Here is a 111,712-nt window from a genome sequence, read left to right as displayed (position 1 = left end):
GTGATCGTTCTGGCAGCCAGGCTGCCTGCGCGGCGGACCGAGGCCCGCCCCGCGGTAAAGGGTCAGTGTGCCGGGTGCAGCGCGTCTTTGAGGTACACGCAGGTCAGGATCGTGAACACGTAGGCCTGAATGAAGGCCACCATGACCTCGAGGCCGTACATGGCGGTGATCGCGATGACCGAGACCGGCGAGACGGCGGCGATGGCGGCGAAGCCTGCGAAGACTTTGATCACCGCGTGGCCTGCCATCATGTTACCGGCAAGACGAATGGAGTGGCTGACGGGACGCACGAAGTACGAGATCAGCTCGATCACGGCCAGCACGGGGCGCAGCGGCAGCGGTGCCGCGGTGACCCAGAAGAGGCCGAGGAAATGGGTGCCGTGCTTCACGAAGCCGAGGATGGTCACGAAGCCGAAGACCAGCAGCGCCAGAACGGCGGTCACGGCGATGTGGCTGGTGGTGGTGAAGGACAGCGGCAGCAGGCCCAGCATGTTCGAGAACACGATGAACATGAAGAGCGTCATCACGTAGGGGAAGTACTTCAGGCCGTCCTTGCCGGTCACGTCCTCGATCATCTTGTAGATGAAGCCGTAGGACAGTTCCGCCATCGACTGGCCGCGGCTCGGAACGGTGGCACGCTTGGAGGTGGTCAGCACCAGCAGCGCCAGAACGCCCAGCACGGTGATCGCCATCCAGAAGGTCACGTTGGTGATCGTGTACCAGTGGACCGGGCCATCGCCGAACAGCGGCTTGACCATGAACTGATCCATCGGGTGGAAAACCAGAGAGCTGCCTTCGTCGTGTGCCGCTTCCGTCGCCATTGTCAGTGTCCCTCACCGTCTCGCGGGCTCTGCCCGCTCTCGTCGTCCGTTCCGGCCGTTTCGGCCGCGTTCTTTCGCTCCAGCTCGCGCGCGGTGCGGACCATCGTCTGCACGCCGGCGGCCATGCCGAGCATCGTGAATACGACCAGCAGGATGGGCTTGGTCCCGAAGAGGGTGTCCAGTCCGAAGCCGATCGCGAAGCCGAGCCCAAGCCCGGCCACAAGTTCCGTCACCATCCTCCAGGCGACCTGCGCCTGATTGTAATGGCTTTCCGAAGGAGCAGGAGGTTCCACCGCTTTCTTGGCGGCGGCGATCTTGGCCTCAAGCGCTGCCATGCGCGCCTCGCGGTCTTGATCGCTCACTGGGGTCCCCATCGGTTCGTTGCGACGTTGCTATGCGGTGAGGGGGTGCGAGTCAATAAGCCGTAAACGCTAGATTGCCGCAGCATAACCCACTGTTAAAACACAGAAAAACCCCGCCGTTTCCGGGCGGGGTTTTCCAATCTCGTCTGGTGTGGCCGTTCCGGGCGGTCCGGGGGCATATTCAACTTGTCGGTTGAATTAACCCCGGTGCCCTCAGGCAGTCACGATCAGGAGCCGGTGGCGCCGGTCGTGGTGGTGGTCGTGGTCGTGGTGTCCGAGCTGTCGTCGTCGGTCAGCAGGATGATGACGGCAGCGCCCGCGGCCAGTGCGGCCATGGTTGCGGCGCTCAGGCCACCGGGCAGCGGTGCAGCAGCGGTACAGCCCGGCAGGCGGATTTCAACACGACGGTCGACCGGGTTGGAACCGGTGCCTGCGATCTCGCCGCCGGCGATGACCTGGTTGATGGTCGCGCCGGGTGCGACTTCCTTGATGTAGTTGGCCACGTTGGTGGCGCGCTTGCCCGAGAGGACAGCGTTGTACGATGCGGCGCCAACGGCGTCGGCGTAGCCGGTGACGTCAACCGTTGCGGTGGGGGCCTGAGCCATCACCTGCTGAACGGCAGTTTGAACATCGCTGTTCAGGGCCGAGACGTCGTTCGGGAAGTACACGACCGCGCCGCAGGGATCCTGGGCCATGGAGGCCGTGGGAAGTGCCGCGGCGACGGCGATGGAGGCAAGAAGCTTGCGAGCGCGTTGCATAGGGGGAAAACTCCGTTCCAAAATGCGTTCAGGGGTGCGTTTTACCAATGCTAAATTACATGCCTTGTTGCCGCTAAAATTGCAAGCGCAGCAAAATCCGGCGGAATTTCGCCATGTGTGGCCAGAATACGGCACCGTTTGGCCTAAGTTTAACGCTTGACGGGGATTTTGGCTCAAGGCTTAACCGGAATATGAACGCAGCCACCCCTCAGCAGGCCCCCGATCTGGACGTGATTTTCGCGGCCCTGGCAGACCCGACGCGGCGCCAGATCCTGCAGATGTTGCTGGAAGACGACATGGCCGTGACTGACGTAGCGGCACCCTTCGAGATGTCCTTGGCCGCTATTTCCAAGCATTTGACCATCCTCACGCGGGCCGGGCTGATCAGCCAGGACAAGCGCGGGCGGGTGAAATGGTGCCAGATCGAGCCTGACGCGCTGCGAGTTGCTTCGGTTTGGATGCAGGGATTCGGCCAGTTCGAGCCCGTCAACCTCGAGGCCTTCGAGCGGTTCCTTGCCAGCGAGCTGCCCGAGGCGCCTGAAACGGACGAAACCGCCTAGGCTCGGCGGCGATCTCCGCGCAAGAGCATCGAAATTGCCACGAAACTGAGCAGTATTCCACCGATCGAGAGCAGCGGCGGCGCCCCGTGGCCCAGGGCGAGCTCCCACAGAATCACCCAGGTCGGGGTGAGGTACGTGTAGGCGAGGACCTTTGCCGCGGTCAGGCGCAGCGAGGCGTATTGCATCAGCACGAAGGTGATCGCCGTCGCGAAAACAGCGGTATAGACGATTGTTATCCATACGATGGCCGGCAACGCCGCCCAGTCGGTGGAGAGGATGTCGCGCCAGCCGATCAGGGTGATGATCGTCGCCCCCGCCACCAGCACCCAGAAGGAGAACACAAGCGGACGCTCGCCCCGGTTGAATCGCGGCACCATCGGCGTGTAGGTCGCATGGGCGACGCATCCCAGCATGTAGATCGCCTCTCCGCGGCCGATCTGGAGCCGCGCCAAAGCGGACAGGTCTCCGCGGAAGATCACCCAGATCGCCCCGAGCGCGCCCACCAGCAGCGCCAGAAGGACCTTCGGCCCCGCCACCTGCCGCATGATCAGCCAGCCGGTGACCACCGCCATCAGCGGCATCAGCGTGAACACCGCCGAGGCCGACACCGGATGCGCGGTCTTCAGCCCCACGAACATCAGCACGAAGTAGAGGGAGTAGATGCCCCCCAGCAGCGGATAGCGCCAGGGCGCGGCAAGGGCGCTGCGCGGCAGCCCGGTGGTGAGCATCGCCGCGATCCCCAGCAGCGTCACCGCCAGCATGAAGCGCACCGCGTTCAGTGCCAGCGCCGAGACATGCGGCGCCGCCAGCCCGCCAAGGGAGAAGCTGCCCGCCACGAGGATGGAGAAGAGCAGCATGGCGAGGTGACCGCGCAGGGTCTCGCTCATCGCCAGCCCCCTGCCCTTGTCTCCTGCCTCCTGCGGGGCGACGCTCATTCCGGGGCAGCCGCGCGCAGGTGCTTGGTCTGATCCTTGAGGAACTTCAGGAAGGTCTGCACCTTCGTGGTGCGGTGCAGGTCCATGTGGGTCACCAGCCAGAGCGAGGTCGCCCATTCATCGGGCGCGGCATAGACCTCGACCAGCTCCGGGTGGGTGCCGCATTCGTAATCCGCGAGGAAGCCCAGCCCCACGCCCGACAGGATCCCCTGCCGAACCGAGGTCAGGTCACCCGAGCGGAAGACCACCTGCCGCGCCGGGATGTTCTCGCTCATCCAGCGGGCGAAGGGCGCGCGGCTCTGGCTGTTGTCGGTCCCGACGAAGCGGTGCTTCACCAGATCGTCGAAGCCCTCGGGCATGCCGTGGCGGTCGATATACTCGCGCGAGCCGTAGATCTTGTACTTCAGCGTCAGGAAGGGCTGCACCACGTTATCGGGCTGCTGCGGCACAGCGCCCGCACGGATCGCCACATGGGCCTCGCCGTATTCCAGCCGGAACAGCCGCGTCGAGGTCAGATAGCTGAGCTGCACATCCGGGTAGGTCTTCTGGAACTCCGCCATCACGGGCACCAGCAGCTGGCTCAACCCGCTCAGCGTGGTCACCACCAGCTCTCCCGAGACCTCGTTGCCGCGGCCCTTCAGCCGCCCGGCCAGCTGGCTGAACTGATCGTCAGTGGCCTGCGCCACCCGCAGCAGGTCCTGCCCGGCCTCGGTCGCCGTGTAGCCGCGCGCGTGCCGCTGGAAGAGCTTCACCCCCAGCCGCTGCTCCAGCGCGTCGATGTGGCGTATGACGGTGGCGTGGTGCACACCCAGCACCTCTGCCGCACCCGACACGGTGCCAAGCCGCGCCACCTGAAATGCCGTTCTGATCTCGTCCCAGTTGTCCATCGTGAAGCCTCTGCGCCCGGCCGCTGGCCGGACCCTGCGTCTGCGTTCCGGTCCCTACCCCCGCGCCGGAATGGATGTGCGGTGAGGAACCTTTTCCGGCATCAATGCGCCATCTGTGCGGAGATGCAAGGGAAACCTCTGCAACCCTGCACATGACACCCCCGGTCGAGGGCCCCCGCGCGCCGAGTTTTTCGTCCCCTCCCCTACACGCGCGGGCGCGCAATCCCCATCTATGTGATGTGTTCAGAGAGGAGGCCGACATGACCAGACACACCAATCCCTGGTTCGAAGCCGCCTGCACGATGAACCCCTGGATGATCTACTGGGGCGCATTGGCCAAGGCATGGTGCCCGGCCCGCTTCCAGCAAGGCCACGAAGAGGTCAGCGAGGCCGCGGCCGAGAATGAACCCGATCTGCCCCGTGCCCACATGGGCGATGGCCCGGCACTGCCGGTCTGAGACGGTCACCGCAGATCGCACGGTCCGGACGACGCGCGACGCCCCGCAATGATCATCGCGCGAACACGCCGCGACGGCGCAGCGACCTCGGAACAGGTCAACCGGCTGCGCATCGCGGGGGTCTTCGACAGGCTGGCTGCAGCCGCGGAAGGCCAGACGGCACGACCCGGGAGGGCGCACCGCCGCAACAGGATCGCAGGAGACCGAGATGGCCCCGATCCGCGACCGGCGGGCCTCCCCCGGGGAGGCGTCATCAAATCGCCCGGACCTCCGGGCAGAATGCCCCTTGAAACTTGACATTTGGGCCTGCGCGGCGTAGCTCAGGCCCAAATTCCGGAAGTGAGACAACTTCCGGTCCCGGCGGCGCGTCGGGATCGCCCCCCCGTCAGCGAGTGTTCGCCCACGGGGGCGCTTGTCGTTTGAGCTGTCGGTAACGATATCGCGGCTATCGTAGAATTAACGGACCTGACGGAGGGCCGCCATGTTTGAAAATCTGTCCGAACGCCTTGGTGGCGTCTTCGACCGGCTCACAAAACAGGGGTCTCTGTCGGAGGAGGACGTCAAAACCGCCCTGCGCGAAGTGCGCGTCGCCCTGCTGGAGGCTGACGTGTCGCTTCCCGTGGCGCGCAGCTTCATCAAGGCGGTGACGGACAAGGCCACTGGCGCTGCGGTGACCAAGTCGATCACCCCCGGCCAGCAGGTCGTGAAGATCGTCCATGACGAACTGGTCGCCACGCTGACCGGTGCCGAAGACCCCGGCAAGCTGAAGATCGACAACCCGCCCGCGCCGATCCTGATGGTCGGCCTTCAGGGTTCGGGCAAGACGACCACCACCGGTAAGCTCGCCAAGCGCCTGAAAGAGCGCGAGGGCAAGCGCGTGCTGATGGCCTCGCTCGACGTCAACCGCCCGGCGGCCATGGAGCAGCTGCAGATCCTCGGCCAGCAGATCGGCGTCGATACGCTGCCGATCGTCAAGGGCGAGAACCCGGTGCAGATCGCCAAGCGCGCCAAGACGCAGGCGGCCCTCGGCGGCTATGACGTCTACATGCTCGACACCGCGGGCCGGCTGCACATCGACCAGGAGCTGATCCAGCAGGCCGCCGACGTCCGCGACGTGGTGAACCCGCGCGAGACCCTGCTGGTAGTCGACGGCCTGACCGGTCAGGTCGCCGTCGAGGTGGCACAGGAATTCGACGAGAAGATCGGCGTCACCGGCGTCGTGCTGACCCGGATGGACGGCGACGGCCGCGGCGGTGCCGCGCTCTCGATGCGCGCCGTTACCGGCAAGCCGATCCGCTTCGTCGGCCTCGGCGAGAAGATGGAGGCCATCGAGACCTTCGAGCCGGAACGCATCGCGGGCCGCATCCTCGGCATGGGCGACATCGTCGCGCTGGTCGAGAAGGCGCAAGCCACGCTGGAGGCCGAACAGGCCGAGCGGATGATGAAGCGCTTCCAGAAGGGTCAGTTCAACATGAACGACCTGAAGATGCAGCTTGAGCAGATGATGAAGATGGGCGGCATGGAAGGCATCATGGGCATGATGCCCGGCATGGGCAAAATGTCCAAGCAGGTGCAGGAAGCCGGCTACGACGACAAGATGATCCGCCGCCAGATCGCCCTGATCCAGTCGATGACCAAGAAGGAGCGCGCCAACCCGCAGCTGCTGCAGGCCTCGCGCAAGAAGCGCATCGCCGCCGGTGCCGGGCTGGAAGTGTCCGAGCTGAACAAGCTGCTGAAGATGCAGCGCCAGATGTCCGACGTCATGAAGAAGATGGGCAAGATGGGCAAAGGCGGCATGATGAAACAGGCCATGCGCCAGATGTTCGGCAAGGGCGGCATGCCCGAGGGCATGGACCCCGGCCAGATGGACCCCAAGGCGCTGGAAGCGGCGGCCAAGCAGATGGGCGCGGCCAAGGGTCTGCCCGGCGGCCTTCCCGGTGGTCTGGGCGGCCTCGGTGGCGCCGGCGGCCTGCCGGGCCTCGGCGGTCTCGGCGGCTTCGGGAAGAAGAAGTAAACCGATGCTGCGCGCCCTCCCCTCCTCCACGGCGACAAGCCCCCGTTCGCTCCGCGCGACCGGGCCGGAAGAGGTGCGCGCATGAAACACGTGGCCCCCGTCCACCCCGAGCTGGAGACCGAGCGCCTGCGCCTCGTGGCCCCCGTCGGCCCCGGCTTCGACGCCACTGCCGCCTTCCTGATGGAAGGCGCGCCGCGCTTCGTCGGCCAGTCCACGGACGAGGCGGCCTGGTGGTCGGTGGCGACGATCGTGGGCCACTGGCACCTGCGCGGCTACGGCCACTTTGCCCTGCTCGACAAGGCCACCGGCGTGCCGCTCGGCCTCGTCGGCCCGTGGTATCCCCGCAACTGGCCCGAGCCGGAGCTGACCTGGCACCTGCTGGAAGGCTGCGAGGGGCGCGGCTATGCCACCGAAGCGGCCCGGCGCGTGCTGGACTGGGTCTTTGACGATCTCCGCTGGTCCTCCTGCATCTCGCTGGTGGGCGACGACAACGCGCCCTCCACCAACATGGCGATCCGCCTTGGCGCGACCCGCGAGGGGCTGTTCAACCACCCGATGACCGGCGACATGCGGATCTGGCGCCACGCCCCGGGAGGGCAGTGCGCATGACCCCCACCGCCGAAACCCTGCGCACCGCCCGGATGGTGCTGCGTCGTCCCGTGGCGGGCGACATGCCCGCCTACCTGGCCTTCGCTACCGGGCACCGGATGACCTATCTGAACGGCCCGATGACCACCCGTGCCGCGACCGAGAAGTTCCTCGCCTTCCTCGGCCATTGGGAGGCGCGCGGCTTCGGGCGCTACATCATGGCCGAGCCGGGCAGCGACCGGCCCATGGGCTTCTTCGGGCCCGTCAACCACGACCCCGCCGTGGGGCCCGAGCTGACCTGGACCCTCTGGTCCGATGCCGACGCGGGCCGTGGCCTTGCGATGGAAGCAGGGAGCGAGGTGATCCGCCACCTTGCGCAGGACTGTGGCTGGACCGCCGTTGCGGCCCATACCCACGAGGCCAACCAGAGCTCCCGCAGGCTGGCGGAGAAGCTGGGCGGCGTGCTGGGCTACAGCGCGGCAAACTACCCGGACTGGGTGCATTACGATTTCGATCTGGTGGCCATCATGGCCAAGGGGGCAGCATGATCACGATCCCGACGCTCACGACCGAACGGCTGACGCTGCGCGCCCCTGCGCTGTCGGACTTCGACACGCTGACGGCCTTCTATGCCTCCGACCGGTCCAAGTTCGTGGGCGGTCCGATGACCGCCGAACTGACGTGGCGCCAGCTGGCGACCGAGATCGGCCACTGGCAGCTGCGCGGCTTCGGCCGCTGGATCGTGGATGAGACCGCCTCGGGCCGGACCATCGGCATGGTCGGCCTCTGGTGCCCCGAAGGCTTCCCCGAGCCGGAAGTGGGCTGGGACCTCTTCGAGGGCTCCGAGGGCAAGGGCTATGCCACCGAGGCCGGTGCCGCCGCGCGCGCCTATGCCTATGGCGAGGTCGGCCTGACCACGCTGATCAGCCTCGTGAAGCCCGCCAATACGCCCTCCGCCCGGGTCTGCGCACGGCTCGGCGCGTGGCATGACAGCGATTTCACCCACGAACGCTGGGGCGCGCTTCAGGTCTGGCGCCACCCCGCGCCCGAGGACCTCGCCGAGGGCGGGATGGAGGCCTACGCATGAGCCGCGTCCCCGATCTCTTCCCGGCGATCCCCGTGGTCGAGGCCGAGCGGGTGATCCTGCGCGGCCCCAAGGAAAGCGACTTCGAGACCGTCGTTGCCTTCGAGGCCTCCGACCGCAAGGCATTCATCGGCGGCCCCGTGGACCGCTGGGGCGCGTGGCAGGGTTTCCTCGCCGTGCTCGGCCACTGGGCGCTGCGCGGCTATGGCTTCTGGACCGTCGAGGAACGCGCCACCGGCCTGCCCGTGGGCCGCATCGGCGTGATCTACCACCACGAGACCCTCTGGCCGGAGCCCGAGCTGGGCTGGCACATGTTCGAGGGCGCCGAGGGCAAGGGCCTTGCCCACGACGCCGCGGTCGCCGCGCGTGCCTATGCCGCCGAGGCCTGGGACATGGCGCCGCTGATCAGCCAGATCCACCCGGACAACATCCGCTCGCGCAAACTGGCGGAGCGGATGGGCTGCGTCGTGGAGCGGGAATCGACCGTGCTCGACACGCCGGTGCTGATCTACCGTCACCCCGATCCCCGGAAGGAGCGTGCATGAGCGCCCCCCTTCTCACCTCGGACAACGTCACCCTGCGCCCGCACCGCCAGTCGGACTTCGATGCCTACTGGACGTTCTTCCGGTCGCCGCGTGCGCAGTACATGGACCTGCCCGCCGATGCGAGCAGCGCCTGGTACGGCTTTGCCTCCGAAGTGGGATCCTGGGACCTTGTCGGGCAGGGCGGATGGGCCATCGAGACGCCCGACGGCGTGCTTGCGGGCCAGATTGCCGTGACCCAGCCGCCGCACTTCCCGGAACGAGAACTGGGTTGGTTCCTGCTGGACGGCTTCGAGGGCCGCGGCCTGGCCTATGCCGCGGGCGTGCTGGCGCGGGACTGGGCCCTTGCCCAGCCGAACGCGGCCACGCTGGTCAGCTATATCCACCGCGACAACACCCGCTCGATCCGCCTTGCGGAACGGCTGGGCGCGACGCTGGACCCCGCCGCCGTCATCTTCGACGTGGGCGACGTGGTCTACCGCTACCACGAGGAGGCCGCCGCATGACGACGACGATCCCCGTGCTGGAGACGAAACGCCTGATCCTGCGCGGCCCCGAGCCGCAGGATTACCCGAACTTCAAGGCGACCTTCTCCTCCTACCGCTCGCGCTTCATGGGCGGGCCGCTGAACCCCTATGAATCCTGGATGCTCTACGCGGCCGAGATCGGCCACTGGCAGATCCGGGGCTATGGCATGTGGATGATCCACGACCGCGAGAGCGGCCGCACCCTCGGCATGGCCGGTGGCTGGTTCCCCGCCCAGTGGCCCGAGCGCGAGATCGCCTGGATCATCTGGCCCGAGGTCGCAGGCCGCGGCTATGCGCTGGAGGCGACCCACGCGGCGCGGCGCTATTTCTATGAAACGCTGGGCTGGGACGGCGCGGTCAGTTACATCGACCCCAAGAATCTCGACTCGATTCGCCTCGCCGAACGGCTGGGGGCGAAACGCGACGATGGCGCCGCCACGGTGGACGGCAACGACGTCTGCTACCGCCATCCTGCGCCTGCCGATCTGGTCTCGTCCCAGATCGCGGACGGCATCGCGCTCGAGATCGCGTCCTATACCGACCCTTTGTTCAAACCCGAAGGTTACGCCCTTGACTGACCACAGCACCGACCTCACCGCCGAAACGGCTGCCCGCGCAGCCGAGCTTCTGAAAGAGCACCGCGCCAGCATCGACCGGCTGGACGCGATCCTCGTCTTTACGCTGGCGGAACGGTTCAAGCACACGCAGGGCGTGGGCAGGCTGAAGGCCGTCCACGACCTTCCGCCCTCCGATCCCGCGCGCGAGGAAACCCAGATCGCGCGCCTTCAAGAGCTTGCGGTTCAGGCCGACCTGGATCCTGAATTCGCCAAGGAATTCCTGAACTTCATCATTCAGGAAGTCATTCGCCACCACAAGAAACACCAATCCTGACGGCGGCCTGTCCAGGACCAGGTCCCGTCATACCACGCCATTCAAAGGAGATACTCACATGGCTATGAAAATCCGTCTCGCCCGCGGCGGCTCCAAGAAGCGCCCCTTCTACCGCATCGTCGCAGCTGACTCGCGCATGCCGCGCGATGGCCGCTTCATCGAGAAGCTGGGCACCTACAACCCGCTGCTGCCGAAAGACAGCGAAGAGCGCGTGAAAATGGACGTCGAGCGCATCCAGTACTGGATCGGCCAGGGCGCCCAGGTGACCGACCGCGTGTCGCGCTTCCTCGAAGCGGCTGGCGTCGTCGAGAAGAAGACCCGCTCGAACCCGAAAAAAGGCACCCCCGGCAAGGCCGCTCAAGAGCGCGCAGAAGCCAAGGCCGCCAAGGCAGCCGAAGCCGCCGAGGAAGCCGCAGCAGAATAATCTGCTGGGGTTAGGTCATGCTGTTCCGGCCCGTCCGGTTCCTGATCCTCATGGCCCTCGCCTTCGTGGCGGGGGTCATCTGGGAGAAAAATCAGCAGGCCGAACGCTGCTTGCGCGTCACCGGCGCGCTGCATGATATCCTGTGCTAGGTCACATGACCGGCCTGTGGGCGGAGAGAGCAGAATGGATGAGATGATCTGTGTCGGTTCCATCGGCGGCGCCTTCGGCGTCAATGGCGAGGTGCGGCTGAAAAGCTACTGCGCCGAGCCCTCCGACATCGCGGATTACGCTCCCCTCTCGACCGAGGATGGTGCGCGGACCTTCTCGGTCACGCTGACCCGCCCGATCACCAACGGCTTCGCCGCCCGTCTGGGCGGCGTGGCCACCAAGGAACAGGCCGATGCCCTGAAGGGCGTGCGGCTCTATGTTGCCCGCGACCGGCTGCCCGACCTGCCGGACGACGAATATTACCATTCCGACCTGATCGGCCTGACGGTGCTCGACACCGGCGGCACCGTTCTGGGCAAGGTGAAGGCGGTGCTGAACCACGGCGCCGACGACCTGCTCGAGGTGATGGGCCCGGGTCTCAAGCAATCCATCCTGCTGCCCTTCACCCTCGCCGTGGTGCCCACGGTCGATCTGGAGAGCGGCCGCATCATCGCCGATCCGCCCGAGGGGCTGCTCTGAGCGATGCGCGTCGTGCTGCACGCCGGGTTCCACAAGACCGGGACCTCCAGCGTGCAGGCAGCGCTTGCCGCCAACCGGGACCTGCTGGCGCCGGCCCTGCGGATCTGGCTGAAGCCCGACATCCGCCCCCTGACCGAGGCCTGCCGCGCCTTTTCCGAACATCGCGACGATCTGCACCGCGGGCTTCTGCGCTACGAGGCGCAGGAGGCGTTCGGCGCGCTCGATGCCTCTGATCCGCGTCCCCTGCTGATCTCGGCCGAAGATCTGGCCGGGCATATGCCCTTCCGCCGCGGCCTCACCAGCTACGACGCTGCCCCCGAGCTGCTGGCCCTGCTGACCGAGAGCCTGCATCTGGCGCAGCCCACGGCGGAGCCTGTCGTCTACCTCTCCACCCGCAGCCCCGAGGCCTGGGTGAAAAGCTGCCACGCGCAGCACCTGCAGGCCACGCGGATGCGGCTGGACCTAGACAGCTATCGCCAGCGGGCGCTGCCCCATGCGGACCTTGCCGCCGTGGCCGATGCGGTGGCCGAAGCGATCGCCCCCCTGCCTCTGCACCGTGCGGCGCTGGAGGAGGTGGGCCACCTCCCCCTCGGGCCGCTCGCCCCGCTCCTCGACCTCGTCGCCCTGCCCGACGCCCTGCGCGCGCGGATCGTCCCCCAGCCGCCCGCCAACCCCTCCCTGCCCGGGGAGGTGCTGACCCGGCTGCTCCAGATGAACCGGAGCGACTGGGACGGCGAGACCCTCAAGCGGCGCAAGAAGCGGCTGATCCGCCAGTCGCAGGAGGGCTGAGCGCTCCACGCCTGCCGCACAAGGGGGCCCGCGCCCCCTGAGCCGGGCGCGAGGCGCTTTGCAAAGCCCGCGAAACGTCCTATCAGCGCGCCATGACAGAGACACCCCGCTCCCACGGCCGCAAATCGATTCAAGCCAGCCTGAAACCGCAGGAACTGCTCAGCAGCAACCCGCGGCTGGCGGGCATCTGGACTGCCCGGATCATCACGCTGTTCCCGCAGGCCTTTCCCGGCGTGCTGGGGGAGAGCCTGACCGGCAAGGCCCTGAAGGACGGCAAGTGGCAGCTGGAAACGACCGACCTGCGCCCCTACGGCGAAGGCAAGCACCGCAACGTGGATGACACGCCCGCGGGCGGCGGCGCGGGCATGGTGCTGCGCGCCGACGTGCTGGGCCGCGCGATCGAGGACACGATGCGCGGGACGCGCGGGACGTGGCCGCTGATCTACCTCTCGCCGCGCGGGCGGCGGTTCGATCAGCAGATGGCGCGGACCTTTGCGCGGGCCGACGGGCTGACCATGATCTGCGGCCGGTTCGAGGGCGTCGACCAGCGGGTGCTGGATCATTACAACGTGCTGGAGGTGAGCCTCGGCGATTTCGTCATGACCGGCGGCGAACTGGCCGCGCAGGCGATGATCGACGCCACGGTGCGGCTGCTGCCCGGCGTGCTGGGGAATGCGGAGTCGGCGGTGGAGGAGAGCTTCTCCAACGGCCTGCTGGAGCATCCGCAATACACCCGCCCGGCCGAATGGCAGGGGCTGACGATCCCGGAGGTGCTGACCTCAGGCAACCACGCCAAGGTGGCGCAATGGCGCCAGCAGACCAGCGAAGAGATCACCCGCCAGCGTCGTCCCGACCTCTGGGAGGCCTACGAGGCGAAGCGGAAGGGGTAAGGCGCGGGTCGCATCCCGGCCGCGTTCGGCTGCTTTGATCCGTGAGGTTCAGGACTGGATCAAGGACCAAAGAGCGGAGAGCGGAGAGCCAAACTCTTCATCTCCGACGATCGCGGCACATGCCCTTCCCGACTGCCACCCGCGCGGAACAAGGCCGCAGGCCGCCGCGCATCGCCGGCGCGCCCCCACGCGGCGGCGATTTGGCGAGGCTGGGCGGTCCCTCGACGGGACACGATATGCTTGGCTGCCATAAACTGCTCGCCAGAGAGTTTCGGATCGCCCCCGCGCGCGCCGGCAATGCGCGGCTTCGTGGCTGGGGCGAAGGACTCCCGCTTCACCCGCCCCCTCAGATCGGCCCCGGCAGCCGCTCCTCCGAGAGCATCACGTTCGCATCCACGCTCCCCACGCCGGGCAGCGTCATGATCCGCCGCCGCAGCACGCGCTCGAAATCGGGGATGTCCCGCGCCGTCACCCGCAGGCGGTAGTCGTAGAGCCCCAGCACGTGCTCAACCGTCTGCACCTCCGGGATGGCCGAGACCGCGCGCTCGAAATCCTCGATGCCTGCGCGCCGGGTCCGGCCCAGCTTCACGCCGAGGAAGACCGTCACGCCAAAGCCGAGCGCCGCGAAGTCGAGGTCCAGCCGCCGGCCCTGGATGACGCCCGCCTCCTCCATCCGCTTGATCCGCCGCCAGGTGGCGGGCTGCGACAGGCCGAGCCGCTTGCCCAGCGTGCCGGAACTCTGCTCCGCATCCTCCACAAGCGCGCGCAGGATGGCGCGGTCGGTCTCGTCGAGGTCGATCACGGGGGCGCTCATGCTCTGCTCCTCCGGCTCACAGCTTGCATCACACCGGCACCGTCTCGTCGGTCTTGATCCGGGCGACATGCATCAGCGCGTCCAGCTCGGTGATATGCGGCAAGGTCAGGATGCGGTTGCGATAGATCTCCTGATAATGGGCCATGTCGCGGGCAATCAGGCCGATGCGGATGTCCACCTGCCCCAGCAGGGTCTGGATCTCCATCACCTCGGGGATCAGCCGGGCCTCTGCGGCGAACTCGTCGAAGGCCCGCGGCACCGACTTGTCGAGGGAGATGCGCAGCGAGACCTCCACCTCGTAGCCCAGCTTGCGCCAGTCGATCACCGCGCGGCTGCCCCGCAGGATGCCGCGTTCCTTCAGCCGCTCGATCCGGCGCCAGCAGGTCGCGGCATTGAGCCCGGTCCGCGTGGCCAGCTCCGCGGCCCGGATCGCCGGATCTGCCATATACTGGCGCAGAATGCGCCTGTCGGTGTCGTCGAGCATTGATCTTCACACATATCCAATTCTGACGAATAGAAATCTACCATATCAATCAATTTCTACAAGATTTGAAAACTCCATCGCCGAATCCCCGCTATGTTACGCGCATCAGGGGCCGGAGGAGCCCCCAACAACGGAAGGATCACCCCGATGCGCGTTTACTACGACCGCGATTGCGACATTAACCTGATCAAAGACATGAAAGTGGCCATCCTGGGCTACGGCTCGCAAGGCCACGCCCACGCGCTGAACCTGCGCGACTCGGGTGCCAAGAATGTCGTCGTGGCGCTGCGCGAAGGCTCCCCCTCGGCCAAGAAAGCCGAAGGCGAAGGCCTCCAGGTCATGGGCATCGCGGAAGCCGCCGCCTGGTGCGACCTGATCATGTTCACCATGCCCGATGAACTGCAGGCCGAGACCTACAAGAAATACGTCCACGACAACCTGAAAGAAGGCGCCGCCATTGCCTTCGCCCACGGTCTGAACGTGCACTTCGGCCTGATCGAGCCGAAGCCCGGCGTCGACGTCATCATGATGGCCCCCAAGGGCCCCGGCCACACCGTGCGCGGCGAATACACCAAAGGCGGCGGCGTGCCCTGCCTCGTGGCCGTGAACAACGACGCCTCCGGCCGCGCGCTGGAAATCGGCCTGTCCTACTGCTCCGCCATCGGTGGCGGCCGCTCGGGTATCATCGAGACCAACTTCCGCGAAGAATGCGAAACCGACCTCTTCGGTGAGCAGGCCGTTCTCTGCGGTGGCCTCGTCGAGCTGATCCGCTGCGGCTTCGAGACCCTCGTGGAAGCCGGCTATGCGCCCGAGATGGCCTATTTCGAGTGCCTGCACGAAGTGAAGCTGATCGTGGACCTGATCTACGAAGGCGGCATCGCGACCATGGACTACTCGATCTCGAACACCGCCGAGTACGGCCAGTACGTGACCGGCCCGCGCATCCTGCCCTACGAGCAGACGAAAGCCGCGATGAAAGCCGTTCTGACCGACATCCAGCAGGGCAAGTTCGTCCGCGACTTCATGCTGGAAAACGCTGTCGGCCAGCCGACCATCAAGGCCTCGCGCCGTGCCAACGACGAGCACATGATCGAAGCCACCGGCGCCAAGCTGCGCGGCATGATGCCCTGGATCTCGGCCGGCAAGATGGTCGACAAGGCCAAGAACTGATCCCGTCCGGCCCCGGCCGGAGGACAGACAGGAAGGGCCCGGTCCGCGCGACCGGGCCCTTTTTCGTGGCGCATGGCCCCCACCCCGCAGTGGGCCATCCCCGCTTTGCCCTTTCGCCCGGCCCGCGGCGCTGGAAAGACGACGGCGGAGAGGAGCCCCGATCATGCAGGATATTCCCCGCCGCAGCTGGCTGATGGTTGCGATCCTCGGCTTTGTCTGGGGCACCAACTTCTCGCTGATCGAGGTGGCGCTGACCGGGTTCACCCCCTTCTGGCTGGCCACCCTGCGCCTGACCCTTGCGGGGATCATTACTGGCGTCCTCTGGCAGGCCCGGGGCGGACGCCTGACACTCGATCCCGAGGACGACCGCCGCACCGGGGTCATCACCTATCTCTGGCTCGGTGCCATCGGCTCGGCCATGCCGTTCCTTCTGCTTGGCTGGGGCCAGCAGCATGTGACCTCCTCCTTCGCGGGCACGGCCATGGCCGCGGTGCCGCTCTTCGTCCTGCCGCTGGCGCATGTCTTCGTGCCGGGCGAGCGGATGCACCTGCGCCGGGTCATCGGCGTGCTGATGGGCGTGGCGGGGGTCTGGGTGCTGATGGGCGGCGGGCCCCTCTCGGGGTCGGGCTCGGCCATGGAACGCTGGGGGCAGCTTGCCTGCCTCGGCGTTGCGGCCTGCTATGCGGTGAACTCGATCTCGATCCGCCGCCTGCCGCCCCACGACCCGATCGGGCTGACCACCGTCATGGCGCTGACCGCGGCCCTCACCTGCCTGCCGCTGGCCCTGCTGTTCGAGCCGCTGCCCACCTTTGACGTCGGCCTGAAGCCCCTGCTGGCGCTGCTGTCCATCGCCGTCGTCTCCACCGCCGCGATGAACCTGCTGCGGGTGCTGGTGATCCGGGACGCGGGGCCGACCTTCCTGACGCTGGTGAATTATCAGGTGCCGATCTGGTCGGTTCTGGCGGGCAGTCTCCTGCTGGCAGAGCCCCTGCCCGCCAGCCTGCTCGGCGCGCTCGCCCTGATCCTCGCGGGCGTGGCCCTGTCGCAGGTGGGCGCGCTGAAACGGCTCTTCACCGGCTGAGCAGCACCAGCGCGAGCGCCAGCCCCGAGACGAAGAGCCACGCAAGCGCCCCGAGGGCCAGTGGCCGCAGCCCCTTGGCCCGCAGGCGGCCGACGTGGGTTTCCAACCCCATCGCCGCCAGCGCCATGGTCAACAGCAGGGTCGAGACGCCCTGCGCCCCCTCCAGCGCCACGGCGGGCAGCGGCAGCAGCGAGTTCACCGCGATGGCCGCCACGAAGCCCAGGACGAACCACGGCACCGGCGCGGCCCCGCCCCCGCCCTGCCCCTTCGCCCGGGCATAGGCCCCGAGCGCGAAGATCAGCGGCGCCAGCAGGATCACCCGGCTGAGCTTGGCAATGGTGGCGACCTGCCCGGCCGCCTCGCCCCGGGCGAAGCCCGCGCCCACCGCCTGTGCCACCTCGTGCAGGCTGGCCCCGGTCCAGAGCCCGTAGGCGGCGGCATCGAGCCCCAGAGGCCCCGCCAGCAGCGGATAGGCCAGCATCGAGAGCGTGCCGAAGATCGTGACGCAGGCGATGGCATAGGCCACGTCCTCGTCCCGCCCCCGGGTCACCGTGTTGACCGCCAGCACAGCAGAGGCGCCACAGACCGAGGTGCCCGCCGCGATCAGCTCGCTCAACTGCCGGTCGAGGCCCAGCATCCGCCCCGCCGCCTTGGTAAAGAGGAAGGTGGCCACCAGCGTCACGGCGATGACCGCAAGGCCGGAGAGGCCGACCTCGGCCACCTGTCCGAAGGTCAGGCGGAAGCCCAGCAGGACGATGCCCCCCCGCAGCAGCCGGCGCATGGCAAAGGCAATCCCCGGGGTCAGCGCGGGCGACAGCGGCGCGAGGTTGCGCAGGGCGATCCCCGCCACCATCGCCACCACCATCGGGCTGAGCGCGGCACTCCCCGTGGCCCGTTGCAGCACCATCGCCGCGAGGGCGAGGCCCAGCACCAGCGCGAGGCCCGGAAGCAACCGCCGCAGCCCATCCGGTCGCGCGACAGGGCCGGTCTGACTGAGGATGGGCATTCTGGTCTCCTTCCGGGGGCTGAACCGAAATATGATCCACATCCACCCATCACTCCAACCGAATGTATTTGTCATTTCAATCTTGATTGCCGATGAATTCCTCATGACCCTCGACCAGATCCGGATTTTCCTCTGCGTGGCGGAGCTGCGCCATGTCACCCGCGCGGCGGCGCAGCTCAACATGACGCAGAGCGCCGTCTCCTCCGCCATCGCGGCGCTGGAGCGTCAGCACGGTGTGCGGCTCTTCGACCGGGTCGGGCGCGGCATTGCGCTGACGCAGGAGGGAGAGACCTTCGTGCCCACCGCCCGTGCCCTGCTGGCGCAGGCCGAGACCGCGGCGCTGGTGCTCGCCGATCTCTCGGTCGAGACGCGGGGCAGCCTGCGGCTCTTCGCCAGCCAGACGGTCGCCAGCTACTGGCTGCCGCCCCGGCTGATGCGATTTCACGAGATGCACCCAGAGGTCACGCTTTCCCTCGCCGTCGGCAACACGGCGCAGGCCGCTGCCGCCGTGCAGGAGGGCACAGCCGACCTAGGCTTCATCGAAGGTGATCTGCCCGACAGCCCGCTGCGGCGGCAGGTGGTGGCGCGGGATGAGCTGGTGCTGGTGCTGTCGCGCCAGCATCCGGCGGCGCGACAGAAGGCCTTCACCGCGCAGGACTACCGGCGCTTCACATGGCTGCTGCGCGAGGAAGGCTCCGGCACCCGGTCCGTCTTCGAGGCGCATCTGGCGGCGATGGGCCTGCGGGCGGCGGAGCTCTCCGTCGCGCTCGACCTGCCCTCGAACGAGGCGGTGCTGGCCGGGGTGGGTACGGGCGGCGCGGTGGCAATGCTCTCGCACCGCGCGGTGCCTGCGGCCCGGGCGCGCGGGCTGGCGATCCGGCGGGTCACATGGGCCCAGCGTCCTGCGCGGCCCTTCGCCGTGCTCTCGCATCCGGAACGACACAGGACCCGCGCAGCCGAGGCGCTGCTGGAGGGCATCCGCGCCGGATAAGCGCCCACCCGTGACATGGACCCACCGCCCGGCCTTGGCTGGACGCCACCGTCACCAACTCATCGCGCCGGCCTCAGCCCGCCGCTTCGACCGCCGCCACGATATTGTCCACGACACCTTCCATCAGGACGGCATCGGTGCTCTCGGCCATGACGCGGATCAGCGGCTCGGTCCCGGACTTGCGGATCACCAGACGGCCGTTGCCTTCCAGACGCCCCTCGCCCGCCGCGATGGCGGCCTGCACGCTCGCAGCCTCCAGCGGGGTGGAGCCGGCGGCATAGCGGACGTTCTTCAGCACCTGCGGCACGCGTTCGAACTGCTTGGCCAGTTCCGACGCCGGACGGCCCGAGCGGACCATCTCGGCCACCACCTGCAGCGCGGCCATCAGCCCGTCGCCCGTCGTGGCGTAGTCGGTCATCACGATATGGCCCGATTGCTCGCCGCCAAGATTGAAGCCCCCGGCGCGCATCCGTTCCACCACGTAGCGGTCGCCGACCTTGGTGCGTTCCAGACGCAGGCCGCGGCCTTCGAGGAAATGCTCCAGCCCGAGGTTCGACATCACGGTGGCCACCAGCGCCCCGCCCTTCAGACGGTCCTCCGCGGCCCAGCGGGCGGCGAGAAGCGCCATGATCTGGTCGCCGTCGGCCACGGCGCCGGTCTCGTCGATCAGGATCACCCGGTCCGCATCCCCGTCGAGGCAGATGCCGAGGTCCGCGCCATGGGCCACCACGGCCGCCGCCGCGGCCTCCGGGTGGGTCGAGCCGCATTTGGCGTTGATGTTGGTGCCGTTGGGGTCCACCCCCAGCGGAATCACGTCGGCGCCCAGCTCCCAGAGCACCTCGGGCGCGGTGCGATAGGCCGCGCCGTTGGCGCAGTCGATCACCACCTTGATCCCGTCGAGGCGCATGCCGTGCGGCAGCGTCGTCTTGAGCCGCTCGTTGTAGCGGAAGCGCCCGTCGTAGATATGCTTGGCCCGGCCGATGTTCGGCGCCTGCGCGGGCTCGACCCCTTCAAGCACGAGACGTTCGATCTCTTCCTCGGCCTCGTCGGAGAGCTTGAAGCCATCGGGGCCGAAGAACTTGATCCCGTTGTCCTCGGCCGGGTTGTGGCTGGCCGAGATCATCACCCCGAGGTCAGCGCGCATCGAGGGCGTCAGCAGCCCCACGGCGGGCGTCGGCACCGGGCCGAGCAGCAGCACGTTCATCCCCGTCGAGGTCAGCCCGGCGGTCAGCGCGTTCTCGAACATGTAGCCCGAGAGGCGGGTGTCCTTGCCGATCACCACCCGGTGCGCACGGCTGTTGTCACGCCGGAAGTAGCGCCCGGCCGCCGCGCCGATGCGCAGCGCCATCTCGGCCGTCATGGGCGCGGAATTCGCCCGCCCCCGCACGCCGTCGGTGCCAAAGAATTGTCGTCCCATCACGCTCCCCCGAATGTGACTTTCTGCCAGAGCCGGACCGCCTGCGCGGTTTCGGCCACGTCATGTACCCGCAGCATCTGCACCCCCTGCCCCAGGGCGGCCAGTGCCACGGCCATGGAGCCCGGGAACCGTGCCCGGGCTTCCGGTTCCAATCCGATCTCGCCGATGAACCGCTTGCGCGACACGCCCAGCAGGATCGGGCATCCCAGCCCGTGAAAGACCGAGATGTCGCGCAGCAGCGCGAGGTTGTGTTCCACCGTCTTGGCAAAGCCGATCCCGGGATCGACCATGATGCACGCGCGCGGCAGGCCCTTGGCCTCCAGCGCCGCGATGCGGGCCTCGAGATGGGCAAAGACCTCCAGCACCACGTGATCGTAGCGCGGGTTCTTCTGCATCGTCTGCGGCGTGCCCTTCATGTGCATCAGGCTGACCGGCCAGCGGTGCGCCACCACGGCCTCTTCCAGCGCCGGATCGTCCAGCAGCGCGGCCACGTCGTTGATCAGGTCCGCGCCCGCCGCCATGGCGGCCACGCCCGGACCTGCGCGGCGGGTGTCGATGGAAATCGGCACATCGGTCTCGGCCCGGATCGCGGCGATCACGGGGGCGGTGCGCGCCTCTTCCTCGGCCACGTCCACCGGGTCTGCGCCGGGGCGCGTGCTCTCGCCGCCGATGTCCAGCATGTCGGCGCCTGCGGCCTGCATAGCGCGGGCATGCTCCACGGCGCGCGGCAGGTCGTTGTGGCGCCCGCCGTCCGAGAAGCTGTCAGGGGTGACGTTGAGGATGCCCATGATCCGCGGCTGCGCCCAGTCGATCCTTGCCAGCGGCGCGCGCGGCGCGGTCAGGCGGTCGAGCAGGTCAGAGGGGATCTCGGAGACCGGCACCAGCTCCCGGCTGCCGTCCGGCAGCAGCCGCTCGGCACGATCAAAGAACAGGGGGCCACCGGCAAGGGGCACTGCGGTGCCGGGCCGGGCGAGGCCCTGAAAAGGGATTGGCCGGTAACAGGGGGTCATGGCCGTTGAATGCGCGAAAGAGACGGCCTTGGCAAGGGCACCCGGCCCCGGCACGTCGCTCTCCGGCCATACGCCGCCGTCAGCGTGGCGCCCCGCCCCTTCGCAGGGCGCGGCCGCGCCGCGAGGGCGATCAGTTCACGCTGACGCGCGTGGGGGGCTTGTAGAAGAAGTGCACACCGATCGTCGCCGTCTTGGCGAACTTGCGCGACCACTTCGGGTTCACCGCGCGGGTGTGGTAATAGGTGGCGCCGCCGGTCAGCTCGCGCGGGGCCCCGGCGAGGATCGCCTCGGCCACCTTGCCGACGTTCACGTAGGCCTTGGGCTCGCGGATTGCATCGGATTTGCCGTCGCAGGTGTAAGTGAACTGGCAGGCGTACTTGCGACCGGTGCCCTGCTTGACGACACCGCAGACGGTGTTCGGGAAGTCGGGGCTGTCGACACGGTTCAGGATCACTTCCGCCACGGCGAACTGGCCCTTCACGCTCTCACCGCGCGCCTCGAAGTAGAGCGCCTCGGACAGGCACTGCCATTCGGCATCACCTGCTGCCTTGGGCTGCTTCGCCAGCCAGTCGCGGGAATACTCCACCTTCGACTTTGCCGGTTTTTTGAGCAGGTCACCCAGCTTGCCCTCGGAGAGCCTGTTGAGCGAGGTCTGCTCCTGCTTCACGAGCCCGCTCACGGCCGTCTCAGCCGTCGCTGCACCTGCGAAAACGCAGAGAAGTGCCGTCAGAATTTTCAGTCGCATCACGTCCCGATCCCAAGCAGCCGCGGTCCCCAAGGCGGCAATCGTCGAGATGCCCTAAAGGAAATGGACCATACCGTCGAGTCTTGAGACTTTTTAAACCTTGGGAACTCGTTGCGTCATGATGCGTTTACACAGACAAGCTGTTGAATCTGCTTTCAATTCGTAGGCGTATTTTCGCCAATCGAGCGCAGGGCCAGTTGGGCCGCGGCAAGCCGGGCGACGGGAACCCGGAAAGGCGAACACGACACATAGTTGAATCCGGCCTTCCGGCAGAAGGCGATTGATTCGGGGTTACCGCCGTGTTCACCACATATCGAAAGCACAAGATCCTTTCGTGCTGCACGGCCGCGATCGGCCCCGATCTCGAGCAATTCTCCCACACCCTCGGTGTCGAGCGTGTGGAAGGGATCCTCGGGGTAGACCCCCTGCTGCACATAGGCCGACATGAACCGCCCCGCGTCGTCGCGCGAGAGCCCGTAGGTCATCTGCGTCAGGTCGTTCGTCCCGAAAGACAGGAAGGCCGCATGGGGGGCGATCTCGCCCGCCCTCAGGGCGGCGCGCGGGGTCTCCACCATGACGCCCAGCCGGTAGGTGAAGTCGCGCCCGCGCTCGGTTCGCACGGCAGCGGCGACGGCGTCGATCCGGGTCTTCACCAGCTCCACCTCGCGCTTGGCCGAGACGAGCGGGATCATGATCTCGGGCACCACCGGGGCGCCCTCGCGGCTGGCCGCCAGCGTCGCCTCGAAGATGGCGCGGGCCTGCATGTCGTAGATTTCGGGGATGGTGATCCCGAGGCGCACGCCTCGCATGCCCAGCATGGGGTTGTATTCCCCCATCCCCTCCACCCGCCGGGTCACGGTCGAGAGCGGCAGCGACAGCGCCTCGGCCAGCTCGCGCAGCCCGTTGCGGTCGGAGGGCAGGAACTCGTGCAGCGGCGGATCGAACAGCCGGATGCAGACCGGCAGCCCCTGCATGATGCGGAACAGCTCGACGAAATCGTCGCGTTGCATCGGCAGCAGCCGGTCCAGGGCGGTGCGCCGGTCCTCCGGCCGGTCGGCAAAGATCATCTCGCGCATCACCGTCAGCCGGTCCGCCTCGAAGAACATATGCTCCGTCCGGCAGAGCCCGATGCCCTCGGCGTTGAAGTTGCGCGCGGTCTGCGCGTCGGCGGGCGTGTCGGCGTTGGCGCGGATACCGATGTCGCTCTCCGCCTCGGCCCAGGTCATCAGCGCCTGGAAGGCCTCGTCCTGCGCGGCCTCCAGCAGGGGCGCCTCCCCGGCCAGCACCTGCCCGTTGGTGCCATTCACCGTGATCACGTCGCCGGCGCGGAACCGGCGACCGTCCCCGGCGGTCAGCTGTTCCTTGATCAGGTTGAACTTCAGGTCGCTCGCCCCCACCACGCAGGGCAGGCCGAGGCCCCGGCCGATCACCGCTGCATGGCTGGTAATCCCGCCGCGTTCGGTCAGCACGGCCACCGCCGCATGCATGCCCCGGATGTCCTCGGGCGAGGTCTCGCGGCGCACGAGGATGCAGGGCTCGCCCCGGGCGGCCGCGGCCTGCGCCTCGGCAGCAGAGAAGACGATGCGTCCGGCGGCCGCGCCGGGGCTGGCAGCGATGCCCTGCCCGATGACGTCGCGCGGCGCGTCCGGGTCCACCTGCCGGTGCAGCATCTCGTTCAGCGCCCGCGGCTCGACCCGCAGGAGCGCCTCCTGCCGAGGGATGATCCCCTCCTGCGCCAGTTGGACCGCGATCCGCACCGCGGCACGGGACGACCGCGGGATTCGCACCCCGTCCAGCACATGGACCTGCCCGTTCTCGATGGTGAACTCGGTCTGCATCTCCTCGCGCAGCTTGATCCGCATCAGCCGCGTGTGCGCGATCAGCTGGTCGAAGGCCGCTGGCGCCAGTTCCTCCAGCGAGGGCCCGCGCGGATCGCGCGCGAGGAAGAGCGAGGAGGCCCCGCCCGCCAGCGCTTCCCGACCCTGGCTCTGGCTCAGGTAGCGCCCGGTGATCTTCGGCAGCCCGGTGGCGGAACTCACCAGCTGGATCACGCCCGAGCCGCATTCCCCCTGCCCCAGCCCCAGCGCCATCTCCTGCACCACGAGGCCAAGCCCCGCATCGGCGGGCGCGCCCTTGGCCTGCCGCAGCAGCCGGGCCGTCGTCCCCTCCCAGGCCCGCGCCATGGAGCGCAGAACCGCCGCCAGCTGCACGCCCGGATCCTGCGGGAAGACCTCCTCGGTCTCCTCCTCGTAGGCCTCCAGCACCGCCTTCAGCCCCTCCGGGCCCTCCATCTCCAGCCCGTCGAACATGTCGGGGTCGAGACGGGCCACGTGGATCGCATAGGCCTGCACGAACCGGATGTAGAGCCCCGTCGCCGCCGGTTCGCCCAGCTTCTCGCAGAGCGCGGCATGGCGATCGTCATTGATGCCGATGTTCAGCACCGCCCCCGGCCCGCCCCAGTCCGGGTCCTCCGAGGAGGGCCGCACGCAAAGCAGCGGCGCCGGTCCGAAGGGCGCCAGCAGGCGCTTGACGTCAGGCAGTTCCCCGGCGGCGATCCGGTGCACCTCGTCGAAGGAGAGTGCAACCGTCAGCGGCACGGGAAGGTCGAGGCGCACAAGGCGCTGCAGGCATTTCGCACGCCCGCCATGCTGCGCCACGGTCAGGGGCGCGGTCGGGGTGATCAGGGTCATCTCGGGCTGCTGCACTGCGGCACCTCTTTTCGGCGCAGAATACGCGCCGCGCGTCACGAGGCAAGGAAAACTCCCCGCGCTGCCCCGGGATCATCCATTGTTCCGAAATATCCTCGGGGGGAATTGTCCCGCGCGCAGAGCGCGGGACAAGGGGGGCAGACAGCCCCCATTGCCCTGTTTCAACAGGAGAATCCTGGCGCGTGACCCGATCCGCAGGGGGCCGGGCCCGAGGCGGATCAGCCCTCGATCCGGGTCAGGTCGGCCACCGCCAGAACGGTCGAACGGATGGTGGACAGCAGGTTCAGGCGGTTGCGCCGCACGACCTGGTTGTCGCTGTTCACCTGCACCGCCTCGAAGAAGCCGTCGATCGGGGCGCGCAGGTCGGCCATGACCTGCATCGCGCCTTCGAAATCTTCCGCCGCCACGGCCGCGTCGATCTTGCCCTTGGCCCCGTCGAGCGCGGCAAAGAGCGCCTTCTCCTCGTCGGTCTCGGCGAATTTCACGTCGGCCCCGAACTCGTAGGAGACGCCGTCCTTCTCCTCGGCCTGGGTCAGGATGTTGTTCGCCCGCTTGAAGCCCTGCACCAGGTTGACGCCGTCCTCGGTGGCGAGGAAGGCGCCAAGCGCCTCGGCCCGCTTCACCAGCCCGACGAGGTCGTCGTTGCCCGGCATGGCGAGGCAGGCGTCGATCACGTCATGGCGCAGCCCCTGATCGCGCAGGTGCACCTTGAGGCGGTCGTGGAAGAAGGAGAGCAGGTCGGCAGCCGCATCCGGCACGCGCGCCTTCAGCGTGTCGAGCAGCGGCGCCTCGCCGTTGAGGCGGTCCATCACGGTGCGCAGCGCCGCGCCGAAGACGCCATGCTTGGCGATCTCCTCGACGAGGTCTTCCAGCGCGGCCAGTTCCGCCGCTGCCGCGCCATCGGCCTGCTTGATCTCATGCCGCACCAGCTGTGCGCCGAATTGCGGCTCAAGCGCCATGCGAGCCTGCGATTCCAGCAGGATACGGATCACGCCGAGGGCGGCACGGCGCAGCGCGAAGGGGTCCTTCGAGCCGGTGGGCTTCTCGTCGATGGCCCAGAAGCCGGTCAGCGTGTCCAGCTTGTCGGCCAGCGCCACCGCCTGTGCCACGGCACCGCCGGGCACAGCGTCGGAGGGGCCAAGCGGCTGGTAGTGGGTCTCGCAGGCCTCGGCCACCTCGGCCGGCAGGCCTGCGGCCTCGGCGTAGTAGCGGCCCATGAGGCCCTGAAGCTCGGGGAATTCATAGACCATCTCGGAGGAGAGGTCGGCCTTGGCGACCTTGGCCGCCTGCTCGGCCAGCGCCGGGTCCGCACCCACGAAGGGCGCGATCTCGCCCGCCAGCGCCGCGATGCGCCGCACCCGGTCGGCCTGGCTGCCCAGCTTGTTGTGGAAGGTCACGTTTTCCAGCTGGTCCAGCCAGTCGGTCATGCCAGCCTTGGCGATCCGCAGGTCGTTTTCCCAGAAGAACTTGGCGTCTGACAGACGCGCGGCCAGCACCTTCTGGTTGCCCGCGAGGATCGTCACGCCGTTGTCGGCGGTTTCGCGGTTGGCCACGGTGATGAAGCGTTCGATCCGCCCGGTCTTGGGGTTCTTCACCGAGAAGAATTTCTGGTGTTCCTTCATGGAGGTCTGCAGCACCTCCGGCGGCAGGGCGAGGAAATCCGCCCCGATCTCGCCCATCAGCGCCACCGGCCACTCGACGAGGCCCGCGACCTCGGCCAGCAGGCCTTTGTCCTCGACCACGTCGAGGCCCTGCGCGAAGGCGAGGTTGGTGGCCTCCTGCCAGATGTGATCCGCGCGCTCCTGCGCATCCAGCACGACGAAGGCGCGCTTCAGCTTGGCGGCGTAGTCGTCGAAGGAGGTGACGGTGAAGCTGGCGGGCGCCATGAAGCGGTGGCCGCGGGTGCTGTTGCCCGTCTTGATACCCTCGATCTCCATCGGCACGACAGAGGCGCCGGCCTCGTCGGTCAGGATGCAGAGGATCGAATGCAGCGGGCGCACCCACCGCAGCGGGCCTGCGCCCCAACGCATCGACTTGGGCCATGGGAAATTGCGGATCGTCGTCTCAAGCACCTCGGCCACGATCTCGGCCGCGGGGCGGCCCGGGGTCTCGATCACGGCGACGTAGACCTGCCCCTTCTTGTCGTCCTGAACCTTCAGGTCCTCACGCGATACGCCTGCGCCACGCAGGAAGCCTTCCAGCGCCTTTTCCGGGGCGTCGACGCGCGGGCCCTTGCGCTCTTCGCGCCGGGTGGGGCTTTCGGCCAGCAGCCCGTCCAGCGCCAGCGTCAGGCGGCGCGGCGTGTGGAAGGCGGCGGCCCCCGCATAGGTCAGACCGGCCTCGACGAGACCATCGGTCACGCGTTTCTTCAGGTCCTCGGCGGCGCGAGCCTGCATCCGCGCGGGAATTTCCTCGGAGAAGAGTTCGATCAGGAGATCGGGCATGTCGGTTCATCCAGCCTGCGTGGGGCGCCTTGCGGGCGCGTTGCGGTCGGGAATAGCGAAGGGGGCGCGGAGCGTCCAGAGACCGGTGCGGAAAATCCCGCCCTTGCGGCCCCTTCGCGGGTGTCCGGGCCCCGCGCAGGGGGCGTGGGCCGGGTAGCAGGCGGGCGTTAGGCCGCCTGCCGGGGCGTCACTCGGCCTCGGGGGCCTCGATCATGTCGACACGGGTGGCGTGACGGCCGCCTTCGAACTCGGTGTTCAGGAAGGCATCGACGATCTCCAGCGCCAGCCCCTCGCCCACGACGCGCGCGCCGATGGAGAGGATCTGCGCGTCGTTGTGGGCGCGGATCATCTTGGCCGAGAAGGTGTCGGAACAGACGCCGCAGCGGATGCCGGGCACCTTGTTGGCGGCCATCATGATCCCCTGCCCGGTGCCGCAGAGGATGATCCCCAGACGGCAATCGCCCGAGGCGACCTTGCGCGCCGCGGCGGCGCCATGCTTGGGGTAATGGGTGCTCTCGGGCGTGGTGGGGCCGATGTCGACGGCCTCCCAGCCCTGCGCGGTGATATGGGCGGCGATCGCCTGCCGCAGCGGGATCGCGGCGTGGTCGCTGGAAAGAACGATACGTTTGGATACGGTCACGAGAGGCCCCCGGTCTGTGCAGATGTCAGCGGGAGGCGCGGCAGATCGGCTCTCCCTCCCGCGCCGCCTACCGCATCGGGCCGCGTCACGCCAGCATTCTTGCGCTTTGCGGCCTGCGGCCATGGCGCACTCCGCGGGTCGCAGGCTCCTGCCCCCCGGGCACAGGCCCCGCCCGGTGCGTCAGCCGATCTGGGAGGCCATCCGCCGGGTTGCGCCCTCGGCCTTGGCCCGGGCGCGGGCGGCCAGCGTGGTGACATCGTCGCCTGCACGGGCGGGCACGACGCGGTAACGCGCCTCGACGAAGCAATAGACCGCGAAGGCCACGAGGCCGAGCGCAAGCGCCGCCAGCAGGACCTGCCCGTAGGGTTGGGCCCGCACCGCCTCGAAGGCGGTGGTCATGCCGCCTGCCTCGCTGGGGTCCGAGGTCAAGCCCGCGTAGACAAGGAACCCGCCGATGATCGCGATCACGATGCCATGGGCGATGAGGCCCGCCTTCACCACCGGGTCCAGCTTGCGGCTGGTGGGGGTGGCCCGCATGTGTGCCTTGTACTTCTCCTTCAGCGCCTTCAGGCCATAGTAGCCTCCGGCCCCGATCGCCACGAGCCCCGCCGCCATGACGAGCCACTTGCCGAAGGGCTGTTGCAGCAACCACGAGGCCAGCGTGCGGGCGCTGTCGCCGCCCCCGCCGCCCGCGCCCATGGCAAGCCGGGCGGAGGTCACCGCCAGACCGGCGGACACCCCGCCCGAGAAGGTCTGGCCCAGGCGGGCGACGATCCCCTTCAGATCATGCCCCCGGCGTTCAAGGTCCATGAAGGCACAGATGAACCGCCAGATCGCATAGGCGGCAAAGCCCGCGCCGAGGACCCAGAGCAGCAGCGGACCAAAGCTTTCGCCGCGCAGGGTGGCGAGGGCGGATTGGGTATCCTCGGTCTGCCCGCCGGTCAGCGCGGCACTGAACACGAGGCCGCCCAGCAGGGCATAGGTAAGGCCACGGGCGGAATAGCCAAAGCGCATGGCGGGCACGACCCAGGCGGGGGCGCGGTCTTGGGACATGATACGTCTCCTCCGATCGGCGCCCGGGTCGGGCGCGGCAGGGCGCGGATGCGCGGAACACGGACGGCAAACGGACGGCGATAGGGCCTGCGCGTCACATGCGGGTCTGATGATCTTGGGGAGACAATGATCGGGGGCCCTGACCGGTTCCCTCCTGCGGGGGATCGGGCCGGACAGGACCGGGCGCCCGGCGGCACCCGGCTGCACCCGGCTGCGGCACCCGGGTCCTCAGGCGGCCGTCAGGGGCGCTCGGGGCTCTCGGGCGGCGTTGGGCAACCGGCGGGGGCCGGCTCTCCATCGAAGACGACGGCGCCACAGGCGTTGATCTGGTTCCACGCATAGCCGCGCCCATCGGGCATGACGGCAATCACCCGGTCGATCCCGTAGTGGAGATCGCTGCGCGAGAGATAGGCCTTGGCCCGCCCGCTCTCCAGCGCGGCGCCGATCTCCTCGGCGTCGTAGCAGTCGAACCAGCCCGGCGCGACCAGCGGGTCGGCGGCGGGATAGGCCTGAAAGCGTGAACCGAGGCCCTCGACCGGCTCATCAAGGATGAAGCAGGCGCGGTAGCGGATCGGCGAACTGTCGGCGTCGATGGCGCGAAAATCGGAATAGGCCACGGGCTGCACGGCGCCCGACGGCGCGGTCAGCACCACGTCGTCGACACCGTTCGGCACCACGTCTTCGTAGAAGGCATAGACCTGCGCGTAGTAGACACCACCGCCCACCAGCAGGGCCGAGATCACGATGACCGCGGCAAGGATCTTGCCGGTCACGCGGCGGTACCCTCCGGGGTCCAGCCGCCCGCCTCGGTCTGCACGAAGGCATCGGCGCATTTCTTGGCCAGAGCCCGGACGCGGCCGATATAGGCCTGCCGCTCGGTGACCGAGATCACGCCGCGCGCGTCGAGCAGGTTGAAGAGATGCGAGGCCTTGATGCACTGGTCATAGGCCGGGTGGGCCATGACGATGCGCTTGCCGGTCTTGGGATCGTCGTACTCCTGCGACAGGATCGCCTCGCATTCGGCCTCGGCCTCCTCGAAGTGCTTCAGCAGCATCTCGGTGTTGGCCACGTCGAAGTTCCAGCGCGAATATTCCTGCTCGGTCTGGCGGAAGACATCACCGTATTTCAGCGCGATCGGCGCCTGCGGATCATTGAAGGGCATGTCCATCACGTGGTCGATGCCGAGCACGTACATCGCCAGACGCTCCAGACCATAGGTCAGCTCGCCCGAGACGGGGTGGCAGTCATGGCCGCCGACCTGCTGGAAATAGGTGAACTGCGACACTTCCATGCCGTCACACCAGACTTCCCAGCCGAGGCCCCATGCTCCGAGCGTCGGGCTTTCCCAGTCGTCCTCGACGAAGCGGATGTCGTGCATCTCCATGTCGATGCCGATGGCTTCGAGCGAGCCGAGGTAGAGGTCCTGAAGGTCCGGCGGGCTGGGTTTGATCAGCACCTGATACTGGTAGTAATGCTGCAGCCGGTTCGGGTTCTCGCCGTAGCGGCCATCGGTCGGACGGCGCGAGGGCTGCACATAGGCCGCCGCCCAGGACCGCGAGCCGAGCGAGCGCAGCGTGGTGGCCGGGTGGAAGGTGCCCGCCCCGACTTCCATGTCGTAGGGCTGCATGATCGCGCAGCCCTTGGACGCCCAGTAACCCTGAAGCCGCAGGATGATCTCCTGGAACGAGCGGGGTTTGTCGCTGCTTGCCACCATCTGATGCCACCTTCACCGGGGGCGCGGCGGGGCCGGAGAGGCCGCAACCGCGCAGGAAATTGTCGCCGCCCTACCTATTGGGCGGCGCGGTCCGGGTCAATCAGCCGCTCACGCATTATTTGGTCGCGCAGGGGGGGAGATTTGGTAGAACCGGGATCAACACTTGTAAAAAGACGCTGAGCAGAGGCCCTTTTCCATGATCCGAATTCTTCTCACCCTGCTCGTGGCAGTGACGCTATTTGCGCGCCCGGCCGCGGCCCAGACCGTCGCTCCGCAGGAGGACGCCTGGGTGCAGATCGAGGCCCAGCCAAGCCTGAACCGTGCGCTCGAGGTCGCCCGGGGCTATGCCGCCCGTCTGCCCGACGTGAACGGCTTTGCCCTCGGCAGCGGCTGGTACGCCATCGCGCTCGGCCCGTACTCGCAGGAGGAGGCGAGCGATCTGCTGCGCACCCTGCGCGCACGGGGCCAGATCCCCCGGGATTCCTACGTCGGCTTCACCTCGAACTACCGTGACCGGTTCTACCCGGTGGGCGGTGGCGCCCTGACACAGGATGCGCCCGTGGCCCCTGCCCCCGCGCAAACGGTCGACACCACGACGCTGGAACCGCAGCAGCCCGAGACGCCGGCTGTCGTGGAGCCCGAGCCCGAACCGGCCCCGGTCGAGGAAACCGTCTGGCAGGCCCGCCAGAGCGAGCAGCTGCTGACCCGGGTCGAGCGTGAGGAACTGCAGATCGCGCTGCGCGACGCAGGCCACTACAATTCCACCATCGACGGCGCCTTCGGCAACGGCACCCGCAACGCCATGGCCTCCTGGCAGGCGGCGCAGGGCTACGAGGTGACGGGCGTGCTGACCACCCGCCAGCGGGAGGCGCTGCTGCGCAGCTACTACGCGATCCTCGAAGGCCTCGACATGCAGGTGGTGCGTGACGAACGCGCGGGCATCGCCCTGAAGATGCCCACCGCCATGGTGGCCTTCGACCGCTACGAGGCGCCCTTCGTCCATTTCGAGGCCACCGACGGCGGCCCGCAGAAGGTTGTCCTGATTTCCCAGGCGGGCACGCAAGACACGCTCTTCGGCCTCTATGACATCCTGCAGACGCTGGCGATCGTGCCCGTCGAGGGCCCGCGCGAACGCGGCAGCAGCAGCTTCTCGATCGAGGGCACCAACAGCGAGATCACGACCTATGTGCAGGCGACGCTGCAGGACGGCCAGATCAAGGGCTTCATCCTCGTCTGGCCCGTGAACGACGAGACCCGCCGCCAGCGGATGCTGCAGGAGATGACCCCGAGCTTCGCCCGCCTGCCCGGCGTGCTGGATGCCGCCGCGGGCAACGAGGCGGTGCAGGACATCGACCTTGTCAGCGGGCTGGAAATCCGCCGTCCCGAACTGTCGCAGTCCGGGTTCTTCGTGGATGGTGCGGGCCGCGTGGTCACCGCCGCCGCACCGCTGGCCGCCTGTGGTCGGATCACCCTCGACTACGACCACCCCGCGCGGATCGTGGCGACCGATGCCAGCGGCCAGATCGCCCTGCTGGAGCCCGAGGAACGGCTGGCCCCGATCGGTGTCGCCGCCTTTGCCGAGGGCCCGGCCCGGCTGCAATCCGCCGTGGCGGTGGCTGGCTACTCCTACGAGGGGGTTCTGGGCGCGCCGACGCTGACCTTCGGCCAGCTGGCCGATGTGCGCGGCCTCGACGGTGAGGCCGGCGTGAGCCGCCTTGCGCTCGAGACCCGCCCCGGCGATGCCGGTGGCCCGGTGCTGGACGAGCGCGGCGCGGTGGTCGGGATGCTGCTGCCTGCGGGCGATGGCACCCGGCAGTTGCCCGAGAACGTGAGCTTCGCCGTGGATGGCAGCGCGCTGCGCGCGGCGCTCACGCAGGCGGGCGTGGCGGTAGAAGCCTCCGTCGCGAGCGCCGCGGTGCCGCCGGAGGACCTGACGACGCAGGCGACGGGCCTGACGGCGCTGGTGTCCTGCTGGAAGTGAGCCTGTTTGCGGGATGAGACGGGGCGGCCTTCGGGCCGCCCTTTTTCGTTGGGGCGGTTGGTAGGGTGGTCACATCGCTGGAAACCTACCGTCCAGCCCCCCCTCTTGCGCAAGGAGCGACAGATTGGGGCAGCGCGCCGATCGCGGTGCATTTGCGATTTGAGTGGAAGCCCCTGCCAAGTGCTTGCTGCCCACCTCTGGCCTTCGCTTAGGGCAGCGCCGCCCCAGGGGGGGCGGGTCGGCGCTGCCCGGCCTCACGGCCGGGCGGAACATTCCGAGGGGACTGCGTTTTTGCAGTTGTGATGAGGGCCTCAGCCCCCCCCTCACGCGCGCCAGAAATTCACCGTCAGCAGCGCGTAGACCACCATCAGCTCCAGCCGCCCCACCAGCATCGCGATGGCCAGCAGCCATTTCGCCGTGTCGTTGAGCGTGGAGAAATTCCCCGCCGGTCCGATCGTATCGCCCAATCCGGGGCCGATGTTGGCCAGGGCCGTGGCGGCGCCGCTCAGGGAGGTGACAAAGTCGAGCCCGGTCAGGGCAAGCGCCACGGTCAGCACCCCCAGCGAGACGATGAAGAAGACGAAGAAGGACATCACCGAGGAGAGCACGTCCTCGGGGATCGGGCGCCCGTCGTAGCGCGCGATGAACACGCCGTGGGGCGTGTGGATGCGCCGGAACTGCGCGCGCAGCGAGGAGAGCAGGATCTGGTAGCGGAAGATCTTGACCGAACAAGCGGTGGAGCCTGCACAGCCGCCGATCAGCCCCGCGAAGAAGAAGAGCGTGATCGCGAAGCCGCCCCAGGCCATGTAATCGACCGAGGCAAAGCCGGTCCCCGACAGGATCGAGACGATGTTGAAAAGCGCCTCGCGCAGGCTCTGCTCCCAGTGGTGCGGGAAGATCGTCAGCAACACGAGGAAGAGCATCCCCGTCAGGGCAAAGATCGTCCAGGCAAAGCCGCGCACCTGCACGTCCGAGAACATCGCCCAGCCCTGGCCGTTGATCATCTGCACGTAGCGCACGAAGGGCAGCGCGGCGAGGATCATGTAGAAGGAGGCGGCGTATTCCATCGGCCCCGAGAAGGCCCCGAAGGAGGCGTCACGGGTCGAGAAGCCGCCGGTGGAGACCGTGGTCAGCGCATGGACCGAGGCATCGAAGGTGCCCATGCCCATGACGAGATAGGTGAAAGCGCAGGCCAGCGTGATGCCCACGTAGATGACCGAGATCTGGCCCGCGATTGCGGTGGCGCGAGGCAGGATTTTGCCCATGGTCTCGAAGGCCTCGGAGCGGAAGATCTGCATCCCGCCGACGCGCAGTTCGGGCAGGAAGACCATCGCCACGACGATGATCCCGATGCCGCCCAGCCATTGCAGGATCCCGCGCCAGAGCAGCAGCCCCTTGGGCAGGTCGTCGAGCCCCGAGAAGACGGTTGAGCCGGTGGTGGTCATGCCCGACATCGCCTCGAAGAAGGCATCGACGAAGCGCGCCTCGGTCGCGCCGAGCATGAAGGGCAGCGCCCCGAAAAGCGGCAGGGCAATCCAGACCAGCGTCGCCAGCAGGAAGGTCTGCTGCAGCGTCAGCCCCTCCTTCTTGGAGTTCTGGCAGGCGAGCGCCAGAACCGTGCCCGAGAGCAGCGTGAGCACCGCGCATTCCGCGAAGACAGGCCAGTGGCCCCGGCCCTCGGCGATGTCCACCGCAAGGGGCGGCAGCATGGTCAGGCCAAGGCAGGCCACCAGCAGGCCGATCACGTATCCGACGGGTCTGATATCAAACATGAAGGGCAGGGTTGGAGGTGTTGATGGGAAAGGTCAAGCGGCGCGTGGGCGGAGGGGCGGGGGACGGGGGGCTGTCTGCCCGCCGGGGCCAGAGGCCCCTCCCCCCGAGGATATTTGGGAACAGTGGATGGATCAGGCGGGCAGCGGGGTGAGGCCGCCGATCTCCTCGATCAGGCGGAGAACCTGCGGCAGGCCGTCCCCGGTCTTGAGGTTGGTGAAGACGAAGGGACGCGCACCGCGCTGGATCTTCGCGTCGCGCTCCATCACCGAGAGGTCGGAGCCCACGTAGGGCGCGAGGTCCGTCTTGTTGATGACGAGGATGTCGGACTTGGTGATCGCCGGGCCCCCCTTGCGCGGAATTTCCTCGCCCGCGGCCACGTCGATGACGTAGATCGTCAGGTCCACCAGTTCGGGGGAGAAGGTGGCCGACAGGTTGTCGCCGCCCGATTCCACCAGCACCACGTCGAGGTCCGGGAAGCTCTCGCGCAGCTTAGCGATGGCGGCGAGGTTGATCGAGGCATCCTCGCGGATCGCGGTATGGGGGCATCCGCCGGTCTCGACGCCCATGATCCGGTCCGAGGTCAGCGCCTGCATGCGCACCAGCGCCTCGGCATCCTCCTGCGTGTAAATGTCATTGGTGACCACCGCGATGGAGAGGTGATCGCGCAGCGCGCGGCAGAGGTTGGCGGTGAGCGTCGTCTTGCCGGCGCCGACCGGGCCGCCGAGGCCGATGCGGAGGGGACCGTGGGGCGAGGACATGGGCGAATTCCTTTCAGGACCGGAAGAGGCGGGTCGCCTGCGTCTCGTGACGCATGGCGGCGATGTCGATGGATAGCGCGCAGCTGCCGATCTCGTCCAGCGGGGCGGTTTCCGCCTCGGCCGCCAATGCGGCGCAGGTCGGCAGCAATGCCATGACTGCGCGCTGCCCGTCGGTCTGGCCGAGGGGGACGAGGCGCACGGCGGCGGAGGCGAGGTTGGCGGCGAAGGCCTGCAGGTAGAGCCGAAGCGTGTCGGCCAGCGGCAGCCCCTGCCGGGCCGCCGCCGCGCCAAGCGCGACCGGATAGGGCATCGGCGGCAGGTCGTAGCCGTAGAGCGCATTGACCGTCTCGGCAAAGGCGCGGCCCTGTTGCTCCGTCTCCAGCAGGCGTTCGGCGGAGGGAGCCAGTGCGGCGGCAAGCTCGGCGATTTCGGCCAGTTCTGCCGGATCGGCCCGGTAGCCATGGGCGAGCAGGATCGCGTCCGACCGCCCTGCCCCGAGCCGCAGCGCGGTCTCCAGCCAGCCCTCCAGCGTGGCGCGGTCCGAAACCTCGCCCGCGTGGACGGCATATTCGAGCCCGTGGGAATAGGCGAAGGCCCCCACCGGGAAAGCCGGAGAGAGCCACTGGTGCAGCAGCATGGCCGCGTCAGTTGTCATGATCGTGGTCGTGGTCGTGGGAATGCGCGTGCGCTTGGCTGTGGGAATGCCCACTCGAATGCCCATGGGAGTGCCCATGGGAGTGACTGTGCGAATGGCTGTGCCCGTGGTCATGGGAGTGGCTGTGCCCGTGATCATCGCCGTGGGAGTGGCCATGGGTGCGTCCCATGCCATAGGCGCCGCCTTCGGGCGTGAAGGGGGCGGTCACGCGATGCATATGGGCCCCGAGGCGCGACAGCATGTCGGCCATCACCCGGTCCTCGCGGATCAGCAGGCGGGTCGGCTCGATCTGGCAGGGGGTGTGCCGGTTGCCGATATGCCATGCGAGGCGCACGAGCGCGGAAGGCTCGGCCAGGATCTCGATCAGCGGTTCGGGGGCGGCAAGGACGCGGATCAGCGCGCCATCTTCCCTCGCGAAGCAATCCCCTTCGTCGAGGGAGAGCGTCTCGGGAAGATCGACGAGGACGCGGGCGCCGCCTTCGGTCGTCAGGACCTTGCGGCGCAGGAAGCGAGCCTCGTAATCCAGCGTGACCGTGTCAGCGACGGGTGTGTCGGCAGCAACGGCGCGCAGGACGGAGCGGGCGGGGGGCAGCTGGCTCATGCCGTGCCCCCCATCCGAAAGTCAGGTCGACCTGAATTCAGAGATAGAACAGGTCGCGGAAGACGTAGGCCGGGATCTCGTCGCGGGTGATGCCCAGCTTGGCCAGCTCGTCGTCCGATTTCGCGTTCAGCGCGTGGATCTGGTCGATGCGGGCGCGGCGTTCCAGGTAGGCGTTGAAGCCCTGGCCGATAGCCGCGAAGAAGTTGTCCAGTTTGCCACGTGCCGGTGCAGCGTTGGTTGCGATTGCCATTGTGTGCCTCTTTGAAGTCCGTTGGGTTGCGGGTGTGTTCCCCTTGGTCTTCAAAGTAGGTCAGCAGCGGTGACATGAGTACCTCCAATGCGACAGCCCCGCCATGCATTTGCTGCATCGCAGCACGGATTTTGCTGCGACTGCGAAATGAACGGGAAATTTCTTTGCGCCCTGCCCCGGCAGAACGCGTTTTTTCTTGCTCGACCGACATATCTGTCCGTTTCTCGTGGCTGCGGTTTGCCTGTTCGGGGTGCGACTCAGAACAGGAAATAGCGCTGCGCCATCGGAAGTTCGGTTGCCGGTTCGCAGGTGAGCAGCTCACCGTCCGCACGGACCTCGTAGGTTTCCGGGTGCACCTCGATATGCGGCAGCGCGTCGTTGAGCTTCAGATCCTTCTTGCCGATCTGGCGGGTATTGAGCACCGCGACGGTCTCCTTGGCGAGACCATAGCGGGCGCCCACGCCCTCTGCCTGTGCGGCGGCAGAGACGAAGACCACGGCGGAGTTTTCGACCGCGCGGCCGTAGGCGCCGAACATTGGCCGGGAATAGACCGGCTGCGGCGTCGGGATCGAGGCGTTGGGATCACCCATCTGCGCCACGGCGATGGAGCCGCCAAGCAGCACCATCTCGGGCTTCACGCCGAAGAAGGCGGGCGACCAGAGCACGAGGTCGGCGCGCTTGCCCTCCTCGATGGAGCCGATCTGATGCGAGAGCCCGTGCGCGATGGCCGGGTTGATCGTGTATTTCGCGATGTAGCGGCGGACGCGGAAGTTGTCGTTGTCGCCGGTTTCCTCGGGCAGGCGGCCGCGCTGCTTCTTCATCTTGTCGGCGGTCTGCCAGGTGCGGATCAGCACTTCGCCCACGCGGCCCATGGCCTGGCTGTCGGACGCGATGATCGAGAAGGCGCCCATGTCATGCAGGATGTCCTCGGCCGCGATCGTCTCGCGCCGGATGCGGCTCTCGGCGAAGGCGACGTCCTCGGGGATCGACTTGTCGAGGTGGTGACAGACCATCAGCATGTCGAGGTGTTCATCGACCGTGTTGCGCGTAAAGGGCCGCGTCGGGTTGGTCGAGGAGGGCAGAACGAAGCTTTCGCCGCAGATCTTGATGATGTCCGGCGCGTGGCCGCCCCCTGCCCCTTCGGTGTGGAAGGCGTGGATGGTGCGGCCCTTCATGGCCTTCACGGTGTTCTCGACGAAGCCGCTTTCGTTCAGCGTGTCGGTGTGGATCATCACCTGCACATCGTAGTCATCCGCGACCGAGAGGCAGCAGTCGATGGCGGCGGGCGTGGTGCCCCAGTCCTCGTGCAGCTTCATGGCACAGGCACCGGCGCGGATCTGTTCCTCCAGCGCGGCGGGGAGCGAGGCGTTGCCCTTGCCCGCGAAGGCGAGGTTCATGGGGAAGGCATCCGCCGCCTGCATCATGCGCATCATGTGCCATGGGCCGGGGGTGACGGTGGTGGCCAGCGTGCCGTGGGCCGGGCCGGTGCCGCCGCCCAGCATGGTGGTCAGGCCGGAATGCAGCGCATCCTCGATCTGCTGCGGGCAGATGAAGTGGATGTGGCTGTCGAAGCCGCCTGCGGTGAGGATCTTGCCCTCGCCTGCGATGACCTCGGTGCCGGGGCCCACGATGATGTCGATGCCGGGCTGGGTGTCCGGGTTGCCCGCCTTGCCGATCTTGTGGATACGCCCGTCGCGCAGGCCGACGTCGGCCTTGTAGATACCGGTGTAGTCCACGATCAGCGCATTGGTGATCACCGTGTCCACGGCGCCCTGCGCGCGGGTGGCCTGGCTTTGGCCCATGCCGTCGCGGATCACCTTGCCGCCGCCGAATTTCACCTCTTCGCCATAGTAGGGGCTGTTGCCGCCCGCGACCATGCCCGCATATTCCGCGATCAGGTCGCGCTCCACCTCGATGATCAGGTCGGTATCGGCCAGACGCAGACGGTCGCCGGTGGTGGGGCCGAACATCGCGGCATAGTCACCGCGCGAGATTTGGGTGGGCATTTCGTCTCCTTCGGGCGTCGCGGTCGCTCTGGTGAGCCCGCAGTATATCTTGGGGGCCTCGGGGCGCTGAAAGGTCAGCCGTGCGAGGCAGTTTTACGTGTCACCTCGAGCATCGGCCGGGTCGAGCCGCGCCGGGCGGGCAGCACCACGGACCAGGCAGGAGGGACTGCCCCAAGGGGCCCCATCCGCGCAGGGCCCGGGTCACACGGTCAGCTGTCATCCGAGGGCTTCGGCGGCATGGCGGGCGGCGCGGCAGGCGCGCGACGGCGCGGCGTCGACTTGGCGGCTGTCCGGGTCGCGGCGGGCTTGGCCTTCGCGGGGCTCTTCGGTGCGGCCGTGGCCTTGGCCTTGCGGGCCGCGGGTTTGGTCGCGGGCTTGGCGGGCTCCGGCGTGGCCACAGCGGCAGGCGCGGCCTCGGCGGGGGCCGTGGCGGCCGGCTTGACGACCTTGCGGGGGGCGGTCCGGGCGGCGGGCTTGCGCTTGGGCGCGGCGCGCGGCGCCGGGGCAGGCTTGGGCGCTTCGGCAGTGGCCTCTGCCGCGAGGGTCTGCATCAGCACCATCGGATGAGAGCGCAGCGCCGTGCGCATCATGCTGCGACCGGTGCGCAGGTTATGCTCCAACTGGCGCGCCGCTGCTTCGAACATCGCGGTTTGCAGGCTCATCGCCGTTTCAAGGAAATACATCGCCGTCCCTCCGTATCTGCCCTTCGTCATTCAGGTGTCGCGGCCTGTCCGGCCGCGATGCAACGCGCGCCCTCCCCTCGGGCGCGGCGCCTTTCTGTCAGAGGTCGCCCATGACCTTCTGATTGAAGCCATAGATTTTCCGCGCCCCACCGATGGGGATCAGCGAGACCTCGCGCCGCTGGCCCGGCTCGAAGCGCACGGCCGTCCCGGCCGCGATATCCAGCCGCATGCCGCGCGCGATGCCTCGGTCGAAATCCAGTGCTTCGTTCGCCTCGGCGAAATGATAGTGGCTGCCGACCTGCACCGGGCGGTCGCCGGTGTTGGCGACCATCAGGATGGTCGCCTCCTTGCCGGAGTTCAGCGTCAGGCTGCCCTCGGCCGGGAACAGTTCACCGGGGATCATTTGCGGCCCTGAAGAAAGTCGTTGCGCGATTTCGCAGGCACCCGCACGGGGATCGGCCTGAGCTGCGGTTGCGGTGCGAGGCCGAGGGCCTCTGCCAGTTTCCGGATCAGTTCCTGCATTCTCTGTTCCTTTCTCGGACAGTTAGCGGATCGGATTGTGGACGGTGACGAGCTTGGTGCCGTCCGGGAACGTCGCCTCGACCTGAACCTCGTGGATCATCTCGGGCACGCCCTCCATGCATTGCTCTGCCGTGATCACCTGGGCGCCGGCCTGCATCATGTCCGCGACGGTCCGGCCGTCACGGGCGCCCTCGACCACGGCATCCGTGATCAGGGCGATCGCCTCCGGGTGGTTCAGCTTGACGCCGCGCGCCAGCCGCTTGCGGGCCACTTCGGCGGCCATGGCCACCAGCAGTTTGTCCTTTTCCCGGGGGGTCAGTTGCATGTCAGATCGTCCATGTTCTTGGCAGGGAGGTACCGGACAAAACCTCGATCGCGGGGATCAGGTTCCGGCGCAGGTCAAATCCGTCCGGCGCGATGGCGCGGGCGAAGAGCAATCCGGGCCGCACGAGGCTGGCCGCACCCGCCTGCCCCAGCGCCGCGCGCAGGGGGGCGAGCTTCAGGTCGGCATCGGGGGCCGCGAAGATCAGCGTGGCGATGGCCCGGCAGCCCGGCGCGACACCGGGGCGGGCGAGAATGTCCTCGATCGGACCCGAAAGGCGCAGATTGTCCGCAAAGATCAAGCGATCCCCGCGCCGGATGCGCCACTGGTCTTCCAGATGTGCGGTTTTCACACGCTCGCCCATGGCGAGCCGCCCCAGCAGAAGCGGTTCCACGGCGAGGAACCGGGCGTCCGGGGCCAGCGAGACGTCGATCCGGCGCTGCAGGCGGGCCTGATCGAAGACGATCGTCTCCTGCGGCAGCCAGTCCAGCCGCGCCCCACCGGCGACATCCAGACGGGTCATCATGCGCCCCGTCTCGCCGGGCTGTGCACGATAGATGCGTTCCGCCGCCTGCGACGTCATCACGAGATGCGCCCCCGCCTCTGCCCTTGCGTTCAGCGTGAAGCGGTCCCCGCCGGTGATCCCGCCGGCCGTGTTCAGGAACACCGCCTGCAGGGCCGTTTCGCGGGTCTGGGGGAAAAGCGCCTTGAGGGAGCCGCCGACGCGCAGGTCGGAAATACGGGACCGCCCCCGGGCCTGCTTGACGGACAGGACGAGTTCACCGCGCGCTCTTTGCGCGCGCGGGAGCATCTCTGTCAGGCGTCGAGCGGCTTCTGCGGTGATGGCGGCATCCTCCTTTGATGGGAGAGTGACCCATACTCGAACGGATTGGGAGAGGAAAAAACGAGCGCGCCCCCGTTGACGCAGCACCCGCCGGGCGCGCCGCCGCAATCCTGAGCACTGCGCCCCGCCCCCGCCATGGGCGCCCCCCGTGCCGGAGCGGCGCCACGCCCCGACTTCAGCTTCAGCCGCCAAGCCCTTCTGCTGTCGCGATTCTCAATCCCGGCATTTTACCGGAAGGAATTCGACACTCAAAAACACCCCTGAACAGGGCGGCGCCATTACGCAGGATTTGAGAATCAGTTAGCTGTCGATTCGCTATTTTTCGGGAATGGAATTTACCCTTGGTTTTCCATCGGATCAAAAATGCACGCACAGGTTGATTAATTCGAGCCACATTTTCGACATTTTTCAGGCAGATTGCCCCGCTGACCGGGAACAATCAGGCGCACGATGCCGCATTAAATCACATACTTATATCAAAAAATGCTGATTTATTGGCCTGCGCCCAATGCGGGCAAAAATGTGTCGAGAAATGGACCAAACATGCTACGAATTCGAGGCCGGTCAATTTGGCCTGCGCCATTGGGGAAAAGGGAGTTCCGCTCAGTCAACCGATTTTAGCCGGCCGCAGTGGTCGGACGCATTTTCTGGCTAGTGAAATTTGAGAAATCCTTTTGCGTGCCGATTCCGGCGCCCCGATCTTTGCATGCCATCGACATGGCCAATTCATTGGAGACAGTCATGAAGTCACTTACATTGATCGCCAGTTCGGCAAGCGTCATCGCGCTGATGGCTTCTGCTGCAATCGCAGACAACAACACGGCCTTCCTCTTCCAGGAAGGCGGCGCCAACAGCGCCCTGATCGACCAGACGCAGGGCAGCGACAACTTTGCGGGCTGGTACAACGATCCGGCCAGCGGCGTGACGCAACGCGGCGACGAGAACGCGCTGACGATCCTGCAATCGGGCGATGGCAACTACGCCGGCGCGCGGCCGGGCCTCGACTTCGGCTCGATCCTGCAGGACGGCGCGCTCAACACGTTGGAGATCACCCAGTTCGGCGACGGCAACGTCGCGATGGTCGTGGACCAGAGCTCCGGCGCCCTGTCGAGCCTCCTGCCCGGCACCGCGACGACGAACTCCGCCACCCTGGAGCAATCCTCGGACAGCAACGTGGTGCGCCACATCAGCCAGAGCTACGTGAACGCCCCCGGCGCCATCAAGAACGAGATGGAGATCACCCAGACCGGCGGTGATACCAACCGGATCAACCTCGCCCGCCAGAACGGCCACACGAACGACATGGTCCTCACGCAGGACGGGACCCTCAACCGCATCGCGACGGCGCGCCAGACGGGCAGCCTGAACGTAATGACCGCGACCATCATGGGCAGCGAGAACGGCCTCGGTTCGCTGGCAGGCTTTGCCGCCGTGACCGGGGCAGTCAGTTCCACCCTGGTGCAGGAAGGCATCGGCAACCAGATGGAGCTCACCATCAATGGCCGCCCGTCGATCCCGGTGCCCGATGAGAACCAGTTCGGCATTTCGCAGTTCGGCAATTACAACACCGTCAATGCCGTCAACCTCGACAGCAAGCGCGCCAATGTCGGCATCTACCAGAACGGCGACGAAAACGAGGTCCAGCTCTCGGCGATCCAGGGCAACGACAATACCGTCGGCATCATCCAGCTGTCCTACGACAACTATGCCGAGGTGGAAATCGTCGGCGGCAACAGCACCGGCAACAGCTTCCTGATCGACCAGAACGGCGTTTCGAACGATGCGAGTGTCAGCATCGACGGCAACAACAACGGCGACGGGCTGGTTTACGGCGATCCGCTGACCGGACAGGCCCTTGTGGCAGCCAGCTTCAGCGCCAACTGGGAGCGCGGCGTGGTCCGGCAGTTTGGCGTTCTGAACGTGGCCGAGCTGATCCAGATCGGCAGCGGCAATACCTTCGGCACGCTTCAGGAAGGTTCTGACAACAGCATCACCGGCAGCCAGAACGGCGTCAACAACCAGGTCGCCGTGCTGCAACTCGGCAATGGCAACAGCACCACCTACAGCCAGATCGGCACCGGCAATAACGCCGGCATCGTCCAGTAAGTTTCCAGTCTTGTCCCGGGTCTGATTGCTGACCCGGGCCTCTGTTTCCACAAAAATTTGGGAAAATACCAATGAAGATCAAGAGCATTCTGATGGCCTCGAGCAGCGCGCTCGTCCTGACCGGCGCGGCCGCCATGGCCGACAACAACGACGCGCTGCTGACGCAGGACGGCACGGGCAACGCGGCACTGATCGACCAATCGCTGGCCAACGACTCCGACGCCGGCGTGGACGGGGCACTTGTCGGGGGCGTGACCCAGACCGGCAACGACAACGAACTCTCCATCACCCAGGTAGGTGGCTACAACAGCGCCGGCAGCAACATGGCGGCGGCAGAAGTCTCCCAGACCGGTGACGACAATGAAGCCATCGTCTCGCAGACCCGCACCACCGCCACCGGCACGGACCCGGGGAACAGCATCAACGTGCTGACCCAAAGCGGCGACGACAATATCGCGACCGTCACCCAGACCACCGGAGAGAACGCGAACATCGCGAATGTCCGCCAGACCGGTTCGGGCGGCAACGAGGCCACGGTGACCCAAACGAACACGGCCACCGGCACCGCCTCCTATAACAACAACCAAGTTGCCATGGGGACCGGCACCCTGAACGGTGTCATCCAGGATGGCGGCGACAACACCGCGGTCGTGACGCAAGACGGCTATCAGCACCGGCTGCAACTGCTGCGTCAGAGCGGCAACGACAACAGCGCGACGATCTCGATGTCGGGCGTTGGCGTGGGTGTGCCGAACTTCGAGCCCGACGCGGCCGCCTCGGGCGCAACGGCGCGCCGTATCCTGCAGACCGGGAACGGGAACCAGACCGAATTGTCGCTGAGCGGCTACCGCGCGCAATATGGCGTCACCCAAACCGGTAACTCGAACTTCGCCACCGGCATCGTCGTCTCCGGCGATCAGAGCCAGGTTGGCGTCGGCCAGATCGGTGATGACAACGTCGTGGCCCTGAGCCCCGTCACCGGCGACCGCAACATCACCGGTTTCAATCAGACCGGCGACACCAACTTCGCCAGCACCAGCATCAGCGGCAACGACAACCTGACGCTGACCCTGCAGACCGGCGACGCCAACGTGGGCTACGTCACCGTGACCGGCGACACCAACGACAGCGACATCGACCAGCAAGGCGTCTCGAACTACGCGTCGGTCAATGTGAATGGTGACGACAACACGGCCGACATCCTTCTGGTCGGCGACAACAACAGCGGCACCACCACGCAATCGGGTGACGACAACATCGCCACCATCGACGTCGACGGCGACGCCAACGGCTCGTCCATCACCCAGACCGATGATTTCAACACCGCCAGCATCGACGTCGTCGGCGACTACAACACCTCGACCGCGACGCAGACCGGCTTCGACAACGTCGGCGCGATCGGTGTGGAGGGCAACTCCAACGGCTCGTTCCTGACGCAGACCGGGGATTCCAACGATGGCGCCATCGCCGTCACCGGCAACTTCAACGGCTCCACCATGACACAGTCCGGTGATCTGAACGAAGGCGAGATCACCGTCAGTGGCGACGCCAACGGCTCCACCGTGACCCAGACCGGCGACGAAAACGACGGCTTCGTGGTCGTGGGTGGCAACTACAACACCTCCGTCGCGAACCAGACCGGCGACGACAACATCGCCATGATTGACGTTCTGGGCGCGTCCAACGGGTCCTTCGTCACGCAGACCGGCGTCTCGAACGACGGCTTCGTGGACGTGGATGGCGATGGCAACGGCACGACCGTGACCCAGACCGGCATCGGCCACGAGGCAGACGCCCTGATCGACGGCAACAGCAACGGCACTACGATCTCCCAGTTGGGTGGCCTGCCGCTCCTCGGCGGCAGCACCGCGCTGGTCGACGTTGAGGGCGATGCGAACACCTCGATCGTCACGCAGGATGGCGTGGGCCATGACGCCAAGGCCTACGTGGTCGGCTCCAGCAACTTCACCAACGTCGGCCAGACCGGCGGCGGCAACGATGCGGACGCCGAGATCACCGGCGACGCCAACACGACGCTGATCACCCAGTCCGCTCTGTTCAACAGCGCCGAAGCGCTGGTCGACGGCAACGGCAACCTGACCACGATCGACCAGACCGGTGACCTGCTTTCGGGCCTCAACGAGGCTCTGGCGGATGTCGATGGCCACGGCAACACCACCGACATCACCCAGGACGGATCGCTGAACGAGGCCGAAGCCCTGATCGCGGGCAACGGCAACACCTCGAGCGTGAGCCAGACCGGCAACCGCAACGACGGCTTCGTGACGGTCAACGGTTCGGGCAACCTGTCCACCACGACCCAGTCGGGCTCGCGCAACTACGCGCTCACCGATGTGGCCGGCAACGGCAACACCTCGATCCTGGACCAGGTGGGCACGCAGAACGAGGGCACGCTGCTGATCGACGGCAACAGCAATATCAGCGACCTCGATCAGGACGGCGAGCGCAACGTCGCTCTGGCGGATATCTTCGGCACCGCAAACACCTCGGCCCTGACCCAGTCCGGTTCGCGCAACAACATGCTGCTGACGGTTACCGGCTCCGTCAATGACTCGGACATGAGCCAGGACGGGCGGTTCAACGTCGCAACAGGCACCGTCGCAGGCAACGGCAACGCGCTGACCACGGTCCAGGAGGGCGATTACAACGTGCTCGCAGCCACCCAGACCGGCGATTCGAACACGCTGACCGTCTCGGTGACCGGCGATCAGAACAACTACACCAATCCGGGCGGCCTCGCTGGCCTCCTCCTGCCCGCCTCCTCCCCGGCCTTCTCGGGCACTGCCCTCGCCGCCAACACCGGTGGCCTCGACAAGGGCGCCCTCGTGCAGGTCGGCTTCAACAACGGGCTGAGCCTGACGGTCATGGGCGACCTGAACAGCTTCGCCACGCTGCAGGACGGCAATTCGAACGGGATCACGGGCACGATCACCGGGGATGGCAACCAGGCCGTCGTCACTCAGGTCGGCAGCTACAACACCGCCTCCTTCTCGCAGGTCGGCAGCGGCAACAACGCAGGCATCCTGCAGTAACGCCTGAAGACAAGAAGCCCCGGCGCGCAAAGTTGCGCCGGGGCGATCCGCTGCCCGGCAGCATTTCAATGCCGGGCAGTGCCCCTCGGGGCCCTTTCCGATTTAGCGACAGATAGTGATTTTGATGCGGCTTCCCCTTAGTCTCCTGACCGTCCTGACCGGGATCGCGCTTCTGCCTGCGGCAGCTTGGGCGGACAACAACGCGGCCTTCCTCGACCAGGGGTCGGCGCTTGTCTCCGGGACCGGCAACATGGCCCTCGTCGATCAGTCCGCCGGATCGGACAACGTGGCAGGAACGGCATCCATGGCCCTGCGCCAGCTCGGCCCGTCGAACCAGCTCACCCTCATTCAGTCCGGCGACGACAACAGTGTCGGCGCCGCGCTCACCGGCCTGATCCAGAGCGCGGAAGAGGCCAGCACATCGAACACCGCGCGGCTGCTCCAGCACAGCAGCGGCAACACCATCGGCGCCCTGCGGCAGGCCAGCACCGCCGCCCCCGGCGCGGCCGGAAACCAGCTGCTCATCGAACAGGGCATCGCAGGTCAGGGCGGCACCGATGGCAACAGCATCGCCCGCATCGTTCAGCAGCGCGGCGGGGCTCAGGGCAACGCGGCCAGCATCCTTCAGCAGGGCGCCAACAACGCCATCGCCCTTGTGGCGCAGATCTCCGACGGCGCGGGCTCTGCCGCCAACCGAATCGAGATCGTGCAGTTGGGCGATGACAACGGCACCTCCCCGCTCACTGGCGTGGCCGATGTCGTCGGCGCCACGGGCGGCGTCTATGCCCAAGGGGCCAACGCCAGCGGGGGCGCGGGTAATTCGCTCCTGCTGTCGATCACCGGCGACCGCAACGCGACCGGCACCCGCCAGAACGGCCTCGGCAATAGCATGGGCACGGTGTTGAGCCCGATCCTCCTGACCGGATCGGACAACGCCTTTGGCGCCACGCAGAGCGGCCTCGGCAACCAGCTGGCTGTCACGATCTTCGGCGATGGCAACGAGGTCGGCACCCAGCAGAGCGGCATCTCGAACGGGATCGCACTGGACATCGGCCCGGCCAGCGATGCCAACAGCATCCTCTTCGGACAGGCCGGCACGGACAACATGATCACCGCCTCGGTCATGGGGGCATTCAATGCCGCGACGCTGATGCAGACCGGCGCGTCGAACACCGGGCTCGTCACGATCACCGGCGATCAGAACACCGTCGACGGCGTCCAGACCGGCAGCGGCAACAGCGCCACGGTCACCCAGCTGGGGAATGGCAACAACGCCGTCTTCGCCCAGATCGGCACCAACAACACGGCGACGATCCTGCAATAGGCAGGGCCGCCCCCCGGCGCGGAAGGAGGACACATGAGACATCGCAACGCCACTGGCCGTGCCCTGACGCTTCTGGCTGCCCTCGCCCTCGGGACCGCCGCGCAGGCGCAGAGCCTCGAAAACTTCGCCTCGGCCGAACAGAGCGGCGCCGACAACACCGCGGAAGTGACCCAGAGCGGTCAGCGCAACACCGCAGGCGCGGTCGGCCTGCCGATGGATCAGGACGGGTATTTCAACCAGCTGGTGATCGAGCAGACCGGGCAGGACAACAGCATCGCCGCCAGCGGGGCCGGACTGGTGCAGGACAACCTCTTCGGCACCGCGGACCACGCCAACAGCGCGACGTTGAGCCAGACCGGAGATCAGAACGTGATCGGCGAGATCGTGCAGCAGGTTCTGGGCGTGGCCAGCGGGGCGGGCAACCGGCTGACCATCGACGAGCGGGATGGCGACGGCAACATCGTGTCGCAGGTTGAACAAGTGAAAGAGGCGGGCACGCCGGGCCAGAACGCAGAGGTCACGATGTCCGGTTTCGGCAACCGCATCGACCTCCTGCGGCAGGTCAGCGGCTCTGATCTGAGTAGTGAGGAGAACGATGTCTTCGTCTTCATCGACGGAGAGAACAACGGCACCACGGCCCTGAGCGGCTATGCCGGCTACACTGCGGCCCTTGCCTCGGAAATCGTGCAGCGCCGCGGGTCGGAGGACACAGGCAGCAACGGCAATCAGGTCAGCCTCCAGATCTACGGCGCGTCCAATGCCTTCGGCGTGTTGCAGCGCGGGCGGATCAACCGCACCGGGGCGATCGTGCTCACCGGCGACGGCAACGCCATCGGGGTCGAGCAGGACGGCACGGAAAACGACATCATCCTCGCCACCATCGAGGGTGACAACAACGAGGTCGGGCTCAGCCAGCTGGGCACCAACGTGGCCGAGCTGAGCCTCGAGGGGATCAGCGACGACAACCAGGTGCTGATCGACCAAATGGGCACCAACGACGGCTATGTCCTGATCAATGGCCACCGCAACGAGGTGGTGATGCGCCAGGGCTTCGACCTCTCCGCCGGTGGCGACAACGATGCCTCGATCCGGGTCGAGGGCGACGACAACCTCGCGGATCTGACCCAACAGGGCGACAACCGGTTCACCGCCGACATCACCGGCAGCAGCAACAACACGACCACCGGGTTCTCGATGCCGCAGGGCGCGGGCTACACGCCCGGCACCTATGTCCAGATAGGCCTCGACAATACGGCGGACGTGACGGTCCTCGGGGATGCGAACCTCTCGGCCTTCTTCCAGCAGGGGATCGACAACATGATCTCGCTGGAGGTCATAGGCTCCGAGAACGAGGCGCTTCTGCTGCAGTTCGGCAATGGCAATGCCGCCGGGGTCACCCAGACCGGCCGCGCCAACGTCGCGGTGGTCATGCAGTAGCACGGCACCCGTCCGGGACCGGCGCGAGGGACGGAAAAAGGGCGCCCGTGGCGCCCCGTTTCGCATTCAGCCCTGATGGGATGCGCAGTTGGGCCCCTCAGCCCCCGCCTGCCTCAGCCCTTGTCCGCCGTGTCGGAACAGCCGTTCGCGAAGGTGACGATCGGCCAAGTTTCCTTGCGCAGCGCGGTCTTGGCCAGCCAGCCCTGCCGCTCGCCAAAGGCCGCACGGCACCACAGCCCGTCCGACGCCGTGACGCATTGGTTGACCCGGACGCAGGAATTGGCCGGAACCGTGCCGATCATCGTGGCATCGCGGCGCGGCTGCGACCGGACCGCCAGATTGCCCAGCGTCTCGATCTGGGCCAGCATCTCGCCCTCTTCCTCGGCGAAGCTCGGCGCGACGAGGTCTTCCTTCGTGGCGCAGTTGGCGGAGGTGCCGTAGTAGTAGCAGCGGTGTTCCTGCACGGCGAGGGCGATCTCCTGCGCAAAGCCGTCGCCCGAGGCCCGTTCGATGATCACGCCCGATTGCTCCGGCGTGGTCAGGCCGGTCACGCGGCGCTGGTTGCCGCCGAGTTCCGCCAACTGGCTGCCGCCGTCGTCGAAGAGCCGCAGGACACCGCCCTCGATGCTCCAGCTCTTGGTGCGGGCGATGGCCTCGGCGCAGTTTTCCGTGGCGGCAGACATCTGGCCGTCGTTCGAGACCACCGCGCCGCCCAGTGTCAGGCCGCAGTTGCCCCCGGCGGCAAAGCTGGGATCGAAGACGAACCAGTTGCCCGAGAACGCCTGAACGAGTTGATCGCGCGACTGCGCGACAGAGGGCCCCGCCAACGACAGGGACGCGGAAACAGCGAGGGCAAGGGCGGGCAGTGAACGCATATTCGGCTCTTCTTGGTAAGTCTGGAATCAGGATTGCGGGCTGATGTGGGTCACGCTGCGCGAGATGACCCCGGTTTCATCCTCGACGATCAGCTCGACCACCAGGTCGGACGCGGGGCCGAAATTGATCTGGGTCGAGGAGACCGAAATCCGCTGGTTCTCGCTCAGCTGGACGGACCGCCCCTGACGCGTGTTCATCGTGCCCCCGCTGCCGTGGTGGGCGATGGTCAGGGTGGCTTTCACCTCGCCGCTGCCGCCATCCACAAAACCCTCGATCCGCAATGCGCCGTCGAGCCGGGTCAGTTCGATACTGGAGGTGGGAGAGGACCCAGCCATGAGGCCTCCTGCGCTCAGAAGCAGGGCCGAGAAGGCAGCGGCCGCGCCCTTCATTCCGGGGATACGCATGTCAGAACGAGGTCTGCGTGATGGACACGCTGCCGCCGTTCGACACCACGCTGACACCGCCGTTCTGGTTGGACAGCCCGTTGCCGATCTGGGTGTAGGTCGCCGTGGTACCGGTGCCCTCGACCGAGAGGGCGTTGGTGTTGCCGTTGCCGATCTGGCGCAGCTCGCCCGAGGCCCCTGCCCCGTCCACGGAAAGCGTGCCCGTGTTCGCGGTGCCGATCTGGGCAATCGCGCCGGAGGCCGGGTTGAAGGCGTCCGGCGACTGCACCGACAGCGTCGCGCTGTTCAGGTCCCCGAGTTGCAGGATCGAGCCGAAGCCCGACACGCCCGCGATCACCGCCTCCGCCTGATTGCCGATGGAGAGCCCGGTCAGGGCGTTGTTCTGGTTCAGCACCAGCGTGCCGCCATTGCCGCGGATCTCGACCTCGGCCGTGTTCCCGTTGCCGGCCTGCGTCGCAGGCGTGATGTTCAGCGGATCGCCGGCGATCAGCGAGCCGGTCGCCTCGGATTGGTCGATGAAGAGGGCATTGCCGTCCGCCCCGGTGGAGAGCTGAAGGAAATTCAGCACGTTGCCATCCCCGGCAGACAGCGGCAGCGCGAAAAACCCGAGCGCCGCAATTGCATATCCAATCGTCTTCACAGCAGACCCCAATACTCAACGCAAAATCAGCGATAAAAATCACTGGTTTAGAATACCATCAATGGGTCGATTGGGAAACCACTATCGTATTGTTTTGGCCCGTCTGGGAGAAAGAGACATGGTTGCCCGTGCCGCCCTGCGTGATCGCGGCGGCATTGCCTGTGCCGGTGATTTGGCCCGCGACACTGTTCGCGTATCCGACCTGACGCACGGCAAAGAGATTGCCGTGACCGGTGACGGAAATGGCGATGTCATTCCCCGCGCCGCTCTGGAACAGGCTGCCCGGGGTCAGCCCGGTTTCGATCAGCGCCCCGCTCGGCCAGGCCGCGCCGCCGCCGTTGTTGTCGCCCACGATATCAACCTGGATCGAATTCGGTGCCGTGACGGTGCCAGCCGTATAGGTCTGTTCGATCACGAGGGTATTCTCGAGCCCCGAGATAGTGAGGCCGACGAAATTGTTTTCTGCCTCCGGCCCGGCGAATGCGCCGCCAGCCGTCGTCGCCAGGGTGAACGCGATCACCGAGGCTGCCCCGAAACGGGTTGCCATTGCCTGCATCGTTTTGCCCTTTGTTCTGCTCTTTTTTGCGAACAACCTTGCCAGAAACAGGCCAGAAGATCAGGGCGTGAATATGTCCCGCGCGCGACATTCCCTTAGACTTGTTGAGATCGAGTCACAGGCTGGGTTCCAAGCGAGATGCCCGCAGCGCGGTCCGTTCCCGCACCGCGCCACGCAAAACCCCGTGGGTGACGATGCAACCACGGGGCTCTATCTCGTACGGGCGCGGCCGACGCGATTGGGCCGATCAGCCAATCACTTCATCCGCCGATGCGGGCGGCGGCAGGGTAACCTCACGGGGGGCCTTCTGGGTCGGCGCGGCGGGGGCGAGGATGCGTTCGCGCACCGGGCCCGCCGTCGGCCGGGCAGCCGGGCGCGTCGCCACAACGCGGGTCGGGTTCTGGGTGTCCGGCGGCTGCGCGGACCGCATGTAGGTGGGCATCGTCGTCCCGCGGTACTTCTCTTCGCGGTAAGTCCGCAGCATCTGGTCGCCCGCCGTCTTGTTGGCAAATTGCCAGATGCCGAGGTCCGCGCCCTCAAGGACGAGGCTCATCACCGCCTTCTCTATCGCCATCTGGACGGCCAACTGCTTGGATTCATTGACCGCGAAGCCGGTTTCGATCTCCAGCAACTCATCCAGCGCGATATAGGTGAAGGCACCGCCCTGGATCGAGGTGGAGGCAATCGGCTTGTCCACCATGACGGAGGCGAGCACTTCGCCGCTGTCGCTCGACACCGCCCGCAGGCTGACCGTGACAATGTCCAGTTTCCACTGCTGGTTGCCGCCAACCCCAAGGTAGCGCGCACCGAAGCCGCCGGTCTGGATGTTGCTGTCATAGCCCACGATCGCGCCCTGGATGATGATGCCCGCATGGCGCAGCGGGGGCACAGCGGTGGGATCGGGCTGCGTCTCGCCACGGTAGAGGCGGCGCATCTCGGTCACGATCTGGCGTTCGCGCAGAAGGTCATCCAGCGCGGTCCGGTCGAGGACAGAGAACCAGCGCCGTTCGCCAGCATCCTGCAGGGCCTTGATCAGCATGGGGCCCCCGCCCTGGCTGACCGCACGCGACAGCGACTGGACGGACTCCCGCTCGCGGAACTGGCCGGTCATGTCGGGCAGGTCGTAGACCGCCACGGCGACACGCTGCGACGGGCCCGGAAGGGTGCGCAGCTGGAGGTTCTGTTTCGTCACCTCGCTGGTCAGCGCAGGCTGCGGTTCGCCAAGGGCGTTGCTGGCCAGTTCGGCGCAGCCCCCCAGCGTGGTCAGGGCGGCGAGGGCGGCGAGGCTTCGGATCATGGACATCGGCATCATCAGTTGCTCGACACGAGTTGGGGCACCACGATCTCGGTCACGGTCCCATCGAAGTTATCGACGATGAGCAGCGAGATCGTATCGAGTGTGCGTTCAAATGTGACTGTGGTGGTCCCGAAGGTGACGGTGCCGTTTTCCTGCGGATCGGTCCCGAAGATCGCATCGGTCACCTGCGCGGCGAGGGCCGACAACAGCCGCCCCTGAAGCTGACGCACAAAGAGATCCGCATCGCTGGAATCCGTCGTATCGGTCGATCCGCTGCTGGAGGATGTGGCGGCATCGCGGGCCGTTGCCGTGCGCTGTGCCCCGGCAATCGACAAGAGGTGCGACGAGTTCAGGGCATTTCCGCCGAAACTCGGATTCACCGGCTGATACACCAAATCCTGCGCATGTACGGGCGCTGAAATGGCGATAGCTGCGCCGAAAGACATGACTGTAATGAGTTTCTTCACGAAAACCTGCCTACCGTCGAATGTTTTTGAGAATATTCTTTAAGCCCATTTAAAGCACCACTCCGCCCCATTCTGTCAAAATATGAGCAGAGCTATACGGCCATTTCAGAAAAAACGAAATTGAACTGTTGCCAAACCGCACCAACGCGAGATTCAACCATAAATAGAAGTGGCATCCCCCATAAGGAGAACGCCATTTGAATTTCAATACGTTACAGACAGCTCCGGGAAAACCCGTTCCTCGGGAATCAGCCGACGTGATACAGGCTCGGGAAGAGGCGCGGATCGACGCTTTCGGTCGCGAATGTGGGCCCTTCGGTCAGGATCGACACGGCATCGTGGCTGTGAAGACTTTCCTGATGGCTTGCCACGACGCGGAAATCGCCAATCCGTTCGTCCCGTTGCAACTGTTCGCAGAACAGCCGCGCCGCATCCTCGACAAAGATCGGGTTGGCGGCATTCAGCTCTGCAAAGGCCTGTTCGTCCTCGCGTTTCACCATGACCTGCGTTTCCGTGGGAACCGCGATACGGGCCATGTCGATCAGGTCCTCGAACCAGAGGCAGCGTGCGCCGCTGGCCTCGACCGAGATCCGCGCAACGGAACGCTGCGAATGAGGCGTCGCCAATTGGCCGCGGGATTGGCGGGCATGTTCCGACAGTTCCAGCGAACAGGGGCAGGTCGAGGAATAGACATAGTCGAGGTGGACGAATTTCTTCCGCACCCCGTCCTTTTCCACCAGTTCGAGGGCAATGTCGTAATACTGATAGCCCGATAGCCCGGACCGCAGGGATTCCCGCCGCACAGGGTACGAAAACCGCATCATGATCCGTGCGTCGAGGCTGTCGAGATCGGTCTTGTAGTCGTCCAGCGCGTGTTCGATCACCTCGAAGGAGAAGGTCTTCTCGGCATGGGTATAGAAGGACCGCATGATGCGGGACATGTTGATGCCCTTCTTGTCGGCCTCGAGGCTGACCGTCCCGGTGACCGAGCTTTCCAGCATGATCTCGCCCGCGTCGCGGGTGCGGTAGCGGATCGGCAGGCGGAAGTTCGAGATACCCACGTGCTGGATCTGCGTCCGCGCGCCCCGGATCAGGCTGGCCGGGCCGTTCTGCAGATCGGGCAGCGTGTCGCGGTAGGCGGCATCGGCTTTGAACCCCTCGGGGTAGTCGCGCGACAGCAGCGGATAGTCCGCCTGACCGGGCAGCAGGCGCGCCACGGCGGGGTCGAGCGCGTGTATCTCCGCGTCCGATGCTTTCGCCGCCCATTTCCGCAGGCTTTCCAGTGCCGACTTCGCGCCTTCGCGATCCAGCGTCTGGTCCATGTCCTTGGGGTGAATGTTCATCGCGTCCTCTCCCGGTGCCGGGGTGCTCCTTGCAGCCCATAACATAGGGTGCCGGGGCAACTTTTGCCATTGTTCATCCGGGATACGCCGTTCCCCGCGCGGCGGATCACCCGTCGAATGCGTCGTTATCGGGGTGCGGCCACGTTCCGCAGGGCCCTAGCGCAGGTCACCCCGGGGTCACAAGTCTTTCACGCGCCTCGGGTTCCCGACTTTTCGATGCGCGGCAGAGCGGTCATACTCGCCCCGATCCCAGCCGTGAGGCCCCATGCCCGACATGACCGACCTGATCGCCCGCGACGCCGCCGTCTTCCTGCACCAGTCCTCCTCCTCCCCCGTCGCATGGCCGATCGCGCAGGCCGAAGGGATCTGGCTCACCGCGCCGGACGGGCGGCGCTGGATGGATTTCCACGGCAACACGGCGCATCACCTCGGCTTTGGCCATCCGCGGGTGAAGGCCGCGATCGCGGCGCAGCTGGACGCCCTGCCCTTCTCGCCCCGGCGCTACACCAACGATCCCGCCGTGACGCTGGCCGAAAGGCTGGCCGCACTGGCCCCCACGGCGCAGACCCGGGTGCTGTTTGCCCCCTCCGGCTCCGACGCGGTGGAGATCGCCCTGCGGCTGGCCCGCGCCGTCACCGGGCGGCCGGGCACGCTGGGGTTCGAGGGCGCCTACCACGGCACCACCTTCGCCGCCGCCTCCGCCGGGGGCGATCCGACCTTCCGGGGGCTGGGCCCGATGCGCGAAGGCGCGCGCCACGTCGCGCAATTTGCCCCGCTGGAGGCGGTGGCGGCGGTGCTGGAGCGGCGCGAGACCGGGGCCTTCCTTGCCGAGCCGATGCGCGCCACGCCCCGGATCGCGCCCGAGGGCTACTGGCAGGCGGTGCGCGTGCTCTGCGACCGCACCGGCACGCTGCTGATCTTCGATGAAATCCCCACCGGCCTCGGCAAGACGGGGCGGCTCTTCGCCAGCGCGCATGAGGGCGTGGTGGCGGATATCACCCTGCTGGGCAAGGCGCTTGGTGGGGGCATCCTGCCGCTGGCCGCCGTTCTGGCGGATGCGCGTCTGAACGTGGCGGCGGCGCATGACCTCGGCCATTTCACCCATGAGAAGAACCCGGTGCTGGCCGCAGCCGGCCTCGCCACGCTCGACGTTCTGGAGGAAGACGCCCTGCCCGCCCGCGCCGCCCGTCTGGGGGCGCAGGCCGTGGCGCAGCTGACCGCCGACCTCGCCGGGGTGCCGGGCGTGGTGGATATTCGTGGGCGCGGGATGCTCTTTGGCGTGGAACTGGACGATCCGGCCCGGGCGCAGGCGATCTGCGCCGCCTGCATGGCGCGCGGGCTGGCCTTCAAGACCTCCGGGGGCATCCTGACGCTCTCCCCGCCGCTCATCATAGAAGAGGGCGACCTGATGGCCGCCCTCGCAATTGTCTTCGATGAGGTCCGCAGGCAGGCTGCGGGCTGAGGCTGACGCCCCACCTAGGCCCCGCTTAGGCCTTATCGAGCGCCTGAAGCATGTCTGCCACGAGGTCCTCGGTCGCCTCGATCCCCAGCGAGATCCGGACGAGACCGGGGGTGATGCCCAGTTCGACCTTCTGCTCTTCCGGCAGACGCTGGTGCGTCGTGGTGGCCGGATGGGTCAGCAGCGTCTTCGCATCGCCGAGGTTGTTCGAGATGATCCCGATCTCCAGCGCATTGAGGAAGCGGAAGGCCGCCTCCTGCCCGCCGGCGAGGTCGATGGAGACCACGGTGCCGCCCTTGCCCGTCGTCGCCTGCACGAGGGCGTGCTGCGCGTGGGAGGGGTGGCCCGGGTAGATCACGCGCGCCAGCTTCGGGTGCCCCACGAGGGCGGAGGCGAGCGCCTCGGCCGAGGCAACCTGCGCGCGCACGCGCAGTTCCATCGTCTCGAGACCCTTGAGCATGATCCACGAGGTGAAGGGGCTCATCGCGGCGCCGGTGTGCTTGAGGTAGGGCTCTGCCACCTTGCGGACGAACTCCTTGGTGCCAAGGATCACGCCGCCCAGCGTCCGGCCCTGCCCGTCAATGTGCTTGGTCGCGGAATAGACGACGACATCGGCGCCCAGTTCCAGCGTGCGGGAATAGACCGGGGTGGCAAAGACGTTGTCCACCACCACCAGCGCGCCGACCGCATGGGCGAGTTTGGAAACGGCCTCTACGTCGATCACTTCCAGCGTCGGGTTCGAAACGGATTCGAAGAAGACCAGCTTGGTGTCGGGCCGCAGCGCCGCTTCCCATGCGGACAGGTCGAGCCCGTCTACCAGCGTCACTTCCACGCCGAAGCGCGGCAGGATCTCGTCGAGGATGTAGAGGCAGGAGCCGAAGAGCGCCCGCGCCGCCACCACGTGATCGCCTGCCTTGAGCGGCGCCACGAGGGCCGCGTTGACCGCTGCCATGCCCGAGGCGGTGGCAAAGGCATCCTCGGCGCCTTCCAGCGCGGCGATGCGTTCCTCGAACATGCGGGTGGTCGGGTTGCCGTAACGGGCATAGATGAACTCGTCCTCGCCCAGTTCGACGAAGCGGGCTTCGGCCTGCTCTGCGGTGTCGTAGACGAAGCCCTGGGTCAGGTAGATCGCCTCGCTCACCTCGCCATACTGCGAGCGGCGGCTGCCCGAATGGACAGCCTTGGTCTGTTTTTTCCACGCATCGGTCATTGCACTTCTCCCGGGATCGGACGGCCCGCGCCGCCCCGGCCCCAAATAAAAAACCCCCAGACGCGGTCAAGCGAAAGGGGGTCCCTTTTCCCTGACCTTTTAGCGGAATGTTTAACGTGGCCCGCAATCCGGTATCAAATCGCCACGCCCCTCCCCTAGTCCCGCAGGCCCCCTGCGTCAAGACGCAGCCATGCAGCACAGGTGTTTCCGCCCTCGCCGGCTCGCGCCTCGCGGGGGCTGCGGTGCCCGCGCGGGGCCCTGCACCCTGCCGCGCCCCCTTGCCCCTGCCCGGCAATGCCTCATCATGCCCCCAGACGTCCGGCCGCTGGCCGCCACAGGATCCGACATGGGGAGAGACCACATGACCGCACCGATCGACCTCTACTACTGGCCCACGCCGAACGGCTGGAAGATCACCATCGCGCTGGAGGAGATGGGCCTGCCCTACAGGCTCCACCTCGTGAACATCGGCAAGGGCGACCAGTTCGACCCCGAATTCCTGAAGATCGCGCCGAACAACCGGATGCCCGCCATCGTCGACCCCGAGGGCCCCGACGGCGAACCGGTCGCGATCTTCGAAAGCGGCGCGATCCTGCAGTACCTCGCCCGCAAGACGGGCCAGTTCGGCGGCCCGACCGAGCGTGACCGCATCACCGTGGACCAGTGGCTGATGTGGCAGATGGGCGGGCTGGGGCCGATGGCCGGGCAGGCGCATCACTTCCTCAAGTACGCGCCCCTGATGGACCCGCCGCAGGAACTGCCCTACGCGCAGGACCGCTACCGTAACGAGGTCGGCCGCCTGCTGCGGGTGCTGGACACGCAACTGGGTCAGGCCGACTACGTGGCGGGGAATTTCTTCTCCATCGCGGACATGGCGATCTGGCCCTGGGCGAGCCTCTGGGAAGGCCAGCAGCAGGACATCTCGGACAAGCCGAACCTGCAACGCTGGCTGGACCTCGTCGCCGCCCGCGAGGGGGTCCAGAAGGGCCGCGCGGTGGCCGAGGACCAGCGCGGCGGCATCCGGACCAAGGAAGAGCAGAAAATCCTCTTCGGCCAGAAGGGGTAACGCCCAAGATTTTTCGAAAAATCTTGGCACATTTCTACGCAGAAATTTGGGGGCCGCATCGCTGCGGCCCCCTCTTTCGTTTCCGACGGTCACGCGCCCCGCGGCCATGTCCGGAAAATTCGAATTTTCCGGTCCGTTTTCTTCGAAGAAAACGGCGGGGCTGCGCCCCGGCGTCAGGACCTCGGGCCCGGGTGCCCCGGACACGAGGCCGCCGTCGCCTCACTTCATCAGGAGCACGGGCACCTTGCAGGAGCGGATCATCTCGGTCGTGGTCGACCCGATGATCAGGTTGCGCATGCGGCTGTGGCCCCAGGCGCCCATGACCAGCAGGTCGGCGCCTTCTGCCTCGATAACCTCGGCCAGGGCCGTCTCGGGCTGGCCCTCGACCACCCGCGTCTCCGCCTGATGGCCGCCTGCCGCGAGCGTCGCCTTGGCATCGCGCAGACCTTCCGTGATCTTCGGCGTCTCGCCGCCCACGGTCACCACGAGGCAGTCGAGCCCGGCAAAGAGCGGGCTGCGGGCCACGAGGTCCACGGCCTTCATCGCCGAGGGCCCGCCGTCATAGGCAATGACCACCTTCTGGATCGGCTTGAAGGCGCGGTTCGCCACGAAGACCGGCTTGGTCGCCGCCCGCACGATCCGTTCGAGGTTGGAGCCGAGGTGCAGCTTGGCGAAATCCGCGGCCTCGCCGCGCTTGCCGATGACGATCAGGTCGCCCTGCTCTTCCTTGGCGGTCACCGTCTCGACGATGTCGCCCTGCCGCAGGCGGGTCTCGACGCTCACGCCCCCGGCGGCCTCCTGCACCAGCGCCTGCGCATCCTCCAGGATCGCGCGGCCCTGCGCGTGGGTCAGCTTGGCGCGCTGTTCGTCGAGCGTCGCCAGTTCCTCCATCAGCCGGGTGCGGGCGCCCAGCTTGATCTGCCCCGAGAGGTCACCGCGGTCCGGCGCCTCGCGGCGGCCGAGCACGTGGTAAAGCTTCACCCCCGCCCCGCTGCGCGCGGCGATCCAGGCCGCGTGGCGGCAGACGCTTTCCGAATAGGCCGAGCCGTCGACCAGTGCGAGTATCGTTGTCATCTTGTCCCCCTCAGTGGCTCAGCATCTTGTCCATGGCGCCGGGCTTGTCGTGCTCGGCCAGACGGTCGACGATGGTGGCGGAAGCCTTGTTCAGCCCCACGATCTCCACCTCGGCCCCTTCCCTGCGGAACTTCAGCACGGCCATGTCCAGCGCCGCAACCGAGGAAATGTCCCAGATATGGGCCTCGCTCACGTCGATGGTGACCTTCTCGGGTGCCTCGCGGAAGTCGAAGGCCTTCATGAAGTCCTCGGAGGAGGCAAAGAAGAGCTGCCCCTCGACCCGGTAGGTCCGGTGCCGCCCGTCCGCCGTGACCTCGGAGGTGACCTTGAAGAGCTGCGCGATCTTCCACGCGAAGAAGATGCCCGAGAGCAGCACGCCCACCAGCACCCCGATGGCGAGGTTGTGGGTCCAGACCACGATCACCACGGTCGCCAGCATGACGATGGAGGAGCTCTTGGGATGGGTGCGCAGGTTCTTGATCGACGACCACGAGAAGGTGCCGATCGAGACCATGATCATCACCGCCACCAGCGCCGCCATGGGGATGCGCGCCACGATGTCGCCCAGCACCACGATCAGGAACAGCAGCACGATGCCAGCCACGAAGGTCGACAGCCGCCCGCGACCGCCCGACTTCACGTTGATCATCGACTGGCCGATCATGGCGCAGCCCGCCATGCCGCCGATGAAGCCGGTGAAGAAGTTCGACAGGCCCTGCCCGATGCACTCCTGGTTGCGCGAGGTGGTGGTGTCGGTCAGGTCATCCACCAGTTGCTGGGTCATCAGGCTTTCCAGCAGGCCCACCGCCGCGATCGCCGCCGAATAGGGCAGGATGATCAGCAGCGTGTCGAGGTTGAAGGGCACGTCCGGCAGCAGGAAGACCGGGAAGGCATCGGGCAGCTCGCCCATGTCGCCCACGGTGCGCAGGTCGAAGCCGAAGGTCAGCGTGATCACCGTCAGCACCACGATGGAGACCAGCGGCGAGGGCACCGCCCGGGTCACCATCGGGAAGAGGTAGATGATCGCAAGGCCGGCCGCGACCATGACGTAGGTCAGCGGCGGCACCCCGATCAGCTCCGGCAGCTGCGCCATGAAGATCAGGATCGCCAGCGAGTTGACGAAGCCGGTCATCACCGAGGAGGAGACGAAGCGCATGACGTAGCCCAGCTTCAGCATCCCTGCGAGGACCTGCAGCACGCCGGTCAGGATCGTCGCGGCCAGCAGGTATTCCAGCCCGTGATCGCGCACGAGGCCGACCATGATCACCGCCGTCGCCGCCGTCGCGGCCGAGATCATCGCGGGCCGTCCGCCCGTGATGGCCGAGATCACGGCGATGGAGAAGGAGGCATAGAGCCCGACCTTGGGGTCGACCCCCGCGATGATGGAGAAGGCGATGGCCTCGGGGATGAGGGCCAGCGCCACGACAAGCCCCGAGAGGATGTCGGGACGGATGGAACCCGTCCATTGCTGACGATAGGTGGCGAGATCGATCATGGGAATCCGGTTTCGGCTGAGGGTGGTCTTGGGCGCGTGCAACACCCGCACGCGGGGGATCCCCCGCCTTATAGGCCATTGGGACCATGGCGCAACAGCGCGGCGCTGCAATGCAGCATCGGTTGGGTGCCACCCGGGCCGCCCTGCCCGCTTCCTGCCCGCATCGCCCCGCTCGTGCCCGTGGTCGCGTCAGGGGGCCCAGTCAACGTGCCCAGTCAGGGGGCCTGTTCAGTCGGCGCGGTCAGTCGGGCCCATTCAGTCGCCCCTCCGCCGCGCTCCGCCCCGGCAAGCAAGCCGTCGGGCCTACCCTTGCCGCCTTTCGCCCCCCGCCCGTCCCCTCGCCCCGTCTCTCACCCGGGACGGACACCGCCTGATCCGGGCGGCGGTAACGCTTCGTTCAGCCCTCGGCGTTAGCTTCCGCAGACCCGCGACCGTCTCTGAAGGAAAGGTGGAAACCGATGACCGGTGGAACAGCTCCCAACTTCCTGCTGGTCGAGGACGACCGCATGGACATCACGATTTTCAAACGTGCGGTGTCTAAGGTCGGTCTCGCCTCCCCGGTCCATGTGGCCAACAACGGGCGCGGCGCACTCGACAGGCTGCGCCGCCGCACCCCCGAAGAGCGGGTCGATCGGCCGCTGCTGATCGTGCTGGACCTGAACATGCCGCTGATGGACGGTTTCGAATTCCTGGCAGAACTGCGCAGCGATCCCGACCTGCGCGACCACGTGGTCTTCGTCCTGACCACCTCCCTCGATCCCGGTGACGTGCAGCGGGCCTATGGCTTCAACATCGCGGGCTATCTGACCAAGAGCTCCTCCTACGAGGCCTTCGTGACAAAGGTCCGCCTGTTGAGCTGCTATGCGGGTTCGGTCGATCTGCCGCGCGGCAGCGCCCTCCCCCTCCCCGCCGCCTGGGACCTTCCCGGCGCCCTGGGGCCCGGGGCCTGAGCGCGCGGGATCGCCGTGTCCCTTACCGCCCGCATCCAGATCATCGCCGTGGCCAGCGTGCTGGCCACCGCCATCCTCGTGCTGCTCTTCGGCACTTACCGCACGGACCAGCGCCTGCAAGAGAGCATCACGGCCTCGCTTGCCAGCCGCGTCGCCACCCATGCGGATCAGTTGCAGGCCGGTGTCACGGCGCATCTGAACCAGTTGCAGGAACTCCTGCACGGCCCCGCCGTGGCAGAGTTCCTCGTCGGCGGCGATCTCGACCCGCTCACCCTGCGGCTGCACGCGCTCGTCGCGGCCCATCCGGACCTCCTGCAGGCGCGCTACATCGACCGTCAGGGCCACGAAAAGATCCGCATTGATCGCCGTCCCGAGGGGGTGCGCATCCGCACCCGGGACGAGCTTCAGGACAAATCCGCCCGCACCTATGTCACGCAGATGCTCCTGCTCGGCCCGGGGCAGACCTATGTCTCGCCACTCAACCTCAACCGCGAGGGCGGTATGATCGAGGTGCCGCATGTCTCGACCCTCCGGCTGGCCGCGCCCCTCTTCGACGCGGATGGCAGCCGCCGGGGCGGCATTGTCCTGAACCTGCACGGCCGGGCCCTGCTGCCACCGGCACAGCTGGGGAACGTCTCGCTTCGGCTGGTGGATCAGACCGGCGGCTACCTGCTGCATCCCGACGGCGCGTGGCTTCATGGACAGGAACTGGGGAATGGCCATGATTTCATGTCGGAGTTCGGCATCCCCCTGCCCGCGCTGCCCGCAGAGGACGACATCCGGGTGCTCACGCTCGACGCGGGCGGGGTCCACTACGATGCGGCGGCAGGCTGGGTCACCGTCGCGCAGGGCCAGTCCCCCCGCCACTGGCTCCTGATTGCCACGCTGCCCGCGCAGGTCCGCCGCACGCTCGCCAGCGCCGATCTGGTTCAGAGCGGCCTTGTCACCGCCGTCATCGCCCTGCTGGCCACGGCGGGCGCCTGGGTCCTGATCCACGGCACCACCCGGCGGCTTGTCGATCTCTCCGAGGTGGCCGGGCGGCTCTCTGCCGGGGAGCGCAACGTGGCGATCGCGGTTCAGGGCCGGGACGAGGTCGGACGGCTGGCGCGCGCGCTGAACCAGATGACCGCGCAGCTGCAGTTGACCCTCTCGCGCGAGACGCGCGCCAAGAACCTGCTGCAGATCACCAATGCCGAGCTGAAGCGCGCCAACGGCGAGCTGGAGGATTTCGCCCGCGCCGCCGCCCATGACCTGAAGACGCCGCTGCGCGCGCTCTGCGTTCTGCCCAGCTGGATCGAGGAGGACCTGAGCCCGGTCCCGCCCCCGCTGTCAGAGCACCTGAGCGAGATGAAGGCCCAGACCGCGCGGCTCGAGGCGCTGGTGGATGGCCTCCTGACCTATGCGCTGATCGGACGGGAGGCGGCCGGCGCCACGCGCTTCGACCCCGCGCCGGTCATAGAGCAGATCGTCGCCAGCCTTTCGCCCCCGCCCGGGTTCGACGTCGTCACCGGACCGCTGCCCGCGCAGGTGACCTTCGTGCGGACCGAGTTCGAGATCATCCTGCGCAACCTCGTGGGCAACGCCCTGTGCCACCATGACCGGGCCAGCGGTCGCATCCACATTCGCCTCGCGCAGGCAGAGGACCACACCGTGCTGGAGGTCGAGGACGACGGCCCCGGCATCCCCGAGGCGGACAGGGACCGCCTGCGCCTGCCGCTGCGCACCGGCAAGACCCGCGATGAAGGCGGCGGCACCGGGCTGGGGCTGGCCTTCATCACCAAGATCGCGGACCGTTGGGGCGGCTGCCTCGACATCGAGGACGCCCCCGGGCGTGGCTGCCTCTTCCGCCTGACCCTGCCCGCGGACATGGCGCGCCCGCCCGCGCGGGACGATCCCGAGACAGGGCTCGCCGCCTAGGCAAGCCGTCGAGGCGCAAGGGCCGCCCCGCGTGGCCGGGCAAGGCCCTAGCCCCGCGATGGCGGGCAAGAGAGGCGACGGCTCCGCGACGGCAGGCGACAGACAGGACGGCCCGCACTGGCGGGGCTTGCCACGGCGCGCGAGCCCCGCGGCGACGAAAAGCTCAGCAATAGATGGCCCGGGCACGGGCCGCGGGCCGGACGCAGCGCGCTCAGGCCGCCCCGGGGCCCTTGTCGTTATCGCCGCCCTCGTCCTCCAGCGCGTGTTTGGTGAAAACGCTGTTCTGGGTGATGAAGAAGAGGAAGATCGCGGCGGTCAGGCCGAAGGTCTTGAAATAGACCCAGCTTTCCGTGCTCATCGTCCGCCAGATCACCTCGTTCAGCACCGCGAGGCCGAGGAAGAAGGCACAGAGCCGCCGGGTCAGAATCATCCAGCCCTCATGGGTCAGCGGCAGCACCTCTTCCATCACCAGCGCGAGCCAGCTTTCCCCACGCAGCAGCCCGACGCCGAGCGCGCCGCCGAAGAGCAGGTAGATCAGCGTCGGCTTCATCTTGAAGAACCGGTCGTCGTTCAGCCAGACCGACAGCCCGCCGAAGACGGTGATCAGCACGGCCGTGACGATCTGCATCTTCGACAGATGACCCGTCAGCTTCCACAGGATGCCGGTGCAGATCAGCATCAGGGGAATGAAGCCCGCCGTCACGAGGATGAAGCCCTCGTAGTCCCGCCCGCCGATCTGGAAAGTCTCGTCCTTGAGCCAGATGTAGGCCGCGAAGAAGACGATGATCGGCCCCAGTTCGAGGCCGGTCTTCAGCAGCGGATGGATCTTCTTCCGGTCCGTCTTCGGGGCGGAGGTCTGGGCGGGCTTGTCAGCCATGAAAGGCGGCTCCTGCAAATATCCTGAACTATTTCCCTGCCATTTCGACGATTACGGCGCCAATCGCAATCATTGACATCAGCGCGATCCGTCGCGGGCCGACGGTTTCCTTCAGGATGACCCAGCCGATGACGGCGGCAAAAACGGTCGAGGTCTCGCGCAGGACCGCTGCTTCGCCCACCTTGTCGAGCCGCGTGGCCAGCATCACCGTCCCGAAGGAGCCATAGGCCACCAGCGCGCCGGGAATGCCGATCCGCGCCATCTGGCCGAGCGCCGGGCGCTTCGACGGCTCCATCCGCGTCAGCCGCCAGACCATGAGCAGCGGAAAATCGAGCGCAGTCAGGAAGAAGAACCACGCGAGGAAGGTAAACGGCTCCATCGCGCGGATCGCATAGGCGTCATAGGTGGTGTAGAGCGCCACCAGCCCCCCGGTCATCACCGCGAGCCAGAGCGCAGGCACGAGCGTCTCCCGGTCCACGTCGATGTGGCGCAGGTTGTAGAGCGCGAGGCCGAGGATACCGCCCATCAGCACCAGCACGCCCAGCCACTGGCCCAGCGTGAAGACCTCGCCAAAGATGAAATAGGCGCCGATCACGGTGAAGAACGGCCCCATGCCGCGCACCACCGGGTAGACGACCGTATAGGCGCCGCGGGAATAGGCCAGCGCCATACCGAGCTTGTAGGCGAAGTGGATCACCATGGCCCCGATCATCAGCAACCACTGGCTGCCCTCGGGCCAGGGCACGAGGAAGAACGCCATGGGTGCGCTCATCACGGCCAGCGCGGTGTCGATGGCGCCGCGCGAGAGCCAGGGATCGACCTTGCCCTTCTGAAGCGAGCCGAAGATCGCATGCAGCAGCGCCGCGGAGAGCGCCAGAAGCAGCGCCGCCTGATGCCCGGCCTCGGTGCCTTCGAGCTGGTAGATCCAGTCGCTCATGGGTGTGCCGTCCGAAGCAGAGATGACAGCGCAGGGCTGCCCGGAAAATTGGACTTTTCCGGACCCGACTTTTCGAAAAGTCCGGGGACGGCGGCGCGGCTCAGCTCTCTGCCCCCGTCAGGGCCCGGGCGAAATCCTCCGGGTCGAAGGGGGCGAGGTCGTCGATCTGCTCGCCCACGCCGATGGCGTGGATCGGCAGGCCGAACTTGTCCGCCAGCGCCACGAGGACACCGCCCTTGGCCGTGCCGTCAAGCTTGGTCATGATGAGCCCCGAGACGTCGGACATCTTGCGGAAGGTTTCGACCTGGCTCAGTGCGTTCTGGCCCGTGGTCGCATCCAGCACCAGAAGCGTGTTGTGCGGCGCGTCGGGGTCCTTCTTGCGGATCACGCGAACGATCTTGGCCAGTTCCTCCATCAGGTCGGCCCGGTTCTGCAGGCGGCCCGCGGTATCGATCATCAGGAGGTCGGCGCCCTCCTGCTCGGCCCGGACCATGGCGTCATAGGCCAGCGCCGCCGGGTCCGCGCCCTGCGCGGCCTTCATCACCGGCACACCGGCCCGGTCGCCCCAGACCTGAAGCTGTTCCACGGCGGCCGCGCGGAAGGTGTCGCCCGCGGCGATGATCACCTTCTTGCCGGCGGCATGGAACTGCGAGGCCAGCTTGCCGATGGTCGTGGTCTTGCCAGAGCCGTTGACCCCCACCACCAGCACCACCTGCGGTTTCTTGGCATAGAGCGGCAGCGGGCGGGCCACGGGCTCCATCACCCGGGCGATCTCCTGCGCCATGAGCGCCTTGATCTCGCGGGTCGAGAGGCGGCGGCCATAGCGGCCCTCGGCCATGTTGGCGGTCACGCGCAGCGCCGTGTCCACGCCCATGTCCGAGGCGATCAGCAGCTCTTCGAGCTGCTCCAGCATGTCGTCATCCAGCGTCCGGCGCAGGACCGGTGCATCGGCCTGTGCGCCGCCACCGCCGCCGCCGAAGAACCGGCCGAGGACGGATTTGGGCTTGGCGGCTGCGGGGGCCGCCGGGGCGGCCCGGGCCGCAAGCTGCGTGTCGGAGGGGATTTCCGGCATCGGCTCCGGCATGGGGTCGTCGTAGCGCGGCATCTCGACCGGGGGCTCCGCCTCAGGCGCGGGGGCCGGCGCGGGCGGCAGTTCCACGGGCGCCTCGGGGGCCGGGCCCGGTTCGGGCGCAGGCCGGGGTTCGGGCGCGGGTGCAGGCGCCGGGTCCGGCTGGGCCGGAACCTCGGGCGCAGGCGCGGGAGCCGGTTCGGGATCGCGCGCGGGCGGCAGCTCGGGCGGCAATTCGGGCGCGGGCGCGGCGGGCACCTCCTGCGGGGCCGGGGTGGGCTGCTCTTCCGGTTCGCTCGTCCCGCCCTCGGAGACGATCGCGTCCAGTCCTTCCTCAAGCTTTGAGGAGGATTTGAAGAGCCGGTCCTTGAGTTTCGAGAAGAAGGCCATGTCTGCGCTCCGTTCCGGGGTTTCCTTCACCTAATGCGGAACCGCCCCGGATGGAAGAGTGTGCCCGCCCTTGCGCACAAGGGGAAGACAGGCTCTACCGGCACGGCTGACCTTGCCCTGCCCGTCCGGAGCGCCGCCCGACCGGGTGGATTTTCGGGCCGGGGCCGGAGTATGTCCCCAGTCTGTCCCCGGTTTTGCCCCATTGCTCGGGCAGGATCGTTTCCGAAAGGACAACAATACCATGAAACTCTTTGCATTCGCCACGCTTCTGCCGGTTCTGCTGCTGGGTCTGGCGATCAGCTTCGGCGGGCTCTGGGGCTGGGGGGCCCTGCTCTACCTCACGCTCTTCACCGCCGCGGTGGATCATCTGATGCCGCAAGACTGGGACAACCGCGATCCCGCGCAGGAATTCCCGGTCAGCCGGGGGCTGTCAGTCGTGCTGGGGCTGGCGCATCTGGTCTTGCTGGCGATGGCGGTGCGGCTGCTCGGCGGGCCCGGCGGGGCGGAGGGCGCGGCGGTGCTGCCCGCGCTGTTCGGTGTGGCGGTCTTCTTCGGGCAGGTCTCCCACCCCAATGCGCATGAGCTGATCCACCAGCCGAAGCGCCGGGCGCGGCGGCTGGGGGCGCTGGTCTATACGACGATGCTCTTCGGGCATCACGCCTCGGCCCACCTGCGGGTGCATCATCCCCAGGTGGCGACCGAGGCCGACCCGAACACCGCGCCGCGCGGCATGAGCTTTTACCGCTACATCCCGCGGGCCTGGGGCGGGTCCTTCCGACGGGGCCGCGCGGCGGAACGGGCCGCCCTGTCCCGCGCGGGCCGCAGCCGGTGGAAGAGCCCCTATGTCGGCTATGTCGGCGGGGCCGCCGCCACGGTATTGCTGTCGCTGGCGCTGGCCGGTTGGGGCGGGCTGCTGGTTCTGCTGGCCCTTGCCGTGCTCGCGCAGGGGCAGATCCTGCTGTCCGACTACGTCCAGCACTATGGGCTGGCCCGCGGCTGGACCGAGGCCGGACGCCGCAGCCCCGTGGGGCCGGAGCACAGCTGGAACGCCGCGCAGACGCTCAGCGCCGCGATGATGCTGAACGCCCCGCGCCATTCCGATCACCATGTCCACCCGGGCCGCGATTATCCCGCCCTTCAGCTGGAGCGCGGGGCGATGCCCGTGTTGCCCTATTCGATGCCGGTGATGGCAACCCTCGCGATGATCCCGCCGCTCTGGTTCCGGGTGATGCACCGGGAGCTGGATCGCCTCGCCATGGCTCGGGAGGCCTGATCACGGCCCTACCTGTCGGGGCGGACCGGCGCGCAGGCAAAAGACTGCCCGATCCGGGGGCGCGAGGGGCCTCCACCACGCCCGGGGCAGCCGGTCGCCGCGCGCTCATGCGGATTTGAATGGCCCGGCCGGGGCGGCTCTGACAGAGTGCCCGCATGACACAGAGCCTCCTCTCCCGCACCCTTCAGCCGCTGCTGCTGTCCTCGATCCTGGCCAGTTCGGTGCTGGCCCCGGTGGCCGGGGCCGCCCAGGACGGCGCCCAGCCGATGACAGCGGCGGAATTCGACGCCTATTCGCGGGGCAAGACCTTCTACTACGGTGCGCAGGGCGAGGCCTATGGCGTCGAGGAATACCTCGACAACCAGCGGGTGCGCTGGTCCTTCCTCGACGGGAAATGCCAGGACGGGCGCTGGTACGAAGAGAACCAGATGATCTGTTTCGTCTACGAGGATTACGGCGATCCCCAGTGCTGGAGCTTCTACCTCGGCGCCAGCGGCCTTATCGCCCGGTTCGAGAACGACCCCGCCCAGACGGTGCTCTACGAGGTTCAGAACAGCGACCAGCCGATGACCTGCCTCGGCCCGGAAGTGGGCGTCTGACGCCTACCCTAGACGGGTCGGCCCCCGTCATCGCGGGCGTGGCGCCGCCCGAAGGCCGATCCCTCAGAACAGGCTGCCCTGCCCGCCTGACCCGCCATCGGTTCCCTTGTCGTTTGGCCCATTGTCGTCCGCAGGCTTGCTCGCCGCCGGAGAGGCCTTGGCCCTGCGCGGGGCCGTGCCGCCGCCGATCTTCATCGTGCCGTCGGCGAACTGGATCTCCAGCCCGGTCGCAGCCTCGGCCTCGGCCTTGCGGGTCAGCACCGCGCCCGCGCCATCGCGCACCACGGCATAGCCACGTTCCAGCGTGGCCTCGTAGCCCAGCGTCAGCCGCAGCCTGTCCAGCGCGTCGAGCCGATCGCTCAGCCCCTTGATCTGGCGCTCGCCCGCATCCGAGAGACGCCGCCCGAGACGATCGAGGTCGCGCGCATGCCGGGCGATCTCGGCCTGCAAGGCCTGCGGGCGAAGGCGGTCGGCGCGGCGGCCATAGGCCTCGCGCTTCTGGGCCACGGCGCGGGTCAGCGCGGGGGTGATCCGGCTGCCGCCCTGCTCCAGCCGCCGCCGCTCGCCCTCGATCAGGCGGCGCAGCAGGGCCGGGCGCAGGGTGCCCGAGGCTTCGGAGAGCGCCACGCGGCGCAGCTGCACGCCCCGATGCAGCGCATTGGGCAGCCGGTCGGACCAGACGTCGAGCCGCTGGCGCGGGCCTTCCAGCAGGCTCTCGACCCGCGGCAAGCCGCGCGACAGGTCGCGCAGCCGTTGCCCACGCAGGACGAGGGCCTGCGTTCCGCCCCGGATCAGCCGCGCCTCCTGATCGGCCAGCCAGGCCAGCAGCTCGGCCCGCACCGGCACGGCGATCTCGGCCGCGGCGGTGGGTGTCGGGGCGCGCCGGTCGGCGGCATGGTCGATGAGCGTGGTATCCGTCTCGTGGCCCACGGCCGAGATCAGTGGGATCTGCGAGGCCGCGGCAGCCCGCACGACGATTTCCTCGTTGAAGCCCCAGAGGTCCTCGATCGAGCCGCCGCCCCGCGCCACGATGATCACGTCGGGCCGCGGCAGCGCCCCACCCGGCGTCATGCGGTTGAAGCCCTCGATCCCGCGGGCGACCTCGGCGGCGCAGGCCTGCCCCTGCACGGCCACGGGCCAGATCAGCACCTTGCGCGGGAATCGGTCCCGCAGGCGGTGCAGGATGTCGCGGATCACGGCACCCTGAAGCGAGGTCACCACGCCGATCACCTCGGGCAGCCAGGGCAGCGGGCGCTTGCGCTCGGGCGCGAAGAGGCCCTCGGCCTCCAGTGCCTTGCGCCGCTTCTCCAGCATCGCCATCAGGGCGCCGGCGCCTGCGGGTTCCACCGCTTCGACGTTGAGCTGGTACTTGGACTGCGGCCCGAAGGTGGTCATCCGCCCGGTGACGATGACCTCCATCCCCTCCTCGGGGCGGTGCTGGAACTTGGACACCTGTCCCTTCCACGACACACAGGCGATGACCGAGCGGTCGTCCTTCAGGTCGAAATACATGTGGCCGGTGCGGGCAATGACGACGCGGCCCACCTCGCCGCGCACGCGGACGTGGGAGAATTCGCCCTCGATCACGCGTTTCACCGCGCCCGAGATTTCAGAAACCGAGAATTCCGGCGTGTTGTCCGGTCCTTCGAAGAGATCCATCTGCCCGCTCCGCTTGTCGTCCCAAGTACCTAGCCTCCCCGCGCCGCGAAGGAAACCGCCCTTGCCGTTTCGTCCGGTCCCATCCTGTCCCGTCGGCGCAGCGCCCCGCGTTACGGACTGCCGGGGGGGGCTGTCTGCCCCCCTCCGGGCCTGCGGCCCGCCCCCCGAGGATATTTGAGAACAGTGGATGAAGGCGGGACGTCCGGCGGTGCAGGCGGCTGTGCCGGGTCGTCGGGGATTGCCCCGCGGTCAGGGCGCCGCTATGTGACGGCAAACCCAAGGCGGGCTGGAACCAAGGGGAGCGGCGCTCATGAACATTCTCATCCTCGGCGGCGGTGGTCGCGAACATGCGCTGGCCTGGGCCGCGCTTCAGAACCCGAAATGCGACAAGCTCATCGTCGCGCCGGGCAATGCCGGCATTGCCCTGATCGCCGAATGCGCGGCGCTCGACATCGAGGATGGCGGCGCGGTGATCAGCTTCGCCGAGGAGAACGCCATCGACTTCGTCATCGTGGGCCCCGAGGCCCCGCTGGCGGCAGGTGTCGCGGACCGGCTGCGCGAGGCCGGCTTCCTCGTCTTCGGCCCCAGCCAGGCGGCGGCGCGGCTCGAGGCCTCCAAGGGCTTCACCAAGGAAATCTGCGACGCGGCCCAGGCCCCGACCGCGGGCTATGCGCGCTTTACCGAGGCCGAGCCCGCCAAGGCCTATATCCGCGCCGAGGGTGCGCCGATCGTGGTCAAGGCCGATGGCCTCGCCGCGGGCAAGGGCGTCATCGTGGCCATGACCGAGGCCGAGGCGCTGGACGCCATCGACGACATGTTCGGCGGCGAGTTCGGCGCGGCGGGCGCGGAAGTGGTGATCGAGGAGTTCATGGAGGGCGAAGAGGCCTCCTTCTTCGTGCTCTGCGACGGCGAGACCGCCCTGCCCATCGGCACGGCGCAGGACCACAAGCGCGCCTTCGACGGCGACGAGGGCCCGAACACCGGCGGCATGGGCGCCTATTCCCCTGCCCCCGTTCTTTCCGACGAGATCGCGGAAAAGGCGCTGGAGCAGATCGTGCGCCCGACCCTGCGCGAGATGGCCAAGCGCGGCACTCCCTACCAGGGCGTGCTCTACGTCGGGTTGATGATCAAGGACGGCCAGCCGCGGCTGGTGGAATACAACGTCCGCTTCGGCGATCCGGAATGCCAGGTGCTGATGCTTCGCCTTGGCGCGCAGGCGCTGGACCTGATGCATGCCGCCGCCGAAGGCCGACTGGCCGAGGCGCGGGTGAACTGGGCCGATGACCATGCGATGACCGTGGTGCTGGCCGCCAAGGGCTATCCGGGCGCCTATGAGAAGGGCACCGAGATTCGCGGGCTGGACGCCCTGCCCGAGACCGCCTTCGAGATGTGTTTCCACGCCGGGACCCGGGAAGAGGGCGGCAAGGTGCTGTCCAACGGCGGGCGTGTCCTGAACGTGACCGCCCGGGGCGCCACCCTGCAGGAGGCGCGCGACCGCGCCTATGCCATGGCCGAGCGGATCGACTGGCCCGAGGGATTCTATCGCAGCGACATCGGCTGGCGGATGCTGGGCTGACGGCCCCCGCCCCACCCTCTGCCCCGCCGACCGGCGGGGCCGGTCGCGCGAGTGCCCGGCCGATGCGCATTCGCGTCGAAATTCGCCCGTTCCGCATCTTTTCCATCGCGGGGGATAGAAATTCCGCAACGGAAATGACACACCTTAAACGGGGGTTCGCGACCGCGCGAGCCTGTCGACCTGCAGCGCCACTCCCGCGCCCGGGCGGCATGTCGCGGTGCCACAAGGGAAGGCAGAATGAGCGAAGGGCAGGAGTTCACCTTTAAGCCCGCGCCGCTGAAGCGGCCGGTGACTTACAGTTTGCGGCGCGGGATGCTGATGGGGCCGCTGGGGATGCGTGTGCGTCTGGCGGACGTGACGCGCCTGCAACTGGTGCAACACAAGCAGCATGGACGGCTGGTCCGGCGTCTGGACGTGATCCGGGGGCGCAACCGCGACCGGATACAAGTGACCGGCGAACAGGCCACGGCAAAGACCGACGAGGATGTGACGACTCACCTCGCGCTTGTGGAGTCGGTGGTCGACCACCTACTGGCACGTGACCCGGAGATGCCCGTCACCCTGTCCGAAACCGGATGGTCGCGCTGGATCATGTCCGCGGCCGGGGTCTTCTGCGTGCTGGTCGGCCTCGGGACCGTGGGCCTGCTGCTGTCGCGGCCGGGCGGGATCGACGGGCTCTTCACCTATGGCCCCATGGTTGCCGCCATGATCGCCTTCGGCGCCGTCGTGACGTGGAAACACCGCCCCACGAAGGATCCGCACATCGTGCCGCTGCGTACCCTGCCGCCGGTTCTGGCCTATCTCGCAGGCACGCTGACCGTCGAGGACGCGAGTGCCGCGCTCGGCATCAAGCGCGGGCCGGAGCCTGCGCCCGAGACGGCCCCCGCGCCCGAGGAACCCAAGGAAGAGGCCAAGCCGAAGCGGCGCCTCGCGAAAAGCGGCCACAGCCTGCACTAGCGCCAAGGCGCCTGACGCGGACGGGGGGCCGTGGACCGGAGGATCCGGGCCGTCCTGCCGTCCGCCGTTCAATCTTCAGGACTGGGATGATGTGGGCTGCGACGTCTTGCAGCGCCTCAGATGGGACTGCGCGGCGCGCGCCACTCAGGGGCAGCGCAGGGCCGCCGCAAGGGCCGCGGCGGAATAGCGGCCAAGGGCCCGCGCGCTCAGCCCCTCGCCCGTCAGGCGCAGCTCCATGATCTGCTGCCAGTCGGCATCGGCCAGCAGCAGTTCGGCCTCTCCCGCGCAAGCACGCAGGCCGCCTTCGATCGTCGTTTCGCCGTATCGGTGGTTGGTGAGGCCCGGCCTTTCGGCCACCGGGACAAGCCCCTCCCCCGGCAGGTAGCGCCAGACCCGCAGGATCCGGGCGAGATGCGGGCGGTCGACATAGGCCAGTTCCACCCGGCCATCGCCGTCGAGGTCCCCCGCGCCCAGAGGCGCGAGCCAGCGGTTGCGCTGCCCGATGGCGGGGGTGGCGGTGATCCTTGCGGGCCCCTCGGCGGTGAGGCCCCAGACCGCAAGCCGGGCGCCCCGGTCGCGGTGGCTTTCCACCACGATCACCTCGGGCGCGCCGTCACCGTCCAGATCGGCAAGGCGCGGCGCGGTGTCCTCGAAGACCAGCTCCGAGGGCAGCGTGATCATCAGGGCGCGGCCGCAGGAGGTCTCCCACGCCATTGCGCCCCATTCGTAAGGGTCGCCGAGGGCCCCGTGGGGATAGCGGTCTGTCGGGGCCGTGTAATCGGCCGCGACGATGCGGCAGCTCTCCTGCGCCCGCAGGGCGCCGCCCGGCAGGGCGAGCGCAAGGGCGAGGCAGGCCGCCGCGCGGATCACATCTGGCGTTCCGGCATGGTGACGACGAGGCCATCCAGCGCGTCGGTCACCTTGATCTGGCAGGTCAGCCGCGAGCGGACGGGGTCCGGCTCGTAGGCGAAGTCCAGCATGTCCTCTTCCATCTCTTCCTTGGCGGGCAGCTTCTCGACCCAGCCGGCCTCGACGTAGACGTGGCAGGTGGAACAGGCGCAGGCGCCGCCGCAATCGGCCTCGATGCCGGGAATGCCGTTGTCACGTGCGCCTTCCATCACCGTCAGCCCGTTGGGCACGTCCACCACATGTTCGGTGCCGTTGTGCTCGATGTAGGTGATCTTGGCCATGGCGTATCCTCTTCCGGTCTTGCGGTCAGTCTCCTGCGCTTTTCCTAGCCAAGCAGGACGCGCGCCGCCAGTGCTTTCGAGCGCTTTCTCCCGGCCCGCAGGCGCCGGGGTGCCGGCAGGGTTTCCCGCTGCCCGCAAAGCGGTTACTCTGCCCGACAAAGGTGCGGGTCTCCACCGCCCGAGGTCCGAGCAGCAGAGGCACCCCGCATGAGCCACCAGCCCCCCGCGATCCCGCGGCCGCAGCGCCCTGCCCGGCTGGCCGTTCTGGCGCTTCTCTGCGCGACATCGGCCTGCACCGGCATCCCGGTCCCCGGGCTGGGCGAGCCGGAGGTGACGCAGGTGCGGTCCGAGGCGCCGCCGGGCGCGCCAGAAGGCAGCTGCTGGAACCGCGATTTCACCCCCGCCGTGATCGAGACCGTCACCGAGCAGGTGCTGGCCACGCCCGAGGTCCGTGGCGCGGACGGCAGCGTGATCCAGCCCGCGGGCTATCGCAGCGAGGTCCGGCAGACCATCGTGCAGGAGCGTCACGAGGTCTGGTTCCGCACCCCCTGCGAGGCGGAGCTGACGGCGGAGTTCATCGCCTCGCTGCAACGCGCGCTTTCCGCCCGCGGGGTCTATGACGGCGCAGCCACGGGCGTGATGGACAATGCGACCCGCGCGGCGGTGCGCCGCTACCAGCGGCCCCGGGGCCTCGACAGCGGCATCCTCTCGCTGGCGGTCGCGCGGCAGTTCGGCCTGCTGGCCGTGGAAGAAGCCCCCGAGTCGCTGGTGGGCGACGTGATCCCGGTGCTCCCGATCGAGGGCTGAGGCGCAGGCCCCGCCGCATCGCACGCACGCACCCTGGAAACGACAAACCGCCGGTACGCATGGCGCACCGGCGGCAGGTTCACTCTGAGAAAGTGAGGTCGTCTTACTTGTCGCTGATCGGCAGCGCCACGAAGCGGGGATCGCCGTCACGACGGACCAGCAGCATGATCAGCTTGCGGCCTGCCTCGCGGCTTTCGTCGAGGCGGGTTTCGAGCTCGGCCAAGGTGGTGACCTTCTCGCGGCCCGCTTCGGCGATGACGTCACCGGCGCGCATGCCCTTCTCGTAGGCATCCGACAGCTCGTCGACATCCATCACCACCAGACCGGTGGCCGTGGCGTCGAGCTGAAGCTGTTCGGCCACCTCGGGGGTCATGGCGCTGAGGGTCATGCCCATGACTTCCTTCTCGGAGGGCTCTTCGCCTTCGGCCTTCGGCTGGGCTGCGGGGATCGCGGCTTCGGCCTGTTCGCGACGGCCAAGAGTGACCTTCAGCGTCTCGTTCTTGCCATCGCGGAAGACGGTGACGCGGACGGCCTTGCCCACGGCGGTGTTGCCCACCTGGCGCACGAGGCCCCGGGTATCGGCAACATCCTTGCCGTCGAAGCTGAGGATCACGTCGCCCTGCTTCATGCCGGCATCGGCTGCGGGACCATCGGGCACGTCGGTGACCATGGCGCCGCGCGCTTCGGGCAGGTCCATCGCCTGTGCCAGCTCGTCGGTGACGTCCTGGATGCGGACACCCAGCCAGCCGCGGCGGGTTTCGCCGAATTCACGCAGCTGATCGACCACGTTGCTGACCACGTTGGAGGCCATGGAGAAGCCGATCCCGATCGAGCCGCCGGTGGGCGAGAGGATCGAGGTGTTCACGCCGATGACTTCACCGTCCACGTTGAACAGCGGGCCGCCCGAGTTGCCGCGGTTGATGGCGGCGTCGGTCTGGATGAAGTCGTCATAGGTGCCCGACAGCGCACGGCCGCGGGCCGAGACGATCCCGGCGGAGACGGAGAAGCCCTGCCCCAGCGGGTTGCCCATGGCGAGGACCCAGTCGCCCACGCGGGCGGCGTCGCTGTCGCCGAAGCTGACGAAGGGCAGCGGCGCATCGGCCGAGACCTTCAGCAGGGCGATGTCGGTATTGGGGTCGGTTCCCACGACGGTGGCGTCCAGTTCGAGGCCGTTGAAGAACTGCACCCCGATCTCGTCCGCGCCTTCGATGACGTGGTTGTTGGTGACGATATAGCCGTCCTCGGAGATCACGAAGCCGGAGCCGAGGGCGCCCGAGCGGCGGGGCCGGTCACGCTCCTGGTTGCGATCACGGAACTCGCGGAAGAAATCCTCGAAGGGCGAGCCCTCGGGGAGGATGGGCGAGTCGTCGGATGCGCCGGTCACCACCGTGGAGGTGGTGATGTTCACAACGGCCGGGCTGAACTTGTCGACGAGGTCGGCAAAACTGTCGGGCCGGGCCGCGGCCTGCATGGCCTGCACCAGAACCAGCACGGTCGCGACCATGGCGACCCAGAGGGCCTTCATGGGACCGCTGCGGTCCTGATATGGGGAGGAAACTGCCTGATGTTTCATACCCGTACTTCTCCTTTTTCCCGGAATGTACCCCCCCGGCGCCGCCGGAGGACCTGCTGTCATTTGTAATCTAGGGCGCGCGACCCGCAACTCAAAGCCTATCTCATTGTGTCAAGAGGGCGTGAGAGAACTGTAACGCATGTGCGGCTTTCCCGCCGCAACAGGCGGTCGATCGCCGACAAGTGCCCCCCGCCACGCCAGCGGGTGGGTCGCAACGGCGCGGAGTGCGACGCCAAGAATTTTCGAAAATTCTTGGGAAAATTCTTCGAAGAATTTTCTGCGCGGATGGAGGGGAAGGCACCAAAAGGATGGGCTGCGGGGGGGCGCACCCGGAAACGGGCGGCCCGGGCGCGGTCACGCGCCCAGGTGCTTGGCGGCCCAGGCGAAGACCAGACCGATGGCCACGGCCACCAGCCCCAGCATCCGCCGCTGGCCCTCGTCCAGCTGGCGCAGCGCCTCCAGCAGGCGCTCCACAAGCGAAGGGGCCAGCGCATAGGCCAGCCCCTCCACGATCAGTACCAGCCCGAAGGCCAGGAACAGGTTTGCGATCATTGCCCGGCCGGCTGGGTTTCAGCCTCTGCCGGGGCCGCGGGGGCCTCCGGAGCCGTGATCGCGGGCGCATCGGGCGTGACCGGGGCACCGCTTTCGATCGCGGGCGCACCATCAGAGGGCGCCGCGTCGGCCGGGGCCGCCATCGGCACCGGAGCCGATGCTGCACCGTCATCCTTGAAGTAGGTGAAGAACTCGCTGTCCGGCGACAGCACCAGCGTCGAGTTCTCGCCCTTCAGGGAAGCGCGGTAAGCAGACATGGAGCGGTAGAACTGGAAAAACTCCGGGTCCGCGCCATAGGCTTCGGCGTAGATCCGGTTGCGCTCCCCGTCGGCCTGACCGCGGACGATCTCGGCCTGGCGGTTGGCGTCCGAGACGATCTCCACCTGGGTCCGGTCGGCCTGTGCGCGGATACGCTGGGCCGCTTCGTTGCCGCGGGCGACGAGGTCCGCCGCTTCGCGTTCCCGTTCGGCCCGCATCCGGGCGAAGGTCGCGTCGAGGTTCTCACGCGGCAGATCGGTGCGCTTCAGACGCACGTCCACGATCTCGATGCCCAGTTCCCGGGCCTCGGCCAGGGCGCCCTGACGGACACGGCCCATGAGCTCGTCCCGGTTCAGGCTGAGGATCTCGTTCGAGGTGACCGAGCCCAGCACTTCCCGGGTCTGCGCCCGCAGGATCGAGTCGAGACGCGATTCCGCGGCGGGAATGCCACCGGTGCCGACGGCCTGCCGGAACTGGTAGAGGTCCACGATGCGGTAGCGCGCGAAGGCGTCCACCACGAGACGGCGATCGTTCAGCGGCGTGACTTCGAGCGGGTCGATGTCGCGGCTGAGGATACGGTCGTCGTAGCGCACCACTTCCTGGATCAGCGGGATCTTGAAGGCGAGACCGGGCTCTTCCTTGGCGTCCACGATCCGACCGAACTGGAGCACCAGCACCTTTTCGCGTTCGTCCACGATGAAGACCGAGGACAGGAAGATCACGATGGCGACGACGACGGCGGGGAGAATGACACTTGCCTTGCGCATCACTTGGTCCCCCCTTCGGTGGTCGTTCGGCGCAGCTCGTTCAGCGGCAGGTAGGGCAGCACGCCCGAACCGCCGGTGGCGCCTTCGTCGATGATGATCTTGTCCACGTCGCCGTACACCTGCTCCAGCGTCTCGAGGTAGAGACGGCGGCGGGTTACGTCGGGCGCACGCTGGTATTCCTGAAGCACGGCGGTGAAGCGGCTTGCGTCACCCTCGGCCTCGTTGACCACCTGCGCGCGGTAGCCTTCGGATTCTTCCAGCACCTGCGCGGCTTCACCGCGGGCCCCGGCGAGAACGCGGTTGGCATAGGCGTCGGCCTGGTTGGTCAGGCGCTCGCGCTCCTGCTCGGCGGCCTGCACTTCGCGGAAGGCGTCGATGACCTGCGCGGGCGGGTCGGCCTTGTCGAAGTTGACGCGGATCACGTTCATGCCGCTGTCATAGCTGTCGAGCGAGCTCTGGATCAGGTCCTGCAGGCGGCCCGCGATCAGGCCACGGTCCCGGTTGAGGATCGGGGACAGGTCCGACTGGCCGATGATCTCGCGCATGGCGGATTCCGACACGGCCCGGATGGTCATCCGCGGATCACGCAGGTTGAACAGGAACTTCGCCGGGTCCGAGATGTTCCAGACCACCTGGAAGTCGATGTCGACGATGTTCTCGTCGCCGGTCAGCACGAGGCCCGCATTGGTCCCCTGCCCGCCGACGCCGATCTCCTCGGTCCGTTCGCTGGTCACCGGCACAACCTCGTAAGTCACGAAGGGCCATGGCGCGAAGTTCAGACCGGGCTGACCGGTGGAGGAATACTTGCCCAGGAAGAGTTCGACCGACTGCTCCTCGGGCTTCACCGTGTAGAAGCTGGCAAAGGCCCAGAGCGCGACCGCACCCAGGACGCCGAGCCCCACGGTCGAGCGCGTGAACATGGGTCCCGAGCCGCGCGGCCCGGTGCCGTTGCCGCCGTTGCGGCCACCGTTGTTGCCGCGACCGCCCATGAGCACGCGCAGCTGATCCTGGCCCTTGCGGACCAGTTCGTCGATGTCCGGAATCTGTGGCCCGTCACCGTCCGGGCGCCGTCCGCCGCCGTTTCCACCACCCTGCGGGCCAGGTGGGCGTCCGCCGCCGCCGCCGCCCGAAGAGCCTCCCCCCCAGGGGCCGCCAGAATTGCCAGCCATGAACTTCCTTCCCTGATAGATATGTCTGCCCCCAACCTGTGCAGTTGGGGGCCTGAATTCAAGATTTGCGCGTCGGGTTGCGCATGGTCACGATCTCTTCCGACATCGTGGGATGCACAGCCACGGTGCGGTCGAAGTCTTCCTTCGTTGCACCCATCTTAACGGCGATGCCCGCCAGCTGGATCATTTCGCCCGCCGCCGGCGCGACAATATGACAGCCCAGCACCTTGCGGCTCGCCTGGCTGACGATCAGCTTCATCAGCACCCGGTTGGGCCGATCCGCAAAGGAGGTCTGCATCGGCCGGAACGAGGTGGTGTAGACCTCGATCGGCTCCAGGTCGCGGGCCGCCTCTTCCGACAGGCCCACGGTGCCGAATTCCGGCTGGGTGAAGACCGCGGTCGGGATCAGGTCGTGATCCGGGCTGACCGGGTTGCCCTTGAAGACGGTCTCGACGAAGGCCATGCCCTCGCGGATCGCGACCGGGGTCAAGTTGACCCGGTCGGTCACGTCACCGATGGCATAGATCGAGGGCACGGTGGTCTGCGAATAGGCGTCCACCACGATCTCGCCGCGACGGCCGAGGGTCACGCCCGCCTCTTCCAGCCCCATGTCCCATGTGTTCGGGTCGCGGCCGGTGGCGAAGAGCACCTTCTCGAAGACCTTCTCCTCGCCGGTGGTGGCCTTCACGAGGATGCCGCCCTCGACGGGCTCCATCATCTCGATGTTGGTGCCCAGCGACAGGTCGATGCCGTTCATCTGCATCTCTTCGGCGATCAGCCCGCGGGCCTCGTCGTCGAAACCGCGCAGGATCTGTGCCCCGCGGTAGAACTGCGTCACCTCGACGCCGAGCCCGTTGAAGATGCCCGCGAACTCGCTGGCGATATAGCCGCCGCCGACGATCAGGATCGACTTCGGCAGGGCGTCCATGTGGAACACGTCGTCCGAGACCATGCCAAGTTCGGCATTGGGGATCTCGGGGCGCACGGGGCGGCCGCCGGTGGCGACAAGGATGTGCTTGGCGGTGATTTCCTCGCCGGTGGACAGCACGACCGTATGGGCGTCCTTCACCTTGGCGCGGGCATCGAAGGTCGTCACGCCAGAGCCGGCCAGCAGCTTGCGATAGACGCCTTCCAGCCGGTCCAGCTCCTTGTTGAGCCGCGTCTTGAACGTGTCCCAGTCAAAGGACATCTCGCCCACGGACCAGCCGTAGGAGGACGCCTCTTCCGCGATGGCGGAATATTCGCTGGCAAAGACCATCAGCTTCTTGGGTACGCAGCCGCGGATCACGCAGGTGCCGCCATAGCGGTCCATCTCTGCCAGCGCCACCTTGGCGCCTGCCTCACCGGCCGCCACGCGCGCGGCGCGCACACCGCCGGAGCCGCCGCCGATGACGAAGAGGTCATAGTCGAAAGTCATGGATACTCCTTACTCGCCCAGATCCGAGAACAGGTTTTCCTCCTCCAGGAAATCGAGCCGGCTCTCCTCGACCGTGCCCTCGTTGATGTCGCGCACTTCAACCTTGCCGTTGCCGTGCCCGACGATCACCACGTCGCAGATATCGATGAAAAGCCCGTTTTCAACCACCCCCGGCATCTGGTTCACCGCCATCGCCAGCTGGCGGGCGTTTCCGATCCGGTTCAGGTGGAGGTCAATGATGTAGTTGCCCTCATCCGTGATGAAGGGGCGGTCGCCGTTCATGCGCAGGCTGGTCTCGCGGCCCATCACGTCGAGCGAGATCAGCATCTCCTCGACGAGGGCCTGCGTGGTCTGCCAGCCGAAGGGGATGACTTCCAGCGGCAGCGGGAAGGCCCCCAGCGTGTCCACCTCCTTGGCGACATCGGCGATGACGATCATCTGGTCGCTGGCGGTGGCCACGATCTTCTCCTGCAGGAGCGCGCCGCCGCCGCCCTTGATCAGGTTCAGGTCGCCGTCGAATTCATCCGCGCCGTCGATCGTCAGGTCCAGCCACTTGGCCTCGTCCAGAGAGATCACGTCGATGCCAAGCTCACGGGCCAGTTCGGCGGTGCGGGTCGAGGTCGGCACCCCCTTGATGCGCAGCCCGTTCTCCCGGACCAGCTCAGCAAGGCACCGCACCATCCACGCGGCCGTCGACCCCGTCCCGAGGCCGACGCGCATCCCGTCTTCGACGTAGTCCACGGATTTGCGGGCCGCGACGAATTTGGCCTTGTCGATCGGGGACAGTTCACCGGGCATGGCTCGACTCCAGAAAAGCGCTTGGCAACGGTTATAGGCAAGCGACCGCCGGGATGCGAGTGCGGAATGGCGCCAAAACCTCTCTGACGTGATTGTCAGAACCGTTACGGTTCATGGCCCTGCCCGGCAGGAGGCACAGCCCCGTCTCCGCCCGGCCCATGGGCGCCTGCGCGGCACATGCGGCAGGTCTCAGCCTTCGCCGCCGTGGTGCAGGCCCAGACGGGCGGCGTGCCAGGCCGCCTCGGCCCGCGAGGAGATACCCAGCTTGCGGTAGACCGCCTTGATGTAGCCCGCGACGGTGGACTCGGCGATGCCCAGTTCCCGCGCCACCTCGGCATTGCGCAGCCCGCGCCCGATCAGCGACAGGACCTCGCGCTCGCGCTCGGTCATCTGCTGCTCCTCGCCCGCACTGGGACCGGTATAGCGGAAATGCTGCATGATCCGGCGCGCGATGGAGGGCGAGAGCGCAGGCACACCGTCGCCGATCTGCATCAGCTGGCGCGTCAGCACCCCGGCGGGGTTCTCCTTCAGCAGGTAGCCCTCGGCCCCCGCCGAAAGGGCCGAGACCACGATGGCGTCGTCCCCGATCACCGTGGTCACGACACAGATCGTCGCCGGTGACGCCGCCCGCATCTGGCGCAGGAAGTCGAGCCCCGATCCGTCGGGCAGCCCCAGGTCGATCAGCGCGAGGTCATAGCCCCGCCCCATCATCCCGCGCGCCTGCCCCAGCAGCGCGGCGGTGTCGATCTGTGCACCCTCGAAGGCCTCCGCAACGAGGGCCACCAGCCAGTCCCGCGTCTCCGCGATGTCCTCGACGATCAGGATCCGCTGCATGCCGTCACTCCCCTGCATCGCGCAGGCCTTCGCGCTGCGGCACCGCGGTTTCGTTCAGCAGCACCGCGCGCAGCCGCGCCCCGCGCCCGCCGGGCCCGGGGCCAAAGGCGAACTGCCCGCCGCGGGCTTCGGTCCGGATGCGCAGGTTGCGCAGCCCGTTACCGGAGCGCGCCTGCGGGCTGGCGCCGGTGAGATCGCCCGGGCCCTGCCCGTCGTCCGTCACCTCGAGGATCACGCGGTCGAGGCGCGCCGCGCCCTCCTGATCGCAGAACGAGGCCCCGATGCGCACCGTCACCGCCTGCGCGCCCGAGTGGCGCAGCACGTTGCCCGCCGCCTCGCGCAGGATTGCCCGGATAGAGTTCGCCACATGGGGGGCGACCTCATGCTCCGCCACCGGCGAGGCCTCCCAGGTCAGGGCGATCCCGGCCGAGGCGAGGTGGTCGGACAGCTCCCCGCGCATGTCGCCCAGAAGGTCTTCGAGCAGCGCCGCCTCCCCTGCCGGGCTCGACACGATGTCGCGCAGGTCGGTCAGGGTCTGGCGGATCAGCGCGTCCTTGCGGGCCGGTTCGGCGCTGTGCAGCGCGCCCAGCAACTGGACCCCGATGTTGTCGTGCATGTCGCGGTTGATGCGCCGCCGCTCTTCCTCGGCGCCCGCATCATAGGCCCGCAGCCGTTCCACGGCCTGTGTCATCATCTGGAGGATCTGGCGCACGCGTTCCACGTCACGGTGCGAGAACAGCCGCTTGCCGCGCCGGGCCCAGTGCAGCACCAGCGCCGGGGCCTGATCGACGCCCGGCACCTCCAGCGCCGCGCCGCCTTCCAGCAGGCGGGCCTCCTCGACCCGGCCCTTGGCCTCGGCAATGTGCAGCGGCTGGAACAGGTCGGTCAGCAGCAGGCGCATCCGCTCCGTCTGCCCCTCGCCGCTGGGGCTGAGGATTACGGCGCCGATGCGGTCGAAAAGCTCCTCGGTCCCCAGCCGCGGCGTGCGCGACAGCCGCCGCCCCAGCGCCTCGCGCATGGGCAGGTAGAGGAAGGCCACCACCATCAGCGACAGCGAGAAGGCCGGAAGCTGGTCCAGCGCCACCGCCCAGATCAACGCGGCATCCAACACCAGCAGAAGGGCGACACCCCCGGCGTAGAACAGGATGTCATAGGCCCAGCGTTCCAGTTCGAAGAGCCGGTACCGCGCCACGCCGAGCGCGAGCCCGAGGTAGATCACGAGGAAGAAGGCGAAGGCATGCCCTTGCGAGATCCGCGGCGCGAACCCCAGCGCCTGCGGCAGGGCCACCATCCCCACGAAGCCCCCGGCCCCCAGCGTGACCGACAGGCCGAACCAGCGCAGCGCGGCGCGGGCATGGGGATCGCCCCGGGTCGTCCAGACCTGCCCCGCCGCCGCCAGCAGGATGCAGATCATCTCCACCAGCACCGGGATGTGGATGGTCATCGCCGTCGTCTCAAGCAGACGCGCCACCGCCAAAACCATCCAGAGCCCGAAGCCCCCGGCCACCATCACGATCGCCCAGCGCGGCAGGTAGCGGCGCGGGAAGACGAGGAAGAGGCAGATCATGGCGATGCCGAAGCCCACCGACCCCAGCGTGTTCGTGGCCGAGGCCCGCGCGAAGAGCGTGCCGCCCAGCGCAAGCTCCCGCGTGGAGTAGAGCGCGGCCGCACTGGCCGAGAAGGACAGCGCCACGCCCGCCAGCGCAAGCCACAGGACACCGGGCTCTGCCCCGCGGATGGCCAGCGCCCAGCCCCCGAGGGTGATCGCGGCGAACCCGACGAAGAGCTGGGTCCAGAACACCCAAGGCAGATCGCCCAGGGGCCGGTGCGTGGCAGGCTGCACCAGCACCTCCTGCATCTGCCCGGCGCGCAGCACGTCCACGCGCATCTCGCCCCCCGCCAGCACGCTGTGCCGCGCGCCCTGTTCGTCGAAGAAGAGCGCCATGTCCCGCGTGGTCGGCAGCCCGTCCGGCTCCTCCAGCAGGTCACGGGGCCGCAGGGAGAGCGCAGCGCCCTCCGCCCCGCTTATGGGCGCGATGGACATCAGCCTGTCCCCGGGCAGCAGGCCCGCGCGGTCCGCCGGTCCGCCCGGCGCCACGGCCGCCAGGATCACACCCGGATCCTCCGGCGCGGCGGCCAGCGGCTCGGTCGTTTCAGGCGGTACGGCCAGGTCCACGCCCAGATAGGGCTGGCGCAGCGCCAGGATGACAATGGTCGCTACAATTGCGCCGGCGAGTGCGAACATCGCCGTCAGCGTCTGAACGGGCGACTTGAGCACGTCTCCCTCTCCCCTTTGGAGGCGCCCCCGCGCCCCGTCTTCTCAATTGATCAATTAATCAATTGTTTACCGTGATGGTGAACGAATGCTGGCAGATTGCAGCCGATTGTTCTCCAAGGCAATGTTTTAGCGCCCCCCCGTTCAGGGGGGCGACCGGAGGCGACTGTTGATCTCATATCATGCCACCCCGGGGACACCCCGGTTTGAAGGAGATTGATAATATGACTTTTAAGGGTTTTTTCCGCCTCGGCGCTCTTTCTCTCGGCGCACTTTCCGTGGCGGGCTGCCTTGACGGCAGCTCCAGCGGTGGCGGCGGGACGACGGGGCCGATCACCGCGGCCGATTTCGACGCTGAATATACCCGCATTTCCGGGATGGTTCCGACCAGCGACATGCCGACCCGCCTCGACGCCAGCTTCACCGGCGCCGCGCAGGTCGACCTCGTCGATACGGCCTCCGGCAACACCCGCGGCGAGGCCTTCGCGGATCTCGCCCTCGATCTGGACTGGACCGACGGCCAGACGACCAACCCCTGGTCCGGCACGGCGGAGAACATCCGCGGCACCTTCGACGGCACTGACTTCGCTGCCAACGGCACGATGACCGTGGCCGATGCAGAGGCCGCGGGCTTCACCAGCACCGTGGCCCGCACCACCCAGACGATCCCGCTGCCAACCGGTGGCACCGTCGATGTCGCGGCGGGCGCCGCCAGCGTCAACCTCGTCGGGAACATCGAACTCGATGGCAACGCCGATGACGTGCTGCTGGCACTGGGCGGAACCTTCGTCGGTACCGAGGGCCAGGCGCTCCACGGGGCGGCGCAGGCCGTCTGGTTCGACACCAAGGCCGGCTTCGGCGACGTGCAGGGTGCAGGCACCTTCTACGTCGAACGCTGACATGCCCGGCCGCGCGGCCAGTATCCCGGCCGCGCGGCCGTTAGATCCCCCGGCGGGATGGTGCAGGCTACGCCCCGCGCCGTCCCGCCGGGTCAGCCCATTTCAATGACCAAATCATTTTCATTTCATTCCCCCCGGACGGTTCGGCAGTCCCCCTGTCGCTCATCCCCGTCACGTCCGGTGCGGGACAGGAAGAGGCACAGCGCGGCAGCCCGGTGGCTGATCGCGCTTCTCTGCTTCTTCCCGGCGGTTTCCTCCGTAAGCGCGCAGAGCGCAGCGCCGATGATCCCCGGCGTGGAGGGAACCGCCGCCCCCGCGGCGACCGGCGTCGCAACCGGCACGGCCGCCCCCTATGGCCGCGCCCGGACGCTGATCGCCCAAGGACGCACCGCAGAGGCAGAGGCCCTCTTGCTGGCTTGGCGCCCCGCCAACCGCGCCGAGGAGCATCAGCGGCTCTGGGCCCTCGCGGTCCTGATGCGCGACACCGGACGCCCGGAGAAGGCGCTGCGCTACCTCGAGCCGCTCGTGGCCGCCCGGCCCGACGTGGGCGCCTTCCGCCTTGCGCTTGGCGAGGTGCTCCAGAGCCTCGGACAGGACGAACGCGCGGCCTTTCACCTGCGACAGGCCGGGGGCGGCACGCTGAACGCGGATCAGCGCGACCGGGTCCAGCGCAGCCTCTCCGGTCTCGATCAGGGCCGGGTCTGGAGCGGACATCTCGCCTTCAGCCTCGAGCCCGAGAGCAACCCCTTCAAGGCCACAAGCGACCGCACCGTCGTGATCGACGGGCGCGAGTTCACCCTACGCGACAGCGCCCGGGCGCGTTCGGCCACCGGGCTGGGGATCGAGGCTGGGCTGGCCTATGCCCCCCGCATCGCGGCGAACACCCGCGCCCGGCTGGCACTGTCGCTCGACGCCACGCTCTATGACGGCGATGCCCCCAACGACGTGCAGGCCCGGGCCGAGGTCGGGCTGCTGCACGGGGCGCTGGAGACCGGGCGCAGCAAGGCGAGCCTCAGTTTCACGCGCCGTTGGATCGACGGGCGCGGCTTCTCCAACGCGCCGGGCGTGACGCTCGGCTATGCAAGGATGCTGAGCCAGCGCGGACGGATCGAGGCCGCGGCCACGGTGGAATGGCATGACCACGACACCTTCGCCGCGCTCGACGGGCCGCGCACGCTGCTCTTCCTCGGCTATAGCCACGCGGTGACGCCGCAACTGCTGCTGCGGGTGGGCCTGCGGGGGGAACGCACCGCCGCAGAGGTGGCCAGCTACTCGCTCACCGCGGGGGAGCTGTCGCTGGGGGCCAGCTATGCCTTCAAGGGCGGGATGATGGTCTCTTTCGATCTGGGCCTGCGCCGGGCGGAATACGATGCCCCTGCCCCGCTCTTCGGCAAGACCCGGGAGGACGACCGCGTGACCGCCACCCTGCGGCTGCTGCATCGCCGGCTGAACGTCCGGGGCTTTGCCCCTGTGCTGGAGCTGGAGGCCGAACGGCAGACCTCCTCCGTCGGGTTCTATGGCTACGAGAACTTCGCCGCCTCCATCGGGCTGACGCGGGAGTTCTGACCGCAGGCGGCACCCCGAACGGGGGAGCTGAAACAGAAACGGGCCGGGCCACATGGGACCCGACCCGCCTCTGAGTGCCGAGGGAAACGGCTCAGAATCTCAGTACCCCATAGAAATGAGGCATCAGAATGTCTTGGCCAGCGTCACCTTGAAGGTCCGCCCGGCGGCCGGCCGGGTGGAGAGATGCGGCGTGTACTCGGTGTCGAAGACATTCTCGACGCCGAAGCGCATCTCGGTTCCGCGCAGGACGCCCTCCTGCGGGCGATAGGTAGTGCGGAAATTGTGGACGACAAATCCATCCGACGGCGAGGAGGAACGATCCATCTCCGCGTCGGCCACGACCTCCCAGCTCACGTCGAGCATTTCACCCCAGCGTTTGCCGAAGCTGACCCGCAGTTCATCTGCCGGCGTGCCGTCCCAATAGTCGTCGCTGGCACCCGGGGTCGCGTCCTCGCCATGCACGAGGTTGGCATTCACATCCATGTAGTAGCCCGAGGCGAGGCTGTAGCCGGCCTCCAGCTCGACCCCCTGCATGGTGGCATCGGTCACGCCCGAGTAGGAGGTGATGTCCCAGATCTCGGTGTGGTAGGCATTCACCTTCAGCCGCAGCGCATCGCCGCCGGTGAACAGCCCGTCACGGTCATAGGAGAAGCCCAGCTCGTAGCTGCGCGCCTTCTCGGGCTGGGTCATGTAGGCCACGGTGCCGAGGTCATCGAGGATCGGCAGGCTTTCCGTATAGGCCGCGGAGCCGAAGACCGCCCAGCCGTTGCCGAAGGCATAGCGCGCCGTCAGACCGCCCATGAGGGCATCGTTGGTGTAGGTGTCATAGAGATCGCCGCCGACCTCCTGCGTCTCGTAGCGCAGCGCGGGCGTCAGCCGCAGGCCGTTGCCGAAGTCGATGTCATCCACAGCGAAGACGGCAAAGCGCTTGTCGGTGCCGCCGGGTGCCGAGGAGGCCTCGAGCCGCTTCTTGTGGATCAGTTCGATCCCGGTGCGCAGGCTGTGGCTCAGCAGGCCGGTGTTGAAGAGCGCCTCGTTCTTCACGGTCAGCTTGGTGGTCTCATACTGGTTGTCGGCGTTCACGATATTGGCGAGCGCCCCGGTCTGACCGCTGACGCCTTCGCTCTCGATCTCCTGATCGGCGTAGGACAGGATGGCCGTCAGGTTGATCAGGTCGGTGTCGAGGCTGTCGTAAGTGTACTTCAGCGCCGCGGTCTTGGAATGGGTCTGCCGGTCGACGTTGCCGAAATAGCCGCTGGTGATGCCAAAGCTGTCATAAGGCACGTCCTTCTCATCGGTCTGGGTGTCGGTGTAGGACAGCGTCAGCGTCTGGTTGTCGCCGTCGCCGAAGGTCACCTTGCCCTTCACCATCCACGAGGGCAGTTCGTAGCCCTCGGTGCCGATGTCATTGCCCGCGCCGTCCTCCTGCACATCCATCTGGCGCCAGGTGTAGTTGCCCAGGAACTCGACATTCTTCGTCGGCTGCCACGCGAGGATGGAGGAGGAGACCATCTCGTCCCCGTTGGAGCCGTATTGCAGGGTCTGGCGCGCCTTGAACCCCACCTCGCCGCCGGTGAAATCCGAGGCGTCCTTGGTGTCAAGCTGAAGCATCCCGCCGATCACGCCGGAGCCGTATTCGAAGGTGCCCGCGATGCCGCGGATCACCTCGACCTGCTTGTATAGCTCGGGATCGGTGTAGAGCTGGGTCCCGACGCGGTAGAGCTCTTCGCTGCCCACGGTGGCGCCGTCGATCATGATCAGCACCTTCTGGTCGGTGCCATAGGTGCCGTTTGCGCCAAAGCCGCGGATGTTGATGCCCGCCCCCACCGGCGTGCCGCTGTTCAGCAGAGTGACACCGGGAACCGAGTCGACCAGCTCCGAGATGGTCGAGGCCTGCCGGTCCTCCATCTCCTCCTGCTCCACCACGGTGATCGCGGTGGCGGTGTCGGTGCGCACGCCCCGCTTGCTCTGCGCGACGCTGATTTCATCGAGGACAATGGGGGCGTCGCCGTCCTGCGCAGAGGCAGGCATGGCGCCAAGCACGAGGGCCGTTGCCGTGGAGCATAGCAACAGGGCCCGCATTCGGGAGGAAGCGGTCATCGGGGGGTCCCTTTCTGGACATGCGCGAAACATGGCTGGCGAAAGGGCTGGCACGTTCAATTTTCAGGAATTCATCCGCGCCGAGGGCAGCGCGGTCTTGCGTCGCCTACCTAACCCGATTAAATCTGTCAAGAAATCTCGCGGCGCTTTTCTCGCCGCCGATTCATGACTGTTGCAATCCAGCCATGTCCGCCCTTCCGGCGACAGCCAGGTGCATTCCCCTCACACGCTGTCCCTGAAGGAGCCCCTCATGCAGGATCTCTCGCCCCCCTCCGCCGTCCTCTCGCCCGAGGCGATCCGCGCCGCCCGCAAGGAGCATGACAAGCTGCGCATCCGCGACCTCGCCCACCAGCTGAAGATCACCGAGGGCCAGCTGGTCGCAGCCTTTACCGGCCATGGCGTGACCCGGATCAGCGCCGATCCCGACCAGCTGGTGCCCCGCGTGGCCGAACTGGGCGAGGTCATGGCCCTGACCCGCACCGAAAGCTGCGTGCACGAGAAGATCGGCCATTACGATCACTACCGGGGCGGGCAACATGCCTCGATGGTGCTGAACGGCGAGATCGACCTGCGCATCTTCCCCAAGTTCTGGGTCCATGCCTTTGCCGTCACGCCTGAGGCGGGCCTCGGCGGCGGGCGCCCTGCGCTGATGATCTTCGATGCGGCGGGCGACGCGGTGCACAAGATCTACTGCCGCGAGGGATCGGACGTGGCGGCCTTTGCGCGGATCGCCGCGGACCTTGCCCTGCCCGCGCAGTCGGAAGAGATGACGGTCGAGGCGCGCCGCGCCCCCGAAGCGCCGAAGTCCGACCCGGACAAGGCCGAGAAGCTGCGCGAGTTCTGGAACAACATGACGGATTCGCACCAGTTCCTCGGGCTGGTGTCCAAGCTGAAGATGAACCGCCTTGGCGCCTACCGCGTGGCAGGGGCCCCGCTGGCGCGCCCGCTCTCGCCCCGGATCGTGCCCACGCTCTTCGAGCGGGTGGCGCAGACACAGGTGCCGGTGATGATCTTCGTGGGCAACAAGGGCTGCATCCAGATCCACTCCGGCCCGCTGCACACGATCAAGCCGATGGGCCCGTGGCTGAACGTGCTCGACCCCAGCTTCAACCTGCACCTGCGCGCCGATCACGTGGCCGAGGTCTGGCTGGTGGAGAAACCCACCCGCCGCGGCATGGCGATCTCGGTCGAGGCCTTCGACGCCGAGGGCACGGTGATCTTCCAGATGTTCGGCCTGCGCAAGCCCGACGCCGATCACTACCCGGCGAGGGAGGCCCTGCTGGCCGATCTCACCTCCGAACCGGCGGAGGCGTGACCATGCGCCTGCTGCGCTCCACGGCGCTTGCCGCCTGCCTCGCCCTCGTGGCCCCGGCCCTCTGGGCCGAGCCTGCCAGCCGCATCGCCTCCATCGGCGGCTCCGTGACCGAGATCGTCTATGCCCTCGGCCAGCAGGACCGGCTGGTGGCGCGGGATACGACGTCGAACTTCCCGCCCGAGGCGGAGGCGCTGCCCGACGTGGGCTATATCCGCGCCCTCTCGCCCGAGGGGCTGATGTCGGTGGACCCGGACCTGATCCTGACCGAGGAAGGCGCCGGCCCGCCCGAGGCGGTGGAGATGCTGCGCGCCGCCGCGATCCCCATGATCGAGGTGCCCGGCGGCCATTCCGCCGAGGCCGTGCGCGCCAAGATCCTCGCCGTGGGCACGGCGCTGGAGGTGCCCGAGGCCGCGCAGGCGCTGGCAGACAGCGTCGATGCCCAACTGGCCGCCGCCGCCGAGGCCGCCCATGGCACACCCGCCAAGAAGGTGCTCTTCATCCTCTCGATGCAGGGCGGGCGTATCCTTGCCGCCGGGCGCGACACCTCGGCCGAGGGGATCATCACCCTTGCCGGGGCCGAGAATGCGCTGACCGCCTTCTCGGGCTACAAGCCCGTGACGGACGAGGCGATCGCCGCCGCCGCCCCCGATGTCATCCTGATGATGTCGCGCGGCGGGGCCGCCGACGCGGGCCACGGCACCGCTGATCAGGCGCTCAGCCATCCGGCGCTTGCCATCACGCCTGCCGGGCAGTCCGGCGCGGTGGTGCGGATGGAGGGCATGCTGCTCCTCGGCTTCGGCCCCCGCGTGGGCGAGGCCGTGACCGAGCTGAGCGCCGCACTCCAGAGCGCGGGGCACGACAGCTGATGGTGGCGCTCAGCGAACCCGCCGCCGCCCCCACCGGCGACCGCCGGGCCCTCGCCCGGCGCGTCACCCTGCTGCTGGTGCTCCTGCTGCTGGCGGTCAGCGCCGCCAGCCTGACGGTGGGGGCCTCGGGCATCTCGCTGCGCCAGATCGGGGGCGACCTGCTGGCGGGGCGGGAGCTTTCGCTGCGCGACCGGGTCGTGCTCTTCGACATCCGCCTGCCCCGGCTGGCGATGGGGATGCTGGTGGGCGCCTCGCTGGCGGTCTCGGGGGCGGTGATGCAGGGGCTCTTCCGCAACCCGCTGGCCGATCCCGGCCTCGTGGGTGTCAGCGCGGGCGCCGGTCTGGGGGCGATCACGGCCATCGTGCTGGGGGGCCTCCTGCCCGCCGGGCTGGCGGCGACGCTGGGCCATTACGCCGTGCCGGTGGCGGCCTTCCTTGGCGGCTGGGCCTCGACCCTGCTGCTCTATGCCATTGCCACGCGCTCCGGGCGCACCTCGGTCGCCACGATGCTGCTGGCGGGCATCGCCCTTGGCGCGCTTGCAGGCGCGCTGTCCGGGGTGCTGGTCTACATGGCCGATGACACGCAGCTGCGCGACCTGACCTTCTGGGGCATGGGCTCCATCGCCGGGGCGACATGGGCCAAGGTGCTGACCGCAGCCCCGCTGATGCTGCTGGCCCTCGCCGCCGCCCCGGCACTGGCCCGTGGCCTCAACGCCCTCGCCCTTGGCGAGGCGGCGGCGGCGCATCTGGGACAGGACGTGCAAAGGCTCAAGAGCATGGCCATCCTCACCGTCGCGGGCGCCGTGGGGGCGGCCGTGGCGGTCAGCGGCGGCATCGGTTTCGTCGGCATCGTGGTGCCGCATCTGCTGCGCCTCGTCTCGGGCCCCGATCACCGGCCTCTTCTGATCAACTCCGCCCTGCTGGGCGCGGCTCTGCTGCTGGCGGCGGATGTGATCAGCCGGGTGATCATCGCCCCCGCCGAACTGCCCATCGGGATCGTCACCGCGACCCTCGGCGGGCCGTTCTTCCTGTGGATCCTGCTGCGCCGCCGCACCCTGCTGGAGCTCTGACCATGCTGATCGCCCGTGACCTGACCCTGCACCTTGGCCGCCGCACGATCCTGTCGGAGGCCGCCTTCACCGCCCGCCCCGGCGCGCTGACCTCCATCGTCGGGCCCAACGGGTCGGGCAAGACAACGCTGCTGCGGGCCCTGACGGGAGAGCTGGTCTACGACGGATCGGTCACGCTGAACGGCCACGAGATCGCGCAGACCAAGCCCTGGCGGCTGGCGGCGCTGCGGGGCGTGCTGCCGCAGGCGACGCCGCTCTCCTTCCCGTTCACCGTGGGCGAGGTGGTGCGCCTTGGCCAGCAGGGCGGCCTCGACGCGGGCGGGCCGGACCTGAGCCAGCGGGCGCTGGCCCGCGTCGGCCTCGGTGGCTTTGCCGGGCGGATGTATCAGGAACTGTCGGGCGGCGAGCAGCAGCGGGTGCAGCTGGCCCGCGTCCTCGTGCAGGTCTGGGAGCCGACGGCCCATGGCGCGGCCCGCTGGCTCTTCCTCGACGAGCCGGTCTCCTCCCTCGACATCGGGCACCAGTTGCAGGTGATGCAGATCGCCCGCGACTTCGCCGATGCGGGCGGCGGGGTGGTGGCGGTGATGCATGACCTGAACCTGACGGCGATGTTCTCGGACAGCGTGGCGCTGCTGGCGCAGGGGCGGGTGCTGGCGCAGGACCGGCCCGAGGCGGTGCTGACCGACGCGCTGCTTTCCAACGCCTATGCCTGCCGCATCCGGGTCAACACGCCCCCCGCCGAAGCGACCTACCTGCTGCCCCATGCCGCCCGCCACGCGGCGGCGGCGGAATAGGCCTCAGCGCCAGCGCGCCCGCCGCAGGAGGGCGATCCCCTCGCCCGCCCCGGCCAGCGGCACGGGGAAGAGATGCACCGCGCCGTCCCAGTCGCGCCGGAAGCGTGCGCTCAGATCCCCGGCGGCCTCCATCTGCGCCAGCAGGGCCTGCGGCAGCACGCGCTGCGCCTCGCAGATCAGCGGGCCGCAGGCGACCCATGTGAGCGGCAGCGCCCCGCCACTTCGCGAGATCAGCACGAAGGGCTCCGCCAGCCGCGCCCCCACCGGCACCCGGGCCCGCAGCAGCACCTGCCCCGGCGTGACCGGTTGCAGGTCGATCTCGGCCAGAAACAGCTCTGCCCGGGTGTGCTGGAACCGCTGGGTCAGGGCACAGTCGCGCTGATCGCTGTCGAAGAGGTCGCAGGTCACCGTCCAGACGCCGATGTCACGGCCGCGCGGGCGATCCGTCGGCGCATCGGGAACCGGGGGCGCGAGGGGCACAGAGGGCTCCGGCGGGCGGGAGGCGATGGGCGGTGCGGCGGGGGCCTTGGGTGACGCCGGGCGCGGCGGCGCCGTCTGGCACAGGCCCTGCAGCGGGATCAGCGCCAGCAGTACCGTGGCCAGGGCCCGTCCTACGCCTGTCATCGCGTCCCTTTCGCGTGTCGTGTCACAGCAAAGGAAACACCGTCCCGCGCCCCGTGGCCAGAGCGAAAGTGGACAGTGTGAAAGTGGACAGGATGGAGGGGTCAGCCCCCCGGGGAAGCGCGGAGACTTCAGGAAGGGGGCAGAGGCAAACCAAGGGATCCCACATGAGTCACGGACACATCATGAAAGGATTTTTGGGGTAAATAGTCGCCTCTGCTCCCCTTCAAAGGAAAAGGTCTTGATCAAATAGTTGGGTCACGCAGCTTAGCCGCAGCCACACCGTATGAGCCGCAAATTGCCCTTGCGTCATACGAACGTCCGATACGCCGCATTTTTTTGACCAAGCGATGGAAAATTCTCTTTGGGCAGGCCGATTTGCCCCCTAGGATTTCCGGTATTGCACATCAAACAGGCGCAACCTGTTTTCATTCAAGTGGTTTGTTGGGTCATTTAAGTCGCCGTCCCGCACGGGGGTTCCGAATGCGGACATTGGAACACGCCGATCTTCTGGGCGTGATAGATGAAATTTACGCCGCTGCCGCCGGGCAATGGGATTGGCAGGACGTGCTGGTGCGTCTTTCGGATCTCTGCGGCGTCGAGAATGCGGCCATGGTGGTCGTCGATCCGGAAACCGCCTTTTCCTCGGTGCTGACGCCGCGCGCCGATCCCGAGGTGGTGCGGGCCTATGAACAGGACGGCTGGTGGATGCGCGATCCCACCGTGCCCGCGACCTCGGGCGCGCCGGTGGGCAAGATCACCTCGCTGAAGGACACCGGGCGCGAGGCCTTCCTGTCCTCGACCTTCCACAACGAATTCTGGGCGACCTCCGGTCTGGGGGCGGAACGGCTGGCCTCGAACCTGCTGCGACAGGGGGCGGGCTTTGCCTCGATCGTGCTGCAGGCGGGCCAGCGGACGGACGAGATCGACGATGAGGCCGCGGCGCGGTTTGCCGTGGTGCTGCCGCATCTGGTCCGCGCGGTGGAGATCGAGCAGAGGATGCGGCGCCTATCGATGCAGACGCTGCTGCTTGGCGTAGGGGCCGGGCGGCCCGACGCGGTGACGCTGGCCGTGGACATCCGGGCACGCCCGATCACCGACCTCGGGCAGCCGCTGGACGAGGCCCATCTGCCGCGCGGGATGCGCCTGCACGCGGGGCGGCTGGTGCTGCCCACGACGGCGCTCACCGGGCAGCTGGATCAGCTGATCGCGGGCTGCGCCGCACTGGGCCCCGCCGCGCGGCCCCGGGGCGGCGAGATCTCCTTTGACCCGGACGGGCGCGGACAGGTGGTGGTGGAGGCCCTGCCCTGCCCCGACCCGACCCAGACCGCCGCCCTGTTGCGGCCGGTCGCGGCGCTGCTGGTCGTCACCGACCACGGGGCGCGGCAGGAGGCGCTGAAACGGCGGATGCAGGAAGAGTTCCGGCTGACACCGGCGGAATCGACCCTCTGCCTCGAGATCCTGCGCGGCGACGGGCGCGATGCCGCCGCGGCGCGGCTCGGGATCAGCGTGTCGACCGCGCGGACCCACCTGAGCCGCATCTTCGAGAAGACCGGCACCAACCGGCAGGCGGAACTGGTCCGCCTCTTCGCCGCAGAGAGGGACTGATCCCTCAGTCCGTGGCGCCGGTGCGCTCTGACAGGCGGGCCACCTCGGCCCGCAGGGCGCGAACCTCCTTCAGCAGCAGGCGCTGGTTGTCGGCGGCGGTGGTGCGCTCGTCCTCGGCGGCGGCCTCGTGTTCCTCCTGCATGGCGGAGACGATGATACCGATGAAGAGGTTCAGCACCGTGAAGGAGGTGGCGATGATGAAGGGGATGAAGAAGGTCCAAGACATCGGATGCGCCTCCATCACCGGACGCACGATGCCCATGGACCAGCTTTCCAGCGTCATGACCTGAAAGAGCGTATAGGCCGAGGAGGAGATATCGCCGAACCACTCGGGGAAGCTGGCGCCATAGAGGTTGGTCGCCATGACGGCGAAGACGTAGAACACCAGCCCCAGCAGCACCACGATGGAGCCCATGCCCGGCAGGGCCGAGATCAGCCCGCCCACCACGCGGCGCAGCGAGGGCACGACCGAGATCAGCCGCAACACCCGCAGCATCCGCAGCGCCCGCAGGACGGAGAGGCTGCCGGTCGTGGGCACCAGCGCCACGCCCACCACGAAGAGATCGAAGATGCGCCACGGATCGTGGAAGAACTTGGTACGGTAGACGGCGAACCGGGCCAGCAGCTCGATGACGAAGACCGCCAGCACCAGCTTGTCCAGCGCCAACAGGAAGTCACCCGCCACCGCCATGACACGGGGCGAGGTCTCCAGCCCGAGGGTGATGGCGTTGATCACGATGAGGGCGGTGATCGCCCATTCGAAGGTCCGCGATTCAATGAAGGTCTTGAGAGCTGTCATGGGTCCGTCCGTTGCGCCAGTCGCGGTCTAGCTGGCGTGGCAGGCGGAGGGTGTCAACGTCTTGAAAACCGGCCCGGGATGACAGGGGGCCCCGGGCGGACGCCCGGCGCGGCAGATGCGCGGCATCCTGCCCTCGGGACGGGCAGCGGGGCCTGCGAAGGCGCGCCGCGCGGGCAGACCCGGGCCCGGCGCGCGGCGCGATGGCAGGCGTGCTCAGGCGGGCGCGCGGACATGCGCCATGGCGGCGCGGGCCAGCGGGCGCAGGCCCTCGGCCTCGCCACTGGCGACCATCGCCAGCAACTGCACCCGCATCCGGGGCTCCCAGAAGTCGTTCAGGTGATCGGCCACATGTTCGGCCTGATCGCTGCCCGGCTGGGTCTCGAAGAAGGTGGCGATCTGGTTCGCCATGTAGATCAGCTTGTCAGGCGACATCGGTGTGCTCCCCCTCCGGGCCGGGGCGGGCAGCGCCCAAGCGCCCGGCGTTGGCGTAAAGGTCATAGGCCCCGTCCCGGGCAAAGGCCGCCAGCGTGATGCCCGCCTCCTCCGCCAGCCGTGCGGCATAGGCGGTGGGGGCAGAGACGGCGATGATCATGGGGATGCCGGCCATTGCGGTCTTCTGCACCATCTCCATCGAGACCCGCGAGGTCAGCACCACGGCGCCGCCCCGCCCGTCGATGCCGCGCCGCGCCATTGCGCCGATCAGCTTGTCGAGCGCGTTGTGCCGGCCCACGTCCTCGCGCGCCAGAACGATCCCCTGCCCCGGCAGCATCAGCCCGGCAGCATGGAGGCCCCGGGACAGATCGTGCAGCGGCTGGTGATCGCGCAGCGCCTCGGTCGCCTGGCCGATCTCGGCCTCGGTGAAGCGCAGGGCCGCGTCGGGCACCACGGGCAGCGCGCGGCAGGCCTCCTCCAGCGAGTCGATCCCGCAGAGGCCGCAGCCCACCGGCCCCACCATGGCCCGACGCCGGGCCGAGAGCGCCTCCGCCCGGTCGCCCGCCAGCCAAATCTGCGCCTCGATCCCCTGATCGTGGTGCAGGATGTCGAGGCTCTCGATCTGGCCGATCTCCGCGACGATCCCCTCGGAGAGGGTGAAGCCCACGGCGAAATCCTCCAGGTCGGCGGGGCTGGCCATCATCACCGCCTGCGTCGTGCCCTGGTAGCTCAGCGCCACCGGCACCTCGTCGGGCAACAGCCGGGTCACGGCGCGGACCTGCCCGTCGCGCCGGGCGAGGCCCGGCCGGCTTTCGTGGACGCGCGGCCCTGTACCACGGGGGCCCATGTGAACCGGACCCATATCACTCTGCCGCCGGCAGGATGCGACGGGCGCGGCGGGCCTGCGCCTCGTAGTCCTCCTGCCAGTCCGTAGGCCCGTTCGAGGGCGAGACCTGCACCGCCGTCACCTTGTATTCCGGGCAGTTGGTGGCCCAGTCGGAGTAGTCCGTGGTGATCACGTTGGCCTGCGTCGTCGGGTGGTGGAAGGTGGTATAGACCACGCCCGGGCTGACCCGGTCGGTCAGCGTGGCCTTCAGCGCCGTCTCGCCCGAGCGCGAGGCCAGCTTGACCCAGTCGCCCTCTTTCACGCCGCGCACTTCGGCGTCGTGGGGGTGGATTTCCAGCTCGTCCTGATCGTGCCAGACGGTGTTTTCCGTGCGCCGGGTCTGGGCGCCGACGTTGTACTGGCTGAGGATGCGCCCCGTGGTCAGCAGCAGCGGGAAGCGCGGGCCGGTCTTCTCGTCCGTGGCGACGTATTCGGTGACGATGAACCGCCCCTTGCCGCGCACGAAGCCATCGACATGCATCAGCGGCGTGCCCTCGGGGTGGTCCTCGTTGCAGGGCCACTGGACCGAGCCCTTCTCCTCCAGCAGGTCATAGGTGACACCGGCAAAGCTGGGGGTCGTGGCGGCGATTTCCTCCATGATCTGCGCCGGGTGGGTGTAGTGCCAGCCCGCGCCCATGGCATTGGCCAGCATCTGCGTCACCTCCCAGTCGGCATAGCCGTTGAGCGGCGCCATCACCTTGCGCACCCGGTTGATGCGGCGCTCGGCATTGGTGAAGGTGCCCTCCTTCTCGAGGAAGGTGGAGCCGGGCAGGAAGACATGGGCGTAATTCGCCGTCTCGTTCAGGAAGAGGTCATGGACGATGACACACTCCATCGCGGCAAGCCCCTTGGCCACATGCTTGGTGTCCGGGTCCGATTGCAGGATGTCCTCGCCCTGACAGTAGAGGCCCTTGAAGGTGCCATCGACGGCGGCATCCAGCATGTTGGGAATGCGCAGGCCCGGCTCCGCGTCGATCTCGACGCCCCAGACCTCTTCGAAGACCGCGCGGACCTCGGGGTGTTTCACATGGCGGTAGCCCGGCAGTTCATGCGGGAAGGAGCCCATGTCGCAGGAGCCCTGCACGTTGTTCTGGCCGCGCAGCGGGTTCACGCCCACGCCCTTACGGCCGATGTTGCCGGTCAGCATGGCGAGGTTGGCGATGCCGATGACGGTGGTGGAGCCTTGGCTGTGTTCCGTCACGCCAAGGCCGTAGTAGATCGCCCCATTGCCCCCGGTCGCAAAGGTCCGGGCCGCGGCGCGCAGCTCTGCCGCGGGCACGCCGGTCAGCAGTTCCACCGCCTCCGGCGCATGGCGCGGGTTCGAGACGAACTCGGCATACTCCTGGAACTCGTCCCAGTCGCAGCGCTCCTGGATGAAGCTCTGATCGAAGAGCCCCTCGGTCACGATCACATGGGCCAGCGCCGTGACCACGGCCACGTTGGTGCCGGGCCGCAGGGCGAGGTGGTGCGCCGCCTCCACATGGGCGGTCTTCACGAGGTCGATCCGGCGCGGGTCGACGACGATCAGCTTGGCCCCCTGCCGCAGCCGCTTTTTCAGCCGCGAGGCAAAGACCGGGTGGCCGTCGGTTGGGTTGGCGCCGATGACGATGACGACGTCGGTGTCCTCGACACTGTCGAAATCCTGCGTGCCTGCCGAGGTGCCGAAGGTCTGGCCCAGGCCATAGCCGGTGGGCGAATGGCAGACGCGCGCGCAGGTGTCGGTGTTGTTGTTGCCAAAGACCGCGCGGGTCAGCTTCTGCACGAGGTAGGTTTCCTCGTTCGTGCAGCGGCTGGAGGTGATGACGCCCACGGATTTCTTGCCGTAGGTCTCCTGAAGCCCGCGCATCTTCGTGGCGGCAAAGCTCAGCGCCTCCTCCCACGACACCTCGCGCCACGGCTCCTCGATCGTGTCGCGGATCATCGGGTTGAGGATGCGGTCCTTGTGCTTGGCATAGCCGTAGGCAAAGCGGCCCTTCACGCAGGAATGGCCCCGGTTCGCCTTGCCGTGCTTGTAGGGCACCATGCGCACCAGCTCGTCCCCGTTCAGCTCTGCCTTGAAGGAACAGCCGACGCCGCAATAGGCGCAGGTGGTGATGACGGAGCGGTCGGGCGTGCCCATCTCGATGACGGAAGACTCCTGCAGCGTCGCGGTCGGGCAGGCCTGCACGCAGGCGCCGCAGCTGACGCAGTCGGAGGCGAGGAAGTCATCCCCCGGCGCGCCCGCCTTGACCCGGCTGTCAAAGCCCCGGCCCTCGATGGTCAGGGCAAAGGTGCCCTGCACCTCTTCGCAGGCCCGGACGCAGCGGTTGCAGACGATGCATTTCGCAGGGTCGTAGGTGAAATAGGGGTTGCTGTCGTCCTTGGGCGTCCAGTCCGGGTTCACCGCGCCGCTGGTGTCGCGGGGCGTGAAGTGGTTCGCCAGCGGCGCCGCATCCGGCGCCTGGTAACGCACGTCGCGCAGGCCGACCATGCCCGCCATGTCCTGCAACTCGCAGTCGCCATTGGCCGAACAGGTGAGGCAATCCAGCGGGTGGTCGGAGATATAGAGCTCCATCACCCCCTTGCGCAGCTTCTTCACCTTGGGCGTCTGGGTGTGCACCTTCATGTGCTGCGCCACCGGCGTGGTGCAGGACGCCGGCGTGCCCCGCCGGCCTTCGATCTCCACAACGCACAAACGGCAGGAGCCGAAGGCCTCGAGGCTGTCAGTGGCGCAGAGTTTCGGGATCTTGATCCCCGCCTCCATCGCCGCCCGCATGACGGAGGTGCCCTCGGGCACCGTAACGTCAAAGCCGTCGATGCTCAGCGTGACGGTCCTGGTGGAGCGGGAGAGCGGGGTGCCCATGTCCCAGTCCTTGGGGGGGATAATGAAATCCTTCATGGCCGCACCTCCTCGCCTTTCATCTTTCCGAAAATACTCCCGGGGGTGCGGGGGCTGGCCCCCGCTGCGCGCCGGTTTGCCCCACCGAACGACGCCTGCATCGATGCGCCGCCCATCTCACTCCGCCGCCTTTTTCGTGCGCGCGAAATCGTCGGGAAACCCCATCAGCGCAGACATCACCGGCATCGGCGTCAGCCCGCCAAGCGCACAGAGAGAGCCGTCCTTCATCGTCTCACAAAGGTCCTCCAGCAGGTCGATCGCCGCCGCGTCGCCACCCGCGATCCGGTCCAGTGTCTCGACCCCGCGCACCGCGCCGATCCGGCAGGGCGTACACTTGCCGCAGCTTTCCACGGCGCAGAATTCCATCGCGAACCGCGCCATGCCCAGCATGTCCGCCGTGTCGTCGAAGACCACGAGGCCCGCGTGGCCGATCAGCCCGCCCTGCCCGTCGAATTCCTCGTATCCGAAGGGCGTGGCGAACTTCGACACCGGCATGTAGGCCCCCAGCGGGCCGCCCACCTGCACCGCCTTCACCGGACGGCCCGAGGCGGTGCCGCCCGCCACATCCTCGACCAGCTCGCCCAGCGACATGCCGAAGGCGGTCTCGAACAGCCCGCCGTATTTCACGTTGCCCGCGATCTGCACCGGGATCGTGCCCCGCGACCGGCCCAGTCCGAAGTCGCGGTAGAAGGCCCCGCCCTTGGCAAAGATCACCGGCACAGTTGCCAGCGAGATCAGGTTGTTGACCACCGTGGGCCGGCCCATGAAGCCTTCCAGCGCGGGCAGCGGCGGCTTGGCCCGAACCACGCCGCGCTTGCCCTCCAGCGAGTTCAGGAGAGAGGTCTCCTCGCCGCAGACATAGGCGCCCGCGCCCACCCGCAATTCCAGATCGAAGCGGCGGCCGGAGCCCAGCACATCGCCCAAGAGACCCGTCCGGTAGGCCACGTCGAGCGCGCGGCGCGTCATCTCGACCGCATCGGGATATTCCGAGCGCAGGTAGATGTAGCCCTTGGTCGCCCCCACGCCGAGGCCCGCGATCACCATGCCCTCGAAGAGGCAGAAGGGATCGCCCTCGAGGATCATCCGGTCGGCGAAGGTGCCGCTGTCGCCCTCGTCGGCATTGCAGACGATGTATTTCTGATCCGCATGGGCCAGCCGCACGGTGTCCCACTTGATGCCCGTCGGGAAACCCGCGCCGCCGCGGCCGCGCAACCCGCTTTCCTTGACCTCGTCGACGATCGCCTCGCCGGTCATCTCCAGCGCGCGGCGCAGACCTTTCAGGCCGCCATGAGCCTCGTAGTCCGCCATCGACAGCGGATCGGTCAGCCCGCAGCGGGCGAAGGTCAGGCGGGTCTGGCGGGCGAAGAAGGGATGCTCCTCCACCGTGCCAAGCGCCTTGGGATGCGCGCCAAAGCCCGCGTCGAAGAGCGCGGGCACATCCGCCGCCGTGACGGGGCCAAAGCCGGTGCGGCCCGCGGGGCCCTCGACCTCCAGCAGCGGCTCCAGCCAGATCATGCCGCGGGTGCCATTGCGGATCACCTCGACGTCGAGACCCCGCGCCGCCGCCTCGCGCGCGACTGCCGCGGCCACCGCATCGGCGCCGACGGCCTTGGCTGCGCTGTCACCGGGGATATAGATCTTCATGCCCGCACCTCCGCGATCAGCGCGTCGCAGGCGGCCTCATCCAGCCGTCCGCGCACCTTGCCGTCCACCATGGCGGCGGGCGCACAGGCGCAAAGGCCGAGGCAATAGACCGGCTCCACCGTGACCTTGCCGTCGGGCGTGGTGCCGTGCCAGCCAAGGCCCAGCTTGGCCAGCAGCCGATCCGCCAGCGCCGCGCCGCCCATGGACTGGCAGGCTTCCGCCCGGCAGATCTTCAGCACGTGGCGGCCCGCCGGTGCGCTGCGGAAATCGTGGTAGAAGGACATGACGCCGTGCACTTCCGCGCGGGTCAGGTTCAGCGCCTCCGCAATGCGCGACAGCGCCGCCTGCGGGACGTGGCCATAGGCCTCCTGCAAGGCGTGGAAGATCGGCAGAAGCGGCCCCTCCAGATGCAGCTGCGCAGCAATGAGCGCGTCGATCTCGGCCTCGGCCGGGGCGACGGAGGGGGCTGGTGTCGATGTCATTGGCGTCCTCCCGTAGTGATCGGGGTCTGGCACACCGTGGCATACGATATCAATATCGGCTTTCCGTCATTCGATAGACATCACCTATCGAATGTCAGACCTCCGCCTGTTTGCGCGCGGCCGAGAGCAGCGCCTCCAGAACCGGGGTATGGGGCTCGCGCCACGGCGCGATGAGGCCGACGGAGGGCACGTTGCTCTGCCGGATCGGGATCGAGACCACGTCGCGCCCGGCGGCGAGGAAGCGGGCCATCTGCGCGGGCAGCACCGTGGCCCATCCGCCCTCCTCCACATGGGTCATCAGGACGACGGTCGAATTGCTCTCGACCCCCGCGCCGGGATCGACACCGGCCTCGTGCAGCATCAGGTTGATGATCCGCCGGTTCTGCATGTCGGGCGTCAGCAGGCAGAGCCGCTGATCGGCAAGGTCGGCCCAGTCGAGCGCCGCCCGCCCCGCCAGCGCCGTGCCGCGCCGCACCACGAGGTGATAGCTCTCGCGGTAGAGCGGGATCGCCGTCATCCGCCCCAGCGGTTCGTTGTCGAGATAGGTGATGCCCGCATCGGCCTCGAGGTTCTCGATCATCGTGAGGATCTGGTCGGAACTGCGGGAATAGACCGAGAGCGAGACCCCGGGGTGATCGGCGGAGAACCCGTGGGTCAGATGGGCGGCGGTGGTGAGCGCGGTGGGGATCACCGCAAGGCGCAGCGCCCCGGAGAGGCCCGCGTGAACGGCGCGCATCTCCTCGCGGAAGGTGCGGGCGTCGCCGACGATGCGCCGCGCCCAGTCGAGCGCGCGCTGCCCTTCCGGCGTCAGGCCCAGATAGCGCGACCCGCGCCAGACCAGCTGCACGCCGAGCTGCGCCTCAAGCTGCTTGATCCCGGTGGAAAGGCTGGGCTGGGTGATGCCGAGGCTTTCGGCCGCGCGGCCGAAGTGCTCCTCCCGGGCGAGTGCGATGAGCATTTCCAGCTTTTCGATCATGGGATCCCCCTTGGCCGTATCTGGCCCGGTTGCGGGGGCAAGGGCAAGCGGTGGGGTTCTCCGCGATCCCCTCCTCGATTTAGCCGGCCCGACCTCGCCCGAACCGAGGGGTGGGCGCAGTGCGCCCGCCCCGTGGGGGCGGTTCGGGCGCGCCCGTGCAAAGCACGGGCAGACGCGGAACGGTGAAGGTAGCGAGAAAGAGCGCAAAGTGGGATCGCGCGATATCCCGAGCTTTGCGAACTTTACGTAAGCGAGAGACGAAGCGGGGTTAGCAGCGCCACCTCACTCTATCCGCCCCGCGTCACGCCGCCTTGGCCGCCGCCACCTGATCCGCCTCGGCCTCCAGCGCCGGGTAGCGGATCAGCAGGGTGACGCCGCGCGCCACGAAGGAGATCAGGAAGGCCGCCCAGAGGCCGTGGTTGCCGAAGGGCGGCACCAGCGCCACCGCCGCCACCACGTAGACCACGAAGCTCACCGCCATCATGTTGCGCATGTCGCGCGAGCGGGTCGCCCCGATGAAAATCCCGTCCAGCATCCACGCCCCGACGCCCAGCACCGGCACGGCGACCATCCACGGCAGGTAGGTCCGCGCGGCCTGTTGCACTTCGGGCGCCTTGGTGATCACGTCGATCAGCCAGCCGCCGGCGAGCGCGAAGAAGAGCGCCAGAAGCACGCAGATCGCGATGCTCCAACCGCTGGTCAGCAGCGCCCCGCGCCGCAGGCCCGCGCGGTCTCCACGCCCCATGGCCTGCCCGACGAAGGCCTCGGCCGCGAAGGCGAAGCCGTCGAGAGCGAAGGCGGTGATTTCGAGGAACTGCAACAGCACCTGGTTCGCCGCCAGTTGCACGTCGCCGAAATCGGCGGCGAGGAACATGAAGGAGAGGAAGGTGGCCTTCAGCAGCAGCGAGCGCACGAGGATGTCGGCGTTCACCACACCCATCCGGATCAGCGCCACCCGGTCGAAGACCCGGCCCCAGTCGCGCCACGCCGGATCGCGGAACGCCGCCCGGCAGAGGTAGAGCGCCAGCGCCAGACCGCTCCACTCGGCAATGAAGGTGGCGGCGGCCACGCCCTCGACGCCCCAGCCGAGGCCCAGCACGAACCAGAGGTCGAGCGCGATGTTCACCGTGTTCATCAGGAGCTGCACCGCCAGCACCGCCATGGTGCGCTCCTGCGCGATGAGCCAGCCGGTGAGACCGTAAAGCCCGATGGCCGCCGGGGCCGACCAGATGCGGATGCCCATGTAGGCGCGCGACATCTCCTCGACCTCGGCACTGGCCGGGGCCAGCCCGAGGGCGCCTGCGAAGATCGGCCATTGCAGCGCGACGATCACCGCGCCCGCCCCCAGCCCGAACATCAGCGCGCGGGTCAGCAGCGCCGCGACCTCGCCCCGGTCGCCCTGCCCCGCGGCGCGGGCGGTCATACCGGTGGTGCCCATGCGCAGGAAGCCGAAGATCCAGTAGATCGCCGAGAGGATGACCGCGCCGAGGCCCACGGCCGCGATCGGCTGCGCCTCGGCGATCTGGCCGACGACGCCGGTGTCCACCGCGCCGAGGATCGGCACGGTGACGTTGGACAGCACGATCGGGACCGCGATCCGCAGCACCCGGCGGTGAGTGAGGGCCTCGGGCCCGGTGGTGTCGGTCACGGTCTGTCCTGCGTTATGCCATGGGGCCCTGCGGCATCACGAAATGGCCGATTGCCTGTGCATGGGGCCGCTGCCGGTTATCCTGCCAGGCCTCGACCCGGACCGAGGCATAGCGCCGCCCCGAGCGGGTGATCTCGGCCCGGGCATAGGCATCGCGCGGCAGGCCAGAGCGCAGGAAGTCGGTGGCGAAATCGATGGTCTTGGGCAGTTTCGGGCACCAGCCCTCGCCCAGCGCGGCAACATCGACCGCCCCGGTTTCCACCTGCTCCCACAGCATCCCCCAGCTGAGGCCGATCAGGGCGGTGATCTCGAGGAAGCCCGCCGTGGCCCCGCCATGGAGCGCGGGCAGCATCGGGTTGCCGATCAGGTCGCGGCGATAGGGCAGGATCGCGGTCAGTTCATCCCCGCGGCGGTCGAAGGTGACACCAAGGAAGGAGATGAAGGGCACGGAGCCCACGAGCGCGGCCAGCGCCGCATCACGCCGCTGCTTGACGACCTGCACCGGTTCGGGGGGACGACGGCTCATGCCTTGCCCTCCGATGCGGCGCGATCCACCGTGAAGGCCCCGGTGGCGGTGGCCACGGGCGTGTCGCCCTCGCCGTCCGTCGCAGTGGCGCGCACGAAGGCGACCGAGCGGGTGACATGGTAGCATTCCGCCCGCGCGGTGATCTCGCGGCCCGGCTTGGCCGCGCGCATGTAGTCGATCCGCAGGTCGATCGTCGCCGTGCCCATGGAGGCCTCGGGGTGGGAGAAGACTGCCGCGCCGCAGGTGGTGTCCATAAGCGCGGAAACCGCCCCGCCGTGGATCACCCCGCTTTCGGGATCGCCCACGAGGCGGGCATCATAGGGCATGGTCATCACGGCCACCCCCTCGGTCAGTTCGTCGAAGCGCATGTTCAGGGCCGCGACATAGGGCAGCTCCTTCGCGAAATGCGTCTTCACGAATTCCATGTCTGGTTTGTTCATCGCGCCCTCGATCCTTTGGCGGTATATGATTGGAAAAGCGAAGGGCTTTCAAGCCGGGCCGCCCGAACGGCGGGCTTCTGACGGTGGTTGCCCTCGCAGGCAGACGGTCCTAACCTCCCGCCGGAGTACCGATCTCCCGATCCCCATTCCGTGACTTTATCGAGTAGACAGCCATGAGCGATACGACCCTGAGCTTCAAGGAAATGTGCGAGCGGTTCGAGGTGACGCCGCGGACCCTGCGCTACTACGAGTATATCGAGCTCCTCTCCCCCGAGCGTCAGGGGCGCTCGCGTTTCTACGGCGCGAAGGAAATCGCCCGGATGACGCTGATCCTGCGCGGTCGCAAGTTCGGCTTCGCGCTGGAGGACATCCGCCAGTGGCTCCAGATCTACGAGAAGGACGGGACCGAGGCGCAGATGCGCAACTGGGTCGAGATGGCCGACAAGCAGCTGCTTGAACTGGCCGAGCAGCGCCGCCAGCTCGACGAGGCGATGGCCGAGCTGAAGAGCCTGCGCGACGGCGTGGCCAAGGAACTCGATTCGGGCGCCTGAGCGCGGACACCCCTGTCCATCAGGCCCGAAACAGCCCCCGAAAACCTGCCCTTAAGGCAATTGTTACAGACGCTATTGAGCGTCTGTTCGATTATGTGATTTCCCTGTGAAATAAAGCGTTTCCCGGCGGCCAAAAACGCAAGGAAATTTCCTTTACCCGGCGTCACTTGTCATGATCTTACGTCACCGCGAAAGTGACGTGACGTTTGTGTTACGTCAACTTCGTTTCCCATTGTAACCGTGGGTCAAGAAATGTTTTTACCGCCTGATCAAAAATCAGGATGGGTTAACCATGACCGAACGAACGGAGACAATGACGATCCGCGAGATGTGCGACGCCTTCGAGGTGACGCCGCGCACTCTGCGGTTCTATGAGGCCAAGGAACTGCTGTTCCCGATCCGCGAAGGCCAGAAGCGGCTGTTTACCCGGCGTGACCGGGCCCGGCTGAAACTGATCCTGCGTGGCAAGCGTTTTGGCTTCAGCCTGGAGGAGATCCGCCAGCTTCTTAACCTCTATGACAAGGGTGACCAACAGCTAACTCAGCTGGAGCGCACCTACGAGGTTGCCCAGAAGCGCATGGATGAAATGGAAAAGCAACGCGATGAGCTGAACAAGGCCATCGAGGAGCTGTCCGAACAGATGCGGTGGGGGGAACAGATGATCACCTCGCTGCGCACGCCCAAGAAGGTGGCCGAATAATCAACCCGGCCGCCTCGCCCATCGAAGTCTAGGGAGAGAGACATGCCGAGTTACACCGCCCCCGTGAAGGATTTCCAATTCGTCCTTCACGACGTGCTGAAAGCCTCTGAAAGCGCCATCCCCGGCTATGACGAGCTGGACCGCGATTTTACCTCTGCCATCCTCGAAGAGGCAGGCAAGATCGCGTCGGAAGTGTTGGCGCCGCTGAATCCGGTGGGGGATCAGCAGGGCTGTCGTCTTGAGAACGGCGTGGTGCACACGCCGGAAGGGTTCAAGGCGGCATTCGATCAGCTCCGCGAGGGCGGCTGGACCGGTCTGGACTGTGATCCCGACTTCGGTGGGCAGGGTATGCCCTATGTGATGGGCGTGGCGACCGGTGAGATGTTCACCGCCGCCAACATGGCATTCACCATGTATCAAGGCCTGACCCACGGGGCCTATTCCGCAATCCACATCCACGGCACCGACCAGCAGAAGCAGACCTATCTGCCCAAGATGGTCTCCTGCGAGTGGACCGGCACCATGAACCTGACGGAGCCGCATTGCGGCACCGACCTTGGGCTGATGCGCACCAAGGCCGAGCCGCAGGAGGATGGCAGCTACAAGATTTCCGGCCAGAAGATCTTCATCTCCGCCGGTGATCACGACATGTCCGACAACGTGATCCACCTCGTGCTGGCGAAAATTCCCGGCGGCCCGGACGGGATCAAGGGCGTGTCGCTCTTCATCGTGCCCAAGTTCCTCGTGAACGAGGACGGCAGCCTTGGCGCGCGCAACGGCGTCAGCGTCGGCAAGCTGGAAGAGAAGATGGGCATTCACGGCAATGCCACCTGCGTCATGAACTACGACGAGGCCACCGGCTACCTGCTGGGGACCGCCCACAAGGGCATGCGCGCGATGTTCACCATGATGAACGAAGCCCGTCTCGGCGTCGGCATGCAGGGTCTCGCCGTGGCCGAAGCGGCCTACCAGAACGCCGTGATCTACGCCAAGGACCGGCTGCAGGGCCGCGCCGTCACCGGCACCCAGAACCCTGACGGCCCCGCCGATCCGCTCATCGTGCATCCCGACATCCGCCGCGCGCTGATGGACCAGAAGAGCTTTGTCGAGGGCGCGCGTGCCTTCGCGCTCTGGGGCGCGCAGATGATCGACCAGGCGCGCCGCTCCGAGGATGCGGCGGCCGAGGGCATGATCTCGCTGCTGACCCCGGTGCTGAAGGGCTTCCTCACGGACGAGGGCTTTGCCTGCGCCGTTCAGGCCCAGCAGGTCTATGGCGGCCATGGCTACATCGAGGAATGGGGCATGTCGCAGTTCACCCGCGACGCCCGCATCGCCATGATCTACGAGGGCGCCAACGGCATTCAGGCGCTCGACCTCGTGGGCCGCAAGCTGGCCGCCGAGGGCGGCAAGCCCGCCATGGCGCTCTTCGAGATGATCAAGACCTTCTGCAAGGAGAACGCGGGCGACGAGGAGATCGCGAAGCAGTTCATCGAACCGCTCAAGACCGCCTCGAAGCAGCTTCAGGAAGCGGCGATGTACTTCATGCAGAACGGCATGAAGAACCCGAACCACGCGCTTGCGGGCTCCACCGACTTCCTGCACCTCTTCGGTCATGTCTGCCTTGGCTTCATGTGGTCGAAAATGGCGATTGCCGCAAAGGAAGCGCTCGCCTCCGGTGCCGGGGACGCTGCGTTCTACGAGACGAAGATTGCGACCGGGCGCTACTATATGGCCCGACGCCTGCCTGCGACGGCCATGCACCTGCAGCGCATCCTTTCGGGTGCCGATCCGGTCATGGCGCTGGACGCGGCCAACTTCTGAGCCGGGATCAACCCGCGCCGTAAGGAACCGACAGGGGGTTCGGCCCCCACTCACGGCGGAGCCGCGCGCCATGCGCAAGGCTCCGGAGCGCCCGGACCGCCCCTATTTTCAGGCGGTCCGGGTGCGGCCAACAGCGCGGGCCCCGGCCCGAAGAGGAGGAGCAGAGATGCCGAAACGCTTCCGCCTGACGCGGCGCATCCCCGTCGCCATGACCGAAGACGGCTATCGCCGGCTGAAGAAATTCGCCCGCGATGCCGGTCTCGACGAGGGGGAGGCCCTCTCTTTCCTGTTCGAAAACTTTGACTCCGTCACCGATGAGGACAACCTCACGCACAGGCTTCGGCTGTTCAATTCGGAACTGGACGCGCGCAAGCGCTGATCCCAAGGGGAGAGACAGATGACGATCAAACTCTATTGCTTCGGCGAAAGCGGCAATGCCTACAAGGCCGCCCTGCCGCTGGAGCTCTCGGGCCTCGACTGGGCGCCTGAGAAGGTGGACTTCTTCGGTGGCGCGCACCGCTCGAAGGATTACACCGCCATGAACGTGATGGGCGAGGTTCCGGTGCTGGTGGACGGCGACGTGACCCTGTCGCAGTCCGGCGTGATCCAGATGTACATCACCGAGAAGACCGGCAAGTTCGGCGGCGCCACCCCGGAAGAGGCCCGCAACGTGATGAAGTGGGTGTTCTTCGACAACCACAAGATGTCGTCGCAATGCGGGATGCTGCGCTTCCAGATGAACTTCCTGCCCGAGGCGAACCGCTCGGTCGAGGTGATCGGCTTCATCGCCGCCCGGCTGAAGGCCGCCTTTAAGGTGCTGGATGCCGGGCTGGAGGGGCGCGACTGGCTGGTGGGCGACGGGCCGACCAACGCGGATTTCTCGAACTGCGGGTACCTGTTCTACCCGGAGCCCTTCACCTTCGAGCGGAAGGACTGGCCCAACATCGACCGCTGGCTGTCGAACATCGAGAGCCTGCCGGGGTGGAAACACCCCTACGACCTGATGCCGGGGCGCCCGTCTGATCGGGGGCTCTGAACGGGGCGTCTGTTTGGGGCTCTGACTGGAAGCGTCGCGCGGGGCCCGCAAAGGGGCCCGCGTTGCGGGCGGGTACGGGGGCTGTCTGACCCCCTTGGCCCTGACGGGCCAATTCCCCCCGAGGATATTTGAGAAACGGAAATGGGATGGGGGAGGACCTGTCCCGGCGGGGTGGAGGCCCCGCCACTGGACCGGAAAGGATGAGGACACCATGACCGACGCCTATATCTACGACGCCGTGCGCAGCCCGCGCGGCAAGGGGCGCCCCGACGGCTCGTTGCACGAGGTGACCGCGGTCGCGCTCGGCAAGCAGATGCTGAACGCGCTGAAGGACCGCAACGGGCTGGAAGGCCACGCGGTCGAGGACGTGATCTGGGGCAATGCGACCCAGGCCTTCGAACAGGGCGGCTGCCTCGCGCGGACCACCGTGCTGGCGTCCGATCTGGACGAGAGCATTCCGGGCCTCTCGATCAACCGCTTCTGCGCCAGCGGCATGGAGGCAGTGAACCTCGCCGCCAACCAGGTGCGCGGCGGGGCCGGCCAGGCCTATATCGCGGGCGGCGTGGAATGCATGAGCCGGGTCGCCATGGGCTCGGACGGGGCCGCCGTGGCCGTCGATCCGACCGTGGCGATGGAGCGGTATTTCGTGCCGCAGGGGATTTCCGCGGACATCATCGCGACGGAATACGGCATCAGCCGGGACGACGCCGATGCGCTCGCCGTGCGCTCGCAGGCGCTGGCGGCGAAGGCCTGGGAGGAGAAGCGCTTCGACAAGTCGATCGTGACGATCCGCGACGTGAACGGCCTGCCGATCCTGGCCCATGACGAATACATGCGCCCCGGCACCGACATGCAGGCGCTTGGCGGCTTGAAGCCGGCCTTCAAGGAGATGGGCGAGGTGATGCCCGGCTTCGACAAGGTGGCGATGCTGAAGTACCCGCACCTGGCGAAGATCAACCACATCCACCACGCCGGGAATTCCTCGGGCATCGTGGACGGGGCGGCGGGGGTTCTCGTCGGTTCCAAGGAATTCGGCGAGGCCTTTGGCCTCAAGCCGCGGGCGCGCATCCGGGCGACGGCCAAGATCGGCACCGATCCGACGATCATGCTGACCGGCCCGGTGCCGGTGACCGAGAAGATCCTCGCCGAGAGCGGCCTGGGCATCGGTGACATCGACCTCTTCGAGGTGAACGAGGCGTTTTCCGCCGTGGTGCTGCGCTTCATCCAGGCCTTCGGCGTGGACATGGACCGGGTGAACAGCTGCGGCGGCGCGATTGCCATGGGTCACCCGCTGGGGGCCTCGGGTGCGATCATCATCGGCACGCTGCTGGACGAGTTGGAGCGCACCGACAAGGAGGTCGGGCTGGCGACGCTCTGCGTGGCTTCCGGCATGGGTGCCGCCACGATCATCGAACGCGTGTAAGGGAGGGGACAATGACCGATTTCACGATGGAGAAAGGCGCCGACGGCGTCGCCGTGATCACCTGGGACGTCCCGGGCAAGAGCATGAACGT

Annotated in this window: 111 protein-coding genes and 1 riboswitch (1 of these 112 running past the window's edge); of the genes, 46 read left to right on the top strand and 65 right to left on the bottom strand. The window is 67.6% G+C overall.

What is annotated here, in order from left to right; all coding sequences use genetic code 11:
- Positions 1-62 precede the first annotated feature (62 nt).
- The 3 genes from LCM32_RS17365 to LCM32_RS17355 all read right to left on the bottom strand — a co-directional run bounded on the left by LCM32_RS17365 (position 63) and on the right by LCM32_RS17355 (position 1,878).
- Complete coding sequence (locus LCM32_RS17365; protein WP_224822359.1) at positions 63-821, bottom strand: F0F1 ATP synthase subunit A; 759 nt, start codon at positions 819-821, stop codon at positions 63-65.
- Positions 822-823: 2 nt separating this feature from the next.
- The gene (locus tag LCM32_RS17360; RefSeq protein ID WP_224822358.1) at positions 824-1,183 is read right to left on the bottom strand and encodes an AtpZ/AtpI family protein; all 360 of its coding nucleotides are present in this window, start codon (positions 1,181-1,183) and stop codon (positions 824-826) included.
- A 227-nt stretch (positions 1,184-1,410) separates the two neighbouring features.
- A complete protein-coding gene (locus LCM32_RS17355; RefSeq protein ID WP_224822357.1) occupies positions 1,411-1,878 on the bottom strand; it encodes an OmpA family protein in 468 nt (155 codons plus the stop codon).
- Positions 1,879-2,132: 254 nt separating this feature from the next.
- Here LCM32_RS17355 and LCM32_RS17350 point away from each other — a divergent pair, with 254 nt between their 5' ends.
- The gene (locus tag LCM32_RS17350; RefSeq protein ID WP_224822356.1) at positions 2,133-2,501 is read left to right on the top strand and encodes an ArsR/SmtB family transcription factor; all 369 of its coding nucleotides are present in this window, start codon (positions 2,133-2,135) and stop codon (positions 2,499-2,501) included.
- Here LCM32_RS17350 and LCM32_RS17345 read toward each other — a convergent pair.
- Together LCM32_RS17345 and LCM32_RS17340 are read right to left on the bottom strand one after the other, a co-directional pair.
- Entirely contained in the window at positions 2,498-3,388 is an 891-nt protein-coding gene (locus LCM32_RS17345) for a DMT family transporter (protein ID WP_224822355.1), read from the bottom strand. The two genes, LCM32_RS17350 and LCM32_RS17345, sit on opposite strands and share 4 nt — an antisense overlap.
- A 44-nt stretch (positions 3,389-3,432) precedes the next feature.
- A complete protein-coding gene (locus tag LCM32_RS17340; RefSeq protein ID WP_224822354.1) occupies positions 3,433-4,323 on the bottom strand; it encodes a LysR family transcriptional regulator in 891 nt (296 codons plus the stop codon).
- Positions 4,324-4,583: 260 nt separating this feature from the next.
- Here LCM32_RS17340 and LCM32_RS17335 point away from each other — a divergent pair, with 260 nt between their 5' ends.
- The 14 genes from LCM32_RS17335 to trmD all read left to right on the top strand — a co-directional run bounded on the left by LCM32_RS17335 (position 4,584) and on the right by trmD (position 13,217).
- On the top strand, positions 4,584-4,781 hold the full coding sequence (locus LCM32_RS17335; protein WP_224822353.1) for a hypothetical protein: 198 nt from the start codon (positions 4,584-4,586) through the stop codon (positions 4,779-4,781).
- Between the two features lie 481 nt (positions 4,782-5,262).
- The gene (gene ffh, locus LCM32_RS17330) at positions 5,263-6,795 is read left to right on the top strand and encodes a signal recognition particle protein (RefSeq protein ID WP_224822352.1); all 1,533 of its coding nucleotides are present in this window, start codon (positions 5,263-5,265) and stop codon (positions 6,793-6,795) included.
- Positions 6,796-6,876: 81 nt separating this feature from the next.
- Positions 6,877-7,404: a GNAT family N-acetyltransferase gene (locus LCM32_RS17325; protein WP_224822351.1), complete on the top strand. Its 528-nt coding sequence runs from the start codon at positions 6,877-6,879 to the stop codon at positions 7,402-7,404.
- Positions 7,401-7,931, top strand: a complete 531-nt coding sequence (locus tag LCM32_RS17320) for a GNAT family N-acetyltransferase (protein ID WP_224822350.1) — start codon at positions 7,401-7,403, stop codon at positions 7,929-7,931. Before LCM32_RS17325 ends, LCM32_RS17320 begins: the two co-directional genes overlap by 4 nt.
- Positions 7,928-8,470: a GNAT family N-acetyltransferase gene (locus LCM32_RS17315; RefSeq protein WP_224822349.1), complete on the top strand. Its 543-nt coding sequence runs from the start codon at positions 7,928-7,930 to the stop codon at positions 8,468-8,470. Before LCM32_RS17320 ends, LCM32_RS17315 begins: the two co-directional genes overlap by 4 nt.
- A complete protein-coding gene (locus LCM32_RS17310; protein WP_224822348.1) occupies positions 8,467-9,012 on the top strand; it encodes a GNAT family N-acetyltransferase in 546 nt (181 codons plus the stop codon). Before LCM32_RS17315 ends, LCM32_RS17310 begins: the two co-directional genes overlap by 4 nt.
- A complete protein-coding gene (locus LCM32_RS17305; RefSeq protein ID WP_224822347.1) occupies positions 9,009-9,515 on the top strand; it encodes a GNAT family N-acetyltransferase in 507 nt (168 codons plus the stop codon). Before LCM32_RS17310 ends, LCM32_RS17305 begins: the two co-directional genes overlap by 4 nt.
- Complete coding sequence (locus tag LCM32_RS17300; protein WP_224822346.1) at positions 9,512-10,114, top strand: GNAT family N-acetyltransferase; 603 nt, start codon at positions 9,512-9,514, stop codon at positions 10,112-10,114. Before LCM32_RS17305 ends, LCM32_RS17300 begins: the two co-directional genes overlap by 4 nt.
- Positions 10,107-10,427, top strand: coding sequence for a chorismate mutase (locus tag LCM32_RS17295; RefSeq protein ID WP_222489155.1), 321 nt, complete (start codon positions 10,107-10,109; stop codon positions 10,425-10,427). Before LCM32_RS17300 ends, LCM32_RS17295 begins: the two co-directional genes overlap by 8 nt.
- Positions 10,428-10,485: 58 nt before the next feature.
- Positions 10,486-10,851 carry a 30S ribosomal protein S16 gene (gene rpsP / locus LCM32_RS17290; RefSeq protein ID WP_224822345.1) on the top strand — a complete coding sequence of 122 codons (366 nt, stop codon included), beginning with the start codon at positions 10,486-10,488 and terminating at the stop codon, positions 10,849-10,851.
- A 17-nt stretch (positions 10,852-10,868) separates the two neighbouring features.
- Positions 10,869-11,000: a hypothetical protein gene (locus LCM32_RS22010; RefSeq protein ID WP_263618218.1), complete on the top strand. Its 132-nt coding sequence runs from the start codon at positions 10,869-10,871 to the stop codon at positions 10,998-11,000.
- Between the two features lie 34 nt (positions 11,001-11,034).
- Entirely contained in the window at positions 11,035-11,538 is a 504-nt protein-coding gene (gene rimM / locus LCM32_RS17285) for a ribosome maturation factor RimM (RefSeq protein ID WP_224822344.1), read from the top strand.
- Between the two features lie 3 nt (positions 11,539-11,541).
- A complete protein-coding gene (locus LCM32_RS17280; RefSeq protein ID WP_224822343.1) occupies positions 11,542-12,327 on the top strand; it encodes a sulfotransferase in 786 nt (261 codons plus the stop codon).
- A 92-nt stretch (positions 12,328-12,419) separates the two neighbouring features.
- Positions 12,420-13,217: a tRNA (guanosine(37)-N1)-methyltransferase TrmD gene (gene trmD / locus LCM32_RS17275; protein WP_224822342.1), complete on the top strand. Its 798-nt coding sequence runs from the start codon at positions 12,420-12,422 to the stop codon at positions 13,215-13,217.
- A gap of 346 nt (positions 13,218-13,563) precedes the next feature.
- Here trmD and LCM32_RS17270 read toward each other — a convergent pair whose 3' ends face one another.
- Both LCM32_RS17270 and LCM32_RS17265 read right to left on the bottom strand, forming a co-directional pair.
- Positions 13,564-14,019: an Lrp/AsnC family transcriptional regulator gene (locus LCM32_RS17270; RefSeq protein ID WP_224822396.1), complete on the bottom strand. Its 456-nt coding sequence runs from the start codon at positions 14,017-14,019 to the stop codon at positions 13,564-13,566.
- A gap of 40 nt (positions 14,020-14,059) precedes the next feature.
- Entirely contained in the window at positions 14,060-14,515 is a 456-nt protein-coding gene (locus LCM32_RS17265; RefSeq protein ID WP_224822341.1) for an Lrp/AsnC family transcriptional regulator, read from the bottom strand.
- Positions 14,516-14,662: 147 nt separating this feature from the next.
- On the opposite strand from LCM32_RS17265, the gene ilvC reads away from it, so the two are divergent.
- The gene (gene ilvC / locus LCM32_RS17260) at positions 14,663-15,685 is read left to right on the top strand and encodes a ketol-acid reductoisomerase (protein ID WP_224822340.1); all 1,023 of its coding nucleotides are present in this window, start codon (positions 14,663-14,665) and stop codon (positions 15,683-15,685) included.
- A 163-nt stretch (positions 15,686-15,848) separates the two neighbouring features.
- Entirely contained in the window at positions 15,849-16,766 is a 918-nt protein-coding gene (locus LCM32_RS17255; protein ID WP_224822339.1) for a DMT family transporter, read from the top strand.
- Here LCM32_RS17255 and LCM32_RS17250 read toward each other — a convergent pair.
- Positions 16,756-17,772, bottom strand: coding sequence for a YeiH family protein (locus LCM32_RS17250; RefSeq protein WP_224822338.1), 1,017 nt, complete (start codon positions 17,770-17,772; stop codon positions 16,756-16,758). The two genes, LCM32_RS17255 and LCM32_RS17250, sit on opposite strands and share 11 nt — an antisense overlap.
- A gap of 103 nt (positions 17,773-17,875) precedes the next feature.
- On the opposite strand from LCM32_RS17250, the gene LCM32_RS17245 reads away from it, so the two are divergent.
- Positions 17,876-18,763, top strand: a complete 888-nt coding sequence (locus tag LCM32_RS17245; RefSeq protein WP_224822337.1) for a LysR family transcriptional regulator — start codon at positions 17,876-17,878, stop codon at positions 18,761-18,763.
- A 73-nt stretch (positions 18,764-18,836) separates the two neighbouring features.
- On the opposite strand, the gene glmM is transcribed toward LCM32_RS17245, so the two are convergent.
- The 9 genes from glmM to LCM32_RS17200 form a co-directional block, all read right to left on the bottom strand.
- Positions 18,837-20,180: a phosphoglucosamine mutase gene (gene glmM / locus LCM32_RS17240; protein WP_224822336.1), complete on the bottom strand. Its 1,344-nt coding sequence runs from the start codon at positions 20,178-20,180 to the stop codon at positions 18,837-18,839.
- A complete protein-coding gene (folP, locus tag LCM32_RS17235; protein WP_224822335.1) occupies positions 20,180-21,190 on the bottom strand; it encodes a dihydropteroate synthase in 1,011 nt (336 codons plus the stop codon). Before folP ends, glmM begins: the two co-directional genes overlap by 1 nt.
- Positions 21,191-21,320: 130 nt before the next feature.
- Complete coding sequence (locus LCM32_RS17230; RefSeq protein ID WP_224822334.1) at positions 21,321-21,935, bottom strand: cell wall hydrolase; 615 nt, start codon at positions 21,933-21,935, stop codon at positions 21,321-21,323.
- A gap of 155 nt (positions 21,936-22,090) precedes the next feature.
- Entirely contained in the window at positions 22,091-24,625 is a 2,535-nt protein-coding gene (locus tag LCM32_RS17225) for a putative PEP-binding protein (RefSeq protein WP_224822333.1), read from the bottom strand.
- 236 nt (positions 24,626-24,861) lie between these two features.
- Positions 24,862-27,087, bottom strand: a complete 2,226-nt coding sequence (gene glyS / locus LCM32_RS17220) for a glycine--tRNA ligase subunit beta (RefSeq protein WP_224822332.1) — start codon at positions 27,085-27,087, stop codon at positions 24,862-24,864.
- Between the two features lie 187 nt (positions 27,088-27,274).
- Positions 27,275-27,727 (bottom strand): ribose 5-phosphate isomerase B, encoded by a 453-nt coding sequence (gene rpiB, locus LCM32_RS17215; protein ID WP_224822331.1) that lies wholly within the window; start codon positions 27,725-27,727, stop codon positions 27,275-27,277.
- A gap of 180 nt (positions 27,728-27,907) precedes the next feature.
- Entirely contained in the window at positions 27,908-28,780 is an 873-nt protein-coding gene (locus tag LCM32_RS17210; protein ID WP_224822330.1) for a DUF1206 domain-containing protein, read from the bottom strand.
- Positions 28,781-29,019: 239 nt separating this feature from the next.
- Positions 29,020-29,553: a DUF6446 family protein gene (locus LCM32_RS17205; RefSeq protein ID WP_224822329.1), complete on the bottom strand. Its 534-nt coding sequence runs from the start codon at positions 29,551-29,553 to the stop codon at positions 29,020-29,022.
- Complete coding sequence (locus LCM32_RS17200; protein WP_224822328.1) at positions 29,550-30,494, bottom strand: glycine--tRNA ligase subunit alpha; 945 nt, start codon at positions 30,492-30,494, stop codon at positions 29,550-29,552. The genes LCM32_RS17205 and LCM32_RS17200 overlap by 4 nt, the downstream gene beginning before the upstream one ends.
- 196 nt (positions 30,495-30,690) lie before the next feature.
- On the opposite strand from LCM32_RS17200, the gene LCM32_RS17195 reads away from it, so the two are divergent.
- The gene (locus tag LCM32_RS17195; protein ID WP_224822327.1) at positions 30,691-32,475 is read left to right on the top strand and encodes a trypsin-like peptidase domain-containing protein; all 1,785 of its coding nucleotides are present in this window, start codon (positions 30,691-30,693) and stop codon (positions 32,473-32,475) included.
- Positions 32,476-32,798: 323 nt separating this feature from the next.
- On the opposite strand, the gene LCM32_RS17190 is transcribed toward LCM32_RS17195, so the two are convergent.
- The 12 genes from LCM32_RS17190 to LCM32_RS17140 all read right to left on the bottom strand — a co-directional run bounded on the left by LCM32_RS17190 (position 32,799) and on the right by LCM32_RS17140 (position 41,671).
- Complete coding sequence (locus LCM32_RS17190) at positions 32,799-34,247, bottom strand: TrkH family potassium uptake protein (protein ID WP_224822326.1); 1,449 nt, start codon at positions 34,245-34,247, stop codon at positions 32,799-32,801.
- A 132-nt stretch (positions 34,248-34,379) separates the two neighbouring features.
- Positions 34,380-35,006: an urease accessory protein UreG gene (gene ureG, locus LCM32_RS17185; protein WP_224822325.1), complete on the bottom strand. Its 627-nt coding sequence runs from the start codon at positions 35,004-35,006 to the stop codon at positions 34,380-34,382.
- A gap of 13 nt (positions 35,007-35,019) precedes the next feature.
- A complete protein-coding gene (locus tag LCM32_RS17180; RefSeq protein ID WP_224822324.1) occupies positions 35,020-35,661 on the bottom strand; it encodes an urease accessory protein UreF in 642 nt (213 codons plus the stop codon).
- On the bottom strand, positions 35,651-36,262 hold the full coding sequence (locus LCM32_RS17175; protein WP_224822323.1) for an urease accessory protein UreE: 612 nt from the start codon (positions 36,260-36,262) through the stop codon (positions 35,651-35,653). The genes LCM32_RS17180 and LCM32_RS17175 overlap by 11 nt, the downstream gene beginning before the upstream one ends.
- Before the next feature lie 37 nt (positions 36,263-36,299).
- Complete coding sequence (locus tag LCM32_RS17170) at positions 36,300-36,512, bottom strand: hypothetical protein (protein ID WP_224822322.1); 213 nt, start codon at positions 36,510-36,512, stop codon at positions 36,300-36,302.
- A 257-nt stretch (positions 36,513-36,769) separates the two neighbouring features.
- On the bottom strand, positions 36,770-38,518 hold the full coding sequence (ureC, locus tag LCM32_RS17165; protein WP_224822321.1) for an urease subunit alpha: 1,749 nt from the start codon (positions 38,516-38,518) through the stop codon (positions 36,770-36,772).
- Between the two features lie 209 nt (positions 38,519-38,727).
- Positions 38,728-39,201 (bottom strand): hypothetical protein, encoded by a 474-nt coding sequence (locus LCM32_RS17160; protein WP_224822320.1) that lies wholly within the window; start codon positions 39,199-39,201, stop codon positions 38,728-38,730.
- A gap of 97 nt (positions 39,202-39,298) precedes the next feature.
- Entirely contained in the window at positions 39,299-39,604 is a 306-nt protein-coding gene (locus LCM32_RS17155; protein WP_224822319.1) for an urease subunit beta, read from the bottom strand.
- Positions 39,601-39,723, bottom strand: coding sequence for a PA1414 family protein (locus tag LCM32_RS22005; protein WP_261397799.1), 123 nt, complete (start codon positions 39,721-39,723; stop codon positions 39,601-39,603). The genes LCM32_RS17155 and LCM32_RS22005 overlap by 4 nt, the downstream gene beginning before the upstream one ends.
- A 22-nt stretch (positions 39,724-39,745) precedes the next feature.
- The gene (locus tag LCM32_RS17150; protein ID WP_224822318.1) at positions 39,746-40,048 is read right to left on the bottom strand and encodes an urease subunit gamma; all 303 of its coding nucleotides are present in this window, start codon (positions 40,046-40,048) and stop codon (positions 39,746-39,748) included.
- A gap of 1 nt (position 40,049) precedes the next feature.
- On the bottom strand, positions 40,050-40,856 hold the full coding sequence (locus tag LCM32_RS17145; RefSeq protein ID WP_224822317.1) for an urease accessory protein UreD: 807 nt from the start codon (positions 40,854-40,856) through the stop codon (positions 40,050-40,052).
- Positions 40,857-41,506: 650 nt separating this feature from the next.
- Positions 41,507-41,671: a hypothetical protein gene (locus LCM32_RS17140; protein ID WP_224822316.1), complete on the bottom strand. Its 165-nt coding sequence runs from the start codon at positions 41,669-41,671 to the stop codon at positions 41,507-41,509.
- Between the two features lie 7 nt (positions 41,672-41,678).
- Here LCM32_RS17140 and LCM32_RS17135 point away from each other — a divergent pair, with 7 nt between their 5' ends.
- From LCM32_RS17135 to LCM32_RS17120, 4 genes are all read left to right on the top strand, one after another.
- The gene (locus LCM32_RS17135; protein WP_224822315.1) at positions 41,679-42,995 is read left to right on the top strand and encodes a hypothetical protein; all 1,317 of its coding nucleotides are present in this window, start codon (positions 41,679-41,681) and stop codon (positions 42,993-42,995) included.
- A gap of 71 nt (positions 42,996-43,066) precedes the next feature.
- Positions 43,067-46,048: a beta strand repeat-containing protein gene (locus LCM32_RS17130; protein ID WP_224822314.1), complete on the top strand. Its 2,982-nt coding sequence runs from the start codon at positions 43,067-43,069 to the stop codon at positions 46,046-46,048.
- 124 nt (positions 46,049-46,172) lie between these two features.
- Entirely contained in the window at positions 46,173-47,372 is a 1,200-nt protein-coding gene (locus LCM32_RS17125) for a hypothetical protein (protein ID WP_224822313.1), read from the top strand.
- Between the two features lie 33 nt (positions 47,373-47,405).
- Entirely contained in the window at positions 47,406-48,809 is a 1,404-nt protein-coding gene (locus tag LCM32_RS17120) for a hypothetical protein (RefSeq protein ID WP_224822312.1), read from the top strand.
- 113 nt (positions 48,810-48,922) lie between these two features.
- Here the strand turns inward: LCM32_RS17120 and LCM32_RS17115 are convergent, their stop codons facing one another.
- The 7 genes from LCM32_RS17115 to folE2 all read right to left on the bottom strand — a co-directional run bounded on the left by LCM32_RS17115 (position 48,923) and on the right by folE2 (position 54,392).
- Positions 48,923-49,684 (bottom strand): SH3 domain-containing protein, encoded by a 762-nt coding sequence (locus LCM32_RS17115; RefSeq protein ID WP_224822311.1) that lies wholly within the window; start codon positions 49,682-49,684, stop codon positions 48,923-48,925.
- Between the two features lie 27 nt (positions 49,685-49,711).
- Entirely contained in the window at positions 49,712-50,020 is a 309-nt protein-coding gene (gene csgH / locus LCM32_RS17110; RefSeq protein ID WP_224822310.1) for a curli-like amyloid fiber formation chaperone CsgH, read from the bottom strand.
- Positions 50,021-50,090: 70 nt separating this feature from the next.
- Entirely contained in the window at positions 50,091-50,729 is a 639-nt protein-coding gene (locus LCM32_RS17105; protein ID WP_224822309.1) for a hypothetical protein, read from the bottom strand.
- A 58-nt stretch (positions 50,730-50,787) separates the two neighbouring features.
- A complete protein-coding gene (locus tag LCM32_RS17100) occupies positions 50,788-51,276 on the bottom strand; it encodes a hypothetical protein (RefSeq protein WP_224822308.1) in 489 nt (162 codons plus the stop codon).
- Between the two features lie 256 nt (positions 51,277-51,532).
- Entirely contained in the window at positions 51,533-52,588 is a 1,056-nt protein-coding gene (locus LCM32_RS17095; RefSeq protein WP_224822307.1) for a CsgG/HfaB family protein, read from the bottom strand.
- An 8-nt stretch (positions 52,589-52,596) separates the two neighbouring features.
- Complete coding sequence (locus LCM32_RS17090; RefSeq protein ID WP_224822306.1) at positions 52,597-53,049, bottom strand: curli assembly protein CsgF; 453 nt, start codon at positions 53,047-53,049, stop codon at positions 52,597-52,599.
- A 248-nt stretch (positions 53,050-53,297) separates the two neighbouring features.
- Positions 53,298-54,392, bottom strand: coding sequence for a GTP cyclohydrolase FolE2 (folE2, locus tag LCM32_RS17085; RefSeq protein WP_224822305.1), 1,095 nt, complete (start codon positions 54,390-54,392; stop codon positions 53,298-53,300).
- A 265-nt stretch (positions 54,393-54,657) separates the two neighbouring features.
- On the opposite strand from folE2, the gene LCM32_RS17080 reads away from it, so the two are divergent.
- Complete coding sequence (locus LCM32_RS17080; protein WP_224822304.1) at positions 54,658-55,854, top strand: aminotransferase class III-fold pyridoxal phosphate-dependent enzyme; 1,197 nt, start codon at positions 54,658-54,660, stop codon at positions 55,852-55,854.
- Between the two features lie 25 nt (positions 55,855-55,879).
- Here the strand turns inward: LCM32_RS17080 and metZ are convergent, their stop codons facing one another.
- Positions 55,880-57,061 (bottom strand): O-succinylhomoserine sulfhydrylase, encoded by a 1,182-nt coding sequence (gene metZ / locus LCM32_RS17075; protein ID WP_224822303.1) that lies wholly within the window; start codon positions 57,059-57,061, stop codon positions 55,880-55,882.
- A 79-nt stretch (positions 57,062-57,140) separates the two neighbouring features.
- Positions 57,141-57,217, bottom strand: a riboswitch (SAM riboswitch).
- A gap of 205 nt (positions 57,218-57,422) precedes the next feature.
- Between metZ and LCM32_RS17070 the strand changes: the two genes are divergently transcribed.
- A complete protein-coding gene (locus LCM32_RS17070; RefSeq protein WP_224822302.1) occupies positions 57,423-58,127 on the top strand; it encodes a glutathione S-transferase N-terminal domain-containing protein in 705 nt (234 codons plus the stop codon).
- Positions 58,128-58,346: 219 nt separating this feature from the next.
- On the opposite strand, the gene LCM32_RS17065 is transcribed toward LCM32_RS17070, so the two are convergent.
- Together LCM32_RS17065 and LCM32_RS17060 are read right to left on the bottom strand one after the other, a co-directional pair.
- The gene (locus tag LCM32_RS17065) at positions 58,347-59,201 is read right to left on the bottom strand and encodes a universal stress protein (RefSeq protein ID WP_224822301.1); all 855 of its coding nucleotides are present in this window, start codon (positions 59,199-59,201) and stop codon (positions 58,347-58,349) included.
- Between the two features lie 10 nt (positions 59,202-59,211).
- Positions 59,212-60,696 (bottom strand): SulP family inorganic anion transporter, encoded by a 1,485-nt coding sequence (locus LCM32_RS17060; RefSeq protein ID WP_224822300.1) that lies wholly within the window; start codon positions 60,694-60,696, stop codon positions 59,212-59,214.
- A gap of 458 nt (positions 60,697-61,154) precedes the next feature.
- Here LCM32_RS17060 and LCM32_RS17055 point away from each other — a divergent pair, with 458 nt between their 5' ends.
- Both LCM32_RS17055 and LCM32_RS22125 read left to right on the top strand, forming a co-directional pair.
- A complete protein-coding gene (locus LCM32_RS17055; RefSeq protein ID WP_224822299.1) occupies positions 61,155-61,646 on the top strand; it encodes a response regulator in 492 nt (163 codons plus the stop codon).
- Between the two features lie 15 nt (positions 61,647-61,661).
- Positions 61,662-63,563 carry an ATP-binding protein gene (locus LCM32_RS22125; protein ID WP_224822298.1) on the top strand — a complete coding sequence of 634 codons (1,902 nt, stop codon included), beginning with the start codon at positions 61,662-61,664 and terminating at the stop codon, positions 63,561-63,563.
- A gap of 211 nt (positions 63,564-63,774) precedes the next feature.
- Here the strand turns inward: LCM32_RS22125 and LCM32_RS17045 are convergent, their stop codons facing one another.
- The 3 genes from LCM32_RS17045 to ftsY form a co-directional block, all read right to left on the bottom strand.
- Complete coding sequence (locus tag LCM32_RS17045; RefSeq protein WP_224822297.1) at positions 63,775-64,440, bottom strand: inner membrane-spanning protein YciB; 666 nt, start codon at positions 64,438-64,440, stop codon at positions 63,775-63,777.
- Positions 64,441-64,468: 28 nt separating this feature from the next.
- Positions 64,469-65,377, bottom strand: coding sequence for a DMT family transporter (locus LCM32_RS17040; RefSeq protein ID WP_224822296.1), 909 nt, complete (start codon positions 65,375-65,377; stop codon positions 64,469-64,471).
- 100 nt (positions 65,378-65,477) lie between these two features.
- Complete coding sequence (gene ftsY, locus LCM32_RS17035; RefSeq protein ID WP_224822295.1) at positions 65,478-66,836, bottom strand: signal recognition particle-docking protein FtsY; 1,359 nt, start codon at positions 66,834-66,836, stop codon at positions 65,478-65,480.
- Positions 66,837-67,077: 241 nt separating this feature from the next.
- Between ftsY and LCM32_RS17030 the strand changes: the two genes are divergently transcribed.
- On the top strand, positions 67,078-68,109 hold the full coding sequence (locus LCM32_RS17030) for an alkane 1-monooxygenase (RefSeq protein ID WP_224822294.1): 1,032 nt from the start codon (positions 67,078-67,080) through the stop codon (positions 68,107-68,109).
- Between the two features lie 155 nt (positions 68,110-68,264).
- Complete coding sequence (locus tag LCM32_RS17025) at positions 68,265-68,708, top strand: hypothetical protein (RefSeq protein ID WP_412070695.1); 444 nt, start codon at positions 68,265-68,267, stop codon at positions 68,706-68,708.
- Positions 68,709-68,771: 63 nt separating this feature from the next.
- On the opposite strand, the gene xseA is transcribed toward LCM32_RS17025, so the two are convergent.
- On the bottom strand, positions 68,772-70,367 hold the full coding sequence (gene xseA / locus LCM32_RS17020) for an exodeoxyribonuclease VII large subunit (protein WP_224822293.1): 1,596 nt from the start codon (positions 70,365-70,367) through the stop codon (positions 68,772-68,774).
- 310 nt (positions 70,368-70,677) lie between these two features.
- On the opposite strand from xseA, the gene purD reads away from it, so the two are divergent.
- Positions 70,678-71,943 (top strand): phosphoribosylamine--glycine ligase, encoded by a 1,266-nt coding sequence (gene purD / locus LCM32_RS17015; protein WP_224822292.1) that lies wholly within the window; start codon positions 70,678-70,680, stop codon positions 71,941-71,943.
- A gap of 237 nt (positions 71,944-72,180) precedes the next feature.
- Positions 72,181-72,900, top strand: a complete 720-nt coding sequence (locus tag LCM32_RS17010; protein WP_224822291.1) for a hypothetical protein — start codon at positions 72,181-72,183, stop codon at positions 72,898-72,900.
- Between the two features lie 144 nt (positions 72,901-73,044).
- On the opposite strand, the gene LCM32_RS17005 is transcribed toward LCM32_RS17010, so the two are convergent.
- Together LCM32_RS17005 and LCM32_RS17000 are read right to left on the bottom strand one after the other, a co-directional pair.
- Complete coding sequence (locus LCM32_RS17005) at positions 73,045-73,770, bottom strand: VCBS repeat-containing protein (RefSeq protein ID WP_318246200.1); 726 nt, start codon at positions 73,768-73,770, stop codon at positions 73,045-73,047.
- On the bottom strand, positions 73,767-74,090 hold the full coding sequence (locus LCM32_RS17000; RefSeq protein ID WP_224822290.1) for a 2Fe-2S iron-sulfur cluster-binding protein: 324 nt from the start codon (positions 74,088-74,090) through the stop codon (positions 73,767-73,769). The genes LCM32_RS17005 and LCM32_RS17000 overlap by 4 nt, the downstream gene beginning before the upstream one ends.
- A 207-nt stretch (positions 74,091-74,297) precedes the next feature.
- On the opposite strand from LCM32_RS17000, the gene LCM32_RS16995 reads away from it, so the two are divergent.
- Positions 74,298-74,897, top strand: a complete 600-nt coding sequence (locus LCM32_RS16995; RefSeq protein WP_224822289.1) for a peptidoglycan-binding domain-containing protein — start codon at positions 74,298-74,300, stop codon at positions 74,895-74,897.
- 103 nt (positions 74,898-75,000) lie between these two features.
- On the opposite strand, the gene LCM32_RS16990 is transcribed toward LCM32_RS16995, so the two are convergent.
- From LCM32_RS16990 to LCM32_RS16955, 8 genes are all read right to left on the bottom strand, one after another.
- Positions 75,001-76,470 (bottom strand): DegQ family serine endoprotease, encoded by a 1,470-nt coding sequence (locus tag LCM32_RS16990; protein WP_412070694.1) that lies wholly within the window; start codon positions 76,468-76,470, stop codon positions 75,001-75,003.
- Positions 76,471-76,824: 354 nt separating this feature from the next.
- Entirely contained in the window at positions 76,825-77,022 is a 198-nt protein-coding gene (locus LCM32_RS16985) for a DUF2065 domain-containing protein (RefSeq protein WP_224822287.1), read from the bottom strand.
- Positions 77,019-78,047, bottom strand: coding sequence for a protease modulator HflC (hflC, locus tag LCM32_RS16980; protein ID WP_224822286.1), 1,029 nt, complete (start codon positions 78,045-78,047; stop codon positions 77,019-77,021). The genes LCM32_RS16985 and hflC overlap by 4 nt, the downstream gene beginning before the upstream one ends.
- Positions 78,047-79,216 carry an FtsH protease activity modulator HflK gene (gene hflK, locus LCM32_RS16975; protein WP_224822285.1) on the bottom strand — a complete coding sequence of 390 codons (1,170 nt, stop codon included), beginning with the start codon at positions 79,214-79,216 and terminating at the stop codon, positions 78,047-78,049. Before hflK ends, hflC begins: the two co-directional genes overlap by 1 nt.
- A gap of 58 nt (positions 79,217-79,274) precedes the next feature.
- The gene (gor, locus tag LCM32_RS16970) at positions 79,275-80,633 is read right to left on the bottom strand and encodes a glutathione-disulfide reductase (RefSeq protein WP_224822284.1); all 1,359 of its coding nucleotides are present in this window, start codon (positions 80,631-80,633) and stop codon (positions 79,275-79,277) included.
- Between the two features lie 9 nt (positions 80,634-80,642).
- The gene (gene rpiA / locus LCM32_RS16965) at positions 80,643-81,431 is read right to left on the bottom strand and encodes a ribose-5-phosphate isomerase RpiA (protein WP_224822283.1); all 789 of its coding nucleotides are present in this window, start codon (positions 81,429-81,431) and stop codon (positions 80,643-80,645) included.
- A 189-nt stretch (positions 81,432-81,620) separates the two neighbouring features.
- Positions 81,621-82,265 carry a LuxR C-terminal-related transcriptional regulator gene (locus tag LCM32_RS16960; protein ID WP_224822282.1) on the bottom strand — a complete coding sequence of 215 codons (645 nt, stop codon included), beginning with the start codon at positions 82,263-82,265 and terminating at the stop codon, positions 81,621-81,623.
- Between the two features lie 4 nt (positions 82,266-82,269).
- On the bottom strand, positions 82,270-84,543 hold the full coding sequence (locus tag LCM32_RS16955; protein ID WP_224822281.1) for a hypothetical protein: 2,274 nt from the start codon (positions 84,541-84,543) through the stop codon (positions 82,270-82,272).
- A 221-nt stretch (positions 84,544-84,764) separates the two neighbouring features.
- Here LCM32_RS16955 and LCM32_RS16950 point away from each other — a divergent pair, with 221 nt between their 5' ends.
- A complete protein-coding gene (locus tag LCM32_RS16950; protein WP_224822280.1) occupies positions 84,765-85,439 on the top strand; it encodes a hypothetical protein in 675 nt (224 codons plus the stop codon).
- Positions 85,440-85,721: 282 nt separating this feature from the next.
- Positions 85,722-87,005 carry a surface lipoprotein assembly modifier gene (locus LCM32_RS16945; RefSeq protein WP_224822279.1) on the top strand — a complete coding sequence of 428 codons (1,284 nt, stop codon included), beginning with the start codon at positions 85,722-85,724 and terminating at the stop codon, positions 87,003-87,005.
- Positions 87,006-87,128: 123 nt separating this feature from the next.
- Here LCM32_RS16945 and LCM32_RS16940 read toward each other — a convergent pair whose 3' ends face one another.
- Complete coding sequence (locus LCM32_RS16940) at positions 87,129-89,105, bottom strand: TonB-dependent receptor domain-containing protein (protein WP_224822278.1); 1,977 nt, start codon at positions 89,103-89,105, stop codon at positions 87,129-87,131.
- Between the two features lie 250 nt (positions 89,106-89,355).
- On the opposite strand from LCM32_RS16940, the gene LCM32_RS16935 reads away from it, so the two are divergent.
- Genes LCM32_RS16935 through LCM32_RS16920 form a run of 4 tightly spaced genes read left to right on the top strand, consistent with a single transcriptional unit; the run spans position 89,356 to position 93,150 of the window.
- On the top strand, positions 89,356-90,420 hold the full coding sequence (locus LCM32_RS16935) for a hemin-degrading factor (protein ID WP_224822277.1): 1,065 nt from the start codon (positions 89,356-89,358) through the stop codon (positions 90,418-90,420).
- Between the two features lie 2 nt (positions 90,421-90,422).
- Complete coding sequence (locus tag LCM32_RS16930) at positions 90,423-91,286, top strand: heme/hemin ABC transporter substrate-binding protein (RefSeq protein ID WP_224822276.1); 864 nt, start codon at positions 90,423-90,425, stop codon at positions 91,284-91,286.
- Positions 91,286-92,356, top strand: coding sequence for a FecCD family ABC transporter permease (locus tag LCM32_RS16925; protein WP_224822275.1), 1,071 nt, complete (start codon positions 91,286-91,288; stop codon positions 92,354-92,356). Before LCM32_RS16930 ends, LCM32_RS16925 begins: the two co-directional genes overlap by 1 nt.
- A 2-nt stretch (positions 92,357-92,358) precedes the next feature.
- Positions 92,359-93,150 carry a heme ABC transporter ATP-binding protein gene (locus LCM32_RS16920; RefSeq protein WP_224822274.1) on the top strand — a complete coding sequence of 264 codons (792 nt, stop codon included), beginning with the start codon at positions 92,359-92,361 and terminating at the stop codon, positions 93,148-93,150.
- Between the two features lie 3 nt (positions 93,151-93,153).
- On the opposite strand, the gene LCM32_RS16915 is transcribed toward LCM32_RS16920, so the two are convergent.
- Positions 93,154-93,774: an invasion associated locus B family protein gene (locus tag LCM32_RS16915; RefSeq protein WP_224822273.1), complete on the bottom strand. Its 621-nt coding sequence runs from the start codon at positions 93,772-93,774 to the stop codon at positions 93,154-93,156.
- 513 nt (positions 93,775-94,287) lie between these two features.
- Between LCM32_RS16915 and LCM32_RS16910 the strand changes: the two genes are divergently transcribed.
- Positions 94,288-95,379: a helix-turn-helix transcriptional regulator gene (locus tag LCM32_RS16910; protein ID WP_224822272.1), complete on the top strand. Its 1,092-nt coding sequence runs from the start codon at positions 94,288-94,290 to the stop codon at positions 95,377-95,379.
- A 4-nt stretch (positions 95,380-95,383) separates the two neighbouring features.
- On the opposite strand, the gene LCM32_RS16905 is transcribed toward LCM32_RS16910, so the two are convergent.
- The 10 genes from LCM32_RS16905 to LCM32_RS16860 all read right to left on the bottom strand — a co-directional run bounded on the left by LCM32_RS16905 (position 95,384) and on the right by LCM32_RS16860 (position 106,090).
- Positions 95,384-96,178: an ion transporter gene (locus tag LCM32_RS16905; protein WP_224822271.1), complete on the bottom strand. Its 795-nt coding sequence runs from the start codon at positions 96,176-96,178 to the stop codon at positions 95,384-95,386.
- 213 nt (positions 96,179-96,391) lie between these two features.
- Positions 96,392-96,610: a formate dehydrogenase subunit delta gene (locus tag LCM32_RS16900; RefSeq protein ID WP_224822270.1), complete on the bottom strand. Its 219-nt coding sequence runs from the start codon at positions 96,608-96,610 to the stop codon at positions 96,392-96,394.
- Positions 96,600-97,457 carry a formate dehydrogenase accessory sulfurtransferase FdhD gene (fdhD, locus tag LCM32_RS16895; protein ID WP_224822269.1) on the bottom strand — a complete coding sequence of 286 codons (858 nt, stop codon included), beginning with the start codon at positions 97,455-97,457 and terminating at the stop codon, positions 96,600-96,602. The genes LCM32_RS16900 and fdhD overlap by 11 nt, the downstream gene beginning before the upstream one ends.
- Before the next feature lie 16 nt (positions 97,458-97,473).
- Complete coding sequence (gene fdhF / locus LCM32_RS16890) at positions 97,474-100,374, bottom strand: formate dehydrogenase subunit alpha (RefSeq protein WP_224822268.1); 2,901 nt, start codon at positions 100,372-100,374, stop codon at positions 97,474-97,476.
- A gap of 117 nt (positions 100,375-100,491) precedes the next feature.
- Positions 100,492-102,018 carry a formate dehydrogenase beta subunit gene (locus LCM32_RS16885; protein ID WP_224822267.1) on the bottom strand — a complete coding sequence of 509 codons (1,527 nt, stop codon included), beginning with the start codon at positions 102,016-102,018 and terminating at the stop codon, positions 100,492-100,494.
- The gene (locus LCM32_RS16880; protein WP_224822266.1) at positions 102,015-102,500 is read right to left on the bottom strand and encodes a formate dehydrogenase subunit gamma; all 486 of its coding nucleotides are present in this window, start codon (positions 102,498-102,500) and stop codon (positions 102,015-102,017) included. Before LCM32_RS16880 ends, LCM32_RS16885 begins: the two co-directional genes overlap by 4 nt.
- A gap of 94 nt (positions 102,501-102,594) precedes the next feature.
- Positions 102,595-103,476, bottom strand: coding sequence for a LysR family transcriptional regulator (locus LCM32_RS16875; RefSeq protein WP_224822265.1), 882 nt, complete (start codon positions 103,474-103,476; stop codon positions 102,595-102,597).
- Positions 103,477-103,777: 301 nt separating this feature from the next.
- Positions 103,778-105,124 carry an MATE family efflux transporter gene (locus LCM32_RS16870; RefSeq protein ID WP_224822264.1) on the bottom strand — a complete coding sequence of 449 codons (1,347 nt, stop codon included), beginning with the start codon at positions 105,122-105,124 and terminating at the stop codon, positions 103,778-103,780.
- A gap of 13 nt (positions 105,125-105,137) precedes the next feature.
- A complete protein-coding gene (locus LCM32_RS16865) occupies positions 105,138-105,650 on the bottom strand; it encodes a PaaI family thioesterase (protein ID WP_224822263.1) in 513 nt (170 codons plus the stop codon).
- Entirely contained in the window at positions 105,647-106,090 is a 444-nt protein-coding gene (locus tag LCM32_RS16860; RefSeq protein WP_224822262.1) for a PaaI family thioesterase, read from the bottom strand. Before LCM32_RS16860 ends, LCM32_RS16865 begins: the two co-directional genes overlap by 4 nt.
- Positions 106,091-106,263: 173 nt before the next feature.
- Between LCM32_RS16860 and LCM32_RS16855 the strand changes: the two genes are divergently transcribed.
- The 7 genes from LCM32_RS16855 to LCM32_RS16825 all read left to right on the top strand — a co-directional run.
- Positions 106,264-106,641 (top strand): MerR family transcriptional regulator, encoded by a 378-nt coding sequence (locus tag LCM32_RS16855; RefSeq protein WP_224822261.1) that lies wholly within the window; start codon positions 106,264-106,266, stop codon positions 106,639-106,641.
- A gap of 292 nt (positions 106,642-106,933) precedes the next feature.
- Positions 106,934-107,341, top strand: coding sequence for a MerR family transcriptional regulator (locus tag LCM32_RS16850; RefSeq protein ID WP_224822260.1), 408 nt, complete (start codon positions 106,934-106,936; stop codon positions 107,339-107,341).
- Positions 107,342-107,383: 42 nt separating this feature from the next.
- On the top strand, positions 107,384-109,162 hold the full coding sequence (locus LCM32_RS16845) for an acyl-CoA dehydrogenase C-terminal domain-containing protein (protein WP_224822259.1): 1,779 nt from the start codon (positions 107,384-107,386) through the stop codon (positions 109,160-109,162).
- A gap of 166 nt (positions 109,163-109,328) precedes the next feature.
- A complete protein-coding gene (locus LCM32_RS16840) occupies positions 109,329-109,541 on the top strand; it encodes a hypothetical protein (protein ID WP_222489079.1) in 213 nt (70 codons plus the stop codon).
- Positions 109,542-109,559: 18 nt separating this feature from the next.
- Complete coding sequence (locus LCM32_RS16835; RefSeq protein ID WP_224822258.1) at positions 109,560-110,198, top strand: glutathione S-transferase family protein; 639 nt, start codon at positions 109,560-109,562, stop codon at positions 110,196-110,198.
- Positions 110,199-110,409: 211 nt separating this feature from the next.
- Complete coding sequence (locus tag LCM32_RS16830; RefSeq protein WP_224822257.1) at positions 110,410-111,621, top strand: acetyl-CoA C-acetyltransferase; 1,212 nt, start codon at positions 110,410-110,412, stop codon at positions 111,619-111,621.
- Between the two features lie 11 nt (positions 111,622-111,632).
- On the top strand, positions 111,633-111,712 hold the beginning of the coding sequence (locus LCM32_RS16825; protein ID WP_224822256.1) for a 3-hydroxyacyl-CoA dehydrogenase NAD-binding domain-containing protein. 2,110 nt of this gene lie beyond the right edge of the window; 80 of the gene's 2,190 nt are visible here — the first part of the coding sequence; its start codon is at positions 111,633-111,635; its stop codon lies off the right edge, out of view.

The sequence above is a fragment of the Pseudooceanicola nanhaiensis genome, from assembly GCF_020171315.1.
Classification (GTDB): Bacteria; Pseudomonadota; Alphaproteobacteria; order Rhodobacterales; family Rhodobacteraceae; genus Pseudooceanicola; species Pseudooceanicola nanhaiensis_A.
The sequence above is the reverse complement of the archived record's forward strand: the minus strand, read 5'-3'. Positions and strand labels throughout refer to the sequence as shown.

Coding starts and splice junctions, on each gene's coding strand:
- gor (WP_224822284.1), bottom strand. CDS start 80,633: ATGACTTTCGACTATGACCTCTTCGTCATCGGCGGCGGCTCCGGCGGT.
- LCM32_RS17095 (WP_224822307.1), bottom strand. CDS start 52,588: ATGTCCATGATCCGAAGCCTCGCCGCCCTCGCCGCCCTGACCACGCTG.
- LCM32_RS16920 (WP_224822274.1), top strand. CDS start 92,359: ATGCTGATCGCCCGTGACCTGACCCTGCACCTTGGCCGCCGCACGATC.
- LCM32_RS17325 (WP_224822351.1), top strand. CDS start 6,877: ATGAAACACGTGGCCCCCGTCCACCCCGAGCTGGAGACCGAGCGCCTG.
- folE2 (WP_224822305.1), bottom strand. CDS start 54,392: ATGAACATTCACCCCAAGGACATGGACCAGACGCTGGATCGCGAAGGC.
- LCM32_RS17255 (WP_224822339.1), top strand. CDS start 15,849: ATGCAGGATATTCCCCGCCGCAGCTGGCTGATGGTTGCGATCCTCGGC.
- LCM32_RS17060 (WP_224822300.1), bottom strand. CDS start 60,696: ATGATCGATCTCGCCACCTATCGTCAGCAATGGACGGGTTCCATCCGT.
- metZ (WP_224822303.1), bottom strand. CDS start 57,061: ATGACCGATGCGTGGAAAAAACAGACCAAGGCTGTCCATTCGGGCAGC.
- LCM32_RS16885 (WP_224822267.1), bottom strand. CDS start 102,018: ATGAAGATCTATATCCCCGGTGACAGCGCAGCCAAGGCCGTCGGCGCC.
- xseA (WP_224822293.1), bottom strand. CDS start 70,367: ATGGATCTCTTCGAAGGACCGGACAACACGCCGGAATTCTCGGTTTCT.
- LCM32_RS17170 (WP_224822322.1), bottom strand. CDS start 36,512: ATGGCAATCGCAACCAACGCTGCACCGGCACGTGGCAAACTGGACAAC.
- LCM32_RS17195 (WP_224822327.1), top strand. CDS start 30,691: ATGATCCGAATTCTTCTCACCCTGCTCGTGGCAGTGACGCTATTTGCG.
- LCM32_RS17080 (WP_224822304.1), top strand. CDS start 54,658: ATGCCCGACATGACCGACCTGATCGCCCGCGACGCCGCCGTCTTCCTG.
- LCM32_RS17045 (WP_224822297.1), bottom strand. CDS start 64,440: ATGGCTGACAAGCCCGCCCAGACCTCCGCCCCGAAGACGGACCGGAAG.
- LCM32_RS17065 (WP_224822301.1), bottom strand. CDS start 59,201: ATGACAACGATACTCGCACTGGTCGACGGCTCGGCCTATTCGGAAAGC.
- LCM32_RS17160 (WP_224822320.1), bottom strand. CDS start 39,201: ATGTATTTCCTTGAAACGGCGATGAGCCTGCAAACCGCGATGTTCGAA.
- LCM32_RS17265 (WP_224822341.1), bottom strand. CDS start 14,515: ATGCTCGACGACACCGACAGGCGCATTCTGCGCCAGTATATGGCAGAT.
- LCM32_RS17335 (WP_224822353.1), top strand. CDS start 4,584: ATGACCAGACACACCAATCCCTGGTTCGAAGCCGCCTGCACGATGAAC.
- LCM32_RS16905 (WP_224822271.1), bottom strand. CDS start 96,178: ATGACAGCTCTCAAGACCTTCATTGAATCGCGGACCTTCGAATGGGCG.
- LCM32_RS17135 (WP_224822315.1), top strand. CDS start 41,679: ATGGCTTCTGCTGCAATCGCAGACAACAACACGGCCTTCCTCTTCCAG.
- LCM32_RS17120 (WP_224822312.1), top strand. CDS start 47,406: ATGAGACATCGCAACGCCACTGGCCGTGCCCTGACGCTTCTGGCTGCC.
- LCM32_RS16855 (WP_224822261.1), top strand. CDS start 106,264: ATGAGCGATACGACCCTGAGCTTCAAGGAAATGTGCGAGCGGTTCGAG.
- glmM (WP_224822336.1), bottom strand. CDS start 20,180: ATGGGACGACAATTCTTTGGCACCGACGGCGTGCGGGGGCGGGCGAAT.
- csgH (WP_224822310.1), bottom strand. CDS start 50,020: ATGGCTGGGTCCTCTCCCACCTCCAGTATCGAACTGACCCGGCTCGAC.
- ilvC (WP_224822340.1), top strand. CDS start 14,663: ATGCGCGTTTACTACGACCGCGATTGCGACATTAACCTGATCAAAGAC.
- fdhD (WP_224822269.1), bottom strand. CDS start 97,457: ATGGGCCCCCGTGGTACAGGGCCGCGCGTCCACGAAAGCCGGCCGGGC.
- LCM32_RS16860 (WP_224822262.1), bottom strand. CDS start 106,090: ATGAACAAACCAGACATGGAATTCGTGAAGACGCATTTCGCGAAGGAG.
- rpiA (WP_224822283.1), bottom strand. CDS start 81,431: ATGCCCGGTGAACTGTCCCCGATCGACAAGGCCAAATTCGTCGCGGCC.
- trmD (WP_224822342.1), top strand. CDS start 12,420: ATGACAGAGACACCCCGCTCCCACGGCCGCAAATCGATTCAAGCCAGC.
- LCM32_RS16990 (WP_412070694.1), bottom strand. CDS start 76,470: ATGAAACATCAGGCAGTTTCCTCCCCATATCAGGACCGCAGCGGTCCC.
- LCM32_RS17100 (WP_224822308.1), bottom strand. CDS start 51,276: ATGGCAACCCGTTTCGGGGCAGCCTCGGTGATCGCGTTCACCCTGGCG.
- LCM32_RS17055 (WP_224822299.1), top strand. CDS start 61,155: ATGACCGGTGGAACAGCTCCCAACTTCCTGCTGGTCGAGGACGACCGC.
- LCM32_RS17230 (WP_224822334.1), bottom strand. CDS start 21,935: ATGCGACTGAAAATTCTGACGGCACTTCTCTGCGTTTTCGCAGGTGCA.
- LCM32_RS17315 (WP_224822349.1), top strand. CDS start 7,928: ATGATCACGATCCCGACGCTCACGACCGAACGGCTGACGCTGCGCGCC.
- hflC (WP_224822286.1), bottom strand. CDS start 78,047: ATGCGCAAGGCAAGTGTCATTCTCCCCGCCGTCGTCGTCGCCATCGTG.
- LCM32_RS17225 (WP_224822333.1), bottom strand. CDS start 24,625: ATGACCCTGATCACCCCGACCGCGCCCCTGACCGTGGCGCAGCATGGC.
- LCM32_RS16830 (WP_224822257.1), top strand. CDS start 110,410: ATGACCGACGCCTATATCTACGACGCCGTGCGCAGCCCGCGCGGCAAG.
- LCM32_RS17305 (WP_224822347.1), top strand. CDS start 9,009: ATGAGCGCCCCCCTTCTCACCTCGGACAACGTCACCCTGCGCCCGCAC.
- LCM32_RS17175 (WP_224822323.1), bottom strand. CDS start 36,262: ATGAGCCAGCTGCCCCCCGCCCGCTCCGTCCTGCGCGCCGTTGCTGCC.
- LCM32_RS17010 (WP_224822291.1), top strand. CDS start 72,181: ATGAGCGAAGGGCAGGAGTTCACCTTTAAGCCCGCGCCGCTGAAGCGG.
- LCM32_RS17190 (WP_224822326.1), bottom strand. CDS start 34,247: ATGTTTGATATCAGACCCGTCGGATACGTGATCGGCCTGCTGGTGGCC.
- ureC (WP_224822321.1), bottom strand. CDS start 38,518: ATGCCCACCCAAATCTCGCGCGGTGACTATGCCGCGATGTTCGGCCCC.
- LCM32_RS16995 (WP_224822289.1), top strand. CDS start 74,298: ATGAGCCACCAGCCCCCCGCGATCCCGCGGCCGCAGCGCCCTGCCCGG.
- LCM32_RS17130 (WP_224822314.1), top strand. CDS start 43,067: ATGAAGATCAAGAGCATTCTGATGGCCTCGAGCAGCGCGCTCGTCCTG.
- LCM32_RS16865 (WP_224822263.1), bottom strand. CDS start 105,650: ATGAGCCGTCGTCCCCCCGAACCGGTGCAGGTCGTCAAGCAGCGGCGT.
- LCM32_RS17140 (WP_224822316.1), bottom strand. CDS start 41,671: ATGACGCTTGCCGAACTGGCGATCAATGTAAGTGACTTCATGACTGTC.
- LCM32_RS17040 (WP_224822296.1), bottom strand. CDS start 65,377: ATGAGCGACTGGATCTACCAGCTCGAAGGCACCGAGGCCGGGCATCAG.
- LCM32_RS16925 (WP_224822275.1), top strand. CDS start 91,286: ATGGTGGCGCTCAGCGAACCCGCCGCCGCCCCCACCGGCGACCGCCGG.
- LCM32_RS17030 (WP_224822294.1), top strand. CDS start 67,078: ATGAAACTCTTTGCATTCGCCACGCTTCTGCCGGTTCTGCTGCTGGGT.
- LCM32_RS17340 (WP_224822354.1), bottom strand. CDS start 4,323: ATGGACAACTGGGACGAGATCAGAACGGCATTTCAGGTGGCGCGGCTT.
- LCM32_RS16875 (WP_224822265.1), bottom strand. CDS start 103,476: ATGATCGAAAAGCTGGAAATGCTCATCGCACTCGCCCGGGAGGAGCAC.
- rpsP (WP_224822345.1), top strand. CDS start 10,486: ATGGCTATGAAAATCCGTCTCGCCCGCGGCGGCTCCAAGAAGCGCCCC.
- LCM32_RS17310 (WP_224822348.1), top strand. CDS start 8,467: ATGAGCCGCGTCCCCGATCTCTTCCCGGCGATCCCCGTGGTCGAGGCC.
- LCM32_RS16880 (WP_224822266.1), bottom strand. CDS start 102,500: ATGACATCGACACCAGCCCCCTCCGTCGCCCCGGCCGAGGCCGAGATC.
- LCM32_RS17200 (WP_224822328.1), bottom strand. CDS start 30,494: ATGGTGGCAAGCAGCGACAAACCCCGCTCGTTCCAGGAGATCATCCTG.
- LCM32_RS16840 (WP_222489079.1), top strand. CDS start 109,329: ATGCCGAAACGCTTCCGCCTGACGCGGCGCATCCCCGTCGCCATGACC.
- purD (WP_224822292.1), top strand. CDS start 70,678: ATGAACATTCTCATCCTCGGCGGCGGTGGTCGCGAACATGCGCTGGCC.
- LCM32_RS17210 (WP_224822330.1), bottom strand. CDS start 28,780: ATGTCCCAAGACCGCGCCCCCGCCTGGGTCGTGCCCGCCATGCGCTTT.
- LCM32_RS16945 (WP_224822279.1), top strand. CDS start 85,722: ATGATCCCCGGCGTGGAGGGAACCGCCGCCCCCGCGGCGACCGGCGTC.
- rimM (WP_224822344.1), top strand. CDS start 11,035: ATGGATGAGATGATCTGTGTCGGTTCCATCGGCGGCGCCTTCGGCGTC.
- LCM32_RS17115 (WP_224822311.1), bottom strand. CDS start 49,684: ATGCGTTCACTGCCCGCCCTTGCCCTCGCTGTTTCCGCGTCCCTGTCG.
- LCM32_RS17070 (WP_224822302.1), top strand. CDS start 57,423: ATGACCGCACCGATCGACCTCTACTACTGGCCCACGCCGAACGGCTGG.
- LCM32_RS16850 (WP_224822260.1), top strand. CDS start 106,934: ATGACCGAACGAACGGAGACAATGACGATCCGCGAGATGTGCGACGCC.
- LCM32_RS17000 (WP_224822290.1), bottom strand. CDS start 74,090: ATGGCCAAGATCACCTACATCGAGCACAACGGCACCGAACATGTGGTG.
- LCM32_RS17155 (WP_224822319.1), bottom strand. CDS start 39,604: ATGATCCCCGGTGAACTGTTCCCGGCCGAGGGCAGCCTGACGCTGAAC.
- ureG (WP_224822325.1), bottom strand. CDS start 35,006: ATGTCCTCGCCCCACGGTCCCCTCCGCATCGGCCTCGGCGGCCCGGTC.
- LCM32_RS17320 (WP_224822350.1), top strand. CDS start 7,401: ATGACCCCCACCGCCGAAACCCTGCGCACCGCCCGGATGGTGCTGCGT.
- folP (WP_224822335.1), bottom strand. CDS start 21,190: ATGACCCCCTGTTACCGGCCAATCCCTTTTCAGGGCCTCGCCCGGCCC.
- LCM32_RS17345 (WP_224822355.1), bottom strand. CDS start 3,388: ATGAGCGAGACCCTGCGCGGTCACCTCGCCATGCTGCTCTTCTCCATC.
- LCM32_RS16835 (WP_224822258.1), top strand. CDS start 109,560: ATGACGATCAAACTCTATTGCTTCGGCGAAAGCGGCAATGCCTACAAG.
- LCM32_RS16950 (WP_224822280.1), top strand. CDS start 84,765: ATGACTTTTAAGGGTTTTTTCCGCCTCGGCGCTCTTTCTCTCGGCGCA.
- LCM32_RS17025 (WP_412070695.1), top strand. CDS start 68,265: ATGACACAGAGCCTCCTCTCCCGCACCCTTCAGCCGCTGCTGCTGTCC.
- ffh (WP_224822352.1), top strand. CDS start 5,263: ATGTTTGAAAATCTGTCCGAACGCCTTGGTGGCGTCTTCGACCGGCTC.
- fdhF (WP_224822268.1), bottom strand. CDS start 100,374: ATGAAGGATTTCATTATCCCCCCCAAGGACTGGGACATGGGCACCCCG.
- LCM32_RS17355 (WP_224822357.1), bottom strand. CDS start 1,878: ATGGCCCAGGATCCCTGCGGCGCGGTCGTGTACTTCCCGAACGACGTC.
- LCM32_RS22005 (WP_261397799.1), bottom strand. CDS start 39,723: ATGCAGGAACTGATCCGGAAACTGGCAGAGGCCCTCGGCCTCGCACCG.
- LCM32_RS16985 (WP_224822287.1), bottom strand. CDS start 77,022: ATGATCGCAAACCTGTTCCTGGCCTTCGGGCTGGTACTGATCGTGGAG.
- LCM32_RS17250 (WP_224822338.1), bottom strand. CDS start 17,772: ATGCCCATCCTCAGTCAGACCGGCCCTGTCGCGCGACCGGATGGGCTG.
- LCM32_RS22010 (WP_263618218.1), top strand. CDS start 10,869: ATGCTGTTCCGGCCCGTCCGGTTCCTGATCCTCATGGCCCTCGCCTTC.
- LCM32_RS17180 (WP_224822324.1), bottom strand. CDS start 35,661: ATGACAACTGACGCGGCCATGCTGCTGCACCAGTGGCTCTCTCCGGCT.
- LCM32_RS16960 (WP_224822282.1), bottom strand. CDS start 82,265: ATGCAGCGGATCCTGATCGTCGAGGACATCGCGGAGACGCGGGACTGG.
- LCM32_RS17125 (WP_224822313.1), top strand. CDS start 46,173: ATGCGGCTTCCCCTTAGTCTCCTGACCGTCCTGACCGGGATCGCGCTT.
- glyS (WP_224822332.1), bottom strand. CDS start 27,087: ATGCCCGATCTCCTGATCGAACTCTTCTCCGAGGAAATTCCCGCGCGG.
- LCM32_RS17245 (WP_224822337.1), top strand. CDS start 17,876: ATGACCCTCGACCAGATCCGGATTTTCCTCTGCGTGGCGGAGCTGCGC.
- ftsY (WP_224822295.1), bottom strand. CDS start 66,836: ATGGCCTTCTTCTCGAAACTCAAGGACCGGCTCTTCAAATCCTCCTCA.
- LCM32_RS16900 (WP_224822270.1), bottom strand. CDS start 96,610: ATGTCGCCTGACAAGCTGATCTACATGGCGAACCAGATCGCCACCTTC.
- LCM32_RS16915 (WP_224822273.1), bottom strand. CDS start 93,774: ATGACAGGCGTAGGACGGGCCCTGGCCACGGTACTGCTGGCGCTGATC.
- LCM32_RS17150 (WP_224822318.1), bottom strand. CDS start 40,048: ATGCAACTGACCCCCCGGGAAAAGGACAAACTGCTGGTGGCCATGGCC.
- LCM32_RS17350 (WP_224822356.1), top strand. CDS start 2,133: ATGAACGCAGCCACCCCTCAGCAGGCCCCCGATCTGGACGTGATTTTC.
- LCM32_RS16845 (WP_224822259.1), top strand. CDS start 107,384: ATGCCGAGTTACACCGCCCCCGTGAAGGATTTCCAATTCGTCCTTCAC.
- LCM32_RS16940 (WP_224822278.1), bottom strand. CDS start 89,105: ATGACCGCTTCCTCCCGAATGCGGGCCCTGTTGCTATGCTCCACGGCA.
- hflK (WP_224822285.1), bottom strand. CDS start 79,216: ATGGCTGGCAATTCTGGCGGCCCCTGGGGGGGAGGCTCTTCGGGCGGC.
- LCM32_RS16930 (WP_224822276.1), top strand. CDS start 90,423: ATGCGCCTGCTGCGCTCCACGGCGCTTGCCGCCTGCCTCGCCCTCGTG.
- LCM32_RS17145 (WP_224822317.1), bottom strand. CDS start 40,856: ATGCTCCCGCGCGCGCAAAGAGCGCGCGGTGAACTCGTCCTGTCCGTC.
- LCM32_RS17280 (WP_224822343.1), top strand. CDS start 11,542: ATGCGCGTCGTGCTGCACGCCGGGTTCCACAAGACCGGGACCTCCAGC.
- LCM32_RS17300 (WP_224822346.1), top strand. CDS start 9,512: ATGACGACGACGATCCCCGTGCTGGAGACGAAACGCCTGATCCTGCGC.
- LCM32_RS16935 (WP_224822277.1), top strand. CDS start 89,356: ATGCAGGATCTCTCGCCCCCCTCCGCCGTCCTCTCGCCCGAGGCGATC.
- LCM32_RS17365 (WP_224822359.1), bottom strand. CDS start 821: ATGGCGACGGAAGCGGCACACGACGAAGGCAGCTCTCTGGTTTTCCAC.